Consider the following 82,524-nt stretch of genomic DNA (forward strand, 5'->3'; position numbering starts at 1 on the left):
GGGACGGCCCCGGCGGCCGCCGGCTCACCGCCGAGCCGCGTACTGCGCGCGCACGACGGGCCGCGGGTCGGCCGCGAGCTCGGCGGAGAGGCGCACGGGCCAGGACGGGCGCTCGCCGGTCAGGGCCCACGCCGCCTGCACGGCGGCGCCCAGCGCGACGTACTCGCCGGGCTCCGGGACGACGACGGGCGCGTCGAGAACCTGCGCCGCGACCGCCTGGACGGCGGGGTTCTGCACCGCGCCGCCCACGAGCAGCACGCGGCGCGCCTCCACGCCGTGCGCGCGGATGGCGTCGAGCCCCTCCGCGAGGCCGCACAGCACGCCCTCCACGGCGGCGCGCGCGAGATTCTCGCGCGTCGTCGCCGCGAGCGTCATCCCGAACAGCGTCGCGGTGGCGTCGGGCAGGTTCGGCGTGCGCTCGCCCTCGAACCATGGCTGCAGCACGAGACCGCCCGCCCCCGGTTCGGCGGCGAGCGCGAGCCGGGCGAGCTCGGCGTGGTCGACGCCGAGCAGCGCGGCCGTCGCATCCAGGACGCGCGCCGCGTTGAGAGTCGTCACGATGGGGAGGAACCCGCCTGCCGCATCGGCGAACCCCGCGACCGTCCCGGTCGCATCTCGCACCGCGACATCCGTCACCGCGAAGACCGTGCCCGACGTGCCGATCGACACGCCGATGTCGCCCGCCCTGGCGTCGAGCCCGAGGGCGGCGCCGGCGTTGTCGCCCGCGCCCGGGGCGACGACGAAGCCCGGCCCGTCGACGTGCTCGGACGGCCCGAGCACGCGCGGCAGCACGATGTCCGCGCCGTCGCGACGCAGGGCCAGCGACAGCAGCTCGCGGTCGTAGGAGCCGCCGGCCGGATCGAAGTACGCCGTGCCGCTCGCGTCGGAGCGGTCGGTCACGAGCTCGTCGAGGACGGGTCCGAGGCGCGAGGCGCCCGCGGGCCCGTATCCCCGCAGGCGCCACGTCAGCCAGTCGTGGGGGAGGGCGACGGCCGCCACGCGCCCGGCGTTCTCCGGCTCGTGGTCGGCGAGCCAGCGCAGCTTCGTCGCCGTGAACGAGGCGACGGGCACGAGGCCGGCGCGCTCGGCGAACGCCGCTGCGCCGACCTCGCGGGCGAGGTCGGCCGCGGCGGCCGCCGAGCGCGTGTCGTTCCACAGCAGCGCGGGGCGGATGACCTCGCCCGCGGCGTCGAGCACGACCATCCCGTGCTGCTGACCGGCGATCGACACGGCTGCGACGTCGTCCAGGCCGCCCGCGTCGGCGAGGGCCGCGCCCAGCGCCGTCCACCAGTGCGCCGGATCGACCTCCGTCCCATCGGGATGGCCTGCGCGGCCCGTCCGGACGACATCGCCCGTGGCGACGTCGCGCACGACGACCTTGCAGCTCTGCGTGGAGGAGTCGACACCCGCGACGAGGGCCATCCGCTCGCCCCTCAGCGCGCGCCGAGCAGATGCTCGGTGGCGAGCTGCTGCAGGCGGACGAAGCCAAAGCCCTTGCCGCCGAGGTACGCGGCGGCGTCGAAGTCCTCGAACGCGGAGCGGTCGGCGAGGAGGTCGTCGTACGACTCGCCCGCGTTCAGGGTCGGCTCGGCGAGCTCGAGCACCTTCGCGCTCGCGAGCGCCTCCTGCACCTCGGGGTCGGCGCGGAAGGCAGCGGCCCGCTCCTTGAGGAGGAGGTAGGTGCGCATGTTCGCGGCGGCGGAGTCCCACACGCCGTTCTCGTCCTCCGTGCGGCTCGGCTTGTAGTCGAAGTGGCGAGGGCCGTCGTAGGCCGGCACGCCGCCGGGGCCGCCGTTCTCGAGGAGGTCGACGAGCGAGAACGCGTTGTGGAGGTCGCCGTGGCCGAAGACGAGGTCCTGGTCGTACTTGATGCCGCGCTGGCCGTTGAGGTCGATGTGGAAGAGCTTGCCGTGGAACAGCGCCTGCGCGATGCCGGCCGTGAAGTTGAGACCCGCCATCTGCTCGTGGCCGACCTCGGGGTTGAGGCCGACGAGCTCGGGGCGCTCGAGCGAGTCGATGAACGCGATCGCGTGGCCGAGCGTGGGGAGGAGGATGTCGCCGCGCGGCTCGTTCGGCTTCGGCTCGATCGCGAACCGGATGTCGTAGCCCTTGTCGGTGACGTAGTCGCCGAGGAGGTTGACGGCCTCGCGGTAGCGCTCGAGGGCCGAGCGGATGTCCTTCGCGGAGTCGTACTCCGCGCCCTCCCTGCCGCCCCACATGACGAACGTCTGCGCGCCGAGCTCGGCGGCCAGGTCGATGTTGCGGAGCACCTTGCGCAGGGCGAACCGCCGCACCTGCCGGTCGTTGGAGGTGAAGCCGCCGTCCTTGAAGACGGGCGCGCTGAACAGGTTGGTCGTGACCATCGGCACCACGACGCCCGTCGCGGCCAGGGCGCCCTTCAGCCGGTCGATCTGCGTCTGCCGCTCGGCGTCGGAGGATCCGAACGCGAAGAGGTCGTCGTCGTGGAACGTCAGGCCGTAGGCGCCGAGCTCGGCGAGCTTCTCGACCGCGTGCACGACGTCGAGCGCGGGCCGCGTGGGTCCGCCGAACGGGTCGGTGCCGTTGTAGCCGATGGTCCAGAGGCCGAACGAGAACTTGTCGGCCGGGGTGGGGGTGAGCGACATGGGGAATCCGCCTTCAGCGTCGTCGGTGAAATGTTGTTGGCTAGAACTTATCACCATCCGTGTCCGGCGAGCCACTCGAGTCGAACGGGTGTTGAGTTTTGTTCTGCAGAACGACAAACTAGCGCGCATGGGTCGACGACGAAGCCTGCGGTTCGCGGGGGCCGCCGCCGGATGGCTCGAAGCGCTGCCGCTCGGGAACGGACGGCTCGGCGCGATGGCGTGGGGCGGCTTCCCCGCCGTGATCGACCTCAACGAGGAGTCCGTCTGGTCGGGCGGCCCGCTGCGGGACGAGGCGCAGCGCCCCGTCGACGCCGCCGAGGCACGGCGTCTGCTCGAGGACGCGCGGCTCGCGGTCGACGCCGGGCGGGTCGACGACGCCACCGCGCTGCTGCAGCGGCGCCAATCGGCGTACGGACAGGCGTTCCTGCCGGTCGGCCGGCTCGTGATCGCGGGCGGCGATGAGGCGGAGGGCGTCGAGCGGGCTCTCGACCTCTCGACGGGCGTCCATCGCGCGTCGTCGGGCGCCGTGTCGGCCGAGACGTTCGCGTCGGCTCCGGCGCAGGTGGTCGTGCACGCCGTGACCGCCCCCGGTGTCGCCCTCTCGTTCACCTCGCCCCTCGTCGAGACGACGCGCCGTGAGGACCCCGACGGGCTCGTCGTGCGGCTGCGAGCGCCCCTCGACGTCGCGCCAGGGCACGAGCCGACACGTGCGGCCGCGGTCTGGCCACGAGGACCGGGGGAGACCGTGGAGGCCGTCGTCGTGGTGCGTGCACGGTCCGAGGGCGATCGCATGCTCGTCGTCGTCGCGATCGAGTCGACGTACGCGGGGCCGACGGCGCCGCTGTCGTCGGCGGACGACGCCGAGCGGCGGGCTCGCGAGCGCGTCGACGCGGCGCTCGCCGCGGGATTCGCGCGGCTGCGAGCCGACCACGTCGCCGCGCACGGCGCGCTGTTCGACCGCGTCGAGCTCGATGCCGGCCCCGCGCGCCCGGGGACGACGCGCGAGCGGATGGCCGCGGCGCGCGCGGCGGGATCCGTCGCGGCGTCGGACCCCGATCTCGTCGCGACGCTGTTCGACTACGGCCGCTACCTCCTGATGTCGTCCTCGCGGCCCGGCGGTCTCCCGGCGAACCTCCAGGGTCTGTGGAACGCCGACATGCGGCCGCCGTGGAGCTCGAACTACACGCTCAACATCAACACGCAGATGAACTACTGGGCGGCCGAGACGACGGCGCTCCCCGAGACGGTCGAGCCGCTCATCCGCTTCACCGAGGCGCTCGCCGAGCGGGGAGCCGTCACGGCCGCGCACGACTTCGGCGCGCGCGGCTGGGCGGCGCACCACAACAGCGACGCCTGGGCCTTCACCGCCGGCGTCGGCTGCGGCCACGGCGACCCCTCGTGGGCCTACTGGCCGTGGGCCGGGGCATGGCTCGTACGGCACCTCGTCGAGCACGAGCGCTTCGGATCGGCACCGGAGGACTTCGTCGAGGCGACGCTGCGTCCCCTCGCGCGCGGCGCAGCGGAGTTCGCGCTCGATCTGCTCGTCGAGCGGCCGGACGGCTCCCTCGGCACGCTGCCGTCGACGTCACCCGAGAACCTGCTGCGCACGCGCGACGGCGGGGAGACGGCGCTCGGCGTGTCGAGCACGATGGACCTCGCGCTCGCCGCGGAGATCCTCGACACCGTGTGCGCGCTCGGGCCCGACGGCGACCCGCTCGTCGAAGAGGCCCGCGCCGCCCGCGCGCGCATCCCCCCGGCCGCCGCGCGTGCGACCGCGCGCGGGGTCGTCGAGTGGGAGGGCGACCCCGACGCCGTCGACCCGCACCACCGTCACGTCAGCCATCTGTATCCGCTCTTCCCCGGCGACGCGGCCGACGACGCGTTCGCGGAGGCGGCCGCGCGGTCGCTCGACCGTCGCGGGCTCGACTCGACGGGATGGTCGCTCGCGTGGAAGGCGGCGCTGTGGGCGCGGCTCGGCCGCTCCGATCGCGTCGGCGCGCTCGTCGAGCTGTTCTTCCGCGACGCACGCGGCGTCGAGGGAGGCGAAGCCGGCGGGCTCTACGCCAATCTGCTCGCGGCCCATCCGCCGTTCCAGATCGACGGCAACCTGGGATTCACGGCGGCCGTCGCGGAGTGCCTCCTGCAGAGCCATCGCGGCTTCGTCGAGCTGCTGCCGTGCCTTCCGCCCGGGCTCGACGACGGCGCCGTCTCGGGGCTCGTCGCGCGGCCCGGCATCGTCGTCTCGCTCGTCTGGCGGCGGAGGATGCTCGTCGAGGCGCGGCTGCGGGCGCTCCCGGGGCGGGGCGGCCCCGCGCGCGTGCGGCACGGGGGCGCCGACCACGACCTGGTGCTGTCGTCCGACGAGGACACCGTGCTCGTCGCCGCCGCGCCGTGAGCCGCCCGATGGCGCAGGCCGCCCGCGGCGAGCACGTAAAATCCCGGGAGGGATCGCGGCGCAGGGCGACAGGAGCGGGGATGGCGACCATCAGCGACGTCGCGAAGCTCGCAGGCGTGTCGATCAGCACGGTGTCGTACGCGCTGTCCGGCAAGAGATCGATCTCGCGCGCGACGCGCGAGCGGATCGACGCCGCCGTCGCGCAGCTCGACTACCGCCCCCACGCGGCGGCCCGCATGCTGGCGGGGGCCCGCACGCAGATCCTCGCTCTCAGCGCCCCGTTGCGGGCCGACGGCCACCTTCCCACCCATATGCGCTTCGTCTCCGCCGTCGTGGAGGCCGCGCGTCGACACGACCACGACGTCCTGCTGCTCGCGCGCGACGACGAGATCAGCGGCATCCGGCGCGTCGGCGCGTCCTCGCTCGTCGACGGCGTGGTCATGATGGGCGTGGCAGAGGAGGACGAGAGGCTGCCTCTCATCCGCTCGCTGGGGATGCCTGCGGCGTTCATCGGCATCCCCGAGCACGCAGAGGGCGTCGCCTGCGTCGACCTCGACTTCGAGGAGGCCGGGCGCGATGCCGTCGCCCGTCTGGCGGATGCCGGACACCGCGTGGTCGGGGTCATCGGTCATCCCCGGGGTTATGTCGAACGCCACACGGGATTCATCGGGCGCTTCGACCACTCGCTCGGGGAGGCGGCCGCGCGACGCGGGATCCGGGTCGTGCGGCACTGGGCGGGCATCGAGCGCGGCTCGGGTGCCGAGGCCGTGAACGTCCTCCTGGGCGAGGCGCCCGACCTCACCGCGATCGTGTTCCACTGCAACGAGCCCGTCGTCGACGAGGCGATGCGCCGGCTCGCTGAGCGTGGCGTGCGCGCCCCTGCGGACGTGTCGCTCTACGCCGCCGCGGCGAGCTACGATCCCGCCCGGCTCTCGCAGGGGCTGAGCGGGTCGACGCTTCCGATCGAGGAGATGGGCCGCCTCGCCGTCGACGATGTCCTCGCCGCGATCCGCGGCGAGGCACCGGGACCACACCATCGCATCGCCCCGGTGTACGTCGACCGCGGCTCGCTGGCGCGAGCCCGCTCCGAGGACAGACGGTGAGTGTCGCCGGCCGTCTTTCGTCTCGATGAGAGACATAATCGACTCATGAGCGCAGCCACCGGAGGACCCGTGTCGACCTGGCCCGAGCTGCGGGAGGCCCAGCGCGTCATCCTGCTCGACGTGCTGATCCACGGCAGCCGCTCGCGGGCGGAGCTCGCCCGCCGCTCGGGGCTCTCGCGCGCGAGCCTCAGCCGCCTCACGCGCGAGCTCGGCGACCTGGGACTCGTGCGCGAGGCCGCCGCCGCCCCGGCAGAAGGGCGCGGCCGGCCGTCCGACACCATCCAGATCGTCCCCGAGGCGGCCGCGTTCCTCGGGTTCAAGCTCACAGGAGACGCCCTCTACGCCGCGGTCGTCGACCTCGGGGGCGCGGTGCTCCATGCAGAGGGCGAGCCGCTCGTGACGCGCGAGGTCGCCGATGTCGTCGCCGTCATCGCCCGCACAGCCGACCGCCTGCGCTCACGGTTCGCGCGGGTGGCGGCCATGGGCGTGTGCCTCGCCGGCGACGTCCGGCGCGACGCGGGAGCGGGAGCCGTCGTCGTCGGCTCCGACTTCCTCGGCTGGCACGAGGTGCCCATCGAGCAACTCGTCATGCGCGCGACGGGGCTCCCCGTCGCGGTGAGCAACGACGTCCAGGCGCTCACCTCCGCGCATCACTGGTTCGGGGCCGGCGTGGGTGCCTCGTCGCTCGCGGTCATCGGCCTCGGAGCGGGCATCGGCTGCGGCATCGTCGTCGGCGACCACGCCGTGGCGGGCGCGAAGGGGCATCCGGGCAAGGTGGGCCACCTGCCTGTCGGTCGAGGTGACGCGCGCTGCGATGCAGGCCATGCCGGCTGCGTATCGGCATACGTCACGGTCGCGGCCATCCTGCGGAACGCCGGCACCGCGTCGTTCTGGGAGGCGCTGGAGAGCGCGCGCGCCGGCGAGCCCGCGGCGGAGCGGGCGTTCCGCGACGCCGCGGAGGCACTCGGCGCCGTCATCGCCGCCCTCGTGAACCTCGTGGACCCTGAGCGGATCATCGTGACGGGCGAGGGGCTGGCGGTCGCCGAGCTCCATCCCGATGTCGTCGAGCTCGCCGTGCGCTCCCGCCTCGACCCGGCGTCGGAGGCGCCGCAGGTGACGCTGCAGCCGTTCGCGTTCACCGATTACGCCTGGGGCGCGGCGGTGACGGCGATGACCGCCCTGGTCTGATCTCCCGGGCTCGCACATCCGGTCCCTCTGGGTCTCGGAGCGCTTTCGCGCGCCGTGCAGGCGTGAGGATCTTCTCACGTTGACATTTTGTTTCAAAGCGCTACATAATGAACGGGCAACGCCGTGGCACCGCTCTCAACCCGACATCACGCCCGGCGTCCGCACGTCAAAGGAGATGCTCCATGCAGCGCAGCAGAGTCACAGCGGCCGGCGTCGGCCTCGTCATCGCGGGCCTCGCCCTCACCGGATGCGCGGGCGGCGAGGGCGACTCGACGGGTTCCGGCGGGCCGATCACGCTCGAGTACTGGGCGTGGGGGACCACGCAGAAGCCGCTCGTCGACGCGTGGAACGCCGCGCACCCCGACATCCAGGTGCGTCACACAGATGCGGGCGGCGGCTCCGACTCGTCGGCGAAGCTCGTCACCGCGACCCGCGCCGACAACGCACCCGATGTCGCCCTCGTCGAGTACAACACGCTGCCGGCGATGATCGTCGCGGGTGTCGCGTCCGACATCAGCGCGTACACGGGCGATCTCTCCGACGAGTTCGCCGCGGGTGTCTGGAGCCAGGCGACGTTCGACGGCGTGAGCTACGGCGTGCCGCAGGATGCCGGTCCCCAGGCGCTCACGTACAACAAGGCGCGGTTCGACGAGCTCGGCATCGAGGTCCCGACGACGTGGGCCGAGTTCGCGACGGCCGCCGAGGCCGTGCGCGCCGCCGACCCCGACGCCTACATCACCACGTTCGCGCCGGCGGAGTTCGGCGGATTCGCCGGGTTCGCGCAGCAGGCCGGAGCCGAATGGTGGTCGGTCGACGGAGACGCCTGGACGGTCGACTTCGACGACGAGGCATCCGTGGCCGTGGCGGACTACTGGCAGGACCTCATCGACCGCGACCTCGTGCTCGCCGAGCCGCTCCTGACCCCCGAGTGGAACGCGCGCCTCAACGCCGGCGACGTCCTCTCCTGGCCCGCGGGCCTGTGGGCCGCGGGCGTCGTCAACGGCGTCGCGGGCGACATGGCAGGGCAGTGGGCGCTCGCGCCGCTCCCGCAGTGGACAGAGGGGGACACGGCGGTGGCGTTCCAGGGCGGATCGGCCGCGGTGGTCACGACGTCGTCCGAGCACGCCGAGGCCGCAGCGGAGTTCGCCGCGTGGATCGCCACCTCCGACGAGGCGGCGGCGATCCAGATCGAGCAGGGGACCTACCCGGCTTCGCTCGCCGGCCAGCAGCTCACGATCGGCAGCGAACCGCCCCTTCTCATGCAGGGGCAGGACGACTACTGGGAGATCGCCGCCGCGATCGCCGCGGACACGATCCCCGAGATCAGCTGGGGCCCGAACGTCAACGTCGCCTCGACCGCCTTCCAGGACGCCATGTCAGCGGCCGTCACGAACGGGACCCCGCTCGCCGAGGCCCTCTCGGAGACGGAGAGTGTCGTCGCGGACGACATGGAGACGTCGGGCTTCACCGTCGACGTCCAGTGACGTGAGGGCGCGGGCGGCGCAGCCGCCGCCCGCGTCTCCCATCCGAGAGGACCTGCCATGAGCGCCGTCGCCGAGCCGACCACGCATCCCCGTTCCCGCCGCGCCCGCCGTCGCTGGCTCGCGCCCTACCTCTTCCTCCTGCCCGCAGGAGCGCTCTTCCTCGCCTTCCTGGCGATCCCCATGGTGTACGCCGTATACCTCTCCTTCCGCGGCCTCCGGGTCGGCGGCACGGGCCCCTTCGGCGTCCGCGAGGAGACGTGGGTCGGCTTCGAGAACTACCTCCGCACCTTCACCGACGCCGAGTTCCTCGCGGGATTCGGACGCCTCGCCGTGTACGGGCTCATCGCCGTCCCGCTCACGCTCGGGCTCGCGCTCCTCTTCGCCCTGCTGCTCGACCTGCCGCGCGTCAGGGCGGCGCGGTTCTCGCGCACCGCGATCTTCATCCCGTATGCCGTGCCGGGCGTGATCGCCTCCCTCCTGTGGGGATTCCTCTACCTTCCGTCGACGAGCCCGCTCAACTGGATCCTGGAGCAGCTGGGGCTACCCGACGTGGTCGTGCTCACAGGGGGAGGCCTCTATCCGGCGATCGCCAACATCGCCATCTGGGGCGGCGTGGGATTCAACATGATCATCATCTACACGTCGCTGCGCGGCATCCCCGGCGAGATCTACGAGGCGGCCCGCATCGACGGCGCCAGCGAGTGGACGATCGCCTGGCGCATCAAGATCCCGCTCGTCGGCCCGGCCCTCGTCCTCACCGGCCTCTTCTCGCTCATCGGCACGCTGCAGGTGTACGGCGAGCCGACGACGCTCCGCCCGATGACGAACGAGATCTCGCAGACCTGGGTGCCGCTCATGAAGATCTACCGCGACGCGTTCGCGCGCGACGACCTCTCCCTCGCCGCCGCATCGTCGGTCGTGCTCGCCCTCGGCACCCTCATCATCTCGATCGTCCTGCTGCGCGCCACCCAGCGCCGCTCGTTCGGAGGCAACGCATGAGCACCCTCACCGCCCCGCGGCCCTCTCGCGTCGTCGTCGAGTCGAGCATCGCGCCCCGCCGCCGCCAGAAGCCGTCGGTGCTCGCCAGCGCCGTGCTCCTCCTCGGCGCGATCTACTGCCTCGTGCCGGTGCTGTGGGTCGTCATCGCATCGACGAAGACGAACTCCGAGCTCTTCACGACGTTCACCTTCGCCCCCGGCACGGGCCTCCTCGACAACCTCGCGGATCTCTTCTCCTACGGCGGCGGGCAGTTCGGGGTCTGGGCCGCGAACAGCGTGCTGTACGCCGGCGGCGGCGCCGTGCTCTCGACGCTCGTGTCGACGATGGCGGGCTACGCCCTCGCGAAGTACGAGTTCCCGGGACGTCAGGTGTGGTTCTACGCCATCCTGGCCGGCGTCCTGCTGCCGGGCATCACGCTCGCCATCCCGCAGTACCTCCTCATGACCAAGGTCGGGCTCGCCGGCACGCATCTGTCGGTGCTGCTGCCCTGTCTCATCTCGCCGTTCGGCATCTTCCTGGCGCGCGTCTACGCGGCCAGTGCCATCCCCTCCGAGATGATGGAGGCGGCGCGGATCGACGGCGCAGGGGATGTGAGGATCTTCACCTCCGTGGCCCTCCCGATGATGGTCCCCGGCATGGTGACGATCTTCCTCCTCCAGTTCGTCGGCATCTGGAACAACTTCCTGCTGCCGTTCATCATGCTCTCCGACGAGCGGATGTACCCGCTCACGGTGGGCCTGTACACCCTGCTGTCGAAGGGGTCGGGGACCCCTTCGCTCTACAGCCTCGCCATCATCGGCGCCGCCGTGTCGATCATCCCGCTCATCGTGATGATGCTCGTCCTGCAGCGCTACTGGCGACTCGACCTCGTGAGCGGAGGGCTCAAAGGATGACGTATGCACCCGACGCGCTGCTGTACGGCGGCGACTACAACCCGGAGCAGTGGCCGCGCGAGACCTGGCGCGAGGACATCGACCTGATGCGCCGCGCCAAGGTGAACACGGTGACGCTCGGCGTGTTCTCGTGGGCGCTGCTCGAACCGCGCGAGGGCGAGTACGACACGTCATGGCTCGACGAGATCATCGCCCTCCTCGACGAGGCGCGCATCGGGTTCTTCCTCGCGACGCCCACCGCGTCGCCGCCGCCGTGGTTCACGGAGGCGCATCCCGACGCGATGCCGGTCCGTGCCGACGGCGTCGTGCTCTCGCACGGCTCGCGCGACACGTACGCCGTGAGCGCGCCCGCGTACCGGGCGGCGGCACGGCGCATCGCGCGCGTGCTCGGCGAGCGCTACGGCGCTCACCCCCGGCTGCGCGGCTGGCACATCCACAACGAGTACGGCACCCTCGACTACGGCCCCCACGCGGCGCGCGCGTTCCGCACCTGGCTGCGGGCGCGCTACGGCACGCTCGACGCGCTCAACGAGGCGTGGTACACGACGTTCTGGTCGCAGCGGTACGGGGCATGGGAGGAGGTGCTTCCGCCGCGCGCGACCCAGTACCTCCACAACCCCGCCCTCGCGGTCGACTTCCGGCGGTTCTCCTCCGACGAGATGCGCGCCGCGTTCGTCGAGCAGCGCGACGAGATCCGGGCGACCGGCTCGACCGCCCCGTTCACGACGAACTTCATGCTCCCGACGTGGAACCACCTCGAGCAGTGGTCATGGGCGGACGTGCAGGACGTCGTCTCCATCGACCACTATCTCGACACCACGGGGCCGGACGGGCACACTCACATCGCGTACGGCTCCGACCTCACGCGGTCGTGGGCCGGCGGTCCGTGGGTGCTCATGGAGCAGAACGGCCGGGGCATCCGCGTCGGCGACCGCACCCACGCGAAGTCGCCCGCGCGCATGATTCAGGACTCCCTCGGCTACATCGCGCGCGGCTCGCAGAGCTCGCTGTTCTTCCAGTGGCGCGCGGGCTCCGGCGGCTCGGAGCAGTGGCACGGCGCGCTCGTGCCGCATGCGGGTGGCGGATCGAGGGCGTTCCGCACGGTCGTCGAGCTGGGGGAGATCCTCGAGCGCCTCCACGAGGTCGTCGAGCCGCCGCAGGACGGCAGGCTCGTCGACGCGCGCGTCGGCATCGTGTGGCACGCGGACGGGTGGTGGTCGTTGGAGACGCCGCACCTCCCCAACGACGCCGTCTCGTACTCCGACGAGGTCAGAGCGACCCACCGCTCCTTCTGGCGCGCGGGGATCGCAACCGACTTCGTCCGCCCGGGGACGGATGCATCCCGATACCGCCTGCTCGTCGTCCCCGCGCTCTACGCCGTGGACGACGCCACGCAGGACTGGCTGCGGCGCTACGTCGAGACCGGTGGCAGGCTCGTCGTGCTCGCCCCCTCCGGCCTCGTCGACGGCCGGCAGCGCGTCGGCGGCGGCGCGTACCCCGCCCGCCTGCGCGACCTCGTCGGAGCGGGCGCGGAGGAGATCGGCGTCCTCGCAGCGGGCGACACGGCCGCGCTCGACGACGGCTCGCACGCATCCGACTGGATCGAGCCGCTCGTCCTCGACGACGCCACGGCGCTCGCGCGCTACGTGGACGGACCCGCCGCCGGAGCCGTCGCCGCGACGATCGCGGAGCGCGGCGAGGGCGTCGTCGTCTACGTCGGCGCACGGCTGCTCCAGGAGTCGCGCGATGCGCTCCTGGCGTCGCAGGCCGCCGAGGCCGGCGTGTCCGAGGACGTTCCCGGGGCGCGCGCGTACGGTCTCGACGCCGTGCGCCGTCGAGGAGCGGCTGCCGACTTCGTCTTCGTCTTCCACCACGGCGGGAGCCCCGTCGCGATCACGGCGGAGGGCGTCGAGCTCCTCACGGGGGACGACGCCTCGCACGGGCTCGTCCTCGACCCGGGAGGCACGGCGGTGGTGCGCGTCGCGAGCGGCGCGCGCATCGGGATCTCCGCCGCGTGAGCGCTCCGGACATCCTCCCCGGGACGGGCGCACCCGACGTCGTCGGACGGCACGGATCGCGCGTCGCCGCCGAGCGGGCCCCGGAACGACAGCAGACACGGCACGGCGGCGTGCACGAGACAGGAGCAGGCACACCATGAAGTTCACCGACGGTTTCTGGATGCTGCGCGACGGCGTCGCAGCCGAGTACGGCCGCGAGGCGTACGACATCGAGCCGGTCGGCCGCACCCTCGTCGCGACGGTGCCCACGCGCGTCATCGAGCGGCGGGGCGACACGCTCAACCGGCCCACGCTCACCGTCACGCTGCACTCGCCGCTGCCCGGCATCATCGGGGTGCGCATCGAGCACCACCAGGGCGGGAGCCGCGGGGCGTCGTTCGACCTCGTGGGCGCGGAGGAGGGCCACGGCGACGTCGTCGTCGGCGCGGAGGCGGCGTCTCTCACGAGCGGTCGGATCCGGGCGACGATCACGAAGGGCGCGCCCTGGAGCCTCGTGTTCGACGACCTCGAGACCGGGCGCGAGCTCACCCGGTCGGGCGACAAGTCGCTGGGCCACCTCGCGGTGCGGGCCGATGCCGCGATCGACCGCGGCCCTGTGCCGGATGCCGCGTCGTACATCCACGAGCAGCTGTCGATCGGCGTGGGCGAGCTGATCTACGGCCTCGGCGAGCGCTTCGGCCCCCTCGTGAAGAACGGGCAGACGGTCGACATCTGGAACGCCGACGGGGGCACGTCGAGCGAGCAGTCGTACAAGAACGTGCCGTTCCACCTCTCGAGCCGCGGGTACGGCGTGCTCGTCGACCATCCGGGGCACGTCTCGTACGAGGTCGGGTCGGAGTCGGTCGAGCGCGTGCAGTTCTCCGTCGCGGGGGAGTCGCTCGACTACTACGTCTTCGCGGGCGGGACCCCCGCCGGTGTGCTCGAGCGCTACACGGCGCTCACGGGCCGCCCCGCGCGGCTGCCGGCGTGGTCGTTCGGGCTGTGGCTCTCGACGAGCTTCACGACCGACTACGACGAGGCGACCGTGACGCGCTTCATCGAGGGGATGGCCGAGCGCGACATCCCGCTCGGCACGTTCCACTTCGACTGCTTCTGGATGCGCGAGTTCAACTGGTGCGACTTCGCGTGGGACCCTCGCGTGTTCCCCGACCCCGATGGCCTGCTCGCCCGCCTTCACGAGCGGGGCCTGCGCGTCTGCGTGTGGATCAACCCCTACATCGGGCAGCGCTCGCCGCTGTTCGCCGAGGGCAGGGACGAGGGGTACTTCGTCACCCGTCCCGACGGCTCGGTGTGGCAGTGGGACCTGTGGCAGGCCGGCATGGCGCTCGTCGACTTCACGAACCCGGAGGCGACGGCGTGGTACCAGGGGCACCTGCGCCGTCTGCTCGCCCAGGGGGTCGACTGCTTCAAGACCGACTTCGGGGAGCGCATCCCGCTCGAGGTGGACTACTTCGACGGGTCGGATCCCGAGCGCATGCACAACCTGTACACGCAGCGCTACAACGAGGCGGTGTTCTCCGTGCTGGAGGAGGTGCGGGGCGAGGGCGAGGCCGTCGTGTTCGCGCGCTCGGCCACGGCGGGCGGGCAGCGGATGCCCGTTCACTGGGGCGGCGACAACACGTCGACGTTCGCGTCGATGGCCGAAAGCCTGCGCGGAGGGTTGTCGCTGTCGCTGTCGGGCTTCGGGTTCTGGAGCCACGACATCGGCGGGTTCGAGGGCATGCCCGATCCCGCCGTGTTCAAGCGGTGGGTCGCCTTCGGACTCCTGTCGAGCCACAGCCGTCTGCACGGGTCGACGAGCTACCGCGTGCCGTGGCTGTTCGACGAGGCGGAGGGGCGCGACGAGGCCGATCCGCAGAGCGCCGTGTCGGTGACACGCCTGTTCACGCGGCTCAAGCTCTCCCTGCTGCCGTATCTGCACGCGGCAGGCCTCGAGGCGCATCGGGTGGGGCTGCCCGTCATGCGCCCCATGGCGCTCGCGTTCCCCGGCGACCCCGCTGCGGCCTATCTCGACCGCCAGTACCTGCTGGGGCCCGACGTGCTCGTCGCTCCCGTGCTGTCGGAGTCGGGCGAGGTCGAGTTCTACCTGCCGGCGGGGGAGTGGACGAGCCTGCTGACGGGCGAGACCGCGACGGGCGGATGGCGGCGCGAGACCCACGCGTTCGACAGCGTCCCCGTCTACGCGCGGCCCGGGGCCGTCATCCCGTTCTCGGTTCACGCCGACGGCGCCGACCGCGATCTGCTCGACGGCCTCGTGCTGCGGGTCGCCCCGGGCGGCCCCGACGGCGAGACCGAGCTCGTCGTGCCGGGGGCGGGGGACCGCGAGGCCCGCTTCCGCGTCGTGCGCTCGGGGTCGACGGTGCGCGTGATGTCGGATGGCACCGCGGAGTTCGCGCTCGCGCCCATCGTCGGAGAAGCGGTCCCGGCCGTCGACGGCGTCGCCGAGTTGACGCTGCCCTGAGCGAGCGCCGTCTCGGTCGTCGAGCGAGCGGAGCGAGTCGCGGCGTTTCGCCGCGGTCGCTCCTCGCCTGCTCAACGACCGGGGCGGTGGCGGCGCGGCGCGGTGGATCCGCGGACGATGAGCCGCGTGGGCAGCTGCACGTGCTCCGGAGCGGCGTCGGCATCGCCGTCGAGCCGTGCGAGCAGCAGGCGCACCGCCTCCGCCCCCATCTCCCGCAGAGGCTGGCGGATGGTCGTCAGCGTCGGCTCGCTCGAGGCGGCGGCGGGGATGTCGTCGAATCCGACGATCGACAGGTCGTCGGGGATGCGGAGCCCGCGTTCCTGGGCGACCTCCATCGTCCGCAGCGCCGAGAGGTCGTTCGCGGCGAACACCGCGGTCGGGCGGTCGGCGAGGTCGAGCAGGGCGGCGGCCGCCTCGGTCGTCTCGGCCGTGCTGTAGCCGCCCGCTCGCACGAGCTCGGGGTCGAACGCGATGCCCGCCTCGGCGAGCGCGCGCCGGTACCCCTCCTCGCGTAGCCGCGCCGATTCGAGGTCGATGCGCCCCCGCACATGCGCGATGCGCGTGTGGCCGAGCTCGACGAGGTGCCGCGTGGCCTGCAGCGCGCCGGCGAGGCTGTCGGCGGCGACGGCCGGCGACAGCGACTCGCCCGTGTGCGGGTCGATCGCGACGACCGGGACGCTCGACCCCGCCGCTTCGACGGTGGGCGTCACGAGGATGGCGCCGTCGATCAGCGTGCCGCCCAGACGCGAGAGCGAGCGCCTCTCCCAGCCCTCGTGCCGCGGGCCGTCGGCGATGCTGCCGGCGTACGAGAGCAGGTCGTATCCGCTGCCGTGCAGCGCAGCCGAGATGCCCTCGAGGAGGGCCAGCGCGAACGGCTCGAAGTCGGCCACGAGCACGCCGACGACGTCGGTCCGCCCGCGGCGCAGCGATGAGGCGATGAGCGACGAGGCGTACCCGAGGTCGTCGACGACGCGCAGCACGTGCTCCGAGGTCTTGGCCGAGACCCCGTACCGGCCGTTGATGACCTTCGACACCGTCGATGCGGACACGCCCGCGGCGAGGGCGACGTCGTGGATGGTCGCACGGCCCGCTGGCACGTCGGTCGGAGGGGTCACGCGACCACGCTAGCGCCCGGAGCGCCCGACCGCGCGCATCCGGGACGCGTTTCGCAATCGATATCGAAAACGATGTCGATAACGATTGACATTTTGTGGGGAGCGGTGACATTCTCGACTGCGGCGGCGCTTCCCGGCGCCGGCGGTGCCCACTCGACGAAGAGGAGAGACCCGATGAGAGCACGCAGGTTCCTGACGATCACGGCGACGACGGGCGCGCTCGCGCTGCTCGCCGGCGGATGCGCGGCGGGCGGCGGCGGCGACGCAGACGGCGATGTCACGCTGACGTTCTGGCACAACTCCACGACGGGCGACGGCAAGCAGTACTGGGAGGACGCCACGGCGGCGTTCGAGGCGGAGAACCCCGGCGTGACGATCGAGGTGCAGTCGATCCAGAACGAGGACATGGACGGACGGCTCCAGACCGCCGTCAACTCCGGCGACATGCCCGACATCTTCATGGCGCGCGGCGGCGGCAAGCTCGCCGACGTCGTCGCGGCGGGAGCCGTCAAGGACCTCACCGACCTCATCTCGGACGACGTGCGCGCAGACTACGGCGACGGCGTCTTCAGCGCGTTCACGGTCGAGGGATCCGTCTACGGCCTGCCCGTCGCCGTGCTGCCCGGTGGCATCTTCTACAGCGAGGACCTGTTCGCCGCCGCCGGCGTCTCCGAGACCCCGACCACCCTCGACGAGCTCGTGACGGCGACGGACGCCCTCGAGGACTCCGGCGTCGAGCCCATCGCCCTCGGAGCCATGGACGCCTGGCCCGCCGCGCACTGGTACTACTTCTTCGCCCTCCGCGAATGCGGACAAGATGTCATCACCGACGTCGCGACGTCGCTCGACTTCTCCGACGACTGCTGGCTCGCCGCAGGCGAGGACCTCGCCGACTTCGCGGCGACCGAGCCGTTCAACGACGGCTACCTGACGACCTCGGCGCAGCAGGGCGCCGGATCATCCGCGGGCCTCGTCGCCAACCACCAGGCGGCCATGGAGCTCATGGGCGGCTGGGACGTCGGCGTCATCGCGTCGCTCACCCCCGACGAGCAGCCGCTCGCCGACCTCAGCTGGTTCCCGTTCCCCGCCGTCGACGGCGGCGACGGAGACCCGACCGCGATGATGGGCGGCGTCGACGGCTTCGCCTGCGCCGTCGATGCGCCGAGCGCGTGCGAGGACTTCCTCAACTTCATCGCCTCGACCGAGTGGCAGGAGCAGTACGCGACCGCGTACCAGGCCATCCCCGCTGCGAAGTCCGCTCAGGGCGCGGTCGCCGATCCGGCGCTCGAGCCGCTGATGGCGGCCTACAACGACTCGTCGTACGTCGTGCTCTGGCTCGACACGCTGCTCGGCCAGAGCGTCGGCAACGCGCTCAACACCGCGGTGGTCGAGCTGCTCTCCGGCGGCGGATCGCCCGAGGGCATCGTCGAGGCGGTCGAGGGCGCCGCGGCGCGGGGCTGATGCGCGACATGTCCGCCGCCCTTCTCGAGACGCGCGAGGTCGGTGCACCCGCACCGGCCTCGCCGCCGGCCCGCCGGGCCCCTCGCCGAACCGACTGGCGCAAGCGCGGCGAGATCGCCCTGCTCGCCGGCCCCGCCGTCGTGATGTTCCTCGCGTTCGTGATCTTCCCCGTCCTGATGGCGGCGTACTACGGCTTCTTCCGTTGGAAGGGCTTCGGGCCGCCCACCGACTTCGTGGGGTTCGAGAACTACGCGATCATCCTGCAGGACCCGACGTTCCGCGACGCCGTGCTGCACAACGGGCTCATCGTCGTCGCCTCGCTCGTGCTGCAGGGTCCGCTCGCCATCCTGTTCGCCCTGCTGCTCAACCAGCGCATCCGCGGGCGCTCGCTCATCCGCGTCCTCATCTTCGTGCCGTACGTCATCTCCGAGGTCGTCGTCGGCACGGGATGGAGCCTCATGCTGCAGGACCGTGGCGCGCTCAACGGCCTGCTCGCGGGCATCGGGCTCGGGGCGTGGCAGAACTCGTGGATCGCCGACCCTGCGATCGCGATGTGGACCCTGATGGCGATCATCACGTGGAAGTACATCGGCTTCGCGGTCATCCTCATGCTCGCGGGCCTGCAGGGCATCCCCGAGGAGCTCTACGAGGCCGCCGCGATCGACGGGGCGTCGTTCTGGCAGATGCAGCGCAGCATCACGCTGCCGCTGCTGGCACCGACCATCCGCATCTGGGCGTTCCTGTCGATCATCGGCGCCCTGCAGCTGTTCGACCTCGTGAACATCATCTGGGGCCAGTACGTGTCGGCGACCGCCGGCACGTCGACGATGGCGACGTACATGTACCTGAACGGGCACATGGCGGGCAACTACGGGTTCGGCAACGCCGTCGCCGTCGTGATCTTCGCCATCTCGCTCGTCGTCGCACTCGTCTACCAGCGCTTCGTGCTGCGGCGCGACACCGAAGGCGCCCTCACGGGCGGTGAGGGGAAGAAGAAGTGACCTCCACGACCCTGCTCGTGCTCCCGGGAGCGCGTGCGCGCCGTCGGGTCGCGGCACGGCGCACGGGCGGCGGCGCCCGTGCGATCACGTACCTGTGCGCCGTCGTGCTCATCGCGATCTGCATGGGGCCCGTGCTGTACATCGTGCTCGGCGGATTCCGCACGAACGCGCAGATCACGACCGACCCCGCGGGGCTCCCCGCCCCCTGGAACCTCGCGAACTACGGCGACGTGCTCGCGAGTGCGTCGTTCTGGCAGGCGATGGGCAGCTCGACCCTCACGGCGCTCGGCACCACGGCAGGGGTCGTGGCGCTCGGCCTCATGGCGAGCTACGTCATCGCGCGCTACGACTTCGCCGGCAAGGGCGCCCTGTACGCGCTCTTCGCCGCGGGGCTCATGTTCCCCGTGACGGTGGCCATCACGCCGCTCTACCTGCTCGTGCGCAGCCTCGGGCTGACGAACAACCTGCTCGGCGTCATCCTGCCGCAGATCGCGTTCGCGCTGCCCACGACGATCATCATCCTCGTGCCGTTCCTGCGCGCCATCCCCGCCGAGATCGAGGAGGCGGCATCGATCGACGGCGCCTCGCGGCTCGGCTTCTTCTTCCGCATGGTGCTGCCGCTGAGCCTTCCCGGTGTCATCACGACCGGGATCCTCGCGTTCATCGGATCGTGGAACGGCTACATGCTGCCGCTGTTCCTGCTGAGCGACCCGAACCTGTTCACGCTGCCGCTCGGCGTGCAGAACTTCGCGTCGCAGTACTCGGTCGACACGGCGCGCGTGCTCGCGTTCACCTCGCTGTCGATGCTGCCGGCCCTCGTGTTCTTCAGCCTCTTCGAGCGCCGCATCGTCGGCGGCCTCACCGGGGCGGTGAAGGGATGAGCGCCCGCGTCGACGACCTGCTCTCGCGCATGACGCTGGACGAGAAGCTCGCCCAGCTCGTGGGCGTGTGGATCGACCGCGGCGGCGAGGTCGTCGCGCCCCTGCAGGGCGAGATGGCGTCGGATGGCGCCGGTGCGGCGCTCGCCGACCGCACCCGCGACGGCATCGGCCACTTCACGCGCGTGTACGGCACGCGGCCCGTCGACCCGGCCGAGCGCGCGGCGTGGCTGCACGCCGAGCAGCGGCGGCTGCAGACGCAGACGCGCCTCGGGATCCCGGCCCTCGTGCACGAGGAGTGCCTCACGGGGCTCGCGGCGTGGCAGGCGGCGACCTTCCCCACCCCCCTCGCGTGGGGCGCCTCGTTCGATCCCGCGCTCGTCGAGGAGATGGCGGCGGCGATCGGCGAGTCGATGCGGGAGCTCGGCGTGCACCAGGGGCTCGCGCCCGTGCTCGACGTCGTGGGCGATGCGCGCTGGGGTCGCGTCGACGAGTGCATCGGGGAGGACCCCTACCTCGTCGGGACGGTCGGGACGGCGTATGTGCGCGGCCTGCAGGGGGCGGGCGTGCACGCCACCCTCAAGCACTTCCTCGGGTACTCGGCGTCGAAGGCGGGGCGCAACCACGCCCCCGTGCCGGCCGGCCCGCGAGAGATCGCCGACGTCTACCTGCCGCCCTTCGAGATGGCGCTGCGCGACGGCGGGGCGCGGTCGGTCATGAACAGCTACGCCGACATCGACGGCATCCCCGTCGCGGCCGACGGCGCCCTGCTGACCGACCTGCTCCGTGAGCGCCTCGGGTTCGACGGCGTCGTCGTGTCGGACTACTTCTCCGTCGCCTTCCTCGAGGTGATGCACGGTGTCGCCGCGAATCGCGGCGACGCCGCCGCCCAGGCGCTCGCCGCAGGCATCGACGTCGAGCTGCCAGACGGCGACGCCTACCTCGCGCCGCTCGCCGAGCGCGTGAGGTCCGGCGCCGTGCCGGAGGAGCTCGTCGACCGCGCCGTCCGGCGCGTGCTCATGCAGAAGGAGGAGCTGGGCCTGCTCGACCCCGCGGCCTTCTCGGGCGCTCCGCCCACGTCGATCGACCTCGACACGCCGCGGCACCGCGACATCGCGCGACGGCTCGCGACGGAATCGATCGTCCTCCTGCACGGCGACCCCGCGCCGCTCGCGGATGCGCGCCGGGTCGCCGTGATCGGCCCGAACGCCGACCGCGCCGAGGCGCTGCAGGGCTGCTATTCGTTCGCGAACCACGTGCTCGCGCACCATCCCGGCCACCCGCTCGGGTTCGCCATCCCCACGGTGCGCGAGGCGATCGAGGCGACAGGGCGCGACGTGGTGCACGCCGTCGGCTGCGCCGTCGAAGGCGACGACCGGTCGGGCTTCGCGGAGGCCGTCGCCGCCGCGCGCGGGGCGGATGCGGCGGTGGTCGTCGTCGGCGACCAGGCGGGGCTCTTCGGGCGCGGCACCGTGGGCGAGGGCAACGACGCGGAGTCCCTCGACCTGCCAGGCGCCCAGCGTGCGCTCGTCGAGGCAGTCGCCGCGACGGGGACGCCGGTCGCGCTCGTCGTGCTCACCGGCCGGCCGTATGCGATCGACTGGGCTCTCGACGGCGCGGTGCCGCTGAGCGTGCTGCAGGCGTTCTTCCCCGGCGAGGGAGGCGGGCTGGCGATCGCCGACGTGCTCACCGGCGCGGTCGCGCCGTCGGGCCGTCTGCCGGTCTCCCTGCCGCGGTCGACGGGCGCGCAGCCGTACCGCTACCTGCACCCGCGGCTCGGCGGGCCGTCCGACGTCACGTCGGCCGACTCGACGCCGCTGCGGCCCTTCGGGTTCGGTCTCACCGGCACGACATTCGCCTACGACGACCTGAGGGTCGACGGCACGGCTCCCACCGACGGCCGCTTCCGCGCCTCCGTCGTCGTGTCGAACACGGGAGGGCGCCCGGGCATCGATGTCGTGCAGCTCTACGGACGCGACGTCGTCGGCTCCGTCGCCCGCCCCGTCGCGCAGCTGCTCGCGTACGCGCGCGTGCCGCTCGAGCCGGGGGCGTCGGCGCGCGTCGAGTTCGACGTGCCGGCGACGCGGTTCGCGTTCAGCGACCGCGCGCTGCGCCGCGTCGTCGAACCGGGCGACGTGGAGGTGTGGGTCGCGGCGCACGCCGAGGCGTCGACCGTCGCGGCGGACGGCGACGGGGCGATCACGAGCGCGCGCGAGAGAACCGGGCGGTCGCTCCCGGGCGCCGCGACGTCGCGCGCCGTCGTGAGGCTGACGGGCGGCGTCCACGTCGTCACCGCCGATGATCCGCGCATTGTCGACGCGCGGATCGACAGGCCGGTCGCGGCGCAGCCTCCCGGCTGCTGAGCGGGCGGAGCGGGCCGACACGTCGCGACGTGTCCCGGGAAGCGGGGCGCGGCCATCCGAACGGATATCGTGATCGGAACGACAAATCCGGCGGAGGGAACGAGATGGCGGATCGCGCGATGAGCGTGGAGGGCGTGCGGCGACGCAACCTCGGCGAGGTGCTGCGGCTCGTGCACGAGGAGGGGGCGCAGTCCCGGGCGCGCATCACCGCCTCGACGGGACTCAACCGCTCCACGGTCGCCGATCTCGTCGCCGCGCTCGCCGAGGCGGGCCTCGTCGAGGAGCGCGAACCCGACCAGACGAAGCGCGTCGGGCGCCCCTCGCCCATCGTCGCCTCGAGCGACGACGTCGTCGCGATCGCCGTGAACCCCGAGGTGGACGCGCTCGAGGTGGGCGCGATCGCGCTGAGCGGCGTCGTGCGTGCGCGCGTCCGCGAGGAGTCCGACCGCCTCCTCACGCCCGAGGAGACCGCGGCGGCCGTCGCCCGCATCGTCGAGGGATGGCGCGGTCGCGAGCTCGCGGGCAAGCGGATCGTCGGGCTCGGCGCCGCGGTGCCCGGACTCGTGCGTGCCGCCGACGGCGTCGTCCGCCTCGCCCCGCATCTCCGGTGGCGGGACGCCGCCGTCGGCGAGCTCCTGCACGAGGCGACCGGGCTGCGCGTCGCGGTCGGGAACGACGCCTCGCTGGGTGCGCGCGCCGAGCACCTGTTCGGCGCCGCCGAGGGGCACGAGAACGCCGTCTACCTCAACGGCGGGGCGTCCGGAATCGGAGGCGGGCTCATCCTCGACGGCCGGCCCATCGGCGGGGCGGGCGGGTACGCGGGGGAGTGGGGGCAGAACCGCCCCGGCATCCCCGACGACGCCGACCGGCGCGCCCCCGACGGCGCGCTGGAGGACGAGGTCAGCCGGGCGCGCCTGCTGCACGCGCTCGGTCTCGTCTCGGCGGACGATCCCACCCTCGCCGCGGCGCTCGCGGCGAGCACCTCGGCGGCCGTCGCCGATGAGGTGGAGCGTCAGCGGCGCATCCTCGCGACGGCGCTCGCGAACGCCGTCAACGTGCTGAACCCGTCGGTCATCGTGCTGGGCGGGTTCCTCGGGATGCTCGTCGCCGCGGACGCCGATGGATTCGATGCCGCCGTGCGCGCCCATGCGCTGTCGGCGCCCGCCGAGGGCCTCGTCATCCGCCCCGCCGCGCTCGCCGAGGACCGCCTGCTCATCGGCGCGGCGGAGGCGGCCTTCGCGCCGCTGCTCGCCGACCCGCTGGCGGATCCGCCGGCCTGAGCGGACCCGACATCGCGGCCGATCAGCCGTGCGGGCGGTGCCGGAAGAGCAGCCCCAGACCGTCGTGCGGCTCCTCCGCGAGCGCGCCGTCGGCGATGCGGACGGGGCTCGGGCCGTCGAGTGCGCCGAGCGCGGCGAAGCCGGCGTCCTCCACGTCCTCGGCGAGAGGACGGCCGGGGAGGGTCAGCGCGAGCTGACCGGAGAGCTCCGGCAGCAGGTGCGGGTGCACCTGCACGCCGTGCGCCTCCGCGCGCTCGGCGATGCGCAGGAACGGCGTGATGCCGCCGACGCGCACGACGTTCGGCTGCGCGAAGCGGATGGCCCCCGATGCCAGGTACTCCTCGAACCGGTACACGGTGTGGAGGTTCTCGCCGACGGCGATCGGGGTGGCGATGCGCCGCGACAGCTCGATATGACCGGGCAGGTCGTCGGCACGGAGCGGCTCCTCGATCCAGTCCGGCGCGAAGGGCTCGAGCCGCTCCATCGCCCGGGTGGCGGCGTCGAGGTCCCAGCGCTGGTTCGCGTCGATCATGAGCCCGCGATCGGCCCCCAGCACCTCGCGCACGGCGCCGAGCCGGTCGGCGTCCTCCGCGGGATCGGGCTTCCCGACCTTGATCTTCACCGCGCCGAACCCCGCGTCGACCCAGCGGCGCACCTGCGCGACGAGCTCGTCCTCGGTGTAGTGCAGGTTGACCCCGCTGCCGTAGGCGGGCACGGTCTCGCGCCGGCGGCCGATGAGCGCCGACACGGTCGACCCCGCGGCGCGCGCCGCGGCGTCCCAGAGGGCGAGATCGAGCCCCGCCAGGGCGATCGTCGTGATCCCGCCGCCGCCCGCCTCGTGCAGGTGCCGCCACAGCCCGTCCCAGGCCTCGCGCGGATCGGCCGGCCGGCCGGCCGCGGCGGGCGCGACGTCATGCACGAGCAGGGCGTGCACGGCCTCGGCTCCGATCTGCGGCGTCCAGGAGAAGCCGTGGCCCTCGGTTCCGTCGGAGAGCACGACGCGCGTCGCGACGACGCCCACGCTCGTGACGTCGGCCGCCCACGGACTGGTCAGCGCGACGCGCTCGAGGCGCGCGTCGAGCGAGCGGATGGCCGTCATGCGACGCGCTCCTCCGCGGCCGTCTCGCCGAGCTCCTCGCGCCAGGTGTGCCGGGGCCGCCATCCGAGCAGTTCGCGCGCCTTGGCGTTGGAGAACGCCGAGCGGGTGCCGGTGAGCTCGGCGGCCATCCGCTCGGTGCCGGGGAAGAACCGCGGCATGAGCTCGGCGAGCGGGTCGCGCGCGAGCGCGTCGTCGGCGCCGACGAAGAACACCTCGCCGTTGGGGATGTCGTCCATCGCGGAGAGCAGCGTGTCGGCGAACGACGACACGTCGCGTGCGTCGACGTAGTTGAAGACGGCCGGGGCCGACAGAGCGGGATCGGCGAGCCGTTCGACGACCGTGTGACCCTGCTGCGTGGGCGCGCCGGCCCACTCCTCCGGCGCGATGACGTAACAGGGGCGGAACGCGGCGAAGCGCACGGCGTCGCCCGTCTGGCGCTGCAGCATCCCGATGGTCTGCTCGATGAGCAGCTTCGACAGTCCGTAGGCGTTCCACGGCCGCGGCGGGGTGCGCTCGTCGAGCGGCAGCCGGTCGGGGAGCCAGCCCGCGGGGGCGCCGTAGCCGAGCACGGTCGGGCTCGATGCGGCGACCACCTTGGGCACGCCGGCCGCGGCCGCGGCGCCGAGCACCGACACCGCGAGGCCCGCGTTGGTGCGCATGATGACGTCCTCGGGGGCGCTGAAGGGCACGGCGATCGCGGCGAGGTGGATGAGCGCCTCCGGGCGGCTCTCGGCGATGACCGCGGCTGCGGCGTCCGCGTCCGACAGGTCGGCGGCGAGCTGCGCGATGCCCGCGAGCTCGGGGGCGTCGGAGACGTCGCGGTCGACCGAGACGAGCTCATGCCCGCGCACGGCGAGGCCGGCGACGAGGCTGCGGCCGAGGCGGCCCGCGCCGCCCGTGACGAGGATGCGCGTCACGCCCGGCTCTCCGCTGGCACGCCGTGGCCGTCCGGGGCGACGGCGTCGCGGGCGAGCAGGGCCACGCCGAGCTCGGACACGCGCACCGGCAGCCCGGTCTCGAGGGAGCGGTTGCCCGCGATGCCCACCGCGATCGAGCGGACGCCGTCGGTCCAGTCGGCCGGGCGTCCGAGCGGGTCGTCCTGCGGGCCGACGAAGACGTCGGACAGGAGGAGCGCGTCGCCCCCGCCGTGGCCGCCCTCGCCCGTGACGATCTCGACCTCGACGGGCTCCTCCCAGTGCCGCTGCACGATCAGCCGCTCGCCGCTGGGGCGCAGCGTCGATGCCTCGCCTCCCGACAGGCTCGGATCGAGGACGGGGTGGAGCCCCTCGTCGACGACGAGGGACCCGCGCTCGACGACCTCGAGCTCCGCGCGGCCCTCCGTGCCGTTCACGGCGACGCGGTAGCCCTCCCACGGCGAGTGCGCGTTGAGCGAGTAGCTCAGCGTCGCTCCCGAGGCGTAGTCGACGACGAGCGCGAGATTGTCCTCGATCGTGATGCCGTCGCCGAACACGTCGAGGTCTCGGCGGTAGCCGTCGTGCTGCTCCGCCTCGAGGTAGAGCTGCGCGAGGCGCGGATCGTCGCGCAGGTCGAGCTCGAACGCGTCGTGCGCGCCCTCGTGGGTGCCGCGTTCCGGCCGGGTGCCGAGGCCGCGTGCGGCGGCGTTCTCCGCGCCGTAGAACCGCAGGCCGCCGGAGGCGAACACGCGGCGCGGCTCGCTCGCGATCCACCAGTTGACGAGGTCGAAGTGGTGGCTCGACTTGTGCACGAGCAGTCCGCCGGAGTTCTTCTTGTCGCGGTGCCAGCGGCGGAAGTAGTCCGCTCCGTGCTTCGTGTCGAGCATCCAGGAGAAGTCGATCGAGGTGACCCGGCCGATGCCGCCGGAGCGGATGACCTCGCGCAGGGCCGAGTTCCGGGGGGAGTAGCGGTAGTTGAACGTGATGACGACCCGGCGACCCGTGCGGGCGACGGCGTCCTCGATGCGCGCGGCGCTCTCCGCGTCGATCGTGAGCGGCTTCTCCACGACGACGTCGGCGCCCGCATCCAGCGAGCGCACGATCATCTCCGCGTGCGTGTCGTCGCGCGAGCAGATGACGACGCGCTCGATCCGCTCCGCCGCGATCATCTCCTCCAGCCGCTCGGGCGTCCAGACCGACGGGGCGTCCAACCCCTTCGCGACCACGCGGTCGACGTACACGGCGGCGCGCACGGGGTTGGGCTCGCACAGGGCGACGAGCGCCGCGCGGTCGCGGTAGGTGTCGGTGATCGCGTCGACGTACATCTGCGCGCGATGCCCGGTGCCGACGACGGCGTAGCGGAGCTGGCTCATCGGTGAGTCCCTTCGGGTAAGAAAGCGGTTTCTCACGATACCACGGCGCACGGTCCCGCCGTCAAGCGGCGTGAGGCTGTGCCCATCAGACGCGCGGGGGCGCCGTGCTGCCGCGCACCGCGAGGACGGGGGCGAAGACCTCGGGATCGGGCGCGTCGTCGCCGTCGAGGAGAGCGCGCATCGCTGCCCACGCGCGCTCGCCCATCCGGTCGGTCGGCACGGCCGCCGTCGTGAGCGGCGGCGTCGTGTACGGGGCGAACGGGATGCCGTCGAAGCCCGTCACCGAGACGTCCGCGGGGACGGCGATGCCGGCGTCGTGCAGGGAGCTGAGCAGGCCCATCGCGACGAGGTCGTTGTAGGCGAGCACGGCGGTCGCACCGGAGTCGCGCACGGCGTCGACGGCCGCCGCTCCGTCGGCGAATCCCGTGCCGCACGCGGCCTCGTCGAGGGTCAGATCGGGATGCTCCGCGCGCGCCCCGGCGATGGCGGCGAGACGGCGCGCGTTCGAGGCGCTCCCCGGGACGCCGGCGAGGAAGAGGATGTGCCGGTGCCCGAGATCGTGCAGGTGCTCGATGAGCTCGCGGAGGCCGCCCGCGTAGTCGGCTGCGACGACGGGCGCGGCCTCGTGGGGAGGGCGGTTGACGAGCACGGCGGGCGACAGGCGGGGGAGCAGCGCATCGAGCTCGTCGTCGGCCATGCGGGGGGCGACGAGGACGATGCCATCGGTGCGCCGTCTGGCGTCGACGGCGAGCGACGCCTCGTCGGCCGCGACCTCGGCCGAGTCGGCGACGAGCACGTGGTAGCCGTCCGCGGCCGCCGAGCGGCTGAGCGTGCGCAGCACGCCCTGGAAGGTCGGGTTGCCGAGGTCGGGGACGAGCACCGTGATCGTCTGCGTCTTGCCGAGCGCGAGGCTGCGGGCGAGCGGGCTCGCCGTGTAGCCGAGCTCCTCCGCCGCGGCCTGCACGCGCGCGACGAGCCCGGGGTCGACCTTCGGGTTCCCGTTCATGACGCGCGAGACGGTGGCCGGCGAGACCCCCGCGTGCTTCGCGACGTCGGAGATCCGCAGCTTGCCTGTCATGGCTTCGAGCGTATCGGCAGTGCGCGGCCGATCAGCCGAGGTCGAGCTCGGCCGGGCGCGCCATGCCGCGGACCGCCGTGGTGGGCCAGGCGGGGTCGATCGTGAGCGCCTGGATCCCCGCGGCGCCCACGAGCACGGTGTCCTCGGCCTTCGCCCCTGGCGCCCAGGGATTCCAGGCGAAGGCCTGGTCGACGTCGACCCGTTCCCGCGAGGTCGGCGCGGCCTTCGGGTCGCGGCCGGCATAGCCGGTGGGTCCGCCCTGGTGGTGGCGCAGCCAGGCATCGGGACCGAACCCGTGCTGCAGGTACGCCGCGGCGATGTCGGAGAGCACGTCCGCCAGGGTGCGTCCGGGGCGCGTAGCCGCCCAGGCCTCGGCCTCGACCTCGCGGATGCGCGCAGCGGCCTCCGGCTCGGCCCCGCCGAAGCGCACCCAGCGCGTGGCACTCGCGTGCAGACCGTGGCGCTTCGCGGTCACGACGGCCATGGCGCGCCGGCCGAGGGGGTGCGCGGTGGGGACGGGGTGCTGCACCCCCGAGCGCGCGGCGCCCGCGACGAGGACGACGACGGGCTCCGCGCCCCTCGCGTAGACGGCGGATGCGAGCCTGCCGGCGAGCGCGGACTCCGTCTCGTCGGGGTGCGCTCCGCTCAGCGCCTCCGTGAGGGCGGCCGCGGCGTCGGCGCCGAGGGCGCGGAAGCGCTGAACCTCGGAGGGGAGGAGCGCCGCGCGAGCCGCGCGCAGTTCCGCCGAGATGGCCGACTCGGCCGCTTCGCCGGGCTCGATGGCGTCGAGCGGAGCGAACCAGTCGACGACGTCGATGTCGGCGCCCGGCAGCTCCTCGGCGGCCAGGCGCTCCGCCTCGTTCCGGAGCGCGCGCACGCGCACCTGTCCGTCACGTCCGACGGAGGCCGAGAACACGGCGGCGCCGCCGACCGGCACCGAGGTGCGCGCCCCGTCGAACAGCCACGAGAGCGCCTCGCCCGAGGTGAGGCGCACGGCGTCGAGCCCGCGGCGCTCGAGGATGCCCGTGATGCGGGAGGTCTTGACGGCACGGTCGGCGAGGGTGACTCCCGCGGAGTGAGGCGACATGCGAGAGAGCATACGCGTGAAAGCGGTTTCTCGCGATCTCCTCCGGAAAAGCGCGACGTGGGGGCAGCCGCGGGGTCGTCGAGTGCGCCGGTCGGCGCTCAGGCCAGCGCGAGCGCCTGGTCGAGGTCGGCGAGGATGTCGGCGACGTCCTCGAGCCCGACCGAGATCCGGATGGTGCGCTCCGAGATCCCCGCCGCGGCGAGCTGGTCGGGCGTCATGTGGTTGTGCGTCATCGACGCGGGGTGCGCGACGATCGTCCGCGCGTCGCCGATGTTCGCGACCAGGCGGATGGTCTTCAGACCGTCGATGACGCGCTCGACGCGCGTGAAGGCGTCCTCGTCGCTCGGTGAGAGCTCGAAGGCGAACACGCTCGGTGCGCCCTTCGGGAGGTATTCCCGCGCGACGCCCTTCCACGGGTTCGTCGGGATGGACGGATGGAAGACGACGCCGACTCGGGGATGCGCGTCGAGGAACGCTGCGACGGCCTTCGCGTTCTCGACGTGGCGTGCGACCCGCAGGTCGAGGGTCTCGAGTCCCTGGATGAGCTGGAAGGCGTTGAAGGGGGAGAGGGCGGGGCCGAGGTCGCCGACGAGCTTCGACTTCACGAGCGTGATGAACGCCCGCTCCGGACCGAACGCCTCCCAGAGCGACACATCGCCGTAGCGCCAGTGCGGCACGAAGAGGTTGGGCCACTTCTCCGGCGCGGCCGCGAAGTCGAACGTGCCGAGGTCGACGACGACGCCGCCGAGCGACGAGCCGTGGCCGCCGAGGAACTTCGTCGCGGAGTGAACGACGATGTCGGCGCCGTGCTCACGGGGGCGCAGGAGGTACGGGGTGGCGACGGTGTTGTCGATGACGAGCGGCACGCCCGCCTCATGGGCGATCTCGGCGACCGACGCGACGTCGAGCACCTGGGCGATCGGGTTCGCGACGGACTCCGCGAAGAACGCGCGCGTCGTCGGGCGCACGGCGGCGCGCCACGCGTCGAAATCGTCCTGGTCGACGAACGTCACGTCGAGGCCGAAGTCGCGGAACGTGTCGTCGAAGAGGTCGACCGTGCCGCCGTAGAGCTGGCTGGCGGCGACGACGTGGCCGCCGCGTCCGAGGAGCGCGAGGGTGGCGAGCGCCACGGCCGCCTGACCCGACGAGACCGCCGCGGCCGCCACGCCGCCCTCGAGCAGGGCGACGCGCTGCTCGAGCACGGCCTGCGTCGGGTTGTTGTTGCGGCTGTAGATGTAGCCCTTCTGCCGCAGCGCGAACTTCTCGCGCGCCTCCGTGAGGGAGGAGAACGCGTACGCCGACGACTGGTAGACGGGCGTCGCCACCGTGAACTCGGGAGTGCCCGGGGTATAGCCGGCGTGCAGCTGCGTCGTGGCGAATCCGGTCGGGGCGTCGGCCTGGGTCATGATGCCATTCTCCCGGCGCCCGCGGGAGCGCCCGGAATCCTCATGACGCCGTGTGACGGGCGGACGTCAGGGAACGAGGACGATCTTGCCGCGCGCTCCGCCGGCGAGCAGCTCGTGCGCGCGGGCCGCCTCGGCGAGGGGGAGCTCCTCGCCGAGCTCGACGCTGAAACGGCCGGCCGCGAGGAGGGCGAGCGCGACGGGCACGGCCTCGGCGCGCCAGGACAGCTGCTGTGTCGAGAGCGGCTCCGGCGATCCGCCTCCGAAGGCGCGGATTCCGAGGTGCGCTGCCCGTGCCCCCTGCACGATCGTCGCGATGCGCGAGCGGTCGGCGAGCAGCTCGAGCGATGTCGCGAGCGCCTCGTCGGTGCCGACGGCGTCGAGGACGACGGTGGGGCCATCCGGGATGAGCGCGCGCACGCGGTCGGCGAGCCCGTCGCCGTACGCCAGGGGCTCGGCGCCGAGACCGCGTACGCGGTCGGCGCGGGCGTCGCTCGTCGTCGCGATGACGCGGGCGCCGGCGAGCACCGCGAACTGGATGGCCGCCTGGCCGACGGCCCCGGATCCGCCGTGCACGAGGAGCACGTCGTCGCCGCGGACCCCGAGCGAGCGGAGCGACTGGTAGGCGGTGCCGGCGGGGATGCCGAGCGCGGCGCCCTGCGCCGCCGTGACGCCTGCGGGGCGGAGGACGACATCGGCGGCGCGGCCCACGACATCCGTCGCGTAGGCCCCGGTCGTGCCGGTGAAGGCGACGGGATCGCCCACTCGGAAGCCGTCGACGCCCTTGCCCACGGCCGTGACGTGCCCCGCGCCATCGCTTCCGACGCGGCGCGGCGACGTGATGGGGTCGGACGCGCGCAACCCGGAGCGCAGCTTCGCGTCGATGGGATTCACCCCCGCCGCCTCGACCCGGATCGCGACCTCGCCGGCGTCCGGCGCCGGGGCGTCGACCTCCGCCAGGGTGAGGACCTCGGGCCCGCCGAACTCGGTGTAATGGATCGCCTTCGCCATGCGTTCACGGTAGCGCGACTTCGCCGTCCCGGGCTTCGCCGTCCTGGGCTTCGCCGTCCCGGGCTTTGCCGTCCTGGGCTTCGCCAGTGCGGATGTAGGCCGCAAGGGCCGTTTTGCCTGACATCCGCACTGGCGAGTGCGGGTGGGGTCGACATCCGCACTGGCGAGTAGTCGGCGACGCGCCTGCTCAGCGCGATGTGCCTCCACCCCCGCTTCGCCAGTGCGGATGTGGGTCGCAAGGCTCGTTTTGCCTGACATCCGCACTGGCGAGCGCGGGTGGGGTCGACATCCGCACTGGCGAGTAGTCGGCGACGCGCCTGCTCAGCGCGATGTGCCTCCACCCCCGCTTCGCCAGTGCGGATGTGGGTCGCAAGGCTCGTTTTGCCTGACATCCGCACTGGCGAGCGCGGGTGAGGTCGACATCCGCACTGGCGAGTGGCGACTGGCGACTGGCGACTGCCGCTCGCACCTCGGCGCGAGCGACCGCGCTCAGCGTGCCGTCACGGCCTCCGCGGCGGCGACGTGCGACGGCGCGACCGGCACGAGGCGCGCGAGCTGCGTGACGTGGCGCGGCTCGAGCTCGTCGAGCGTCGAGACGCCCAGCAGCGCCATGGTGCGCTCGATCTCGGTGCGGAGGATCGCGATCATGCGGTCCACGCCCGCGCGGCCGCCGGCCATGAGGCCATAGAGGTACGCACGGCCGACGAGCGTGAACTTCGCGCCGAGAGCGACAGAGGCGACGATGTCGGCGCCGTTCATGATGCCCGTGTCGATCATGACCGTGGCGTCCTTGCCGACCTCGCGCACGACGTTCGGCAGGAGGTGGAAGGGGATCGGCGCGCGGTCGAGCTGGCGGCCGCCGTGGTTGGAGAGGACGATGCCGTCGACGCCGAGGTCGATGAGCTTCTTCGCGTCCGGCACGTTCTGCACGCCCTTCACGACGAGCTTGCCCGGCCACATCGAGCGGATGACGTCGAGGTCGTCGTACGAGATCGTCGGGTCCATCGCGGCGTTGAGCAGGTCGCCGACCGTGCCGCCCGTCGTCGAGAGCGAGGCGAACTCGAGCTTCGGCATCGTGAGGAAGTCGAACCACCACCACGGGCGCGGGATGGCGTTGATCACGGTGCCGAGCGACAGCTGCGGCGGGATCGAGAAGCCGTTGCGCTTGTCGCGCAGGCGCGCGCCCGCGACGGGCGTGTCGACCGTGAACATGAGGGTGTCGAAGCCCGCGGCCGCCGCGCGCTCGACGAGGCCGTACGAGATCTCGCGCTGGCGCATGACGTAGAGCTGGAACCAGTTGCGCCCGTTCGGGTTGGTCGCCTTGACGTCCTCGATAGAGGTCGTGCCGAGCGTCGACAGCGTGAACGGGATGCCCGCGGCAGCGGCGGCGCCGGCGCCGGCGTACTCTCCCTCGGTCTGCATGAGGCGCGTGAACCCGGTCGGGGCGATGCCGAAGGGAAGCGCGCTCGGGCCGTCGAGCACGGTCGTCGACGTGTCGACGTTCGCCGCCGGACGCAGGATGTCGGGGTGGAACTCGATGTCCTCGAAGGCCTGTCGGGCGCGTGTGATGGAGAACTCGCCCTCGGCGGCGCCGTCGGTGTAGTCGAAGGCGGCGGCGGGTGTGCGGCGCTTCGCGATGGTGCGCAGGTCGTAGGTCGTGAGCGCCGACTCGAGCCGGCGTCGCTTGCCGTTGAGATCGGGCTTCTTGAACTGCATGAGCTCGAGGAGCTCAGCGGGGTTCGGCAGCTGTCGCTTGAGCATGGTGCTCCTTCTCGATGGTGATCTGGTCGTAGTAGCGCGTGATGTGGGCGACGACGGCGTCGCGGGCGCCCTCTGCGTCGTGCGCGCCGACGGCGGCGAGGATGCCCCGGTGCTCGGCGCGCAGACGGGCGCACGTGGACGTCCAGTCCGCCGCCGCGAGAGCACCCGCCGTGACGTACGACTCGATGGCCGAGCGCAGTCCGGCCATGGTCGCCGTGACCACCTGGTTGCCGGAGGCCTCGGCGAGCGCGAGGTGGAACTCCTGATCGAGCGCGAGGAACTCCGCCTGGGTGAGCGAGGGGTCGTCCATGGCGTCGAGCAGCGCGACGGGCCCCGCCAGATCGGGGGAGGATCCCGCGAGGTGCGCGGCGACGTGTGCCTCGAGCACGAGGCGGGTCTCGACGACATCGGCGACCGGGAATCCCGTGGCCGCGAGTTGGAGCCGCATGAGGGCAGACATGCCGCCGCCCGGGACCGCGATGATGATCGCGCCAGAGGTGGGACCGGACCCCGTCGACGTGCGCACGAGACCGAGCACCTCGAGCACGCGGATGGCCTCGCGCACGCTCGAGCGGCCCACGCCGAGCTCGGCCGCGAGGGCGCGCTCGCCGGGCAGCCGGTCGCCCGGAGCGAGCGAGCCGTCGCGGAGAGAGCGCTCGAGGTGGGAGAGCACGGTCTCCCAGGCGCGCTGCTCGTCGGCCATGACGTCTCCTCTGTGGTCAGACCACTGTGGTCTGACCACAGGATAGCATGCGGCCCGGTAGCGTCGTGGGGTGCCCCGATCCCCCTTGCCGCAGCGCCACGGCCTCGACGCCGCGTGGCTGCGCACGCCGCGCGCGAGCGCGCACGAGGGTCTGCGCGACCACCTCGTCGAGCGGATGCCGCGGCTCGCGCCCGCGCGCATCGACGAGATGCTCGCGGACGGCGACTTCGTCGACGAGACGGGCGCGGCCATCCCCGCGGACGCCCCGTTCGCGCCGCACATGTTCGTGTGGTTCCACCGCGATCTGCGGGAGGAGGCGGAGGTGCCGTTCCCCCTCGAGGTGCTGCACCGGGACGAGCGCATCGTCGTCGTCGACAAGCCGCACTTTCTCGCGACGATCCCGCGCGGTCGGCATGTGCAGCAGAGCGTCGTCGTGCGCGCCCGCCGCATGCTCGGCCTGCCGGAGCTCTCGCCCGCGCACCGCCTCGATCGGGTCACGGCGGGCGTGCTGCTGCTCACGACGGAGCAGAGATGGCGGCGGCCGTACCAGACCATGTTCGAGGAGCGCGTGCCGCGGAAGGAGTACGAGGCGGTCGCGGCGGCACCGGGCGACCTCGACCTGCCGATGCACGTGCGCTCGTGCATCACGAAGCAGCACGGCGTCATGCAGGCGTTCGAGCACGACGACCGACCGCCCAATGCGCACACCCTCGTCGACGTCATCGAGGAGCGCGGGGGCCTCGCGCGCTACCGGGCCGTGCCCTTCACGGGGAAGACGCACCAGATCCGGCTGCACATGAACCGGATCGGGCGGCCGATCGTGAACGACCCGATCTATCCCGTCGTCGAGGACGTCGACATCGACGACTTCTCGCGGCCGCTGCAGCTGCTCGCCCGCGCGCTGCGGTTCGTCGACCCCGTCGACGGCTCCGAGCGCGAGTTCACGAGCCGGCGGGCGCTCGAGGCGTTCGGGTCAGACGCCTGACACCACCGCGTTGTCGAGCTCGTCGGCGTCGAGCCCGTGGCCGTTCGCGCGGTTCGTGAGGAGGACCCACGCGACGCCCGCCGAGGGATGCACCCAGAACTCGGTTCCCGACCATCCGCCGTGCCCGTACACGTCGCGGTCGATGAGGCCGGGGGCGCGGGTGCGCAGATTCCACGAGAAGCCCCAATCCTGCCCGCGCTCGGCGGGGTAGGGCTCGAGGCGGGGGATGCCCGTCGTGAGCGGTCGCCGCATCATCGCGAGCGTCGCGGGGCGGACGACGTCTCCTCCACCGCGCAGGAGCGCCGAGCCCAGCTCGAGCAGGGCTCCGGCGGTGCCGATCGCGCCCGCGCCGGGATGCCGCGACGCCGCGAAGCGCGGCAGGTCGAGGCTCGCCTCGACGCCGGGGATGGCGTGCGGGTCGGCATCCTCTTCGAGCACGAGCCCCGGGGCGAAGGCGCGCACCTCGTCCTCCCACGAGCGCCCCGTCGCATGGCGGATGAGCTCGGCCGCTCCCTCGAACGCGATCGACGAGTACCGCGACGCGGTCTCGACGGCGAAGTCGCGGCCCGGACGACGCAGGGCCGCCGCGAGACCTTCCGCGGGATCGAGAGGCGGCTCGATGAGGCCCGACGTGTGGCTCACGAGGTGCGACAGGCGCACGACGTCCTCGCGCGCCGCCGTCTCGGGCACGGCGGCGGCGAGCGGCGTCTGCGGCGTGAGCAGCCCGCGCTCCACGGCGCGCGCCGCGGCGAGGCCCGTGAGCACCTTCGTGATCGAGAACAGGCGGTAGGCGTCGTCGACCCGCGCGGCACGGCCATCCGTCGCGCCGAAGGCCTCGAGCACCTGCACGCCCGACGCGTCGGCGACGCCGAGCACGGCTGTCGGGATGCGTCCCTCATCGACGTGGCGGCGCGCCCAGTCGAGCGCCGCGGGGTATCCCGTCATGCCCGAGGAGCGTAGCGGACGGGCGACGTCGTGCGCGCGACGAGGTCGCGGAGGTCCTCGAGCGACCCCTCGATCGCGCCCAGGGCGCGCGCCTGCACGAGCACGTTGCCGAGCGCGGTCGCCTCGACGGGGCCCGCGAGCACGGGGATCCCCGCGCGGTCGGCCGTCAGCTGGCAGAGGAGCGTGTTGAGCGAGCCGCCTCCGACGAGGTGGATGGCGTTCACGCGCTTTCCCGAGAGCGACGACGCCGTGTGCACGGCCTCCGCGAACGCCGCGGCGAGGCTCTCGACGATGCAGCGGGCGAACTCGGCGCGCGACTGCGGCACCGCCAGGCCCCGCTCGCCGAGCCAGGCCGCGATGCGCTGGGGCATGCCGCCGGGTGCCGTGAACGCGGGGTCGTTGGCGTCGAAGACGGGCTGCGGGGCCTCGACCGCGGCCGCCTGGGCGAGGAGCTCGGGCAGGTCGATCGCCTCGCCCGACTCGCGCTCCCAGGCGCGCACCGACTCGGAGAGCAGCCACAGGCCCATGACGTTGTGGAGGAAGCGGATGCGCCCGTCGACCCCGCCCTCGTTCGTGAAGTTCGCGGCGCGGCTCTCCTCGGTGAGCACCGGCGCATCGAGCTCGACGCCGACGAGGCCCCATGTGCCGCAACTGATGTAGGCCGCATCCGGGTCGGTCATGGGGATGGCGACGACGGCCGAGGCGGTGTCGTGCGATCCGACCGCGACGACGGGCGCATCGAGGCCCGTGGCCGTGCGCACGGCGTCGCGGAGGCCGCCGATGCGCTCGCCGGGCTGGACGAGGCGGGGGAGGAGGCGCGACGGGATGCCCAGGCTCTCGGCGAGAGGGGCGTTCCACGACGAGCCGTCGACGCGCAGGAGACCCGTGGTCGACGCGTTGGTCGACTCGGCGACCTTCTCGCCCGTGAGCCAGTAGGCGACGAGGTCGGGGATGAGGAGCGCGTCGTCGGCGAGGTCGAGCACGCCGGCGATCCGGTCGGCGGCGTACTGGTAGAGCGTGTTGAACGCGAGGAACTGCAGCCCGTTCTCGGCGTAGAGCTCGGAGAACGGCGCGACGGCGTGCACGGCGTCGACGCCGGCGGCTGTCCGCTCATCGCGGTAGTGGTACGGGGTGCCGAGCATGCGTCCGCCGCGGAGCAGCGCGTAGTCGACGGCCCAGGAGTCGATGCCGATCGACGACACCTCGCCGGCCTGGCCGGCCGCGCGCAGCCCGTCGACGATCGAGCGGTAGAGCTCGAGGATGTTCCAGTGCAGGCCGTCGATCGTCTCGACGGGCGTATTGGCGAAGCGGGCGACCGCCTCGAGGCGCAGCTCGTCGGGGCCGACGTGGCCGAGCATGACCCGTCCGCTCGTGGCTCCGAGGTCGACGGCGGCGACGGTGACGCTCATGGGCGTGGACTCCTGTGGGGTGGGGATGGCGGGAAGGGGGATGCCCGGACGGGCGCGCGTGCGGAGCGCGCCCATCCGGGCATCAGACGGGTCACCGCAGGAAGGCGGCTGCGACGCCCGAGTCGACGGGGATGTGGAGGCCCGTGGTGCGGCTGAGCTCCGGCCCCGTGAGCACGTACACCGCGTCGGCGACGTTCTCGGGCACGACCTCGCGCTTGAGGATCGTGCGGTTGGCGTAGAACTGGCCGAGGTCCTCTTCCTTGACGCCGTAGGTGGCGGCGCGGTTGGCGCCCCAGCCCGCGGCGAAGATGCCCGAGCCGCGCACGACGCCGTCGGGGTTGATGCCGTTGACCCGCACGCCGTGCTCGCCGAGCTCGACGGCGAGCAGGCGCACCTGGTGCGCCTGGTCGGCCTTCGTGGCGGAGTAGGCGATGTTGTTGGGGCCGGCGAACACGGAGTTCTTCGACGAGATGTAGATGACGTCGCCGCCCATGCCCTGCTCGATGAGCGCCTTCGCGGCGGCCTTCGAGACGAGGAACGAACCCTTCGCCATGACGTCGTGCTGCAGGTCCCAGTCCTTCTCGGTCGTCTCGAGGAGGGGCTTCGAGAGCGACAGGCCCGCGTTGTTGACGACGAGGTCGATGCCGCCGAACGCGAGCAGCGTCGCGTCGATCGCGGCCTGCACGCCGTCGGCGTCGGCGACGTTCGCCGCGACGCCGATCGCCACGTCCGACCCGCCGAGCTCGGCGGCGGCAGCCTGCGCCTTCTCGAGGTCGAGGTCGGCGACGACGACGCATGCGCCCTCGGACGCGAGGCGGGTGGCGATGGCCTTGCCGATGCCCGATGCCGCGCCGGTGACGAACGCGATGCGGCCCTGGTGGGTCTTCGGCTTCGGCATCCGCTGCAGCTTGGCCTCCTCGAGCGCCCAGTACTCGATGCGGAACTTCTCCGCGTCGGAGATGGGCGTGTACGTGGAGAGCGACTCGGCGCCCCGCATGACGTTGATGGCGTTGATGTAGAACTCGCCCGCGACGCGCGCCGTCTGCTTGTTGGCGCCGTAGCTGAACTGGCCGACGCCCGGCACGAGGACGATGAGCGGGTCGGCGCCGCGGATCGCGGGGCTCTCCTCGGTCGCGTGAGCCTCGTAGTAGGCGGTGTAGTCGGCACGGTACTCGGCGTGCAGCTCCTTGAGGCGCGCGATCGACTCCTCGATGCTCGCGGAGGCGGGCAGGTCGAGGATGAGCGGCTTGACCTTGGTGCGCAGGAAGTGGTCGGGGCAGCTCGTGCCCAGTGCCGCGAGGGCCGGGGCCTTCTCGGACGCGAGGAAGTCGGTGACGACGTCGGCGTCGGTGAAGTGGCCGACCATCGGCTTGTCGGTCGAGGCGAGCCCGCGGATGGTCGCGGCGAGGGCGGCGGCCTTGGCACGGCGCTCGGCCTCGGGGAGGGCCTCGTAGCCGGGGCGGACGGCGCCGAACGGGTCGGCCTTGCCGTGCTCGGCGATGTAGGCGGCGGCGGTCTCGATGATCCAGAGCGAGTTGCGCTCCGACTCCTCGCTCGTGTCGCCCCACGCGGTGATGCCGTGGCCGCCGAGGATCGTGCCGACGGCCTGGGGGTTCGCCTCCTTGATCGCGGCGATGTCGAGGCCGAGCTGGAAGCCGGGTCGGCGCCACGGCACCCAGACGACCTTGTCGCCGAAGATCTTCGCCGTGAGCTCCTCGCCGTCGGCGGCGGTCGCGATCGCGATGCCGCTGTCGGGGTGGAGGTGGTCGACGTGCGCGGCGTCGACGAGGCCGTGCATGGCCGTGTCGATCGACGGGGCGGCGCCGCCCTTGCCGTGGAGGGTGTAGTCGAACGCGGCGACCATCTCGTCTTCGCGGTCGATGCCGGGGTAGACGTCGACGAGGGCGCGGAGGCGGTCGACCCGCAGCGCCGCGAGTCCCTCCTCCGTCAGCGTGCCGAGGTCTCCGCCCGAGCCCTTGACCCAGAGGAGCTCGACGGGCTCGCCCGTGACGGGGTCGATGTCGGTGCCCTTGGCCGACGTGTTGCCGCCGGCGTAGTTCGTGTTCTTCGGGTCGGATCCGAGTCGGTTCGACCGTGCGATCAGGTCGGCGACGGTGGGGTTCGTCATGGGGTTCCTTCGAACGGGATGCGCCGGGGCGGCACTGTGAGGTTATGTGAAAGATAACACGTCACAACGCGCTTCGGAAGGGCTCAGACGATCTCCGCAAGGAGTCGGTAGGGATCGAGTCGGGGATCGGACGGTTCCAGCTCGGTGACGATCGTGGAGAACTCGCCGCCGTCGAGCGCTCGCGCGACGGATCGGCGCCCGAGCTTGGAGGAGTCGACGCACAGGATGGTGCGGCTCGCGCCCGCCGCGAGCACGCGCTTCACCTCGGCCTCCTCGACCGAGACTTCCGAGGTGCCGTCGACCGGGTCGACCGCATCGGCCGAGGTGAAGAAGACGTCGAAGTACACCGACCGCAGCGATCGGGCGGCGATCGGGCCGACGAGGCTCCCCGTCGTGGGCTCGGCCTCGCCGCCGGAGAGCACGGCCGTGACGCCCTCGAGGCGGTTCGCGACCTGGAACGTCTCGAAGGCGTTCGTGTAGACCGTCAGCCGGTCGCGCGATCCGAGCGCCGCCGCGAGCGCATGCGCGGTCGTGGAGGCGTCGAGGGCGACGACGCCGCGGCGCGGCACGAGGGCGAGGGCCTTGGCAGCGACGGCGCGCTTCGCCGTCGCGCGCACGGCGGAGCGGGCGTCGAATGCGCGCGCCGTCTCGGCGGCGACGGCACCTCCGCGCACGCGGCGCACGCGCCCCTCGGCCTCCAGCTCGAGCAGGTCGCGCCGGATGGTCATGCCCGACACGGCGAACAGGTCGGCTGCGACGTCGATGAGCACGCCGTCGGGCTCGTGGGCGAGTGCGACGAGCCGGTCGCGACGGCGCTCCGCGTCGAGGTTCGAGATGGCCATGGGGGAATCCTAGGAGTCGGGTGGCGCGAGACCACGCGATCTAAAAGTGACAAAACGTGACATCGATGACATGATGTGACGCGGACCGCCGATGCGGCCGGTCGAACGAAGGAGTGCACATGTCGTCAATCACGGCGCCTGCGGAGAAGGGCTTCCTGGGTCTGTCACCCGCCCTGATCTGGGGATACGTCGCCATCGCCCTCTTCATGACAGGAGACGGGCTGGAGCAGGCGTTCCTCTCGGACTACCTCGTCACGGACCTGGGGTACACAACGGCGCAGTCCGGCACCCTGTTCACGGTCTACGGGCTCGTCGTCGCCGTCGCGGCCTTCGCCTCAGGGGTGCTCGCCGAGTACTACGGGCCGAGGCGCGTCATGGTCGTGGCGACCTTCGGGTGGATCGCCTTCCACGCCGGCTTCCTCTTGTTCGGGATCATGGCCGACAACTACGCGATGATGCTCGTCATGTACGCGATCCGTGCGATCGCCTACCCGCTGTTCGTCTACGGCTTCGTCGTATGGATCTCGTATGCGGCTCCGCAGAGCCGACTCTCCAGCGCCATGGGCTGGTTCTGGGCGTCGTACTCGATCGGCGTCGGCGTCTTCGGATCGTACCTTCCGAGCCTCGCCATCCCGTTCGTGGGGGAGGTCGCCACGATGTGGGCGGCGATCGCCTTCATCGCGGCGGGCGGCCTGCTCGCCGGCTTCCTCGTCACGGGGCGCGGCCCCAGGACCGACGGCCCGCGGTCGCTCGCGGGCCTCGGGCGGACGCTCGCGCACACCGTGGCACTGCCGTTCCGCAATCCGCAGCTCGGCCTCGGCATGGTGCAGCGCATCATCAACCAGATCGCGCTCTACGGATTCGTCGTCATGCTGCCGATCGTGTTCGTCCGCGACATCGGCTTCGAGCAGTCGCAGTGGCTGCAGCTCTGGGGGCTCGTCTACCTCGTGACCGTCGGCACGAACCTCATGTGGGGGATCCTCGGCGACCGCATCGGCTGGATCCGCACGGTGCGCTGGTTCGGCAGCATCGGGATGTTCCTCGCCACACTGCTCCTCTACTTCCTGCCCGCGACGTTCGGTCCGGTGCCCTGGATCGCGGGGGCCGGCGTCGTCCTGTTCGGCATCGCCATCGCGGCATATGTGCCCCTCTCTGCGCTCATGCCGGCGCTCGAGCCCGAGCATCGCGGCGGCGCGGTCGCCCTCCTGAACCTCGCAGCGGGAGCCTCGCAGTTCGTGGGCTCGCTCCTCGTGACGCTGCTGTGGGGCGTTCTCGGGACGGAAGGGACCGTCGTCGTGCTCGCGTGCACCTACCTCGTCGGATTCGCGCTCACCTTCCTCATGAAGGTCGACCAGTCGGCGCTGGCCCGCCACGAGGCGGAGCAGGCCGCGTCGGCGGCGCGGTGACGCGCGCCGTCCGCTCAGAGCAGCCGCGGCCGGCCCGCCCCGGCGAGGGCGGCGAGACGGGCGTCGTCGGCATCGAGATCGGTGCAGACGACGTCCGCCTCGTCGATGCGCACCGAGACGGCCACCGAGCGCTCGCCGAGTTTCGACCGGTCGACGCCGACGACGACCGAGTCCGCCGCCTGCAGGAACGTGCGCTTGATCTGGGCTTCATCGAGGGTGTCCTCGTACCCGCCGGCGCGCTCGTCGAAGGCGGCCACCGACAAGAAGAACGCCCGGTACGCGAACGAGGAGGCCGCCTGCTGCGCGATGGGGCCGCTGAACGAGTCGATGCGCGGATCGAGGCGCCCTCCGGTGAGGAGGGGCGTGATCCCCGGCTTGCCTTCGAGGGCCCGCAGGGTGTCGAGCCCATTCGTGACGACCGTGAGGTCGTCTGCGCCGAGCATGAGCGTCGCCAGTCGCGACATCGTCGACGACGAGTCGAACGCGACCACGCCTCGCGGCGGAACGAGATCGAGGAGCTTGCGTGCGATCGCGGTCTTCTCAGCGAAGCGGGTACGGGCCCGGCCTCGGAAGCTCACCGGCTCGGTCGTCCGCGCGCCGCCGCGGACGCGCCGGGCGAGGCCGCGCTCCTCGAGCACGCGCAGGTCGCGGCGAATGGTCTGCTCGCTCACGTCGAGTGCCGCCGCGGCCGTCGCGAGGGACACGAATCCGGATGCGCTGAGCTCCGCACGGAGCCAGCTCTCGCGTTCGTTCGTCGCGACGCTCTCCATCCCCCCATCGTACGGTCGCGGCGCCATGCGTCGCGTCCCGCCGTCCGCCGTCCGTCCCTCGATAGTCAGGAGATCCCATGACCACCGTGCTCGCCGCAGGCGACCGCTTCATCCGCCCCGACCTGTTCCACGCCCGCGTGCGGGCGGAAGCCGGCGATCTCGTCGCCGCGGTCCAGGAGATCGAGCTGCCCTGGCCCGACGTGCCGTTCGGCCGGATCGGCGACGTCGACGAGGCCTCGGGTGACGAGGAGACGCTCATCGCCGCGCTGGACGGATGCCAGGCGATCGTGACGCAGCTCGCGCCGATCACGGATCGCGTCCTCGCGGCGAGCCCGGAGCTGCGCTTCGTCGGCGTCTCGCGCGGAGGGCCCGCGAACATCGATCTCGCGGCCGCGGAGCGGCACGGCGTGCTCGTGTGCAACGTGCCGGGACGCAACGGGGTGGCGACGGCCGAGATGAGCCTCGGCCTGCTGCTCGCCATGCTGCGGCGGATCCCCCTCACGCAGCGCACGCTCGAGGACGGACGCTGGGAGGGCGGGTTCTACCGCCACGACCGCGTCGGCACCGAGGTCGCGGGCTCGACGGTCGGCATCCTCGGCGCCGGAGCGGTCGGGGCGCGCGTCGCGACCGCCGTCACCGCGATGGGAGGGCGCGTGCTCGTCTACGACCCCTACCTCCCTGCGGGCGTCCTCGCGGACGTCGAGCGCGTCGACGACGTCGACGAGCTCTTCCGGCGCTCGGACATCCTCACCGTGCACGCGCGTCTCAACGCGGACACGGCCGGTGTCGTCTCCGCCGAGCGCATCGCGCTCATGCCGCGCGGCGCGCACCTCGTCAACGCCGCGCGCGGCGGTCTCGTGGACTACGTGGCCGTGGCCGCGGCGCTCGAGAGCGGCCAGCTCGCCGGCGCGGCGTTCGACGTGTTCCCGACGGAGCCGGTCGACTTCGGCCATCCGATCTTCGCGGCCGCGGCAGCGGGGCACAATGTCGTCATGACGCCGCACATCGCGGGAGCGAGCACGCAGACGGCCGAGCGGGCGGCCCAGGGCGTCGCGGAGGAGCTGGGACGCTTCCTGCGCGGCGAGCCCGTGCACCACGCGCTCACCGCGGTCGGGGCGACGAGCCTCTGATGCGGCTGCTCCTCGGGATCGATGTCGGGACGACGTCGGTCAAGGTCGTCGCCACCGACGCCGCAGGACGCCTCGTCCGGGAAGGGGCGCTCCGGTACCCCACGACCACGGATGCGGAAGGCGGCGCCGAGCAGGACGCGGGGGCGTGGTGGCGCGCGCTGCGGGAGATCGCCCCGCGCGTCGTCGGCGGCGACGAGGTGAGCGCCGTCGCCGTGACCTCGCAGGCGCCGACCCTGGTGCCTGTCGCGGCGGACGGCGTCGACGTGGGTCCTGCGCTCACCTGGCTCGACAGGCGCGCGCAGTCCGATGCCGCGACGGTCGCGGCGCTCGCCGCGGGGCGCAATGGCCCCGACGCGTTCTTCGGCACCGCCAAGCTGCCGTGGCTGCGCCGCGAGCGCCCGGGCGTCGCGCACGCGGCGCACCGCGTCGTGTCGGCGAACGGGTACGTCGTCGCGCGGTTGAGCGGTGCGATCGTGCTCGACGACAGCTCGGCGTCGCTCATGCAGGGCTTCGACGAGGTCTCGTCCTCGTTCCCCGCGCGGCTCGCCGAGGCCGCCGGCGGCCTCCTCCCGGAGATCGTGCCGTCGACCGCCGTGGTGGGGACGGTCAGCGCCGGGGCCGCGGCGGCGACGGGGATCACGGAGGGAGCGGCCGTCGTCGCCGGCGCGATCGACGCCGTCGGGTCGGCGCTCGAAGCCGGCGTGCTCGCGCCCGGCGGGCCGCTCATCGAGATGACGGGCTTCTCGAGCGTGTCGATGCTCGCGGTGCCGACGGGGACGACGGTGCCCGGATTCATCCACGCCCGGCACTGCGTGCCCGGCACGGATCTCCTCATCGCCGCACAGGTCACGGCGGGGGCGACGGTCGACTGGGTGAACGCGCTCGACCAGGCGTCCGACCTGCGCGACGATCCGCGGCTCGCCGAGCGGGCACGGCCATCCCGCCTCACCTTCGCGACGGCGCTGGCCGGCGAGCGCACCCCGACGTGGAACCCCCGCGCGCGTGGCGTCGTCGACGGCGTCGACCTCGCGACCGACGGCGTCGAGCTCATGCTCGCCGCGCTGGAGGGGAACGCTCTCGCGCTCGCGGGCGACGTGGATGCGTTCGGCGCGCACGGGTATCCCGTGACAGAGGTGCTCGCGACGGGCGGGGGTGCGCGATCCGACCTGTGGCTGCAGATCAAGGCCGACGCGCTCGGCGTGCCCGTGCATCGCGCGGAGCGCGGACACGGCGCGGCGCAGGGGGCTTCCTACCTCGCTGGTGCCGGCGCAGGGGAGTACCGGCTCGGCGACGTCGTGTCGGGCGCCGGCATCGAGCGGACGTTCGTCCCCGACGCCGCGCGTCACGCCGCGTACCGGGAGAAGCTCGCGTGGGCGGCTCGCGTCGCGGAGCTCAACGCCGTGCGCTGAGGCTGACGACGCGGCGGATGGCCGTGCCGTGATTCGGATGGCTGTGGCCGGTGTGCGCGTGTCGGCCGCAGGGGGCGTCATCCCTCCCGCCGGTCCGAATCGCGGTACGGGTGCCGGCCCAGCCGGACGCGTCGCGAACGGCGGGAGGGCACGGCGTGTGCCGTGTCCTCCCGCCGTGCGGCGTCAGAGCCGGGCGATGCGCGCCGCGAACGTGTCGAGCGTCGCGTCGGCGCCGGGCTCCTCCGGGCGGTTGAGGTGCCCGTGCGTCGTCCCGGGCTCGAGCGAGGCCTCGACGTCGACGCCCGCGCTGCGGAGCGTCCGGGCGAACGCCTCGCCCGAGACGCGCAGCTCGTCGACCTCGCTGTTCACCATGACGACGGGCGGGAACCCCCGCAGCTCGTCGGTGGTCGCGAGACCGGGCACAGCCGCGGTCGAGGCGGCGTCCACCGGTCCGCCGAGGTAGTTCTCGTACATCCACGAGACGACGGCCGGCGAGAACTGGTCGCGCAGCCCCGCGTCGTCGAGCAGCGCCGCGAGCTCCGCCGGCGTCTCGGGCTGCACCGCATGCAGCGTCGGGTACGCCAGGACGAGGAGCGCGGGGAGCGACCCGCCCTCCTGCACCCCGCGGACGAGGACGCCCGTCGCGAGGTTCGCGCCCGCGCTCGCCCCGCCGAGCGCCACCTTCGCCGGATCCGCGCCGAGCGACGGCGCGTGCTGCTGCGTCCACGCGAGCGCGAACGCCAGCTCCTCGGATGCGACGGGGAACCGCACGCCCTCACGCGGCTCGTCGACGGGCCAGCGGGGGCCGTCCTCCGCCGGAGCGAGCGCGTAGTCCACCGACACGACGGGGATGCCCCGCTCGGCGAGACCGCGCGCGACGGCGTCGGCCTCCGGCATGTCGAGGTCGCCGAACGCGAACGCGCCGCCGTGCGCCCACACGAGGGCCGCGCCGGAGGGAGCCGTCGCGGGGTAGACGCGGACGCGCAACGGGCCGTGCGGCCCGTCGAGCGTCCGGTCGCCCGCCTCGATCACGCGCCCCAGCCGGCCTGCACGCCTCCGACGCGAGCCGCCTCGATCTCCTCCTGGTAGCCGGAGGCGAGGTAGGCCGCCATCGGGTCGGCGGGGAGGCCGCGGGCCTCGCGCCACTGCGCGAGCGCGGGGCGCACGTCAGTGTAGAACGCGTCCATGAACACGGCGTTCGCCGCGAGCACGTCGCCGGACACCTGCGCCGCGCGCAGGGCCTCCTGGTCGACGAGCAGGGCGCGCGCCGTCATCTCCTGCACGTTGAGCACCGAGCGGATCTGCCCGAGCACCTTGTTCTCGACGTTGTGGCACTGGTCGAGCATGAACGCCACGTCGGGGTTCGCGTAGCCGCCGCCGCGGATGACCTCGAAGAGGATGCGGAACAGCTGGAACGGGTCGGCCGCGCCGACGATGAGGTCGTCGTCGGCGTAGAAGCGCGAGTTGAAGTCGAACGAGCCGAGCTTCCCGAGACGCAGCAGCTGCATGACGATGAACTCGATGTTCGTGCCGGGTGCGTGGTGCCCCGTGTCGAGGCAGACCATGGCGCGCTCGCCGAGGGTCGCGACCTGGGCGTACGACGTGCCCCAGTCGGGGACGTCGGTGTGGTAGAACGCCGGCTCGAAGAACTTGTACTCGAGCACGAGGCGCTGGTCGCCCGTGAGGCGCTCGTAGATCTTCTGCAGCGAGTCGTTGAGGCGGTCCTGACGGCCGCGCATGTCGGCCTGGCCGGGGTAGTTCGACCCCTCGGCGAGCCAGATCTTGAGGTCGCGCGATCCCGTCGCGTGCATGACGTCGATGCAGGCGAAGTGGTGGTCGATCGCCTTCTGGCGGATGGCCGCATCCTCGTGCGTCAGGGCGCCGAACTTGTAGTCGTCGTCCTGGAACGTGTTCGAGTTGATGGTGCCGAGCTCGACGCCGTTGTCCTCCGCGTGCTTGCGGAGGTCGTCGAAGCTGTCGACGAGATCCCACGGGATGTGCAGCGCGACCGAGGGGGCGAGCGCCGTCAGCTTGTTGACCTGCGCGGCGTCGGAGATCTTCTCGAAGGGGTCGCGCGGAGTCCCGGGCGTGGCGAACACCTTGAAGCGGGTGCCGGAGTTTCCGAACGCCCACGAGGGGAGCTCGATCGCCTGCTGCTCGAGCCGGCCGAGGATCTCGTCGCTCAGGACGGGGGTGGGAGTCGTCATCGACGGGTGCCTTTCGCTTTGAAACGATTTAATGAATCGTTGTCCCCATGCTAGGTACGATGGGGCGCGAGGTCAACCGGGGAGGTGCGATGGCCGTCAGCGTCAAGGACGTCGCGCGGGTCGCCGGCGTCTCGGCCGGCACCGTCTCCAACGCCCTCAACCATCCGGAGCGCGTCGCGGAGGAGACCGTCGAGCGCGTGCGCGCCGCCATCCGCGAGCTCGGCTACGTGCGCAACGACGCGGCGCGCCAGCTCCGCGCGGGGCGCAGCCGTTCGGTCGGGCTCATCGTCCTCGACATGCGCAACCCCTTCTACGCCGACGTCGCGCGCGGCGCCGATGCGCGGGCCGAGCGCGACGGCCTCTCGGTGCTCGTCTCCGACAGCGCGCGCGATCACGGTCGCGAGCGGCGGCTCGTCGACCTCTTCGCCGAGCAGCGCGCGAGCGGCGTCATCGCCACGCCCCTCACCGACGACCTCGCCCCCTTCGAGGCGCTCGCGCGCCACGGCGTCCCCGTCGTGCTCGTCGACCACGAGGGGGACGCGGACGGTCTGTCGACCGTATCGGTCGACGACAGGAAGGGCGGCCGTCTCGCCGTCGAGCGGCTTCTCGCCCGCGGATGCCGGCGGATCGCCTTCGTGGGCGGCCCCCGCGACCTGCGCCAGGTGCGCGACCGCTTCGAGGGCGCCCGCCGCGCCGTCGCGGAGGCGACGGGTGCGGCCCTCGAGCGCATCGACATCGACGACCTCACGGTGGACCACGGACGGGCGGCCGGCGAGCGGCTGCTTCGGCGCTCCGAGCGCCCAGACGGCCTCTTCGCGGCCAACGACCTCGTCGCCGTGGGGCTGCTGCAGGCGCTCACGATGACGGGCGATGTGCGCGTACCCGACGACATCGCCCTCGTCGGGTACGACGACATCGACTTCGCCGCCTCGACCGTCGTGCCGCTGACCTCGGTGCGCCAGCCGGCCGAGATGCTGGGGGCGACGGCCATCGAGCTGCTCGGTCGCGCACCGGGCGAGCACGTGCGATTCGAGCCCGAGGTGATCGGCCGCGCGACGGCTTAGGCGGCGTCAGCGCAGCCGCGCCCAGCCGAACGCCGGCAGCGACGCCGAGAGTCGTCCGCTCGGCGTCACCACCTCGACATCGCGCGCACGGTCGTCGAGGTTCGCGGCGAGCACGGCGGGTCCGCCGCCGACCGCCCACACGAGGCCGTCCGCACTCGTCCCGGAGGCGAGGACCGACCCCGCGAGAGCGGCGACCGCGTCGAAGGCCGCGAGCGCGGGCAAGGGGGCCCCGTCCGCAGTGCGGAGCCCGCGCGGCCCCCACTCCTCGAAGAAGCAGATCGAGGAGACCCCCGGCACGGCGAACGCGGCGGTGCTCGCGACGAGCCACGCCGCGAGCTCCGGCGCCGACTGCCGCGCGTCGTCGGCGCCCGTGAACGCCGCTCCGTACCCCTCCCGCAGATCGCCTCGCGACGGCGCCGGCTGCGGAGCCGTCGCGACGTCGTTGAACCGGGGCCGGAGCGTCACGGGCCCGACGTGCACGGGGAGGCCGTCCGCGATGCGCACCGCCTGCTCCGCCGTCAGCCGCTGCATCGCGACGGACTCGACGAGCTGCTCCGTGCCGACGGCGTGGAAGAGCGGCGTCGACGCGAACGCGACCCCGTCTGCCGCTCGAGGCAGCTCCGCCTGCTCGCGGTTCAGCTGCGTGAAGTGCGAACGGGCCCCCGCGAGCACCTCGGCGGTCGAGCCCGTGCGCATGAGCGCCGCGCGCAGCGCGTCGACGTGCGCGGGGCGGCTCGTGTGCACGGCGCGCGAGAACGCCGCGATCCGCCTCACGTCGCACCCGGCGAGGGCGGCGACGGCCGCGTCGAGCGCGGCCGCGGAGGACGCCGTCAGCGCGTCCGCGTCGTCCTGCGGCAGCACGATCCGCACGTCGAGCGGCCGTCCCGTCTCGCGTGCGAGTGCCGCTCGCCACGACGGGACGGCGAGGTCGAGTTCGACGAGCACGGTGCGATCACGGGGGATGGCGGGCGCCGGGTCCGGTGCCGTCGACGCCCCCGCGAGGATCTCCGGGAAGACGCCTGCGCCGACGAGTGTCACGCGGGCTGTCGACCCGGGCGCCGGGGTCGGCGAGCCCGACACCGTGATGACGATCGACTGCGCGAGCTCCTCGCCCGCCGCGATGCGATACGGGAACGGCAGCGCGAGGGGTCGGCTGTACGTCTTGTACGACGCGTCGGTCCAGTTGCGCTGGTCCTCCATCTCGAAGACGTCGCCCGCGAACGCGATGTCGACCCGCATGCCGGCATCGGCCCATCCGAGCGCGGCGATATCGATGACGGGCTGGTGCGGGCTGATGGCGCGGGGGAACGCGGTCGCCTCGCGTCCGCCGTCGGCGTGCACGACATCGAGTGCCGTGCCCGCGAGATGCGGAGGGTGCAGCACCACGAGGCCCGTCCGATTCGTGAGCCATTCCGCTGCCGCGCTGCCGCGCCATCCGATCTCGAGGCGGCGTCCCTCGGCGCGCACCGCCACCGCACCCGACAGGCTCGAACCGCACCCGTCCGTGTGCACGGCGATGTCGAAGCCGTCGCCGTGCGCCGTGACGCCGTCGACGCGCATCTCGGCCGTCGCCCAGTCGCGGTCGCGCGCGACGGCCCGGACGCTGCGGAGCACGACGGCCCCCGCATACCGGATGTCGGCGAGCTCGTCGGCGCGTCGCTCGAGCGACCACGCGCCGTGCTCCCACACGACGCCGTCGCCGGCCCAGGCGTGCGATGCGGTCACAGGCTCGTCATGCCCCCGTCGACCTGGAAGATGGCGCCCGTCGCGAACGAGCCCTCGTCGCTCGCGAGGTACACCATGATCCCCGCGACGTCGTCGGGCGTGCCGGCGCGGCCGAGGGGGATGCGCCCGACGATGGCCGCGCGCGAGACCGGGTCCTCGCTGATCGCCGAGACGAGGGGCGTCTCGGTGTACGCGGGCTGCACGGTGTTGACGCGGATGCCGCGATCGGCATACGCCGCGGCGACCGTGCGGCCGAGACCGTGGATGCCCGCCTTCGTGGCGCTGTAGGCGGTGAAGTCGCGGCCTTCGCCGTTGACGCCCGTGGGACTGCCCGTGAGGATGATCGATCCGCCGCCCGTCCGGAGCATCGAACGCACGGCGTGCTTGACGGTGAGGAACGTGCCGGTCAGGTTGATGTCGACCGTCCTCCGCCAGACGTCGAGGTCGAGGTCTGCGGCGGGCGCGTCCTGTCCGAAGAGCTGCACGCCCGCGTTCGCGACGACGACGTCGGGGGCCCAGCCGTCGGCATCCGCCTCGGCGAAGCCCGCGGCGACGGCGGCTTCGTCGGAGATGTCCATCGTGACGGCGCGCGCGTTCGCGCCGAGGGAGGCCGCCGCGGCGGCCGCGCCCTCGCCGTTCCGGTCCGCGAGGATGACGCGCGCGCCCTCGCCCGCGAACCGGGTCGCCACCGCGAGCCCGATGCCGAGGGCGGCCCCCGTGACGAGCGCCGTCTTCCCTGCCAGTCTGGTCATCCGTCGGCCCCTTACCGTGCGATCTCGTCGAGGTGCAGCATGCGCGCGAGGTTCCTGTCGAGCTCGTCGTCGCGGAAGATCTTCTTCCAGTCCTCCTTGATGATGCTCTCGCGACCGTAGTCCATCGCGATGAGGCAGGCGTCGCTGAACGGGTTGTCGCCGCGCAGGCCGTTCGCGAGCGCGACCTGCGTGTGGCCGTAGAGGATGCTCCGCGCCGCGGCCTCCGGCACGCCCATGGTCTGGACGGCCTCCTGGAGCGCCTCGTTCAGGAGCGCGCCGATCATGCAGGCGACCGTCTCGACGAGGGTGGGCTCGAGCTGGGCGAGCTGCTTGACGGTGACCCAGTGCACGTCGATCACGGGCGCGTAGATGGCGCGGACGGTGGCCTCGACGACGGCCTTCTTGGCGGGGGCGTCCGACTCGATCGCCGCGATGGCGTCCTGCGGGGCGGCGATGCCTCCGAACGTGTCGGCCCACTGCTCCGGCGTCTCGCGCTGCAGGAAGATCGACGGATGGCAGGGGTGCGCGACCGCCTGGACGATGTCGTCGCGCGTCGTGAGGAGGCCGGCATAGGCGGCGGCGGGGTCGAGCGTGAGGACGATCGTCCCGGGCTCCAGCTGCGGCACGAGCTCCGCGGTGACGGGGCCGAGGGCGAGGTCGGGGACGGCGAGCACGACGATCTCGGCGTCGGCGATCGCCGTCTGCGCGTCGGAGAGCTCCCGTCCTGCGGCGCGCACGCGCTCCTGGCCGGCGGGCGAGTTCTCGACGTACCAGACGGTGTGGCCCGTCTTCACGAGGTTGTCGGAGACGCGGGTCCCCATCTTCCCTCCCGCGCCGAACACGGCGATGCGGTAGGCGGTCTCGGTCATGAAGCGCTCCTCAGCGTCTCGATGGCCCGGCGGGTCCATTCCCGCTCGGTCCGGATGGTGGTGGTCGCGTCGCCCTGCCACGGCAGCCAGTGCTCGACGATCTCGTCGATGCCGCGCTCACGCGGGCGCACGGTGCGCAGCAGGTGCGGGTAGTCGTGGAGGCCGGCACCCATGGGGGCGCCGGAGTACGTGAAGCCGACCCAGCCCGGCTGCCGGTCGAAGGCGAAGTCCTTCGCGTGCACGTTCACGACGTGAGGGGCCGTCAGCTCGATCACGTCGACGGGCCGCTCGAGCCGCGCGACGACATTGGCGGGGTCGAGGCAGATCCCGAGCGCGGGGCTCGCGATCCGCTCGACGAGCGCCACGAGATCGGCCGTCGCGATCTGCTCGTAGGTCTCGAGGGCGAGGACGACGCCGGCGGCCTCGTACGCGGGGAGGGTCGTCCGCAGCCAGGTCTCCGCCTCGGCGAGGGAAGGGCGGGACGTGGGGGAGAGGAGCATGCTTCGCACGAGGCGCGCGCCGAAGACCTCGGCGAGGGCGAGCTGGCGCGCGAGCCGCCCCGGCTCGACGCCCTTCGTGCCGAGCTGGATGCCGACGCCCAGGTCGCGCGCCGCGGCGGCGGCATCGTGCACCTCGGCGTCCGTCATCGCCTCGAGCGGTGCGAAGTCGCAGATCTGGAAGAGGTCGACGTCGAGCGCGCGCGTCTCCTCGAGCGCGCCGCGCAGGCTCAGCGGCTCGGGGGAGCGGTCGGAGTGCCGCCAGAAGAAGGCGTACGTGCCGAGGCCGATCACGGGCGGACCGCCGCGAGGGTCGCCGCCTCATGGAGCACGGAGACGAGGGCGTCGGGGTCGTGGGCGAAGCGGCCGAGGAACAGCCCGTCGACGGCGTCGCCGAGTTCGGAGAGGAGACCGGGGCCTGCGGCGCCGCCGTAGACGACGCGCGAGCCGCTCCGGGCGGCATCGGCGCGGAGCGCGGCTCGCAGCGCGCCGGCGACGGCTCGCGCGTGCTCGGCGGGTGCGGGCTCGGCGGCGCCGATGGCCCACACCGGCTCGTACGCGATGAGGACCTCGCCTGCCGGCACGTCGTCGAGTGCCGCGCCGAGCTGGTCGACCGCGATGCGGGCCGCCGCCGCCGGGGCGGCGCGCCGGTCCTCTCCGATGCACAGGAGAGGGGTGAGGCCCGCCTCGCGCGCGCGGCGGGCCTTCGCCGCGACCGCCGCGTCGGTCTCGCCGTGTCGCCTCCGGCGTTCGGCGTGCCCGATCTCGGCGATCGTGGCCCCGACCTCGGCCAGCTCCGCCGCGGCGACCTCGCCCGTGAAAGCCCCGGCCGGATCGGCGGACAGGTCCTGCGCGCCGACGCGCACGCGCGTGCCGGCGAACGCGGCCACGGCTGCCGGGATCTGCAGGAAGGTCGGGGTGACGAACAGCTCGACGGCGCCGCCGGCGACGGCCTCGTCTGCCCGCACGCGTGCCGCGACGGCGTCGAACCAGGCGCGCGCGCGAGCGTGGGAGAAGTACGTCTTGAGGCTCACGCCGATGACGGGTGCGGCCATCAGCAGGTGCCGGTGGACTCGTAGGCGTCGATCACGGCGACCTTCTCGGCCGAGGCGCTCGCCGGATCGAACCGGTAGCCGAGCCACTCGCGGACGAGGCGGCGCGCCAGCTCGATGCCGACGACGCGCTGGCCCATGGTGAGGATCTGCGCGTTGTTGGAGAGGACGCCGCGCTCGACGCTGAAGGAGTCGTGCGCCGTGACCGCGCGGATGCCCGGCACCTTGTTGGCGGCGATGGCGACGCCGAGGCCCGTGCCGCAGATCAGCAGCGCGCGATCCGCGTCTCCCGCGGCGACCTGCTCGGCCGCGGCGATGGCGACGCGCGGATAGGCGGTGTGGCCGTCGGCATCGACGCCGACGTCGACGACCGACGCGACGCCCGGGTGCGCGGCGAGGTCGGACTTGAGGATCTCCTTGTAGGTGTATCCGGCGTCGTCGCAGCCGATGACGATGCGCAGCTGGTCGGTCATCTCAGTTCCCTTCGGGGGCGGCGGCGAGCAGGTCGCCGACGCGGGTGGCGATGAGCGCGAGCGAGATCGCGCCGGGGTCGGGGGTTCCCACGGCGTGCGCGCCGTGGGTGCGGGCGCGCCCGAGGCGGGGCATCAGCTCGGCGGTCTCCGCCGCGGCGCGGGTGGCGTCGTCGGCGGCCCTGCGCCACGCATCGGCGAGCGGAAGGCCGTCGGCGACCGCGGACTGCAGCGCGAGGGAGAACGGGAGGAGCGCGTCGACGAGGGTCTTGTCGCCGCGCTCCGCCTTGCCCTGCATCTGCACGCCGCGCAGTCCGTCGGCGACGCCCTCCGCGACGGCCGCCGCGGACGGGCGGCCCTCGTCGCCCAGCCGGGCCGCGACGGCGTTCAGGATGACGCCCCAGAGCGCCCCCGACGTGCCGCCGGCACGGTCGGCCCAGGCATCGGCCGCGTGCGCGAGCACGGTGCGGGCGCCCGCACCGGCGTCCGCGGCCGCGGTGCCCGCCGCGAGGGCGGCGTGCGAGCCGCGCTGCATGCCGATTCCGTGGTCGCCGTCGCCCGCCACGGCGTCGATGCGGCCGAGCTCGTCGACGTTCTCGTCGATCGCGCGGACGATCTCCTCCAGCGCGCCGCGCACGGTGCGCGCGACATCCTGCGACGCGGCGTCGCCGCGGAGGGGCGGCGCGGACGTGCCCGGACCGGACGGAGCGGGCGTCGCCCGCGCGGCGTCGGGTGCCCCGAGTTCGGGAGCCGCGGGGGCCGTCGTCACGGCCGGGAGGGCTCCGCGGCGGTACGCGGGCGCGTCGACGGGGGCGCCCCAGAGCCGTTCGAGCTCGTCGTCGAGCCAGAACAGCGTGAGCGAGCCCCCTGCCATGTCGAACGACGTGCAGTACTCGCCCACGTGGGGGTCGACGATCACGATCCCCGCGGCCTCGAGCAGCTGCGCGATGCGGCGGTAGACGACGAAGAGCTCCTCGTGCGTGAGCGAGCCGAGGCCGTTCAGGATGGGCACGACGCGCGCTCCGGCGGCCGTCACGCCCTCCGGGAGCTCGGCCAGCAGCTTCTCGACGAGCAGCGCCGCGAGCTCGTCGGCCGTCGGGATGGCGGTCTCGTCGATGCCCGGCTCTCCGTGGATGCCGAGCCCCACGGCCATCCGGCCCGCGGGCACCGAGAACAGCGGCGAGGGAGCACCAGGGAGGGCGCATCCGGTGAACGCGACGCCGATCGACCGGGTGCGGTCGTTCGCGCGCGCCGCGACGGCGGCGACGGAGGCGAGATCGTATCCCGCTTCGGCCGCGGCGGCGGCCGTGCGGAACACCGTCAGATCGCCTGCGATGCCCCGCCGTCTGCGCCTCTCGCCGGGCGGCGCGCTGAAGATGTCGTCGGTCACCGCGACGGTCGCCGTGTCGATGCCGTCGCCGCGCAGGCGCTCCTGCGCGGCGTCGAAGTTCAGCACGTCGCCGGCGTAGTTGCCGTAGGTGAAGAACACGCCGGCGCCGCGGTCGGCGGCGCGGGCCACGGCGTGGATCTGCTGCGCCGACGGCGAGGCGAAGAGGTTGCCGAGGGCGGCGCCGTGCGCGAGACCCCGCCCGACGAGGCCGGCGAACGCGGGGTAGTGGCCTGAGCCGCCGCCGATGACGACCGCGACCTGGCCGTCCGGTGCATCCGTGGCGCGGACGATGCCTCCCGGCACGCGCCGCACATGCGTGCCGTTGGCGGCGACGAAGCCGTCGATCATCTCATCCGCGAAGTCAGCGGGATCGTTCCACAAGCGCGTCATCGCGTCGGGTCTCCTCGAGGTGGGGTCGATGTCGTGTCCATTGTGACGAACCGGTTGACCAATTGCAAGTGCGGGAACGCGGTTCCCCCGATAGGTTGGACGTCATGCCCGCCTATCCCGGAGACCGCTCGGACGAGATCGTCGCGGCGCTCGGCGCCCTCCCGTCCGGCACGCCGGTCTCCGAGGTCGCGCGCCGGCTCATGGATCTCTTCACGAGCGGCTCCATCGAGCCGGGGACCCGGCTGCCCCCCGAGCGGCAGCTCGCGGCATCCCTCGGCGTCGGCCGCTCGGCCGTGCGCGAGGCGCTCGCGGCCCTCGAGATCCTCGGGATCGTCGACGTGCGACCCGGCTCCGGCACCTACCTGCGCGGCGAGGCGAGCGAGCTGCTGCCGCAGACGCTGCGCTGGGGGCTGCTCATCGGCGAGCGCAACACGGTGCAGCTGCTCGAGCTCCGCGCGGGCCTCGAGATCTACGTCGCGCGCCTCGCGGCGGGGCGCATGGACGCCGACGGACGACGGCGCCTCGCGGAGTGCACGGCGCGGATGGCCGACGGCCTCGACGACCTGGCGGCCTTCGCCCGCGCGGACCGCGACTTCCACCAGGTGCTCGCCGAGGCGGCCGATAACGCCGTGCTCGTCGACACGCTGCACGTCGTGCGCTCGCTGCTGCAGGTGTACGCCGACCGTGCGGTCCACGACACCGACGCCGCCGAGGTCGCCCTCCGCGAGCACGAGGCCGTGCTCGCGGCGGTGCAGGCAGGCGACGAGGACGCCGCCGCATCGACGATGGCGGTGCACATGGCGACGGCGGGGGAACGCCTCCGCACCGAGGTGTCCTGACGCCCTGACCGGTTCCTGTTCTCGCCCAACGGATATCCGCTTGTCGAGAGCCCATCGGATCGCCCGATGTCGGGAGTGCTCTCGACAAGCGGATGTGCTTTCGCCGGCCGGCGCCGTCCGCCCGACGCGCTCCTCAGGCCTCCCAGACGAGGGAGAGCGGCAGATCCGCGACCGAGGCGCCGGCGCGCAGGGTGTAGGCGCCGGGCTCGACGTGCCATCCGCCGTCCCAGTGGGCGAGCCGGCGCTCGGGGAGGTCGACGCGCGCCGTGACGGTCTCGCCCGGCTCGGCGCGGACGACGGCGAACCCGACCAGCCAGCGCGCGGGACGCTCGATCGCGGAATCCGCCCGCTCGGCGTACACCTGCACGACCTGCTTGCCCGCCCGGCCGCCCGTGTTCGCGAGCGTCACCTCGAGCGCATCCCCGTCGCGCGCGGCCGCACCCCACGACCACGAGGTGTAGCCGAGCCCGTGGCCGAACGGGAAGTGCGGTTCCGCGCCCTCGCGCAGCCACGCGCGGTAGCCGACGTGGACGCCCTCTCGATAGGCGAGGCGTCCGTCCGTCGGCGTGACGTCGACGACGGGCGCGTCCGCGAGCGTCCGCGGCCAGGTCGTGGGCAGGCGTCCGCCCGGCTCGGCAGCGCCCGTGAGGATGTCGCCGATCGCCGATCCGAACTCCTGACCCCCGAAATAGCCCAGCAGAACCGCGGGCGCCTCGTCGGCCCACGGCAGCTCGACCGGCGCGCCCGCGTTGACGACGACGATCGTGCGGGGGTTCGCTGCGAGCACGGCGCGCACGAGTTCGTCCTGCCGACCCGGCAGGGCCAGCGAGGAGCGGTCGTACCCCTCCGACTCGACCTTCGCGTTGGTTCCCACGACGACGACGGCCGCGTCGGCGGCGCGCGCCGCCGCGACGGCCTCGTCGATGAGCGCATCGGGATCGCCGTCGTCGGGCGCGAGGCCGAACGTGACGCTGAGCGCCCCCTCGAGGGCGCCGCGGGCGATGTCGATCTCGACGCGGAGGTCCCGCGGCTCGCCGTGCTCGACCGCCACCCCGACGGTCGACGAGGGCGGGTTGAGGAACGCCGCGCCCAGGTCGGCGCCCGCCACGACGGGGGAGTCCTCGAGGACGAGCTCGCCGTCCACGAACACGCGCCCGCGGTTGGCGCCGGCGAAGCCCAGCAGCACCTCTCCGCTCTCGGAGGGCGTCCACACCGTCGAGAGCTCGAGCGTCGCCGCCGCGGACACCGGCGCATCCCCGCCGAACCAGACGAGGGCGGTCGACCGGCGGTCCTCGGCGAACAGCTCCGCGCCGTCGGCGTCACGGAACACGACACGGATGCCGGGGGTGCCCGTCACCGGGTTCGCGATCGTGTCGAGGGGGAGCTCGGCGACGCCCTCCTGCACGACGGCGCCGAGTGCGAACCGCACGTCGGCGTCGGGGAACGCCGCTCGGATCCCCTCGAGCGGGTTCACCACCCGCTCGGGCAGCACGGTCGCGCTGCCGCCGCCCTGCGTGCGCGCATCGCGCGCGTTCTGGCCGACCACCGCGATCGAGCGCACCCCGACGATCGGCAGCACTCCGTCGTTGCGCAGCAGCACGGAGCCCTCGACCGCGGCCTCGCGGGCGAACGCGGGGCCGTCCACGGGCGCGGTGGCGGCCGGCTCTGCGCCGCCCAGAGCGCCGACGCGCTCGGCGAGCAGCAAGAGCCGGAGCACCTTGCGGTCGAGATCCGCCTCGGCCACGCGTCCGTCGCGGACGGCCTCGACGAGGTCGGCCCAGGCCGGCGCAGGGCCGGGCATGGCGAGGTCCTGCGCGGCGGCGACGGCGTCGAGACTGCGCACGGCCGTCCAGTCGCTCACGACGACGCCGTCGAAGCCCCACTCGCTGTTGAGCGGCGTCTCGAGCAGGGAGTTCTCCGTCATCGTGACGCCGTCGACCGAGTTGTACGCGCTCATGATCGCCCACGCGCCGGCGCCGACGGCCCGCTCGAAGGGGGCGAGGTAGAGCTCGCGCAGGGCGCGGTCGGACACCACGACGTCGACCGTGAACCGGTCGGTCTCGGAGTCGTTGGCGACGTAGTGCTTGGGAGTCGCGGCGACACCGCCCTCCTGCAGTCCGCGCACGTACTCCTCCGCGAGCGCGCCCGTGAGCTCCGGGTCCTCGCTGAGACACTCGAAGTGGCGGCCTCCGAGAGGGGAGCGGTGCAGGTTGATCGTGGGGCCGAGCACGACGTCGACGCCCTTCCGGCGCGCCTCCGACGCCGCCGCGGCGCCGTAGCGCCGCGCCAGCCCGGTGTCCCATGACGCTCCGAGCGCGGAGCCCGACGGCAGGTTGAGCGAGGGCTCCCGCTCGTCCCAGCGGGGCCCGCGCACGCCGGCCGGTCCGTCGGAGAGGGTCATGGCGCGCAGCCCGATGGAGGGCAGGGGCACGGTCGTCCAGAAGTCGGCGCCCTGCACGAGCGCGGCCTTCTCCTCGAGCGTGAGCCGGTCGAGGAGCGGGCGGAGGTGATCGGTCATCGTGCGGAGCTCTCTGCGGCGATGAGGGCTCGGCGCTCGGCGCGCCGCTCCTCCTGGCGGTCGGGGTCGGGGACGGGCGCCGCCATGAAGAGGCGCTGCGTGTAGGGGTGCTCCGGCGCCGAGGTCACCTGGTCGCCGTCGCCGTCCTCGACGATCTCGCCGTGGTACATGACCGCGACGCGGTGGCTGATGTGACGGACGACCGCGAGATCGTGCGTGACGAACAGGTACGCGACGCCCGTCTGCTCCTGGATCTCGATGAAGAGGTCGAGCACGCGCGCCTGCGTCGACAGGTCGAGCGCCGACACGGGCTCGTCGCAGACGATGAGACGGGGGGAGAGCGCGAGCGCACGCGCGATCGCGATGCGCTGGCGCTGGCCGCCGGAGAACTCGCGCGGCAGGCGCGATCGCGCGTCGGACGGGAGGCCGACCTGGTCGAGCAGGTCGCGCACCCGCTTCTTCGCCTCCGCGGCCGGCACGCCCTGAATCCCGAGCGGCTCCGCGAGGATCTGCTCGATCGTCATGGACGGGTTGAGGGATGAATACGGATCCTGGAAGACGACCTGGATCTCGCTCGCGAGCGCGCGCCGCTCCGCCCGGCCGAGGTGCGAGATGTCGCGTCCGTCGTAGACGATCGTCCCCTCCGTGACGGGTGCGAGCCCGAGCACGGCGCGCCCGAGGGTCGTCTTGCCCGATCCCGACTCGCCGACGAGCCCCACGCACTCGCCGGGGCGGATGTCGAGCGACACCCCCTTGAGCGCCCGGAACGGCCGGCCGCGCAGTCCCTTTCCGGGGTACTCCACGACGAGGTCCTTCACCTCGAGCAGCGGGGCTTCCGTCGTCGTCGCGCTCATCGCGCACCTCCTGCGGTGGTCTGGAGCGGCCCGCGCGCGGGACCCTCGTCGAGGATCGCGCCGAGCAGCGCCTTCGTGTACGGATGCTGCGCGTCGCGGAAGATGGCGCGCACGGGCCCCTGCTCGACGAACCGTCCGTCCTGCATGACCGACACGCGGTCGCACAGGTCGGCGACGACGCCGAAGTTGTGGGTGACGAGGAGCATCGCCATGTGCCGCTCCGCCTGCAGGTCGCGCAGCAGGTCGAGCACCTCCGCCTGCACCGTGACGTCGAGCGCGGTCGTCGGCTCGTCGGCGATGATGAGCTCGGGGTCGGTCGACACGGCGCCGGCGATGAGGACGCGCTGGGCCATCCCGCCCGACACCTGGAACGGGTACGCCGCGAACGTCCGCTTCGGGTCGGGGATCCCGACCCGCTCGAGGAGCGCGAGAGCCTTCTCGCTCGCGTCCTTCGCGCTCATCCCGAGGCCCGTGCGGAGAGGCTCGACGAGCTGGGACCCGATCGTGAACGACGGGTCGAGGTTCGACATCGGCTCCTGCGGGATGTAGCCGATCCGCTTGCCCCGGATGCCCGCGTACGCGCGCTCGTCGGCGTCGGCCAGCTGGGCTCCCGCGAACGAGATCGTGCCGGCCGTCACGCGCCCGCCGCGGGGGAGGAGGCCCAGCACCGAGAACGCCGTCTGGGTCTTGCCCGAGCCGGACTCGCCGATGAGGCCGTGCACCTCTCCCTTGCGGACGTCGAGCGAGACGCCGTGGACGACCTCGATCGTCGAGCCGTCGGCCTGGTCGTACCCGACGCGCAGGTCGCGCACGCTCAGCAGCACGTCCTGCGTGCGCAGGGCGGAGCGGGCGTCCTCCTCGTGCACGATGACGGGGAACTCGTCGAAGACGGGCACCTCGTCGAGGTCGACGGGGGCGTCGCCGCCGCCCATCGCGAACGACGTCGTCACGGCGGCGACCGACCCGGTCGCGCCCGAGACCGCGCGACGGCGCTTGCGGCGGACCGTCACGGTGCGCTCGAGCTCGTCGCGCATGGCGTTCGCGAGCAGCGTCAGCGCGATGCAGACGAGCGCGATCGCGAGCGACGGCCACAGCATGAGCACGGGCTGGGTGTAGATCTTCGTGAACGCGTCGTTGAGCATCGACCCCCAGGTCGGCACCGACAGGTCGCCGAGCCCGAGGAACTCCAGGCCCGACTGGATGGCGATCGCGATGCCCGCGATGACGGCCGACTGGATGAGGATGGGGGCGCGCACGACGCCGAGGATGTGGCGCCCGATGATGCGGGTGTCGCCGAGCCCCGAGACGCGGGCCGCGTCGACGTACAGCTCCCCGCGCACCGAGGTCACGCTCGCGTAGACCAGCCGGAAGAACGCCGGCGACATGAGCACGCCGAACACGAGCATCGCGATCCAGACGCTGGGACCGAGCACCGAGCGGGCGGCGAGGAGCACGACGATGCCGGGCATCGCCATGACGAGCGACGTGACCCACGACGAGACGGCGTCGAACCATCCCTGGTAGTAGCCGGCGATGAGCCCCGACGCGACGCCGATCACGAGCGCCGTCACGAGGGCGACGAGCGCCGAGGCGACGGAGATCTGCGTCGCGGCGAGGAGGCGCGAGAGCACGTCGCGCCCTGCCGAGTCGGTGCCGAGCAGGTGCTCGGCGCCGGGGGGCTGGAGGATCGCCGAGATGTCGGAGTACCCCGGGTCCTGCGGGGCGAGGATCGGCCCGAGGGCCGCGACGACGGCGACGACGGCGAGGACGACGAGGGAGGCCACGGCGAGCGGGCGGCGGAGCAGCCGCCGCAGGAGCGCGGGCTGGGGGCGAGCGGTCATGACAGTCGCACCTTCGGGTTGAGGGCAGCCTGCGCGAGGTCGATCGCGAGGTTGACGATGACGACGATGATGGCGGTGACGACGACGATCCCCATGACGACGGGGATGTCTCCCTGCGTGGTCGCCTGCACGGCGAGCTGGCCGATGCCGGGGAGAGCGAACACCTGCTCGACGACGACGGCGCCGCCCAGCATGCCGATGAACTGCACGGCGAGGACGGCGAGCGCCGGCCCTGCCGCGTTGCGGAGCACGTGACGGTACACCACGCGCCCCTCAGGGAGGCCGCGGCTGCGCAGCGTGCGCACGTAGTCGCGACTCAGCGCGTCGAGCACCGACCCGCGGATCTGCTGCGCGACCGTCGCGATCGCGCCGATCGCGAGCGCGACGACGGGGAGCGTGACGGAGGCGAGCCATCCCCCGAACGAGGCCGCGATCGGGGTGTACCCGGTCGCCCGGAACCATCCCAGGTTGATCGCGAACACGAGCACGAGGCCGAGCGCGATGAGGAAGCCGGGGATGGCGAAGCCGATGACGGAGAGGAACTGCACGAGTCCGTCGATCCATCCGCCGCGCCGTGCGGCCAGCACGCCGAGGACGACGGAGAGCACCGCCGCGATGAGCGTGGAGCCGATGACGATCGACAGGGTGACGGGCAGGCGCGTCTCCATGCTCACGGTCACGAACTGGCTGCTGAACCACGAGCGGCCGAGATCGCCCGTGATCGCGTGCGTGAACCAGTCCCAGAACTGGGCGACGAGGGGACGGTCGAGGCCGAGCTCGGCGGCCTTGGCGGCGACGGTCTCGGCCGTCGCGCTCTGTCCGAGGATGCGGCGGGCGATGTCGCCGCCTCCGAGGTAGAGAAGCGTGAACGCGACGATCGAGATCACGACGAGCATGACGACGCCGGAGAGCAGGCGTCGGGCGATGAAAGCGGGCATCTTCGCTCCTGGGGGAAGCCGGGACCGCCCTCGCGGGCGGCCCCGGCGATGATCACTCGGCCGGCGTGATGTCGAAGATCGACGGGTAGGCGTTGGTCGGGTTCATCTCGACCGTCGTGCCGGGGGCCGAGGCCATGGAGCCCTCGACGCGGTAGAACGGGGCGAACCACGCCTGCTCCACGATGTAGCGGTTGAGCTCTGCGGCCGCCTCGGCCTGCTGCGCCTCGTCGCCGAACTGGATGCGCTCGATGATCGCGTCCGCGGTCTCATCCTCATAGTGGTACGGGTTGAAGATCGCGGTGGGCGAGATCATGAACTGGATGAGCTGCCAGTCGGGGTTCTGCTCGAGCGCCATGAACGACGCGGGGAACTTCGGCGCGAGCAGGTCGGCGATGAAGTTGTTGCCGGGATCGGTGTACTCGACCGTGATGCCGATCTCTGCGAGCTGCTGGTCGATGAGGGAGTACGTCGATGCGCCCAGGAGCGCCGAGCTCGGCATGGAGATCGTGAAGCCGTCGGAGTAGCCCGCCTCGTCCATGAGCTCCTGCGCCTTCTCGACGTCGTACGTGTAGTACTCGTCGAGCGACTCGTCGTAGGCGGCGCTGGACGCGGGGAACACCTGCGTCGTCACGGTGCCGTGGCCCTTCTGCAGCGCCTCCAGCATGGCGTCGCGGTCGATGGCGTAGTTGATCGCCTGGCGCACGCGCACGTCGGCGAGCGGCTCGCTCACGGTGCCGGCGCGGTCGAGGAGGAGCAGGCCCTGGAAGTCGAGCTCGTTGGCGGCGACCGTCCAGCCGGCGGCCTCGACCTCGGCGAGGTTGTCGTTCGTGGAGAGGCGGACGGCGTCGGCCTCGTTCGCCTTGATGGCGTTGAGGGCGGCCGTCGGGTCCTGGAAGACGTTGATCGTGAGCGCGTCGTAGTACTGGACGTCGGGGTTCCAGTAGTCGGGGTTGGCCGTGTAGACGTAGCTCGTGCCCGTGACGGTCGCTGCCGTGTCGAGGACGTACGGACCCGAGCCGACGGGTGCCGTCGTGAGGTCGCCCGAGGCGATCGCCTCGCTCGAGGCGACGAGGCCGGGGTCGCGCGTGAGGTAGTCGAGGAACGCGGGGTTGGGGGCGTTCAGGGTGATGACGACGGTCGTGTCGTCGGAGGCCTCGAACGACGCGACGTCGGCGAAGTAGCTCGCGTCGGGCGAGGTGCCGTCCTTGAACCGCTGCAGGTTCTCGACGACGACGTCGGCCGTGAGGGCGCTGTCGTCGGTGAACGTCACGTCGTCGCGGAGGGTCAGGGTGAGGACGGTGTTGTCGTCGTTGTAGGCCCAGTCGGTGGCGAGCCAGGGCTGGATCTCGCCCTCCGTGTCGGCGTAGAGGAGCGTGTCGAACACGGCCTGGTAGTAGGGGGCGCGGTTGCCCCATTCGGCGCCCGCAGGGTCGAGCGTCGTGGGTGCGGTGATCGCCCCGAGCGTGAGGCTGGTGTCGCCTCCGCCGGTGCCGCCGCCCGTGCTTCCGCCGGAGCAGGCGGTGAGGGCGAGTGCGGAGACGGCGAGGGTGGCTGCTGCGGCCTTCCAACGGATCATCCTTGGTCCTTCGGGTAAGGGCGACCCGCCATCGGGCCGCTTCTGCCGAGTACGCTAGCGTCAAATGCGAGGGAGCGCTAGGTTTTACGCTAGATCAGTTCACCGGTTGACCAAAATGTGATGTTTTCCGTTGCGAGGACGCGGCGGCTAGCGTGGAGTGAGCATGTCGACGAAGACCCAGACCACAGAACCCAGGAGGCCGCGCCGACGCGGGCCGTACGCCAAGACGGCCGCCGTGCGCACGGCCATCCTCGATGCGGCGCTCGACGTGTTCGCGGAGTCGGGCTACCGCTCCGGATCGCTGCGCGAGGTCGCCGACCGCGTCGGGATGAGCGAGGCGGGCGTCCTGCACCACTTCCCGTCGAAGAGCGCGCTGCTCGCCGACGTGCTCGATCGCCGAGACGTCCGCGCCCTCGAGGTCGTGCCGTTCGATCAGGAGGACGGGGAGGCGACCCTGCGGGGGCTCGTGCGGCTCGCCGAGTACAACGCGACCATCCCGGGGATCGTGAAGCTCTTCGCCGTGCTGTCGACCGAGGCGACCTCGCCGGACCATCCCGCGCACGGGTACTTCATCGCGCGCTACGCCCGCACGCGCGGCAACCTGCGGCACGCGTTCGCCTCGCTCGCCTCGCAGGGACGGCTGGCCGAAGGCGTCTCGCCCGAGCGCGCCGCGATCGCGACGATCGCCATGATGGACGGCCTGCAGGTGCAGTGGCTCCTCGAGCCGGGCATCCTCGACATGGCGGCCCAGCTGCGCCGCTTCTTCCAGGGGTTCGTCGACATCGACTTCTGAGGACATCCCGACCCCCCTCCTCGCCCAACGGATATCCCTTTGCCGAGAGGACACGGGATGGGGCGTTTTCGGGTGTGCTCTCGGCCAACGGATATCCGTTCGCCGAGTGGGGGCCGGACTGCGTGTCTTCAGGTGTGCACTCGTCCAACGGATATCCGCTTGTCGAGAGGGCGCCGGACTGCGTGTCTTCGGGTGTGCTCTCGACCCGCAGATGTGCTTTCGCCGCGGGATGGCCGGAGGGATCGCCGCGGGATGGCCGCGGGCCGGCGGGCGGGATGGCCGCCCGCGGGATGGCCGCCGGCGGGATGGCCGCAGCGCGCGGGTCAGCGCGGAGGGGTGCTGTCGCGCACGAGCACCTCGAGCGGGACGGGCTCTCCGGGCGTCCACTCCGCGTCGACCGAGGCCCGCAGGGCCTGCGCGCCGAGCTCCTCGAGCGGCAGGCGGACGGTCGTGAGCCCCGGCGTCACGTCGCGCCCCGTCGCGATGTCGTCGAATCCGGCGACCGCGATGTCGGCACCGGGGGTGCGGCCGGCGTCGCGCACGGCCGAGAGCGCTCCGATGGCCACGACGTCGCTGATGCCGAAGACGAGGGTGCCGTCAGCGAGCCCGTCGGAGAGGAGCGCGGTCGCGGCCGCGTAGCCGGCGTCGCGCGAGATCTCCCCGCGGACGACGCGGGGCGCCGATCCGCCGCCCGCGGCGAAGCCCGCCGTGAATCCGGCGAGGCGGTCGTCCGACGTCCGCAGCCCCTCGGGCCCTGCGAGCACGACGGCGTCGCGGTATCCGAGAGCGGCCACGCGCTCGCCCAGGGCGCGCGCGCCCGCCTCGTTCTCGTAGGCGACCACGCGCGAGCCCGGCAGCCCGGCGCCGAGCGTCACGACGCGCCCGCCCGTCGCCTGGACGGCGGCGATCTCGGCCGTGAGGGGGGTGGAGTCCACCGAGGCGTCGCGCGAGGCCGCGAGGATGATGCCGCGGGGGCGCTGGCCGCGCAGAGCCCGGACGAGCGCGACCTCGCGTCGCGGATCGCGCTCGGTCATGGCGATCGTGACGATGAGGCCGGCGTCGGCCGCAGCCTGCGCGACACCCGAGGCGATCTGCCCGAAGTAGGGGTCGGCGATGTCGGCGACGACGAGGGCGACGGCGGCCGACGTGCCGCGGGCGATCGCCTGCGCAGACAGGTTCGCCGTGTAGCCGAGCCGGTCGGCCGCGGCCTGCACACGCTCCGCATAGGCCTCGGCGACCTTGCGGGTCGAGCCGTTGAGCACGCGGGATGCCGTCGCGAGCGAGACGCCCGCCTCGCGCGCGACGTCGTGGAGCGTGGGCGCTCCGCTCGCGCGCGTGGTCGTGTCGGTCATCCGGTGAGCCTATCGCGGAAGCGGTTCCCGGTCGCGGAGGCCGGCGGGGACATCCCCGCGACCGGGAAGGGGATCAGGCGAGGTGGGGAGCGACGGCGCGGGCGAACCCGTCGATCGTGCGGCGCACGGCCTCGGCGGGTGCCGTGTCCCAGATCGCCTGGTTGAGCAGCTCGACCTCGATGTCGCCGTCGTATCCCGTCGCCTCGACGGCGCGGGTCATCGGACCGAAGTCGATCATCCCGTCGCCCGGATAGTGGCGCGAGAGCAGGTTGTCGGCCTCGAGCGGCGTCTTCCAGTCGCACACCTGGTAGGTCGCGATGCGCCCCTCGCGCCCCGCGCGCTCGATGTGCGCGAGCACGTCCGGGTCCCACCACAGGTGGAACGTGTCGACCGTGACCCCGACCACGGCGGGATCGAAGTCGGCGGCGATGTCGAGCGCCTGCGGCAGCGTCGACAGCACCGAGCGGTCGGAGGCGTACATGGGGTGCAGCGGCTCGAGCGCGAGCGTGACGCCGGCCGACTGCGCGTCGGGGGCGAGCTCGGCGACGGCGTCTCGCACGCGCTCCCGCGCGCCGACGAGGTCGCGCGACCCCTCGGGGAGGCCGCCCACGACGAGAACGAGCACGGCGCGCGAGCCCGCGGCTCCCGCGGCGGCGAGCGTCGCGGTCTCCTCGATGGCCCGGCGGTTTTCGTCGATCGCCGCGCGGCGGGCGGCGCCCTCGGCGACCGTGAACCATCCGCCGCGGCAGTGCGTGGAGTACCGCAGCCCCGAATCCCCGATGATCTTCGCGGACTCGGCGAGGCCCGCGTCCTGCACCTGCTCGCGCCACAGTCCGATCGCGCCGATGCCGGCATCCTGCACGACCTGCACGGCCTCGGCCACGGTCGTGTACTTGATCGTCGCCTGGTTGATCGACAGGCGCGGATGGGCGGACGGGGGAGACACCGTGCTCATGCGTGAACTCCGTTCAGTCGCAGGTAGTCGCTCCACCGCTGCGCCGCGAGAGCGGGCTGCTCGAGGGCGTTCGAGGCGTTCGCGAGCTCCACGATGCGCGACAGGTGCGGGATGCTGCGGGCGGAGTGGAGACCGCCGACCATCTGGAATCCGGCCTGATGGCCGTTGAGCCAGGAGAGGAACGCGACGCCCGTCTTGTAGTAGTACGTGGGGGCGGCGAACACCTGCCGGCTGAGCTCCTCCGTGGGGCCGAGGATGCGCAGGTACTCGTCGGGACGCCCCGCGTCGAGAGCCTGGATGGCCGCCGATGCGACGGGCGTGATCGCCGCGAACGCGCCGAGCAGAGCATCGGAGTGCGTCCGCGTCGTGCCGGGCGTCTGCGTCGGCTGCGTCGCATCCGGCACGTCGGCGCCGCCGATGAGTCCGACGTAGTTGAAGTCGTCGCCCGTGTACATCCGCACGCCCTCGGGCAGGCGCTCGCGCACGGAGACCTCGGACTCCGCGTCCAGCAGGCTCATCTTGAGGCCGGCGACCTTGCCCGGGTTCTCCTCGATGATGCGGATGAGCGTGCTCGACGCGGTCTGCCAGTCGTCGGCTCCGAAGTAGCCGGCGAGCTCGGGGTCGAACGCGGTGCCGAGCCAGTGCAGCACGACGGGCACGGTCGCCGACTGCAGCACGGCGCCGTAGACGCGCAGGTAGTCGGTTGCGCTCGTCGCGACGCGGGCGAGGTGGCGCGACGCCATGAGCACGGGGCCCGCGCCCTGCTCCTCCGTGAAGTGCAGCTGCTCCTTGTAGGCGTCGATGACCTCGTCGAGCGTGATCGTGTGCTCGTCGACGTGGTCGGTGTTGACGCCGACGGCGACCGAGCCGCCCTCCTCGCGGGCGACCTCGGCGCTGCGGCGGATGAGCTCGCGCACGGCGGCGGCGTCGAGGCCCATGTTCCGCTGCGCGGTGTCCATGGCGTCGGCGACGCCGAGGCCCCAGGAGTACACGGCGCGGCGGAAGCCCAGCGTGGCGTCCCAGTCGATCTGGGCGGGCTGCCCCGGGGTGTTGTCTCCCCAGAGCACGGGCACGACGTGCGCGGCCGCGTACGCGACGCGGCTGCGCAGGGCGCCCTCGGGCTTCGTGTAGACGCCGGCGTCGTTGAGGGGGGCGCGGGTGAGCGCGCCGTCGGCGCCGACGAGGGTGAAGTGCTCGCTCATCGTCGTCAGTCCAGCGCGAGCGCGGGGAGGACGACCTTGGCACCCGTCTTGGACGACTCCAGGCCCGCCTCGGCGAGCAGCACGCCGCGCGCGCCGGCGAGGAGGTCGAACGCGTAGTCGGTGCCCTCGACGTACGAGACGAGGTACTCCTCCCACTGCTGGCGGAAGCCGTTCAGGAAGACGTCGTTGGTCGGCACCTTCTGCCAGTCGCCGTCGTAGTCGTGCGTGTCCTCGAGGTCGGGGTTCCAGACCGGCTTGGGCGTCGCGTTGCGGGGCTGGATCTTCGCGCCGAAGAGGCCGACGACGGCCGAGCCGTGCGTGCCGTCGACGTGGAACTCGACGAGCTCGTCGCGGTTGACGCGCGTCGTCCAGCTCGAGTTGATCTGGGCGACGATGCCGCCCTCGAGCTCGAAGATGCCGTACGCGGCGTCTTCTGCCGTGGCGTCGTAGCGCTCGCCCTTCTCGTCCCAGCGGTCGGCGATGTGGATGGACGCCTGCGAGTACACGCTCTTGACCTCGCCGAAGAGGTTCTCGAGCACGTAGTTCCAGTGCGGGAACATGTCGACGATGATGCCGCCGCCGTCCTCGGCGCGGTAGTTCCAGCTGGGGCGCTGCGCAGGCTGCCAGTCGCCCTCGAAGACCCAGTAGCCGAACTCGCCGCGCACAGAGAGGATGCGGCCGAAGAAGCCGGAGTCGATGAGGCGCTTGAGCTTCTGGAGACCGGGCAGGTAGAGCTTGTCGTGCACGACGCCCGTCTTGACGCCGGCGTCTGCGGCGATGCGGGCGAGCTCGAGGGCCTCTTCGACCGACTCGGCCGTGGGCTTCTCGGTGTAGATGGCCTTGCCGGCGGCGATGGCCTTGCGGAGGGCCGTGGCGCGCGCCTTCGTCACGAGGAAGTCGGCGTAGATCTCCCACTGCGGGTCGGCGAGGGCCGCGTCGAGGTCGGTCGTGTAGTCGGCGATGCCGTGCTGCGCCGCGATCTCCGCGAGCTTCGCCTCGCTGCGGCCGACGAGCAGCGGGCGCACCGTGACCTTCGATCCGTCGGGCAGCTCCACTCCGCCCGCGTCGCGGATCGCGAGGATCGAGCGCACGAGGTGCTGACGGTAGCCCATGCGTCCGGAGACGCCGTTCATGATGATGCCGATCTCGCGGACGGCGGGGGTCGCGGTGCTCACGATGTGCTTCCTTGCTCTCGTCGGGCCGTTCAGGCCGGATGGGTAAACGCTTTCCAGCGGCTTTCACCGAGTGTGGCATACGGGGAGGGGGAGCGCAACCTCGTAGGAAGGCGTTTTCCCGCTCCCTGGGATTCAGATCTCCGCGGCGGCGAGCACGCGGGCGGGGGAGAGGAGGAACACCGGCTCCTGCGGCGCCAGTCGGATGGTCCGGGTCGGCTCGCCCGTGCGCAGATCCGTCCCCGACGCGGAGACCTCGACCTCTGCTCCGCCGTGGTTGATGATCGTCACGAGGTCGCCGCGGCGCGCGACCTCGACGCCGTCGGGGAGGCCGTCGATGACGGGGCGCACGCGCGCCTCGTCGAGCACGAGCCCTGCCACGAGGTCCAGGCCCGCTTCATCGGGCATCGTCGCGAGGTACCACGCCGATCCGGCGCCGTGCGCGCGGCGTGTGAGGGCGGGTCGGCCCGTCGACGGCCCTGACGTGAACGTGGCAGCCACCTCGGCGTCGTCGGCGAACAGCGCCTCCGCGAAGAAGGTGCCGACCGCCTCGCCCGAGCCGTCGGTGAGGGCGAAGCGCGCCTCTCGCACGTCGGCGTCGACCCAGGTCTCCGGGCCGGCGCCGTGGGACCCCTCTTCGCCCGCGCGCTCGGCGATGCGGTCGAGCGAGGGGGGCACCAGGGCGCGGAAGTCCTCGAGCGCCACGCCGAGGACGGGGCCGAGCTGGGTGAGGAAGCCGTCGGCGCGGAACCGGTCGTTCTCGTCGACGACGTCGGTGAAGGGGCCGGCGAGCAGCACACCGCCTTCGGCCGCGAAGCGGCGGAGCGCGTCTGCTCCCTCGTCCCGAAGGAGGTAGAGGAACGGCGCGATCGCGAGGCGGTAGCGCCCGTCGACATCCTCGGGCTTGACGATGTCGACCATGATGCCGCGGCGGTGCAGCGTGCCGTACCACTCGCGCACGAGGGCGAGGTAGTCGAGGCGGTTGGGATGGTCGGAGTACTCGACAGCCCACCAGTTCTCCCAGTCGAACACGAGCGCCACGGGCGCGTCGTCTCCCGGCGTCGGGAGCTCGGGCAGAGCGGCGAGCTGCGCGCCGAGCGCCGTCGCCTCGCGCCAGGTGCGCGAGCGGGTGCCGGCGTGCGGGAGCATCGCGGAGTGGAACTTCTCGGAGCCGGCCCGCGACTGGCGCCACTGGAAGAAGAAGATGCCGTCGGCGCCGCGCCCGATCGACTGGGCGGTCTCCGCGGCGAGCTGCCCGTCGCGCTTGGACGGGTTCGAGGGGCGCCAGTTGACGGCGTCGGTGGCCTGCTCCATGAGCAGCCAGGGCGCGCCGCGCTTGAGCGAGCGCACGAGGTCGCGCTGGAAGGCGGTGTTGCGCACACGGTGCGGGTCGAGGGGGTCGGGGTAGCAATCGTCGGTGATGACGTCGATGTGCGGCGCCCAGGTCGTGTAGTCGGCCGGCTTGAACGGCCCCATCATGTTCGTCGAGACCGGCTGCGTCGCCCCGGCGGCGCGGATGATGTCGCGCTCCATGAGGTAGCACTCGAGCCACATGTCCGACATGAAGCGGTGGTAGTCGAGCACCTGCGAGGGGTTGCGGCTGTACGGCGCCTTGCGGGGAGGCATGACCTCGTCCCACGCGCCGTAGCGCTGCGCCCAGAAGTCCGTGCCCCACGCGGTGTTGAGCGCCGCGATCGAGCCGTACCGGTTCTGCAGCCAGGTGCGGAACGCGTCGCGTGCGCTGTCGGAGTACTCCACGGGGAGGTGGCAGCCGAACTCGTTGCCGACGTGCCACATGACGATCGCGGGATGATCGGCGTAGCGCTCCGCGAGGCGGCGCACGAGCTCGCCGGCGAGTCGACGGTACGTCGGCGACGCGGGCGAGTGGTGCTGGCGCGAGCCGTGCCAGTACGGGGCGCCGTTCTCGTCGGCCGCGAGGATGTCGGGGTGCGCGATGCTCGCCCACGGCGGCGGCGAGGCCGTGGCGGTTGCCAGGTTCACGCCGATGCCGCCCGCGTGGAGCTTGCCGATGACGGTGTCGAGCCACGCGAAGTCCCACACGTCGGGAGCGGGCTGAAGACGCGACCACGCGAAGATCCCGAGGCTCACGGTCGTGACACCGGCCTCCTGCATGCGCAGCACGTCGTCGTCCCACACGTGCTCCGGCCACTGGTCGGGGTTGTAGTCGGCGCCGTAGAGCATGGTCCTCGTGATCTGTGTCGAAGCGGATGGCCGTCGTCAGCGACGACGGCGCGGGCGCACGGGCACCGCGACGGCCGCGAGGGCCGCGCACCCGAGCGCGGGGAGGAGGAGGGGAGGGAACATCCACGTCGCGATGCCGACGAAGCATGCGGCTGCGACGAGGTAGAGGGCGCCCGGCACGTCGCGTGCGACGGCGCCGGGCAGAGAGCGGATGGCCGTGGCCCATCCGGTCTCGGGGGTCCAGGTCCCGCAGACGTGGAGGAGCGCTCCGGACAGCAGGGCGGCGAGCACCCAGCCGAAGGCGCCGATGGCGGCCCCGCCGGGGAGGTCGCCCGATCCCGCGAGCACGATGTCGAGGGCGAGCACGCCCGCGATGAGCGTCGAGGCGAGCCCGACGACGGCGCCGGCGGGCAGCGCGCGGAGGTAGTCGGCCCAGAACTGCGTCAGGGTCGACCCCTCCGCACGCACGTACCGGCGCAGGTGTCGGCTGCCGGCCGCCAGCGCGGCCGGCAGCGTGACGACGAGGAGACCGCCGGCGACGACGAGCGCGCCCGTCAGCAGCACCTCGCCGAAGAGGCCGAACGCGCCCACGGCACCCGGGTTGCGGGCAGGCTCGTCCCCCGTCGGGCCGGAGCCCGACGCGGCGGCACGTGCCGCCGCCCGGTGCGCGCCGCGTTCTGCCTTCGCCATGGTCAGCCCTTGAGTCCCTGGGTGGCGACGCCGTCGATGAGGAAGCGCTGGAACACGATGAAGAAGAGCATGACGGGGACGAGCGCGACGAGCGACGCGGTGACGGTGGCGCCGTAGTCGGACGCGGATGTCTGGTCGTTGTAGAGGCGCAGGGCGATGGGGAGGGGGTAGTTCTCGGGGCTGTTGAGGTAGAGCAGGGGCCCCATGAAGTCGTTCCAGGTCCAGATGAACGTGAAGATCGCGCAGGTGATCAGGGCGGGCTTGACCAGCGGCAGGATGACGGACCAGAAGATGCGGGCGTGGCCGGCGCCGTCGATGCGGGCGGCTTCGTCCATGTCGCGGGGGATCTGGCGGATGAACTGGACGATGAGGAACACGAAGAACGCCTCGGTGGCGAGGAACTTCGGGAGGATGAGCGGCACGAAGGTGTCGACGAGGTCGAGCTTCTGGAACCAGATGTACTGCGGGATGATCACGACGTGGAACGGCAGCAGCAGGGTGCCGATCATCGCGGAGAACAGGATGCCGATGCCCTTGAACCTGACGCGCGCGAAGGCGTAGGCGGCGAGGGCGGAGGACAGGACGGTGCCGATCACGGCGGAGACGGCGAGGATGAGGGAGTTCGCGAAGAACCGCCACAGCGGGATGCCGGCGATGCCCTCGGAGACCTTGACGTAGTTGTCGAGGGTCGGGGCCCAGGGGATGAGGCCGGGGTTCTGCCCGAACTCGCTGTTGGGCTTGAACGTCGAGGCGAGCAGCCAGATGAGCGGGTAGATGACGATGAGGGTGATCGCGGTGAGCGCGACGAACCAGATCACGGTCTGCCAGCCGCGGCGGGTGAGCTTCTTGCGGGGCGCGGGCTTCCCGGTGGTGACCAGGTGGGTGGAGACGGTGGCGGTCATCGGTCTTCTCCGGCGTAGTGGACCCAGGACTTCTGGGTGCGGAACAGGATCACGGCGATGATTCCGACGACGATCATGATGACCCACGCGATCGCGGCGGCGTAGCCCATCTGCAGGTCGGAGAAGCCGCGCTTGTAGAGGTACACGGTGAGGTAGTTCGTCATGCCCGCGGGGCCGCCGGAGCCGTTGGAGATGATGTAGGCCGAGGCGAACACCTGGAACGCGCCGATGAGCTCGAGCAGCAGGTTGAAGAAGATCACCGGCGACAGCATCGGGATCGTGACGGCCTTGAAGCGGCGCAGCGCGCCCGCCCCGTCCATCTCGGCGGCCTCGTAGAGCTCCTTGGGGACCTGCTTGAGGCCGGCGAGGAAGATGACCATGGTGCCGCCGAACTGCCACACCGCGAGGAGGATCATCATCGGCACGACGAGGTTGACGTTCCCGACCCAGCCGCCGAGGGTGATGCCGAACAGCGACAGGGTGGAGTCGACGGGGCCGTCGGTGTTGAACATCGCCCGCCACACGATCGCGACCGACACCGACGCGCCGATGAGCGAGGGGGCGTAGAACGCCGACCGGAAGAACGCCGCTCCCTTGTCGCGGTAGTTCAGCAGCAGCGCGACCGCGAGCGCGGCGGCGAGCTTCACCGGCGTGCCCACGATGACGTAGATCAGGGTGATCGTCGCGGACTGGATGAACTGCGGGTCGTCCGTGAACAGGCGGATGTAGTTCCCCAGCCCGATCCACTTCGGGTCGGTGAACAGGTTGTACGACGTGAACGACAGGTACAGCGAGTACGCCATCGGACCCACCGTGAGGCCCAGGAAGCCCACGAGCCACGGCGCCAGGAACGCGTAGCCGGCCAACGACTCCTGCAGGCCCTTCTTCTTCAGGCCCGGACGGACGCCGGGGCTCTGCGTGCGAGGGCGCCGGCCGCCGGTGTCGGCGGTGACGACCACTCTCGTCTCTGTCGTGCTCATGGGTCTCCCGATCGGGTGGGGTGGTGGCCCGGGCGAGCGGCCCGGGCCACCGGGGGTCTTACGAGTTGAGGACGACGTCCATCTCGGAGAAGAACTGATCCACGGCCTCGTCGACCGTGAGGGTGCCGAAGTTCAGCTCCGTGCCGATCTGGCGGAACTTCTCCTCGAGCGTGCCGTAGCCGACGATCGGCACGGGCGGGGCGTCGCCGAGGCGGTCGGAGATCGACGCCTCGTAGTCAGCGATCTTCTGGCTGAAGGCGTCGAGGTCGGCGGCCTCGAGCGCGGTCGTCGACGCGGGGAGGCCGCGGTTCGTCCCGAAGATCTCGCCCGACTCGGGGCTGTTCACGAGGAAGTCGACGAGCATCGCCGCCGCCTCGGGGTGCTCGGTCGTCGACGCGATCGCGTGCAGCATGGAGGGCTTGAGGTAGAGGTCGCTCGCCGACGCGCCGTCGGTCGTCGGCGGGGCGACGAGGTCGAGCGTCTCGTAGCCCTCGCCGAGGTTGGCGAGGTAGCCGGCGCCGAAGTTGTCCCACGTGAGCTCGCTCGCCGTGAGCGCGGTGTCGAAGGCGCCGAGCGGGGTCAGCTCCTCGACGCGCTGCTGCTCGACGACCGTGCCGTCCTCGCGCACGCCGGCGCCCTGCTCCCAGAAGGCGGCGAGGTCCTCCTCCGTGAAGTTCGGCTCGCCCTCCTCCGTGAAGAGGTCCTCGCCGTTCGCGCGCTGCTGCACCTCGAAGTTCTGGATGCGGCCCGTGTAGTCGCCGCCGCCGAAGGCGTCGACGCCGGCCGCGGCCGCGGCCTCGGTGACGTCGCCCATCCACGCGTTGTAGTCCTCCCACGTGCCGCCAGGGAAGCCGTCGACGCCGATCTCCTCGAGGAGGGCCGGGTTCTCGAACAGCGCCCAGGCGTTCGTGGACGTCGGGATGCCGAACGTGCCGTCGGCGACCTCGCCGATCGCGAGGATCTCGTCGGAGAGCGGCTCGTCGTCGATGAGCCCGCCGATGTAGGGGGCGAGGTCGAGCAGCAGGCCGTTCTCGGAGTACTGGCGCAGGTACGAGTAGTCGAACTGCATGACGTCGGGGAGGCCGCCGCCCGCCGCCTCGGTCTGGCGCTTCTCCCAGAAGGCGGGGTAGTCGAGGAACGAGCTCTGGATCGTGATGTTGGGGTACTCCTCGTTGAAGGCCGCGAAGGCCTCCTCGTAGAGCGCGGCGCGCACGTCGTTGCCCCAGAAGGCGAACGTGAGCGTGACCTCCTCGTCGGGGTCGACGGTCTCGGCGACCTCCTCGGAGCTGCCGGAGCAGCCGGCCAGCGTGAGACCGCCGATGGCGGTGAGGGCCGCGATCGCGGCCAGCCTCTTGGTGCGGAACATCCTTGTCCTCTCAGAACGACATCGTCCAGGCTCCCCGGGTCGGGAGCCGCGCGGGGAAAGCGCTTGCCGAGACTCTAGCGCGTGGAAAAACGTTTCACAAGTAGAAGATCGCCCCGGGTGTGCGTCGTGTCGGAATCGTGACGCGCACCCGGGGTGAGAGGTCAGCCCTGCAGGACGACCTCGGCCTCGCTGAAGAACTGCGAGACGGCGTCGTCGACCGAGACGGTGCCGAGGCCGAGTTCCTTGCCGAGGTCCCAGAACTTCTGCTCGATCGAGCCGTAGCCCACGACGGGGGCCGGCGGCGCGTCTCCGATGCGGTCCTCGACGGAGGCGAGGAAGTCGGCGACCTGCTGGTCAGGACCCTCGAGCGTGGCGCCCTCGAGCTTCGTCTCGGAGGCGGGGAACCCGAGCGACGTGCCGAAGATCTCGCCGGCCTCGGGGCTGTTCACGACGAAGTCGAGGAAGATCGCCGCAGCCTCGGGGTTCTCGCTCGACGACGACACGGCCATCTGCAGACCGGCCTGGCGGTACAGGTCGGCCGAGCCCTCCTCGGCGGTCGGGGGAGCGACCATCGAGATGCTCGAGGCGCCCGAGTCGGCGAGGTAGCCGGCGACGAAGTTGCTCCAGCTGGCCTCGCTCGCCGTGAGGTTCGAGCCGAAGCCCGAGACCGGGCTGATCTCCTCGAGCTTCTGCTGCGGCACCGTGACGCCGTCTCGGTCGGCCGCGCCGCTCTCCCAGAACTCGGCGAGCTGCTCCTCGGTGAAGCCGAGCTCGCCGTCGTCCGTGAAGAGGTTGCCGCCCTGCGCGCGCAGCACGTTCTCGAAGTTCTGGATGCGCTGCGTGTAGTCGGTGCCGCCGAAGACGGCGCCGTCCGTGGCCTCGGTGACCTCGGCCATCCACGCCGAGTAGTCCTCGAAGCTCGTGCCGCCGGCGTAGGGCTCGACGCCGTACTCGGCGAGGATGTCGTCGTTGAGGAAGACGGACCACGCACTGTAGCCGAGGGGGAGGGAGTACTGCGTGCCCTCGAGCTGGCCGGTGCCGAGCAGGCCCTCGTCGATCGCGTCGGTCGAGACGACGTCGGAGTACTCGGAGAGATCCGCCAGGAGGCCGTTCTCGGCGTACTGGCGCAGGTAGGTGTCGGAGAACTGCCACACGTCGGGGAGTCCGCCGCCGGCGGCCTCGGTCTGGCGCTTCTCCCAGTAGGACGGGAAGTCGGTGAACGACCCGTTGATCGTGATGTTGGGGTACTCCTCGTTGAACGCGTCGATGAGCGCGTTGTAGCGCTCGGCGCGGTCGTCGTTGCCCCACCAGGTGAAGGTGAGCTCCACCTTCTCATCGGGGTCGTACGCGCCCCCGCCGCTCGAACCCGAGCATCCTGCCAGGGCGAGGGATGCGATCCCGATGCCCGCCGTGATGGTCGCCACGCGGATGAGCCTTCGCGTCATCGCTGCTCCTGCCTCTTTGCTGTGTGGTGTCGCTCTCGACGTTGGAAAGCGTTTCCCCAGCACGCTAACGCACGCAGAAACGTTTTACAAGCTCAGCGTGCGCACACGAGGGCATCGTCCTCCACGCGCAGCTCGGCGGCGAACACGACGCTGCGGCGCGCGTCGACCGCCTCGGTCTCGGCCGTGTTCTCCCCGAGCTCCGAGCCGTCCCACCACGGGTGCGTGAAGTACGTGAGCGCGGCCCTGTCGCCGTCCACGCGCACCGAGCCGTGGCGCCCGATCTGCACGGGCACGCCTCCGGCATCGCCCGACGCCTCATCGAGGATGAGCGCATCGGCCCCGCCCTGGCGCTCCCAGGAGACCGCATCGCGCGATCGGTGCACGGCCATCCCGCGCCATTCGTCCACGAGCATCCACCACCATCCGCCGAGCGCGAAGACGGCGGGCCCTTCGTGCGCGCGGCCGCCGATCGCGGTGCCGTCGAGGCGCCACGCGACGAGATCGTCCGACGACGCGACGGCCGTCGTCGAGCCCGCGGCCTCGTCCTTGTACCAGAGGCGCCAGCGGCCGTCGGGGCATCGGGCGACGGCCGCGTCGATGACCCGGTCGCTCGCGAGAGCAAGCGGCCCGACGCGGCGCCAGGTCGCCAGGTCGCCCGAGACGTACTCGACGATCGTCCGCGGATGGCCCTCCCAGCGCTCGGGCACGCCGTCGATCTCCGTGAGGTACATGCGCCATCGGGTGCCGTCGTGGATGACATCCGGCGCCCAGTGCGTGCGATCGGGCTCCGCGGGCGGCGGCGTGCCGCGCAGCGAGAGCCCGTCCGCATCGGGTTCCAGCACGCCGGCGTAGCGCCACTCCCGGCCATCGGAGCTGCGGGCCACGCCGACACGCGTGCCGTGCACCCACGCGACACCGGGGCCGGGCGACGGATGGTCGGCGCGCCGCTGCGTGTAGAGCATGACGTACGCGCCGTCGGCGTCGCGCACCACGACCGGGTCAGTCGCACCGTCGTAGACGGGATCTCGGTAGAGGGGGCCGCTCACGGCGCGAGCTCGTCGGCGAGGTGCGCGATCGCGTGCGCGTCGAGCTCGCCCTCCATGACGACGAGCCGATGTGCGAGCGCGAGCTGATCGCCCGGGGCGAGCACGACGGTCTCCGCGAAGGTGGGCGAGGGCGCCAGCACGGGGAAGGGCTCCGAGCGCACGAACCAGCGGATCGCGGGTGCGCCGCTCGACCGTCCGGCGAACGCGAGCACGGTCGCGCCGCCGTCGACCTCGTCGTGCGGGCCGGAGAAGGCGAGCCAGGGGGCATCCGATCCCATCGCCGCATCGGCATCGGCTCCCGAGCGCGAGACCGGGCCGCCCGCTCCCGGCGTCGTCACGGCACCGCCCGCGAACGAGCGGGCGAGCCGCAGGAAGAGACCGGAGTAGCCGGCGTTCTCGCGACCGTTGGTCGTCGGGCTGCCGAGCACGAGCTCGTGATCGGCGATGCTCCGCAGCGTCGTCTCGATGTCGAGCGCCCACAGGCCCCGTGCGGCGTCGACGCCGTGGAAGCGCAGCGTGCGCTCCTCGGCCAGCCAGGGCGCACCGGCCTGCGTGATCCAGGTGAGGCGCTCGGCCGCCACGGCGGCATCGCCATCCTCGACCGCGTCGAAGTCGTCGTGCCGGATCGAGCCCACGTTGTCGAGCGGCACGTAGCCCTCGCCGCGCACGTACGTGTTGCCGCCCCAGAAGTTCTGGCCCGACACGTCGGTCAGCGTCAGCTGCAGGCCCTTGTGCCAGCGGTGGTCCCACGGGCGGAACCCCGTGATCGGCGCCCCGGCGAGCGTGCGGAGAGGGTGCAGGTAGGGCTTGGGGCCCTCGAATGCGGGCGCATCCTCGGCGAACACGTAGCGGGCGATGTCGACGCCCGCCGCCGTGACGGTCAGCGCGTCCGCGCCGCGGGCGATCGCGATGTCAGGCACCGGCGGCCTCCCCGCGCGCCGAGGTCATCGTGCCGGCGTGGATGAGCGCCGTCGCGCGTTCGGGATCTCCTCCCGCCATCGACGCGTAGAAGGGGTCGCCGGGCACGAGCTCGTCGCGCGCGACGGGGCGACCCGTGAGCGCGGACTTGTACATGCCTGCCGCGAGCTCCATGACGCGCCGGCCGTCGTCCCCCGAGACGCGCGGGCGCTCGCGTCGCTCCATCGACGCGACGAACTGCGCGAACTGCGGCACGTGCGTCGTGCTCGGCACGTCGTCGCCGGGCGGCCAGGCGGCGGCCGTGTCGGCGTCGACGCCGGGGGCGGGCGTCCAGGTCCAGTTCTCGTTGCCGTAGCCGTAGAGGTGCTCGACCTCCACGCTCGCGCGCTCGAAGTCCATCCGGACGCGGCTCGTCTGCCGCGGCGAGAGCAGGCTGTTCGAGATCGAGCAGAGCGCACCGGAGGCGAAGCGCACGACGGCGAAGGACACGTCCTCCGTCTCGGTGTCGCGCGCGAGGGTCGACATGACGCTCGTGACGTCCGTCCACTCGCCGAGGATCGACAGCAGCATGTCCATCTGGTGGATGCCGTGGCCCATCGTCGGGCCGCCGCCCTCCGTCGCCCACTTCGCGCGCCACGGGACGGCGAAGTACGCGTCGTCGCGATACCAGAACGTGTCGCACTGCGCGACGAGCGGGCGGCCGAGCGAGCCGTCGGCGATGAGCTCGCGCACGCGCTCGGCTGCCGACCCGAAGCGGTGCTGGAAGATGTACGACACGAAGGGGCCCTCTGCTCCCTCGTGCGACGCGATCTCGTCGTAGTCGGCGAGCGAGAGCGTCGGCGGCTTCTCGGACAGCACCCACGCGCCCGCGCGCAGGGCCGCGATGGCGGCGCTCTTGTGGGCGATCGGGGGAGTGGCGAGGGTGACGAGATCGGGCTTCTCGGCCTTGAGCAGGGTCTCGAGGTCGGCGTAACAGGCGGGGATGCCGAACTCCGCCGCCGCCTGCTCGGCGGACGCGGCGTCGAGGTCCGCCACGGCGACGATCTCGACGCGGTCGCCGAGGGCGCGCAGGCTCGGGATGTGCTGCACGCGGGAGATGGCCCCGGTGCCGATGACGGCGGCGCGGATGGGCATGGGTGCTCCTTCGCAAGAGGTCGGGCGCCACGGCCCTGGAAAACGCTTGCCCACCAGGCTAGCGGACCGGCGGCGGCCCGTCATCCCGCCTGGGTGAGATGCAGCTGCGCATAGCGCCCGCCGCGGGCGAGGAGATCGTCGTGCGCGCCCTCCTCCACGATCCTGCCGTGCTCCAGGACGACGATGCGGTCGGCGCGGCGGATGGTCGACAGGCGGTGGGCGACGACGAGCGTCGTGCGCCCCGCCATGAGCCGGTCGAGGGCCTCCTTCACGAGCTGCTCCGACTCGGGGTCGAGCGCGCTCGTCGCCTCGTCGAGGAGGAGGATGCGCGGGTCGCGCACGAGGGCGCGCGCGATCGCGATGCGCTGTCGCTGACCTCCCGACAGGCGTGCGCCTCGCTCGCCGACGACGGTGTGCCATCCGTCGGGCTGGGCGTCGACGAAGTCGAGCGCGTTCGCGTCGCGGAGCGCCGCGCGCACGCGAGCGTCGTCGACGTCGGGCATGCCGTAGGCGACGTTCTCTCGGATCGTCCCCTCGAACAGGACGGACTCCTGCGGCACGACCGACACGCGGCGGCGGACCGAGCGCAGATCGAGGGTGCTCGCATCCCGGCCGTCGATGAGGATCCGCCCGCCCGTCGGGCGGACGAACCCCAGCACGAGGTTGAGCATGGTCGACTTGCCCGAGCCGGACGAGCCGACGAACGCGACGGTCTCGCCCGCGGGGATGGCGAGGGTGACGTCGTGGATGGCATCGGACTCGGCGTCGGGATAGCGGTGCGAGACATGATCGAGGTCGATTCGGCCCGTCACGGAGTCGACGCGGCGCCGGCCCTCGTTGACCTCGACGTCGGGCTCCTCGAGCACCTCGGCGACCGAGCGCACCGACTCGACGCCGCGCGCGGCGACGGGCAGGAGCATGAGCAGCTGCGTGAGCCCCTGGGTGAGGAGCGCGAAGTACGACGACAGCATGACGACCTCGCCCGGAGTGATCGGCACGACGCCCGTGAGCGAGAAGACGGCCGCGAGCATGAGGCACGACACGCCCAGCAGCTGCATGGCGACCCACGACATCGACGCGATGCGGCCGTTCAGGAGGTCGAGCACGAAGCCCGCACGGCGCACGCCGTCGGCCCCCGCCGCGACGCGCGTGACCGCCGTCTCCTCGAGGCCGTGCGCGCGCGTGATGGGGATGAGCGAGGCCATCTCGCCCACGCGCGCGGAGAAGCCCTCGACCTCGCGGCGGAAGCGCTCGTTGCTCGCGCGCGAGCGGCGTGCCGTGCTCCACCGGATGAGCAGCGCGAGCGGCACGGCGAGCAGGTAGACCGGGAGGAACGCCGGCACGACCACGGCCGTCATCGCGACGGCGCCGAGGAGCACCATCGTCGCCGAGAGGAGGGGGTGCATGACCTGCTGCAGCATGACCTCGATGTTCTCGACGTCGCGCACGACCTTCGTCTGCACGACGGAGGAGCTCGCGCGCGTGTGGTAGCCGATGGAGAGGTTCTGGAGCCGGGCCGCGAGGGCGTTCCGCAGCTCGGCTCCGGTGTCGCGCACGACCGTCATGAACATGCGCGTGTAGAGGACGTGGTTGGGGTAGTTCTGCAGGAGGAGGAGGGCCGCGAGCGCGAACCATCCCAGCACCGTCGCGACATCGCCGTCGCCCGCGACGAGGTCGACGATCGCGGCCGTGACCACCGGGAGCGCCCACATCGGGATCTCCTTGAGGGCGAACGCTCCGATCGCCACGGCCATCCGGCCCGGCCTGCGGGCGAGAAGACGCACGACCGAGCGGGTCGGATGGGCGCCGTCGATGCGGACGGGACGACGGGTAAGCGTTTTCTCGGGCACGGTGCCATGCTAGGAGCATCCCGTTCAGAGAGGAACTCCGTCCGTGAGCTACCACCTCGTCGGCGACTCGACCGTCGCCGCCTGCCCGGCGCACGAGCATCCGATGTCGGGGTGGGGTGCGCATCTGCAGCCGCACGTCGACGCGCCCGTCGCGAACCACGCCGTCGGCGGGTCGACGACGGAGGACTGCCTGCGCGACGTCTGGCCCGCGGTCGTCTCGGCGCTCGCGCCCGGCGACACCGTGGTCATCCAGTTCGGGCACAACGATCAGAAGCGCCCGCACCTCGACGCACGAGGGGGGTACGCCGAACGCCTGCGTCGACTCGTCGTCGAGGCGCGCGAGCGCGGCGCGGCCGCCGTGCTGTGCACGTCGGTGGAGCGGCGGTGGTTCGACGGCGACCGCGTGACGCCCACGCACGGCGACTACCCCAATGCCGTGCGCGACCTCGCGCACGAGCTCGACGCGCCGCTCATCGACCTCACGGCGTTCACGACGTGGCTGTACGAGGACATGGGCCCCGTCGCGTCGGCATCGCTGCTCAGCCACTTCGGGCCGGGGAAGCACCCGAACTGGCCCGACGGCCTCGCCGACGAGACGCACTTCCACGAGCGCGGCGCACGCCGCATCGCCGCGTTCGTCGCGCGGTCGCTGCGGGCGATCGAGCGCCGCGACGGCGACCGCCCCGCGCGCGGCTCGGAGCTCGTGAGCTGAGCCCGGCGGGGCGTTGCCGGGGCGCCGCAGGCCGGGGCGGCGGGGCCGGCGCCGGTCGGGGCGTTGCCGGTCGGGGCGTTGCCGGGTTTCGCCGCGAATCGCGGCGA

Annotated in this window: 66 protein-coding genes; 21 read left to right on the top strand and 45 right to left on the bottom strand. The window is 72.5% G+C overall.

Annotation, left to right across the window (positions count from 1 at the left end):
* Positions 1 to 24: 24 nt before the first annotated feature.
* Entirely contained in the window at positions 25 to 1,422 is a 1,398-nt protein-coding gene (locus ACWGPF_RS07035; protein ID WP_452332146.1) for a xylulokinase, read from the bottom strand.
* An 11-nt stretch (positions 1,423 to 1,433) separates the two neighbouring features.
* On the bottom strand, positions 1,434 to 2,624 hold the full coding sequence (gene xylA / locus ACWGPF_RS07040; protein WP_452332147.1) for a xylose isomerase: 1,191 nt from the start codon (positions 2,622 to 2,624) through the stop codon (positions 1,434 to 1,436).
* Positions 2,625 to 2,751: 127 nt separating this feature from the next.
* On the opposite strand from xylA, the gene ACWGPF_RS07045 reads away from it, so the two are divergent.
* The 8 genes from ACWGPF_RS07045 to yicI all read left to right on the top strand — a co-directional run bounded on the left by ACWGPF_RS07045 (position 2,752) and on the right by yicI (position 15,165).
* Positions 2,752 to 5,019 carry a glycosyl hydrolase family 95 catalytic domain-containing protein gene (locus ACWGPF_RS07045; RefSeq protein ID WP_452332148.1) on the top strand — a complete coding sequence of 756 codons (2,268 nt, stop codon included), beginning with the start codon at positions 2,752 to 2,754 and terminating at the stop codon, positions 5,017 to 5,019.
* Positions 5,020 to 5,099: 80 nt separating this feature from the next.
* Positions 5,100 to 6,122 carry a LacI family DNA-binding transcriptional regulator gene (locus tag ACWGPF_RS07050; protein ID WP_452332149.1) on the top strand — a complete coding sequence of 341 codons (1,023 nt, stop codon included), beginning with the start codon at positions 5,100 to 5,102 and terminating at the stop codon, positions 6,120 to 6,122.
* A gap of 45 nt (positions 6,123 to 6,167) precedes the next feature.
* Positions 6,168 to 7,310 carry an ROK family protein gene (locus tag ACWGPF_RS07055; protein WP_452332150.1) on the top strand — a complete coding sequence of 381 codons (1,143 nt, stop codon included), beginning with the start codon at positions 6,168 to 6,170 and terminating at the stop codon, positions 7,308 to 7,310.
* Positions 7,311 to 7,492: 182 nt separating this feature from the next.
* Positions 7,493 to 8,794: an ABC transporter substrate-binding protein gene (locus ACWGPF_RS07060; protein WP_452332151.1), complete on the top strand. Its 1,302-nt coding sequence runs from the start codon at positions 7,493 to 7,495 to the stop codon at positions 8,792 to 8,794.
* Between the two features lie 57 nt (positions 8,795 to 8,851).
* Entirely contained in the window at positions 8,852 to 9,793 is a 942-nt protein-coding gene (locus tag ACWGPF_RS07065; RefSeq protein ID WP_452332152.1) for a carbohydrate ABC transporter permease, read from the top strand.
* Complete coding sequence (locus ACWGPF_RS07070; RefSeq protein WP_452332153.1) at positions 9,790 to 10,686, top strand: carbohydrate ABC transporter permease; 897 nt, start codon at positions 9,790 to 9,792, stop codon at positions 10,684 to 10,686. The genes ACWGPF_RS07065 and ACWGPF_RS07070 overlap by 4 nt, the downstream gene beginning before the upstream one ends.
* The gene (locus ACWGPF_RS07075) at positions 10,683 to 12,704 is read left to right on the top strand and encodes a beta-galactosidase (RefSeq protein WP_452332154.1); all 2,022 of its coding nucleotides are present in this window, start codon (positions 10,683 to 10,685) and stop codon (positions 12,702 to 12,704) included. Before ACWGPF_RS07070 ends, ACWGPF_RS07075 begins: the two co-directional genes overlap by 4 nt.
* 136 nt (positions 12,705 to 12,840) lie before the next feature.
* Positions 12,841 to 15,165 carry an alpha-xylosidase gene (gene yicI, locus ACWGPF_RS07080; protein ID WP_452332155.1) on the top strand — a complete coding sequence of 775 codons (2,325 nt, stop codon included), beginning with the start codon at positions 12,841 to 12,843 and terminating at the stop codon, positions 15,163 to 15,165.
* Positions 15,166 to 15,236: 71 nt separating this feature from the next.
* Here the strand turns inward: yicI and ACWGPF_RS07085 are convergent, their stop codons facing one another.
* The gene (locus ACWGPF_RS07085; RefSeq protein ID WP_452332156.1) at positions 15,237 to 16,280 is read right to left on the bottom strand and encodes a LacI family DNA-binding transcriptional regulator; all 1,044 of its coding nucleotides are present in this window, start codon (positions 16,278 to 16,280) and stop codon (positions 15,237 to 15,239) included.
* A 174-nt stretch (positions 16,281 to 16,454) separates the two neighbouring features.
* On the opposite strand from ACWGPF_RS07085, the gene ACWGPF_RS07090 reads away from it, so the two are divergent.
* From ACWGPF_RS07090 to ACWGPF_RS07110, 5 genes are all read left to right on the top strand, one after another.
* Positions 16,455 to 17,741, top strand: a complete 1,287-nt coding sequence (locus tag ACWGPF_RS07090) for an extracellular solute-binding protein (protein ID WP_452332157.1) — start codon at positions 16,455 to 16,457, stop codon at positions 17,739 to 17,741.
* 8 nt (positions 17,742 to 17,749) lie between these two features.
* Positions 17,750 to 18,742 carry a carbohydrate ABC transporter permease gene (locus ACWGPF_RS07095; protein ID WP_452332158.1) on the top strand — a complete coding sequence of 331 codons (993 nt, stop codon included), beginning with the start codon at positions 17,750 to 17,752 and terminating at the stop codon, positions 18,740 to 18,742.
* Positions 18,739 to 19,623 (top strand): carbohydrate ABC transporter permease, encoded by an 885-nt coding sequence (locus tag ACWGPF_RS07100; protein WP_452332159.1) that lies wholly within the window; start codon positions 18,739 to 18,741, stop codon positions 19,621 to 19,623. The genes ACWGPF_RS07095 and ACWGPF_RS07100 overlap by 4 nt, the downstream gene beginning before the upstream one ends.
* A complete protein-coding gene (locus ACWGPF_RS07105) occupies positions 19,620 to 21,983 on the top strand; it encodes a beta-xylosidase/alpha-l-arabinosidase (RefSeq protein WP_452332160.1) in 2,364 nt (787 codons plus the stop codon). The genes ACWGPF_RS07100 and ACWGPF_RS07105 overlap by 4 nt, the downstream gene beginning before the upstream one ends.
* A gap of 119 nt (positions 21,984 to 22,102) precedes the next feature.
* On the top strand, positions 22,103 to 23,263 hold the full coding sequence (locus tag ACWGPF_RS07110; RefSeq protein ID WP_452332161.1) for an ROK family transcriptional regulator: 1,161 nt from the start codon (positions 22,103 to 22,105) through the stop codon (positions 23,261 to 23,263).
* 22 nt (positions 23,264 to 23,285) lie between these two features.
* Here ACWGPF_RS07110 and ACWGPF_RS07115 read toward each other — a convergent pair whose 3' ends face one another.
* The 9 genes from ACWGPF_RS07115 to ACWGPF_RS07155 form a co-directional block, all read right to left on the bottom strand.
* On the bottom strand, positions 23,286 to 24,362 hold the full coding sequence (locus ACWGPF_RS07115) for a mandelate racemase/muconate lactonizing enzyme family protein (RefSeq protein WP_452332162.1): 1,077 nt from the start codon (positions 24,360 to 24,362) through the stop codon (positions 23,286 to 23,288).
* Complete coding sequence (locus ACWGPF_RS07120; protein WP_452332163.1) at positions 24,359 to 25,279, bottom strand: NAD-dependent epimerase/dehydratase family protein; 921 nt, start codon at positions 25,277 to 25,279, stop codon at positions 24,359 to 24,361. Before ACWGPF_RS07120 ends, ACWGPF_RS07115 begins: the two co-directional genes overlap by 4 nt.
* Positions 25,276 to 26,649, bottom strand: coding sequence for a Gfo/Idh/MocA family protein (locus ACWGPF_RS07125; RefSeq protein ID WP_452332164.1), 1,374 nt, complete (start codon positions 26,647 to 26,649; stop codon positions 25,276 to 25,278). Before ACWGPF_RS07125 ends, ACWGPF_RS07120 begins: the two co-directional genes overlap by 4 nt.
* An 85-nt stretch (positions 26,650 to 26,734) precedes the next feature.
* Entirely contained in the window at positions 26,735 to 27,727 is a 993-nt protein-coding gene (locus ACWGPF_RS07130) for a LacI family DNA-binding transcriptional regulator (protein WP_452332165.1), read from the bottom strand.
* Positions 27,728 to 27,758: 31 nt separating this feature from the next.
* Positions 27,759 to 28,814 (bottom strand): M24 family metallopeptidase, encoded by a 1,056-nt coding sequence (locus ACWGPF_RS07135; RefSeq protein ID WP_452332166.1) that lies wholly within the window; start codon positions 28,812 to 28,814, stop codon positions 27,759 to 27,761.
* Positions 28,815 to 28,912: 98 nt separating this feature from the next.
* Positions 28,913 to 30,220 (bottom strand): O-acetylhomoserine aminocarboxypropyltransferase/cysteine synthase family protein, encoded by a 1,308-nt coding sequence (locus tag ACWGPF_RS07140; protein WP_452332167.1) that lies wholly within the window; start codon positions 30,218 to 30,220, stop codon positions 28,913 to 28,915.
* A 66-nt stretch (positions 30,221 to 30,286) separates the two neighbouring features.
* Positions 30,287 to 31,228, bottom strand: coding sequence for a quinone oxidoreductase family protein (locus ACWGPF_RS07145; protein ID WP_452332168.1), 942 nt, complete (start codon positions 31,226 to 31,228; stop codon positions 30,287 to 30,289).
* A 489-nt stretch (positions 31,229 to 31,717) separates the two neighbouring features.
* Complete coding sequence (locus tag ACWGPF_RS07150; RefSeq protein WP_345436672.1) at positions 31,718 to 32,989, bottom strand: alpha-hydroxy acid oxidase; 1,272 nt, start codon at positions 32,987 to 32,989, stop codon at positions 31,718 to 31,720.
* Positions 32,958 to 33,692, bottom strand: a complete 735-nt coding sequence (locus ACWGPF_RS07155) for a FadR/GntR family transcriptional regulator (protein ID WP_452332169.1) — start codon at positions 33,690 to 33,692, stop codon at positions 32,958 to 32,960. Before ACWGPF_RS07155 ends, ACWGPF_RS07150 begins: the two co-directional genes overlap by 32 nt.
* A 70-nt stretch (positions 33,693 to 33,762) precedes the next feature.
* On the opposite strand from ACWGPF_RS07155, the gene ACWGPF_RS07160 reads away from it, so the two are divergent.
* Positions 33,763 to 34,677, top strand: coding sequence for a pseudouridine synthase (locus ACWGPF_RS07160; RefSeq protein WP_452332170.1), 915 nt, complete (start codon positions 33,763 to 33,765; stop codon positions 34,675 to 34,677).
* Here the strand turns inward: ACWGPF_RS07160 and ACWGPF_RS07165 are convergent.
* From ACWGPF_RS07165 to ACWGPF_RS07180, 4 genes are all read right to left on the bottom strand, one after another.
* Positions 34,666 to 35,622: a serine hydrolase domain-containing protein gene (locus ACWGPF_RS07165; RefSeq protein ID WP_452332171.1), complete on the bottom strand. Its 957-nt coding sequence runs from the start codon at positions 35,620 to 35,622 to the stop codon at positions 34,666 to 34,668. The genes ACWGPF_RS07160 and ACWGPF_RS07165 overlap by 12 nt on opposite strands.
* Positions 35,619 to 37,031 carry a rhamnulokinase gene (locus ACWGPF_RS07170; protein ID WP_452332208.1) on the bottom strand — a complete coding sequence of 471 codons (1,413 nt, stop codon included), beginning with the start codon at positions 37,029 to 37,031 and terminating at the stop codon, positions 35,619 to 35,621. Before ACWGPF_RS07170 ends, ACWGPF_RS07165 begins: the two co-directional genes overlap by 4 nt.
* A 91-nt stretch (positions 37,032 to 37,122) precedes the next feature.
* Positions 37,123 to 39,159 (bottom strand): bifunctional aldolase/short-chain dehydrogenase, encoded by a 2,037-nt coding sequence (locus tag ACWGPF_RS07175; protein WP_452332172.1) that lies wholly within the window; start codon positions 39,157 to 39,159, stop codon positions 37,123 to 37,125.
* Between the two features lie 83 nt (positions 39,160 to 39,242).
* On the bottom strand, positions 39,243 to 40,001 hold the full coding sequence (locus ACWGPF_RS07180; RefSeq protein WP_345436663.1) for a DeoR/GlpR family DNA-binding transcription regulator: 759 nt from the start codon (positions 39,999 to 40,001) through the stop codon (positions 39,243 to 39,245).
* 119 nt (positions 40,002 to 40,120) lie between these two features.
* Between ACWGPF_RS07180 and ACWGPF_RS07185 the strand changes: the two genes are divergently transcribed.
* A complete protein-coding gene (locus tag ACWGPF_RS07185; protein WP_452332173.1) occupies positions 40,121 to 41,407 on the top strand; it encodes an MFS transporter in 1,287 nt (428 codons plus the stop codon).
* Between the two features lie 14 nt (positions 41,408 to 41,421).
* Here the strand turns inward: ACWGPF_RS07185 and ACWGPF_RS07190 are convergent, their stop codons facing one another.
* Positions 41,422 to 42,177 (bottom strand): DeoR/GlpR family DNA-binding transcription regulator, encoded by a 756-nt coding sequence (locus tag ACWGPF_RS07190; RefSeq protein WP_452332174.1) that lies wholly within the window; start codon positions 42,175 to 42,177, stop codon positions 41,422 to 41,424.
* 77 nt (positions 42,178 to 42,254) lie between these two features.
* Between ACWGPF_RS07190 and ACWGPF_RS07195 the strand changes: the two genes are divergently transcribed.
* Positions 42,255 to 43,307 carry an NAD(P)-dependent oxidoreductase gene (locus ACWGPF_RS07195; protein ID WP_452332175.1) on the top strand — a complete coding sequence of 351 codons (1,053 nt, stop codon included), beginning with the start codon at positions 42,255 to 42,257 and terminating at the stop codon, positions 43,305 to 43,307.
* Complete coding sequence (locus ACWGPF_RS07200; RefSeq protein WP_452332176.1) at positions 43,307 to 44,716, top strand: xylulokinase; 1,410 nt, start codon at positions 43,307 to 43,309, stop codon at positions 44,714 to 44,716. Before ACWGPF_RS07195 ends, ACWGPF_RS07200 begins: the two co-directional genes overlap by 1 nt.
* Before the next feature lie 183 nt (positions 44,717 to 44,899).
* Here ACWGPF_RS07200 and ACWGPF_RS07205 read toward each other — a convergent pair whose 3' ends face one another.
* Together ACWGPF_RS07205 and rhaI are read right to left on the bottom strand one after the other, a co-directional pair.
* Positions 44,900 to 45,748 carry an alpha/beta hydrolase fold domain-containing protein gene (locus ACWGPF_RS07205; RefSeq protein WP_452332177.1) on the bottom strand — a complete coding sequence of 283 codons (849 nt, stop codon included), beginning with the start codon at positions 45,746 to 45,748 and terminating at the stop codon, positions 44,900 to 44,902.
* On the bottom strand, positions 45,745 to 46,923 hold the full coding sequence (gene rhaI, locus ACWGPF_RS07210; RefSeq protein WP_452332178.1) for an L-rhamnose isomerase: 1,179 nt from the start codon (positions 46,921 to 46,923) through the stop codon (positions 45,745 to 45,747). Before rhaI ends, ACWGPF_RS07205 begins: the two co-directional genes overlap by 4 nt.
* An 89-nt stretch (positions 46,924 to 47,012) precedes the next feature.
* On the opposite strand from rhaI, the gene ACWGPF_RS07215 reads away from it, so the two are divergent.
* The gene (locus ACWGPF_RS07215) at positions 47,013 to 47,987 is read left to right on the top strand and encodes a LacI family DNA-binding transcriptional regulator (RefSeq protein WP_452332179.1); all 975 of its coding nucleotides are present in this window, start codon (positions 47,013 to 47,015) and stop codon (positions 47,985 to 47,987) included.
* A gap of 6 nt (positions 47,988 to 47,993) precedes the next feature.
* Here the strand turns inward: ACWGPF_RS07215 and ACWGPF_RS07220 are convergent, their stop codons facing one another.
* The 7 genes from ACWGPF_RS07220 to ACWGPF_RS07250 are packed head-to-tail and all read right to left on the bottom strand — an operon-like array spanning position 47,994 to position 55,132.
* On the bottom strand, positions 47,994 to 49,712 hold the full coding sequence (locus ACWGPF_RS07220) for a hypothetical protein (protein ID WP_452332180.1): 1,719 nt from the start codon (positions 49,710 to 49,712) through the stop codon (positions 47,994 to 47,996).
* Positions 49,709 to 50,464 carry an SDR family NAD(P)-dependent oxidoreductase gene (locus ACWGPF_RS07225; RefSeq protein ID WP_452332181.1) on the bottom strand — a complete coding sequence of 252 codons (756 nt, stop codon included), beginning with the start codon at positions 50,462 to 50,464 and terminating at the stop codon, positions 49,709 to 49,711. The genes ACWGPF_RS07220 and ACWGPF_RS07225 overlap by 4 nt, the downstream gene beginning before the upstream one ends.
* An 11-nt stretch (positions 50,465 to 50,475) precedes the next feature.
* Positions 50,476 to 51,333 carry a phosphogluconate dehydrogenase C-terminal domain-containing protein gene (locus ACWGPF_RS07230; protein WP_452332182.1) on the bottom strand — a complete coding sequence of 286 codons (858 nt, stop codon included), beginning with the start codon at positions 51,331 to 51,333 and terminating at the stop codon, positions 50,476 to 50,478.
* Complete coding sequence (locus ACWGPF_RS07235) at positions 51,330 to 52,124, bottom strand: sugar phosphate isomerase/epimerase family protein (RefSeq protein ID WP_452332183.1); 795 nt, start codon at positions 52,122 to 52,124, stop codon at positions 51,330 to 51,332. The genes ACWGPF_RS07230 and ACWGPF_RS07235 overlap by 4 nt, the downstream gene beginning before the upstream one ends.
* Entirely contained in the window at positions 52,121 to 52,885 is a 765-nt protein-coding gene (locus ACWGPF_RS07240) for a triose-phosphate isomerase family protein (protein WP_452332184.1), read from the bottom strand. Before ACWGPF_RS07240 ends, ACWGPF_RS07235 begins: the two co-directional genes overlap by 4 nt.
* Entirely contained in the window at positions 52,885 to 53,355 is a 471-nt protein-coding gene (locus ACWGPF_RS07245; RefSeq protein WP_452332185.1) for a ribose-5-phosphate isomerase, read from the bottom strand. Before ACWGPF_RS07245 ends, ACWGPF_RS07240 begins: the two co-directional genes overlap by 1 nt.
* 1 nt (position 53,356) lies before the next feature.
* On the bottom strand, positions 53,357 to 55,132 hold the full coding sequence (locus tag ACWGPF_RS07250; RefSeq protein WP_452332186.1) for a dihydroxyacetone kinase family protein: 1,776 nt from the start codon (positions 55,130 to 55,132) through the stop codon (positions 53,357 to 53,359).
* Between the two features lie 104 nt (positions 55,133 to 55,236).
* Here ACWGPF_RS07250 and ACWGPF_RS07255 point away from each other — a divergent pair, with 104 nt between their 5' ends.
* Entirely contained in the window at positions 55,237 to 55,971 is a 735-nt protein-coding gene (locus tag ACWGPF_RS07255) for a FadR/GntR family transcriptional regulator (protein WP_452332187.1), read from the top strand.
* 133 nt (positions 55,972 to 56,104) lie between these two features.
* Here ACWGPF_RS07255 and ACWGPF_RS07260 read toward each other — a convergent pair whose 3' ends face one another.
* From ACWGPF_RS07260 to ACWGPF_RS07280, 5 genes are read right to left on the bottom strand one after another with little or no spacing between them, the layout of a single operon-like run.
* Entirely contained in the window at positions 56,105 to 58,489 is a 2,385-nt protein-coding gene (locus ACWGPF_RS07260; RefSeq protein ID WP_452332188.1) for a beta-glucosidase, read from the bottom strand.
* The gene (locus tag ACWGPF_RS07265) at positions 58,486 to 59,343 is read right to left on the bottom strand and encodes an ATP-binding cassette domain-containing protein (RefSeq protein WP_452332189.1); all 858 of its coding nucleotides are present in this window, start codon (positions 59,341 to 59,343) and stop codon (positions 58,486 to 58,488) included. The genes ACWGPF_RS07260 and ACWGPF_RS07265 overlap by 4 nt, the downstream gene beginning before the upstream one ends.
* Complete coding sequence (locus tag ACWGPF_RS07270; RefSeq protein ID WP_452332190.1) at positions 59,340 to 61,184, bottom strand: dipeptide/oligopeptide/nickel ABC transporter permease/ATP-binding protein; 1,845 nt, start codon at positions 61,182 to 61,184, stop codon at positions 59,340 to 59,342. Before ACWGPF_RS07270 ends, ACWGPF_RS07265 begins: the two co-directional genes overlap by 4 nt.
* Entirely contained in the window at positions 61,181 to 62,122 is a 942-nt protein-coding gene (locus tag ACWGPF_RS07275) for an ABC transporter permease (RefSeq protein ID WP_452332191.1), read from the bottom strand. The genes ACWGPF_RS07270 and ACWGPF_RS07275 overlap by 4 nt, the downstream gene beginning before the upstream one ends.
* A gap of 52 nt (positions 62,123 to 62,174) precedes the next feature.
* On the bottom strand, positions 62,175 to 63,698 hold the full coding sequence (locus ACWGPF_RS07280; RefSeq protein WP_452332192.1) for an ABC transporter substrate-binding protein: 1,524 nt from the start codon (positions 63,696 to 63,698) through the stop codon (positions 62,175 to 62,177).
* Between the two features lie 163 nt (positions 63,699 to 63,861).
* Here ACWGPF_RS07280 and ACWGPF_RS07285 point away from each other — a divergent pair, with 163 nt between their 5' ends.
* The gene (locus ACWGPF_RS07285) at positions 63,862 to 64,491 is read left to right on the top strand and encodes a TetR/AcrR family transcriptional regulator (RefSeq protein WP_452332193.1); all 630 of its coding nucleotides are present in this window, start codon (positions 63,862 to 63,864) and stop codon (positions 64,489 to 64,491) included.
* 323 nt (positions 64,492 to 64,814) lie between these two features.
* Here the strand turns inward: ACWGPF_RS07285 and ACWGPF_RS07290 are convergent, their stop codons facing one another.
* The 14 genes from ACWGPF_RS07290 to ACWGPF_RS07355 all read right to left on the bottom strand — a co-directional run bounded on the left by ACWGPF_RS07290 (position 64,815) and on the right by ACWGPF_RS07355 (position 81,705).
* A complete protein-coding gene (locus ACWGPF_RS07290; RefSeq protein ID WP_452332194.1) occupies positions 64,815 to 65,843 on the bottom strand; it encodes a LacI family DNA-binding transcriptional regulator in 1,029 nt (342 codons plus the stop codon).
* A 73-nt stretch (positions 65,844 to 65,916) separates the two neighbouring features.
* Positions 65,917 to 66,798, bottom strand: coding sequence for a sugar phosphate isomerase/epimerase family protein (locus ACWGPF_RS07295; protein ID WP_452332195.1), 882 nt, complete (start codon positions 66,796 to 66,798; stop codon positions 65,917 to 65,919).
* Complete coding sequence (locus ACWGPF_RS07300; protein WP_452332196.1) at positions 66,795 to 68,000, bottom strand: dihydrodipicolinate synthase family protein; 1,206 nt, start codon at positions 67,998 to 68,000, stop codon at positions 66,795 to 66,797. The genes ACWGPF_RS07295 and ACWGPF_RS07300 overlap by 4 nt, the downstream gene beginning before the upstream one ends.
* 5 nt (positions 68,001 to 68,005) lie before the next feature.
* The gene (locus ACWGPF_RS07305; RefSeq protein ID WP_452332209.1) at positions 68,006 to 69,133 is read right to left on the bottom strand and encodes a Gfo/Idh/MocA family protein; all 1,128 of its coding nucleotides are present in this window, start codon (positions 69,131 to 69,133) and stop codon (positions 68,006 to 68,008) included.
* 174 nt (positions 69,134 to 69,307) lie between these two features.
* Positions 69,308 to 71,374, bottom strand: a complete 2,067-nt coding sequence (locus ACWGPF_RS07310) for a beta-galactosidase (protein WP_452332197.1) — start codon at positions 71,372 to 71,374, stop codon at positions 69,308 to 69,310.
* Positions 71,375 to 71,410: 36 nt separating this feature from the next.
* Complete coding sequence (locus ACWGPF_RS07315; RefSeq protein ID WP_452332198.1) at positions 71,411 to 72,064, bottom strand: hypothetical protein; 654 nt, start codon at positions 72,062 to 72,064, stop codon at positions 71,411 to 71,413.
* A 2-nt stretch (positions 72,065 to 72,066) separates the two neighbouring features.
* Complete coding sequence (locus ACWGPF_RS07320) at positions 72,067 to 72,966, bottom strand: carbohydrate ABC transporter permease (protein ID WP_452332199.1); 900 nt, start codon at positions 72,964 to 72,966, stop codon at positions 72,067 to 72,069.
* Positions 72,963 to 73,946 carry a carbohydrate ABC transporter permease gene (locus ACWGPF_RS07325; protein WP_452332200.1) on the bottom strand — a complete coding sequence of 328 codons (984 nt, stop codon included), beginning with the start codon at positions 73,944 to 73,946 and terminating at the stop codon, positions 72,963 to 72,965. Before ACWGPF_RS07325 ends, ACWGPF_RS07320 begins: the two co-directional genes overlap by 4 nt.
* Positions 73,947 to 74,004: 58 nt before the next feature.
* Positions 74,005 to 75,312 (bottom strand): ABC transporter substrate-binding protein, encoded by a 1,308-nt coding sequence (locus ACWGPF_RS07330; RefSeq protein WP_452332201.1) that lies wholly within the window; start codon positions 75,310 to 75,312, stop codon positions 74,005 to 74,007.
* Between the two features lie 161 nt (positions 75,313 to 75,473).
* Positions 75,474 to 76,757, bottom strand: a complete 1,284-nt coding sequence (locus ACWGPF_RS07335; protein ID WP_452332202.1) for an ABC transporter substrate-binding protein — start codon at positions 76,755 to 76,757, stop codon at positions 75,474 to 75,476.
* Between the two features lie 92 nt (positions 76,758 to 76,849).
* Positions 76,850 to 77,803, bottom strand: coding sequence for a family 43 glycosylhydrolase (locus ACWGPF_RS07340; protein WP_452332203.1), 954 nt, complete (start codon positions 77,801 to 77,803; stop codon positions 76,850 to 76,852).
* Positions 77,800 to 78,723, bottom strand: a complete 924-nt coding sequence (locus ACWGPF_RS07345) for a DUF6807 domain-containing protein (RefSeq protein WP_452332204.1) — start codon at positions 78,721 to 78,723, stop codon at positions 77,800 to 77,802. Before ACWGPF_RS07345 ends, ACWGPF_RS07340 begins: the two co-directional genes overlap by 4 nt.
* Positions 78,716 to 79,855 carry a Gfo/Idh/MocA family protein gene (locus tag ACWGPF_RS07350; protein WP_452332205.1) on the bottom strand — a complete coding sequence of 380 codons (1,140 nt, stop codon included), beginning with the start codon at positions 79,853 to 79,855 and terminating at the stop codon, positions 78,716 to 78,718. The genes ACWGPF_RS07345 and ACWGPF_RS07350 overlap by 8 nt, the downstream gene beginning before the upstream one ends.
* 80 nt (positions 79,856 to 79,935) lie before the next feature.
* The gene (locus tag ACWGPF_RS07355) at positions 79,936 to 81,705 is read right to left on the bottom strand and encodes an ABC transporter ATP-binding protein (protein WP_452332206.1); all 1,770 of its coding nucleotides are present in this window, start codon (positions 81,703 to 81,705) and stop codon (positions 79,936 to 79,938) included.
* 43 nt (positions 81,706 to 81,748) lie between these two features.
* Here ACWGPF_RS07355 and ACWGPF_RS07360 point away from each other — a divergent pair, with 43 nt between their 5' ends.
* Entirely contained in the window at positions 81,749 to 82,417 is a 669-nt protein-coding gene (locus ACWGPF_RS07360; RefSeq protein WP_452332207.1) for a rhamnogalacturonan acetylesterase, read from the top strand.
* Positions 82,418 to 82,524 lie beyond the last annotated feature (107 nt).

Source organism: Microbacterium sp. NPDC055683, assembly GCF_053617895.1.

Bases quoted from the DNA above. Each gene is read 5' to 3' on its own strand.
- ACWGPF_RS07060 (WP_452332151.1), top strand. From the start codon at position 7,493: ATGCAGCGCAGCAGAGTCACAGCGGCCGGCGTCGGCCTCGTCATCGCG.
- ACWGPF_RS07125 (WP_452332164.1), bottom strand. From the start codon at position 26,649: ATGAGCCAGCTCCGCTACGCCGTCGTCGGCACCGGGCATCGCGCGCAG.
- ACWGPF_RS07170 (WP_452332208.1), bottom strand. From the start codon at position 37,031: ATGAGCGTCACCGTCGCCGCCGTCGACCTCGGAGCCACGAGCGGACGG.
- ACWGPF_RS07140 (WP_452332167.1), bottom strand. From the start codon at position 30,220: ATGACCCAGGCCGACGCCCCGACCGGATTCGCCACGACGCAGCTGCAC.
- ACWGPF_RS07070 (WP_452332153.1), top strand. From the start codon at position 9,790: ATGAGCACCCTCACCGCCCCGCGGCCCTCTCGCGTCGTCGTCGAGTCG.
- ACWGPF_RS07245 (WP_452332185.1), bottom strand. From the start codon at position 53,355: ATGACCGACCAGCTGCGCATCGTCATCGGCTGCGACGACGCCGGATAC.
- ACWGPF_RS07225 (WP_452332181.1), bottom strand. From the start codon at position 50,464: ATGACCAGACTGGCAGGGAAGACGGCGCTCGTCACGGGGGCCGCCCTC.
- yicI (WP_452332155.1), top strand. From the start codon at position 12,841: ATGAAGTTCACCGACGGTTTCTGGATGCTGCGCGACGGCGTCGCAGCC.
- ACWGPF_RS07315 (WP_452332198.1), bottom strand. From the start codon at position 72,064: ATGGCGAAGGCAGAACGCGGCGCGCACCGGGCGGCGGCACGTGCCGCC.
- ACWGPF_RS07215 (WP_452332179.1), top strand. From the start codon at position 47,013: ATGGCCGTCAGCGTCAAGGACGTCGCGCGGGTCGCCGGCGTCTCGGCC.
- xylA (WP_452332147.1), bottom strand. From the start codon at position 2,624: ATGTCGCTCACCCCCACCCCGGCCGACAAGTTCTCGTTCGGCCTCTGG.
- ACWGPF_RS07255 (WP_452332187.1), top strand. From the start codon at position 55,237: ATGCCCGCCTATCCCGGAGACCGCTCGGACGAGATCGTCGCGGCGCTC.
- ACWGPF_RS07055 (WP_452332150.1), top strand. From the start codon at position 6,168: ATGAGCGCAGCCACCGGAGGACCCGTGTCGACCTGGCCCGAGCTGCGG.
- ACWGPF_RS07180 (WP_345436663.1), bottom strand. From the start codon at position 40,001: ATGGCCATCTCGAACCTCGACGCGGAGCGCCGTCGCGACCGGCTCGTC.
- ACWGPF_RS07065 (WP_452332152.1), top strand. From the start codon at position 8,852: ATGAGCGCCGTCGCCGAGCCGACCACGCATCCCCGTTCCCGCCGCGCC.
- ACWGPF_RS07115 (WP_452332162.1), bottom strand. From the start codon at position 24,362: ATGACGGCCATCCGCTCGCTCGACGCGCGCCTCGAGCGCGTCGCGCTG.
- ACWGPF_RS07200 (WP_452332176.1), top strand. From the start codon at position 43,307: ATGCGGCTGCTCCTCGGGATCGATGTCGGGACGACGTCGGTCAAGGTC.
- ACWGPF_RS07290 (WP_452332194.1), bottom strand. From the start codon at position 65,843: ATGACCGACACGACCACGCGCGCGAGCGGAGCGCCCACGCTCCACGAC.
- ACWGPF_RS07155 (WP_452332169.1), bottom strand. From the start codon at position 33,692: ATGGCCGACGAGCAGCGCGCCTGGGAGACCGTGCTCTCCCACCTCGAG.
- ACWGPF_RS07280 (WP_452332192.1), bottom strand. From the start codon at position 63,698: ATGATCCGTTGGAAGGCCGCAGCAGCCACCCTCGCCGTCTCCGCACTC.
- ACWGPF_RS07090 (WP_452332157.1), top strand. From the start codon at position 16,455: ATGAGAGCACGCAGGTTCCTGACGATCACGGCGACGACGGGCGCGCTC.
- ACWGPF_RS07145 (WP_452332168.1), bottom strand. From the start codon at position 31,228: ATGGCGAAGGCGATCCATTACACCGAGTTCGGCGGGCCCGAGGTCCTC.
- ACWGPF_RS07285 (WP_452332193.1), top strand. From the start codon at position 63,862: ATGTCGACGAAGACCCAGACCACAGAACCCAGGAGGCCGCGCCGACGC.
- ACWGPF_RS07135 (WP_452332166.1), bottom strand. From the start codon at position 28,814: ATGTCGCCTCACTCCGCGGGAGTCACCCTCGCCGACCGTGCCGTCAAG.
- ACWGPF_RS07035 (WP_452332146.1), bottom strand. From the start codon at position 1,422: ATGGCCCTCGTCGCGGGTGTCGACTCCTCCACGCAGAGCTGCAAGGTC.
- ACWGPF_RS07265 (WP_452332189.1), bottom strand. From the start codon at position 59,343: ATGAGCGCGACGACGACGGAAGCCCCGCTGCTCGAGGTGAAGGACCTC.
- ACWGPF_RS07260 (WP_452332188.1), bottom strand. From the start codon at position 58,489: ATGACCGATCACCTCCGCCCGCTCCTCGACCGGCTCACGCTCGAGGAG.
- ACWGPF_RS07175 (WP_452332172.1), bottom strand. From the start codon at position 39,159: ATGACGAACCCCACCGTCGCCGACCTGATCGCACGGTCGAACCGACTC.
- ACWGPF_RS07185 (WP_452332173.1), top strand. From the start codon at position 40,121: ATGTCGTCAATCACGGCGCCTGCGGAGAAGGGCTTCCTGGGTCTGTCA.
- ACWGPF_RS07105 (WP_452332160.1), top strand. From the start codon at position 19,620: ATGAGCGCCCGCGTCGACGACCTGCTCTCGCGCATGACGCTGGACGAG.
- ACWGPF_RS07250 (WP_452332186.1), bottom strand. From the start codon at position 55,132: ATGACGCGCTTGTGGAACGATCCCGCTGACTTCGCGGATGAGATGATC.
- ACWGPF_RS07305 (WP_452332209.1), bottom strand. From the start codon at position 69,133: ATGAACGGCGTCTCCGGACGCATGGGCTACCGTCAGCACCTCGTGCGC.
- ACWGPF_RS07300 (WP_452332196.1), bottom strand. From the start codon at position 68,000: ATGAGCGAGCACTTCACCCTCGTCGGCGCCGACGGCGCGCTCACCCGC.
- ACWGPF_RS07330 (WP_452332201.1), bottom strand. From the start codon at position 75,312: ATGTTCCGCACCAAGAGGCTGGCCGCGATCGCGGCCCTCACCGCCATC.
- ACWGPF_RS07045 (WP_452332148.1), top strand. From the start codon at position 2,752: ATGGGTCGACGACGAAGCCTGCGGTTCGCGGGGGCCGCCGCCGGATGG.
- ACWGPF_RS07325 (WP_452332200.1), bottom strand. From the start codon at position 73,946: ATGAGCACGACAGAGACGAGAGTGGTCGTCACCGCCGACACCGGCGGC.
- ACWGPF_RS07130 (WP_452332165.1), bottom strand. From the start codon at position 27,727: ATGACAGGCAAGCTGCGGATCTCCGACGTCGCGAAGCACGCGGGGGTC.
- ACWGPF_RS07270 (WP_452332190.1), bottom strand. From the start codon at position 61,184: ATGACCGCTCGCCCCCAGCCCGCGCTCCTGCGGCGGCTGCTCCGCCGC.
- ACWGPF_RS07075 (WP_452332154.1), top strand. From the start codon at position 10,683: ATGACGTATGCACCCGACGCGCTGCTGTACGGCGGCGACTACAACCCG.
- ACWGPF_RS07165 (WP_452332171.1), bottom strand. From the start codon at position 35,622: ATGACGGGATACCCCGCGGCGCTCGACTGGGCGCGCCGCCACGTCGAT.
- ACWGPF_RS07310 (WP_452332197.1), bottom strand. From the start codon at position 71,374: ATGCTCTACGGCGCCGACTACAACCCCGACCAGTGGCCGGAGCACGTG.
- ACWGPF_RS07240 (WP_452332184.1), bottom strand. From the start codon at position 52,885: ATGGCCGCACCCGTCATCGGCGTGAGCCTCAAGACGTACTTCTCCCAC.
- ACWGPF_RS07320 (WP_452332199.1), bottom strand. From the start codon at position 72,966: ATGACCGCCACCGTCTCCACCCACCTGGTCACCACCGGGAAGCCCGCG.
- ACWGPF_RS07335 (WP_452332202.1), bottom strand. From the start codon at position 76,757: ATGACGCGAAGGCTCATCCGCGTGGCGACCATCACGGCGGGCATCGGG.
- ACWGPF_RS07050 (WP_452332149.1), top strand. From the start codon at position 5,100: ATGGCGACCATCAGCGACGTCGCGAAGCTCGCAGGCGTGTCGATCAGC.
- ACWGPF_RS07230 (WP_452332182.1), bottom strand. From the start codon at position 51,333: ATGACCGAGACCGCCTACCGCATCGCCGTGTTCGGCGCGGGAGGGAAG.
- rhaI (WP_452332178.1), bottom strand. From the start codon at position 46,923: ATGACGACTCCCACCCCCGTCCTGAGCGACGAGATCCTCGGCCGGCTC.
- ACWGPF_RS07275 (WP_452332191.1), bottom strand. From the start codon at position 62,122: ATGCCCGCTTTCATCGCCCGACGCCTGCTCTCCGGCGTCGTCATGCTC.
- ACWGPF_RS07150 (WP_345436672.1), bottom strand. From the start codon at position 32,989: ATGCTCAAGCGACAGCTGCCGAACCCCGCTGAGCTCCTCGAGCTCATG.
- ACWGPF_RS07095 (WP_452332158.1), top strand. From the start codon at position 17,750: ATGTCCGCCGCCCTTCTCGAGACGCGCGAGGTCGGTGCACCCGCACCG.
- ACWGPF_RS07190 (WP_452332174.1), bottom strand. From the start codon at position 42,177: ATGGAGAGCGTCGCGACGAACGAACGCGAGAGCTGGCTCCGTGCGGAG.
- ACWGPF_RS07110 (WP_452332161.1), top strand. From the start codon at position 22,103: ATGAGCGTGGAGGGCGTGCGGCGACGCAACCTCGGCGAGGTGCTGCGG.
- ACWGPF_RS07195 (WP_452332175.1), top strand. From the start codon at position 42,255: ATGACCACCGTGCTCGCCGCAGGCGACCGCTTCATCCGCCCCGACCTG.
- ACWGPF_RS07295 (WP_452332195.1), bottom strand. From the start codon at position 66,798: ATGAGCACGGTGTCTCCCCCGTCCGCCCATCCGCGCCTGTCGATCAAC.
- ACWGPF_RS07350 (WP_452332205.1), bottom strand. From the start codon at position 79,855: ATGCCCATCCGCGCCGCCGTCATCGGCACCGGGGCCATCTCCCGCGTG.